The sequence below is a fragment of the Amycolatopsis sp. NBC_01480 genome (assembly GCF_036227205.1).
In the GTDB taxonomy this organism is placed as follows: Bacteria; Actinomycetota; Actinomycetes; order Mycobacteriales; family Pseudonocardiaceae; genus Amycolatopsis.
In genome coordinates, this window is record NZ_CP109442.1 from 2,827,756 (window position 1) to 2,942,535 (window position 114,780).

General features: G+C 70.6%; 106 protein-coding genes, 2 pseudogenes and 1 riboswitch (2 of these 109 cut by a window edge). Of the genes and pseudogenes, 48 read left to right on the forward strand and 60 right to left on the reverse strand.

All coding sequences use genetic code 11. From position 1 onward, the window contains the following. Together OG371_RS13435 and OG371_RS13440 are read left to right on the forward strand one after the other, a co-directional pair. Positions 1–558, forward strand: the 3' portion of a protein-coding gene (locus OG371_RS13435) for a hypothetical protein (RefSeq protein WP_329069053.1). It extends 54 nt beyond the left edge of the window; the window shows 558 of its 612 coding nt (coding positions 55–612); its start codon lies off the left edge, out of view; its stop codon occupies positions 556–558. Between the two features lie 291 nt (positions 559–849). Continuing rightward, entirely contained in the window at positions 850–2,529 is a 1,680-nt protein-coding gene (locus OG371_RS13440; protein WP_329069055.1) for a hypothetical protein, read from the forward strand. Between the two features lie 218 nt (positions 2,530–2,747). Here OG371_RS13440 and OG371_RS47405 read toward each other — a convergent pair. The 12 genes and pseudogenes from OG371_RS47405 to OG371_RS13500 all read right to left on the reverse strand — a co-directional run. Further along, a pseudogene (locus OG371_RS47405) lies at positions 2,748–3,074 on the reverse strand (WXG100-like domain-containing protein); the annotation flags it as partial. Positions 3,075–3,114: 40 nt separating this feature from the next. After that, positions 3,115–3,984, reverse strand: coding sequence for a hypothetical protein (locus OG371_RS13450; protein WP_329069059.1), 870 nt, complete (start codon positions 3,982–3,984; stop codon positions 3,115–3,117). Beyond that, a complete protein-coding gene (locus tag OG371_RS13455; RefSeq protein ID WP_329069060.1) occupies positions 3,981–4,379 on the reverse strand; it encodes a YbaB/EbfC family nucleoid-associated protein in 399 nt (132 codons plus the stop codon). The genes OG371_RS13450 and OG371_RS13455 overlap by 4 nt, the downstream gene beginning before the upstream one ends. A 19-nt stretch (positions 4,380–4,398) precedes the next feature. Beyond that, entirely contained in the window at positions 4,399–7,719 is a 3,321-nt protein-coding gene (locus OG371_RS13460) for a right-handed parallel beta-helix repeat-containing protein (protein ID WP_329069062.1), read from the reverse strand. 31 nt (positions 7,720–7,750) lie between these two features. Continuing rightward, positions 7,751–10,846, reverse strand: a complete 3,096-nt coding sequence (locus OG371_RS13465) for a hypothetical protein (protein ID WP_329069064.1) — start codon at positions 10,844–10,846, stop codon at positions 7,751–7,753. Positions 10,847–10,883: 37 nt separating this feature from the next. Continuing rightward, positions 10,884–11,153: a type VII secretion protein EccB gene (locus OG371_RS13470; protein ID WP_329069066.1), complete on the reverse strand. Its 270-nt coding sequence runs from the start codon at positions 11,151–11,153 to the stop codon at positions 10,884–10,886. Positions 11,154–11,169: 16 nt separating this feature from the next. After that, a complete protein-coding gene (gene eccD, locus OG371_RS13475) occupies positions 11,170–12,549 on the reverse strand; it encodes a type VII secretion integral membrane protein EccD (protein ID WP_329073036.1) in 1,380 nt (459 codons plus the stop codon). Between the two features lie 157 nt (positions 12,550–12,706). Further along, positions 12,707–16,708, reverse strand: coding sequence for a type VII secretion protein EccCa (gene eccCa / locus OG371_RS13480; protein ID WP_329069068.1), 4,002 nt, complete (start codon positions 16,706–16,708; stop codon positions 12,707–12,709). A 28-nt stretch (positions 16,709–16,736) separates the two neighbouring features. Continuing rightward, entirely contained in the window at positions 16,737–20,381 is a 3,645-nt protein-coding gene (locus tag OG371_RS13485; protein WP_329069070.1) for a hypothetical protein, read from the reverse strand. A 56-nt stretch (positions 20,382–20,437) separates the two neighbouring features. Beyond that, on the reverse strand, positions 20,438–20,977 hold the full coding sequence (locus OG371_RS13490; protein WP_329069072.1) for a WXG100 family type VII secretion target: 540 nt from the start codon (positions 20,975–20,977) through the stop codon (positions 20,438–20,440). Between the two features lie 85 nt (positions 20,978–21,062). Continuing rightward, positions 21,063–21,362, reverse strand: coding sequence for a WXG100 family type VII secretion target (locus OG371_RS13495; RefSeq protein WP_329069075.1), 300 nt, complete (start codon positions 21,360–21,362; stop codon positions 21,063–21,065). Between the two features lie 39 nt (positions 21,363–21,401). Beyond that, complete coding sequence (locus OG371_RS13500; RefSeq protein ID WP_091625353.1) at positions 21,402–21,740, reverse strand: WXG100 family type VII secretion target; 339 nt, start codon at positions 21,738–21,740, stop codon at positions 21,402–21,404. Between the two features lie 373 nt (positions 21,741–22,113). Between OG371_RS13500 and OG371_RS13505 the strand changes: the two genes are divergently transcribed. The 5 genes from OG371_RS13505 to phoU all read left to right on the forward strand — a co-directional run bounded on the left by OG371_RS13505 (position 22,114) and on the right by phoU (position 28,729). Further along, positions 22,114–22,947 carry an alpha/beta fold hydrolase gene (locus tag OG371_RS13505; protein ID WP_329069079.1) on the forward strand — a complete coding sequence of 278 codons (834 nt, stop codon included), beginning with the start codon at positions 22,114–22,116 and terminating at the stop codon, positions 22,945–22,947. Between the two features lie 153 nt (positions 22,948–23,100). Continuing rightward, positions 23,101–23,685, forward strand: a complete 585-nt coding sequence (gene idi / locus OG371_RS13510; RefSeq protein ID WP_329069081.1) for an isopentenyl-diphosphate Delta-isomerase — start codon at positions 23,101–23,103, stop codon at positions 23,683–23,685. A 108-nt stretch (positions 23,686–23,793) separates the two neighbouring features. Further along, positions 23,794–24,459 (forward strand): GGDEF domain-containing protein, encoded by a 666-nt coding sequence (locus OG371_RS13515; protein WP_442876109.1) that lies wholly within the window; start codon positions 23,794–23,796, stop codon positions 24,457–24,459. Between the two features lie 1,420 nt (positions 24,460–25,879). Next, positions 25,880–27,973 (forward strand): LCP family glycopolymer transferase, encoded by a 2,094-nt coding sequence (locus OG371_RS13520; RefSeq protein ID WP_329069086.1) that lies wholly within the window; start codon positions 25,880–25,882, stop codon positions 27,971–27,973. An 84-nt stretch (positions 27,974–28,057) separates the two neighbouring features. Continuing rightward, on the forward strand, positions 28,058–28,729 hold the full coding sequence (phoU, locus tag OG371_RS13525) for a phosphate signaling complex protein PhoU (RefSeq protein WP_329069088.1): 672 nt from the start codon (positions 28,058–28,060) through the stop codon (positions 28,727–28,729). A 152-nt stretch (positions 28,730–28,881) separates the two neighbouring features. Here phoU and pstB read toward each other — a convergent pair whose 3' ends face one another. From pstB to OG371_RS13555, 6 genes are all read right to left on the reverse strand, one after another. Continuing rightward, positions 28,882–29,658, reverse strand: a complete 777-nt coding sequence (pstB, locus tag OG371_RS13530; protein ID WP_329069090.1) for a phosphate ABC transporter ATP-binding protein PstB — start codon at positions 29,656–29,658, stop codon at positions 28,882–28,884. 3 nt (positions 29,659–29,661) lie between these two features. Beyond that, positions 29,662–30,576, reverse strand: coding sequence for a phosphate ABC transporter permease PstA (gene pstA / locus OG371_RS13535; RefSeq protein WP_329069093.1), 915 nt, complete (start codon positions 30,574–30,576; stop codon positions 29,662–29,664). Positions 30,577–30,578: 2 nt separating this feature from the next. Beyond that, positions 30,579–31,499: a phosphate ABC transporter permease subunit PstC gene (pstC, locus tag OG371_RS13540; protein ID WP_329073038.1), complete on the reverse strand. Its 921-nt coding sequence runs from the start codon at positions 31,497–31,499 to the stop codon at positions 30,579–30,581. A 197-nt stretch (positions 31,500–31,696) separates the two neighbouring features. Continuing rightward, entirely contained in the window at positions 31,697–32,821 is a 1,125-nt protein-coding gene (gene pstS, locus OG371_RS13545; RefSeq protein WP_329069095.1) for a phosphate ABC transporter substrate-binding protein PstS, read from the reverse strand. Between the two features lie 239 nt (positions 32,822–33,060). Then, positions 33,061–33,963: a mycothiol synthase gene (mshD, locus tag OG371_RS13550; protein ID WP_329069097.1), complete on the reverse strand. Its 903-nt coding sequence runs from the start codon at positions 33,961–33,963 to the stop codon at positions 33,061–33,063. A 75-nt stretch (positions 33,964–34,038) separates the two neighbouring features. Continuing rightward, entirely contained in the window at positions 34,039–34,806 is a 768-nt protein-coding gene (locus OG371_RS13555; RefSeq protein WP_329069098.1) for a winged helix-turn-helix transcriptional regulator, read from the reverse strand. A 165-nt stretch (positions 34,807–34,971) separates the two neighbouring features. Between OG371_RS13555 and OG371_RS13560 the strand changes: the two genes are divergently transcribed. The 11 genes from OG371_RS13560 (at position 34,972) to OG371_RS13610 (ending at position 42,939) form a co-directional block, all read left to right on the forward strand. Continuing rightward, positions 34,972–35,871, forward strand: coding sequence for an LmeA family phospholipid-binding protein (locus tag OG371_RS13560; RefSeq protein ID WP_329069100.1), 900 nt, complete (start codon positions 34,972–34,974; stop codon positions 35,869–35,871). A 7-nt stretch (positions 35,872–35,878) separates the two neighbouring features. Beyond that, positions 35,879–36,316, forward strand: a complete 438-nt coding sequence (locus OG371_RS13565; protein ID WP_329069102.1) for a TlpA family protein disulfide reductase — start codon at positions 35,879–35,881, stop codon at positions 36,314–36,316. Between the two features lie 167 nt (positions 36,317–36,483). Next, positions 36,484–36,750 (forward strand): hypothetical protein, encoded by a 267-nt coding sequence (locus OG371_RS13570; RefSeq protein ID WP_329069104.1) that lies wholly within the window; start codon positions 36,484–36,486, stop codon positions 36,748–36,750. Positions 36,751–37,119: 369 nt separating this feature from the next. Beyond that, a complete protein-coding gene (locus OG371_RS13575) occupies positions 37,120–37,554 on the forward strand; it encodes a DUF4395 domain-containing protein (protein ID WP_329069106.1) in 435 nt (144 codons plus the stop codon). A 30-nt stretch (positions 37,555–37,584) separates the two neighbouring features. Further along, positions 37,585–38,421: a sulfurtransferase gene (locus OG371_RS13580; protein ID WP_329069108.1), complete on the forward strand. Its 837-nt coding sequence runs from the start codon at positions 37,585–37,587 to the stop codon at positions 38,419–38,421. Further along, complete coding sequence (locus OG371_RS13585; RefSeq protein WP_328605175.1) at positions 38,421–38,738, forward strand: DUF1416 domain-containing protein; 318 nt, start codon at positions 38,421–38,423, stop codon at positions 38,736–38,738. Before OG371_RS13580 ends, OG371_RS13585 begins: the two co-directional genes overlap by 1 nt. A gap of 135 nt (positions 38,739–38,873) precedes the next feature. After that, positions 38,874–40,337 carry an MFS transporter gene (locus tag OG371_RS13590; protein WP_329069111.1) on the forward strand — a complete coding sequence of 488 codons (1,464 nt, stop codon included), beginning with the start codon at positions 38,874–38,876 and terminating at the stop codon, positions 40,335–40,337. Beyond that, positions 40,334–40,948, forward strand: a complete 615-nt coding sequence (locus OG371_RS13595) for an FABP family protein (protein WP_329069113.1) — start codon at positions 40,334–40,336, stop codon at positions 40,946–40,948. The genes OG371_RS13590 and OG371_RS13595 overlap by 4 nt, the downstream gene beginning before the upstream one ends. 13 nt (positions 40,949–40,961) lie before the next feature. Further along, positions 40,962–41,564, forward strand: a complete 603-nt coding sequence (pxpB, locus tag OG371_RS13600; protein WP_329069115.1) for a 5-oxoprolinase subunit PxpB — start codon at positions 40,962–40,964, stop codon at positions 41,562–41,564. Beyond that, complete coding sequence (locus OG371_RS13605) at positions 41,564–42,409, forward strand: biotin-dependent carboxyltransferase family protein (protein WP_329069117.1); 846 nt, start codon at positions 41,564–41,566, stop codon at positions 42,407–42,409. The genes pxpB and OG371_RS13605 overlap by 1 nt, the downstream gene beginning before the upstream one ends. A 179-nt stretch (positions 42,410–42,588) precedes the next feature. Continuing rightward, complete coding sequence (locus OG371_RS13610; protein ID WP_329069119.1) at positions 42,589–42,939, forward strand: hypothetical protein; 351 nt, start codon at positions 42,589–42,591, stop codon at positions 42,937–42,939. On the opposite strand, the gene OG371_RS13615 is transcribed toward OG371_RS13610, so the two are convergent. Further along, positions 42,921–43,766, reverse strand: coding sequence for an aminodeoxychorismate lyase (locus OG371_RS13615; RefSeq protein ID WP_329069121.1), 846 nt, complete (start codon positions 43,764–43,766; stop codon positions 42,921–42,923). The two genes, OG371_RS13610 and OG371_RS13615, sit on opposite strands and share 19 nt — an antisense overlap. Positions 43,767–43,851: 85 nt before the next feature. On the opposite strand from OG371_RS13615, the gene ygfZ reads away from it, so the two are divergent. From ygfZ to OG371_RS13630, 3 genes are read left to right on the forward strand one after another with little or no spacing between them, the layout of a single operon-like run. Further along, positions 43,852–44,982, forward strand: coding sequence for a CAF17-like 4Fe-4S cluster assembly/insertion protein YgfZ (ygfZ, locus tag OG371_RS13620; RefSeq protein ID WP_329069123.1), 1,131 nt, complete (start codon positions 43,852–43,854; stop codon positions 44,980–44,982). Between the two features lie 49 nt (positions 44,983–45,031). After that, positions 45,032–45,622, forward strand: coding sequence for an RsiG family protein (locus OG371_RS13625; protein ID WP_329069125.1), 591 nt, complete (start codon positions 45,032–45,034; stop codon positions 45,620–45,622). Then, positions 45,619–46,557 carry an asparaginase gene (locus OG371_RS13630; RefSeq protein ID WP_329069127.1) on the forward strand — a complete coding sequence of 313 codons (939 nt, stop codon included), beginning with the start codon at positions 45,619–45,621 and terminating at the stop codon, positions 46,555–46,557. The genes OG371_RS13625 and OG371_RS13630 overlap by 4 nt, the downstream gene beginning before the upstream one ends. Here OG371_RS13630 and OG371_RS13635 read toward each other — a convergent pair. Next, the gene (locus OG371_RS13635; protein ID WP_329069128.1) at positions 46,538–47,434 is read right to left on the reverse strand and encodes a hypothetical protein; all 897 of its coding nucleotides are present in this window, start codon (positions 47,432–47,434) and stop codon (positions 46,538–46,540) included. The genes OG371_RS13630 and OG371_RS13635 overlap by 20 nt on opposite strands. Before the next feature lie 207 nt (positions 47,435–47,641). Between OG371_RS13635 and OG371_RS13640 the strand changes: the two genes are divergently transcribed. From OG371_RS13640 to OG371_RS13655, 4 genes are all read left to right on the forward strand, one after another. Beyond that, positions 47,642–47,827: a DUF3073 domain-containing protein gene (locus OG371_RS13640; protein WP_329069130.1), complete on the forward strand. Its 186-nt coding sequence runs from the start codon at positions 47,642–47,644 to the stop codon at positions 47,825–47,827. A 106-nt stretch (positions 47,828–47,933) separates the two neighbouring features. Continuing rightward, positions 47,934–48,794 (forward strand): 3-hydroxybutyryl-CoA dehydrogenase, encoded by an 861-nt coding sequence (locus OG371_RS13645; protein WP_329069133.1) that lies wholly within the window; start codon positions 47,934–47,936, stop codon positions 48,792–48,794. 72 nt (positions 48,795–48,866) lie between these two features. Continuing rightward, positions 48,867–49,565, forward strand: a complete 699-nt coding sequence (locus tag OG371_RS13650) for an alpha/beta hydrolase (RefSeq protein ID WP_329069135.1) — start codon at positions 48,867–48,869, stop codon at positions 49,563–49,565. Beyond that, the gene (locus OG371_RS13655; RefSeq protein WP_329069137.1) at positions 49,562–49,699 is read left to right on the forward strand and encodes a hypothetical protein; all 138 of its coding nucleotides are present in this window, start codon (positions 49,562–49,564) and stop codon (positions 49,697–49,699) included. The genes OG371_RS13650 and OG371_RS13655 overlap by 4 nt, the downstream gene beginning before the upstream one ends. Here OG371_RS13655 and OG371_RS13660 read toward each other — a convergent pair. From OG371_RS13660 to OG371_RS13675, 4 genes are read right to left on the reverse strand one after another with little or no spacing between them, the layout of a single operon-like run. After that, on the reverse strand, positions 49,692–50,483 hold the full coding sequence (locus OG371_RS13660) for an ECF transporter S component (RefSeq protein ID WP_329069139.1): 792 nt from the start codon (positions 50,481–50,483) through the stop codon (positions 49,692–49,694). The genes OG371_RS13655 and OG371_RS13660 overlap by 8 nt on opposite strands. A 13-nt stretch (positions 50,484–50,496) precedes the next feature. After that, positions 50,497–52,101 carry an ABC transporter ATP-binding protein gene (locus OG371_RS13665; protein ID WP_329069141.1) on the reverse strand — a complete coding sequence of 535 codons (1,605 nt, stop codon included), beginning with the start codon at positions 52,099–52,101 and terminating at the stop codon, positions 50,497–50,499. Next, entirely contained in the window at positions 52,098–53,147 is a 1,050-nt protein-coding gene (locus OG371_RS13670; RefSeq protein WP_329073040.1) for a CbiQ family ECF transporter T component, read from the reverse strand. Before OG371_RS13670 ends, OG371_RS13665 begins: the two co-directional genes overlap by 4 nt. A 46-nt stretch (positions 53,148–53,193) precedes the next feature. Further along, on the reverse strand, positions 53,194–53,853 hold the full coding sequence (locus tag OG371_RS13675) for a hypothetical protein (RefSeq protein ID WP_329069143.1): 660 nt from the start codon (positions 53,851–53,853) through the stop codon (positions 53,194–53,196). A gap of 15 nt (positions 53,854–53,868) precedes the next feature. Then, positions 53,869–54,002, reverse strand: a riboswitch (cobalamin riboswitch). Positions 54,003–54,045: 43 nt separating this feature from the next. On the opposite strand from OG371_RS13675, the gene OG371_RS13680 reads away from it, so the two are divergent. The 3 genes from OG371_RS13680 to OG371_RS13690 all read left to right on the forward strand — a co-directional run bounded on the left by OG371_RS13680 (position 54,046) and on the right by OG371_RS13690 (position 56,783). Next, the gene (locus OG371_RS13680; protein WP_329069145.1) at positions 54,046–54,942 is read left to right on the forward strand and encodes a Gfo/Idh/MocA family protein; all 897 of its coding nucleotides are present in this window, start codon (positions 54,046–54,048) and stop codon (positions 54,940–54,942) included. Between the two features lie 258 nt (positions 54,943–55,200). Continuing rightward, positions 55,201–55,857, forward strand: coding sequence for a VanZ family protein (locus tag OG371_RS13685; RefSeq protein ID WP_329069146.1), 657 nt, complete (start codon positions 55,201–55,203; stop codon positions 55,855–55,857). A 179-nt stretch (positions 55,858–56,036) separates the two neighbouring features. Beyond that, on the forward strand, positions 56,037–56,783 hold the full coding sequence (locus tag OG371_RS13690; protein WP_329069148.1) for a GNAT family N-acetyltransferase: 747 nt from the start codon (positions 56,037–56,039) through the stop codon (positions 56,781–56,783). Positions 56,784–56,831: 48 nt separating this feature from the next. On the opposite strand, the gene arfB is transcribed toward OG371_RS13690, so the two are convergent. The 5 genes from arfB to OG371_RS13715 form a co-directional block, all read right to left on the reverse strand. Further along, complete coding sequence (gene arfB, locus OG371_RS13695; protein WP_329069150.1) at positions 56,832–57,260, reverse strand: alternative ribosome rescue aminoacyl-tRNA hydrolase ArfB; 429 nt, start codon at positions 57,258–57,260, stop codon at positions 56,832–56,834. A 34-nt stretch (positions 57,261–57,294) separates the two neighbouring features. Beyond that, positions 57,295–58,365: a phosphoribosylformylglycinamidine cyclo-ligase gene (gene purM / locus OG371_RS13700; RefSeq protein ID WP_329069152.1), complete on the reverse strand. Its 1,071-nt coding sequence runs from the start codon at positions 58,363–58,365 to the stop codon at positions 57,295–57,297. 31 nt (positions 58,366–58,396) lie between these two features. Continuing rightward, the gene (purF, locus tag OG371_RS13705) at positions 58,397–59,920 is read right to left on the reverse strand and encodes an amidophosphoribosyltransferase (RefSeq protein ID WP_329069154.1); all 1,524 of its coding nucleotides are present in this window, start codon (positions 59,918–59,920) and stop codon (positions 58,397–58,399) included. A 157-nt stretch (positions 59,921–60,077) separates the two neighbouring features. Further along, on the reverse strand, positions 60,078–60,482 hold the full coding sequence (locus tag OG371_RS13710; RefSeq protein WP_329069157.1) for a hypothetical protein: 405 nt from the start codon (positions 60,480–60,482) through the stop codon (positions 60,078–60,080). A gap of 23 nt (positions 60,483–60,505) precedes the next feature. Beyond that, positions 60,506–60,874 carry a hypothetical protein gene (locus tag OG371_RS13715; RefSeq protein ID WP_329069159.1) on the reverse strand — a complete coding sequence of 123 codons (369 nt, stop codon included), beginning with the start codon at positions 60,872–60,874 and terminating at the stop codon, positions 60,506–60,508. Positions 60,875–61,047: 173 nt separating this feature from the next. Between OG371_RS13715 and OG371_RS13720 the strand changes: the two genes are divergently transcribed. Both OG371_RS13720 and OG371_RS13725 read left to right on the forward strand, forming a co-directional pair. Next, positions 61,048–62,301, forward strand: coding sequence for a sensor histidine kinase (locus tag OG371_RS13720; RefSeq protein ID WP_329069161.1), 1,254 nt, complete (start codon positions 61,048–61,050; stop codon positions 62,299–62,301). Continuing rightward, positions 62,223–62,840, forward strand: coding sequence for a response regulator transcription factor (locus OG371_RS13725; protein ID WP_329069162.1), 618 nt, complete (start codon positions 62,223–62,225; stop codon positions 62,838–62,840). The genes OG371_RS13720 and OG371_RS13725 overlap by 79 nt, the downstream gene beginning before the upstream one ends. A gap of 67 nt (positions 62,841–62,907) precedes the next feature. Here OG371_RS13725 and OG371_RS13730 read toward each other — a convergent pair whose 3' ends face one another. From OG371_RS13730 to OG371_RS13745, 4 genes are all read right to left on the reverse strand, one after another. Beyond that, the gene (locus tag OG371_RS13730; RefSeq protein ID WP_329069164.1) at positions 62,908–63,315 is read right to left on the reverse strand and encodes a hypothetical protein; all 408 of its coding nucleotides are present in this window, start codon (positions 63,313–63,315) and stop codon (positions 62,908–62,910) included. Further along, positions 63,302–63,541: a DUF397 domain-containing protein gene (locus OG371_RS13735; protein ID WP_329069166.1), complete on the reverse strand. Its 240-nt coding sequence runs from the start codon at positions 63,539–63,541 to the stop codon at positions 63,302–63,304. The genes OG371_RS13730 and OG371_RS13735 overlap by 14 nt, the downstream gene beginning before the upstream one ends. A gap of 440 nt (positions 63,542–63,981) precedes the next feature. Further along, positions 63,982–64,863 (reverse strand): helix-turn-helix domain-containing protein, encoded by an 882-nt coding sequence (locus tag OG371_RS13740; protein WP_329069168.1) that lies wholly within the window; start codon positions 64,861–64,863, stop codon positions 63,982–63,984. A 173-nt stretch (positions 64,864–65,036) separates the two neighbouring features. Further along, positions 65,037–65,417, reverse strand: a complete 381-nt coding sequence (locus OG371_RS13745; protein WP_329069170.1) for a sterol carrier family protein — start codon at positions 65,415–65,417, stop codon at positions 65,037–65,039. Positions 65,418–65,476: 59 nt separating this feature from the next. On the opposite strand from OG371_RS13745, the gene OG371_RS13750 reads away from it, so the two are divergent. The 5 genes from OG371_RS13750 to OG371_RS13770 all read left to right on the forward strand — a co-directional run bounded on the left by OG371_RS13750 (position 65,477) and on the right by OG371_RS13770 (position 70,416). Continuing rightward, positions 65,477–66,142 (forward strand): type VII secretion system-associated protein, encoded by a 666-nt coding sequence (locus OG371_RS13750; RefSeq protein WP_329069172.1) that lies wholly within the window; start codon positions 65,477–65,479, stop codon positions 66,140–66,142. 224 nt (positions 66,143–66,366) lie between these two features. Continuing rightward, complete coding sequence (locus OG371_RS13755) at positions 66,367–67,179, forward strand: lysozyme (RefSeq protein ID WP_329069174.1); 813 nt, start codon at positions 66,367–66,369, stop codon at positions 67,177–67,179. A gap of 173 nt (positions 67,180–67,352) precedes the next feature. Next, a complete protein-coding gene (locus tag OG371_RS13760; protein WP_329069176.1) occupies positions 67,353–68,249 on the forward strand; it encodes a lysozyme in 897 nt (298 codons plus the stop codon). Positions 68,250–68,426: 177 nt separating this feature from the next. Continuing rightward, positions 68,427–69,314, forward strand: a complete 888-nt coding sequence (locus tag OG371_RS13765) for a hypothetical protein (RefSeq protein ID WP_329069178.1) — start codon at positions 68,427–68,429, stop codon at positions 69,312–69,314. 4 nt (positions 69,315–69,318) lie between these two features. Further along, entirely contained in the window at positions 69,319–70,416 is a 1,098-nt protein-coding gene (locus tag OG371_RS13770; RefSeq protein WP_329069180.1) for a pentapeptide repeat-containing protein, read from the forward strand. Positions 70,417–70,424: 8 nt separating this feature from the next. Here the strand turns inward: OG371_RS13770 and purL are convergent, their stop codons facing one another. Continuing rightward, positions 70,425–72,731, reverse strand: a complete 2,307-nt coding sequence (gene purL, locus OG371_RS13775; RefSeq protein ID WP_329069182.1) for a phosphoribosylformylglycinamidine synthase subunit PurL — start codon at positions 72,729–72,731, stop codon at positions 70,425–70,427. A 156-nt stretch (positions 72,732–72,887) separates the two neighbouring features. Between purL and OG371_RS13780 the strand changes: the two genes are divergently transcribed. The 3 genes from OG371_RS13780 to OG371_RS13790 all read left to right on the forward strand — a co-directional run bounded on the left by OG371_RS13780 (position 72,888) and on the right by OG371_RS13790 (position 76,751). Continuing rightward, a complete protein-coding gene (locus tag OG371_RS13780) occupies positions 72,888–74,522 on the forward strand; it encodes an ABC transporter ATP-binding protein (protein ID WP_329069183.1) in 1,635 nt (544 codons plus the stop codon). Then, a complete protein-coding gene (locus OG371_RS13785; RefSeq protein ID WP_329069184.1) occupies positions 74,519–76,261 on the forward strand; it encodes an ABC transporter ATP-binding protein in 1,743 nt (580 codons plus the stop codon). The genes OG371_RS13780 and OG371_RS13785 overlap by 4 nt, the downstream gene beginning before the upstream one ends. A gap of 76 nt (positions 76,262–76,337) precedes the next feature. After that, positions 76,338–76,751 carry a pyridoxamine 5'-phosphate oxidase family protein gene (locus OG371_RS13790; RefSeq protein WP_442876110.1) on the forward strand — a complete coding sequence of 138 codons (414 nt, stop codon included), beginning with the start codon at positions 76,338–76,340 and terminating at the stop codon, positions 76,749–76,751. Positions 76,752–76,811: 60 nt separating this feature from the next. Here the strand turns inward: OG371_RS13790 and purQ are convergent, their stop codons facing one another. Then, positions 76,812–77,489 carry a phosphoribosylformylglycinamidine synthase subunit PurQ gene (gene purQ / locus OG371_RS13795; RefSeq protein ID WP_329069188.1) on the reverse strand — a complete coding sequence of 226 codons (678 nt, stop codon included), beginning with the start codon at positions 77,487–77,489 and terminating at the stop codon, positions 76,812–76,814. Continuing rightward, positions 77,486–77,725 carry a phosphoribosylformylglycinamidine synthase subunit PurS gene (purS, locus tag OG371_RS13800; RefSeq protein WP_329069190.1) on the reverse strand — a complete coding sequence of 80 codons (240 nt, stop codon included), beginning with the start codon at positions 77,723–77,725 and terminating at the stop codon, positions 77,486–77,488. Before purS ends, purQ begins: the two co-directional genes overlap by 4 nt. A 207-nt stretch (positions 77,726–77,932) precedes the next feature. Here purS and OG371_RS13805 point away from each other — a divergent pair, with 207 nt between their 5' ends. Further along, entirely contained in the window at positions 77,933–79,501 is a 1,569-nt protein-coding gene (locus OG371_RS13805; protein WP_329069192.1) for a GMC family oxidoreductase, read from the forward strand. Between the two features lie 65 nt (positions 79,502–79,566). On the opposite strand, the gene OG371_RS13810 is transcribed toward OG371_RS13805, so the two are convergent. Together OG371_RS13810 and OG371_RS13815 are read right to left on the reverse strand one after the other, a co-directional pair. Beyond that, the gene (locus tag OG371_RS13810) at positions 79,567–80,517 is read right to left on the reverse strand and encodes an LLM class F420-dependent oxidoreductase (RefSeq protein WP_329069194.1); all 951 of its coding nucleotides are present in this window, start codon (positions 80,515–80,517) and stop codon (positions 79,567–79,569) included. A gap of 14 nt (positions 80,518–80,531) precedes the next feature. Then, positions 80,532–81,161: an NADPH-dependent F420 reductase gene (locus OG371_RS13815; protein WP_329069196.1), complete on the reverse strand. Its 630-nt coding sequence runs from the start codon at positions 81,159–81,161 to the stop codon at positions 80,532–80,534. A 113-nt stretch (positions 81,162–81,274) separates the two neighbouring features. Between OG371_RS13815 and OG371_RS13820 the strand changes: the two genes are divergently transcribed. Further along, a complete protein-coding gene (locus OG371_RS13820; protein ID WP_329069198.1) occupies positions 81,275–82,189 on the forward strand; it encodes a LysR family transcriptional regulator in 915 nt (304 codons plus the stop codon). A gap of 11 nt (positions 82,190–82,200) precedes the next feature. Here the strand turns inward: OG371_RS13820 and OG371_RS13825 are convergent, their stop codons facing one another. After that, positions 82,201–83,094: an MBL fold metallo-hydrolase gene (locus OG371_RS13825; RefSeq protein WP_329073042.1), complete on the reverse strand. Its 894-nt coding sequence runs from the start codon at positions 83,092–83,094 to the stop codon at positions 82,201–82,203. A 155-nt stretch (positions 83,095–83,249) separates the two neighbouring features. Here OG371_RS13825 and OG371_RS13830 point away from each other — a divergent pair, with 155 nt between their 5' ends. After that, complete coding sequence (locus OG371_RS13830) at positions 83,250–84,119, forward strand: LysR family transcriptional regulator (protein ID WP_329069200.1); 870 nt, start codon at positions 83,250–83,252, stop codon at positions 84,117–84,119. Between the two features lie 382 nt (positions 84,120–84,501). On the opposite strand, the gene OG371_RS13835 is transcribed toward OG371_RS13830, so the two are convergent. The 3 genes and pseudogenes from OG371_RS13835 to OG371_RS13845 form a co-directional block, all read right to left on the reverse strand. Next, on the reverse strand, positions 84,502–85,674 hold the full coding sequence (locus OG371_RS13835; RefSeq protein WP_329069203.1) for a lactate 2-monooxygenase: 1,173 nt from the start codon (positions 85,672–85,674) through the stop codon (positions 84,502–84,504). Between the two features lie 143 nt (positions 85,675–85,817). Beyond that, positions 85,818–87,314 (reverse strand): aldehyde dehydrogenase family protein, encoded by a 1,497-nt coding sequence (locus tag OG371_RS13840; RefSeq protein WP_329069206.1) that lies wholly within the window; start codon positions 87,312–87,314, stop codon positions 85,818–85,820. A gap of 243 nt (positions 87,315–87,557) precedes the next feature. Further along, positions 87,558–88,082: pseudogene (locus OG371_RS13845) on the reverse strand (MFS transporter); the annotation flags it as partial. A gap of 1,071 nt (positions 88,083–89,153) precedes the next feature. On the opposite strand from OG371_RS13845, the gene OG371_RS13850 reads away from it, so the two are divergent. Then, positions 89,154–90,419, forward strand: coding sequence for an ArsR/SmtB family transcription factor (locus OG371_RS13850; RefSeq protein WP_329069208.1), 1,266 nt, complete (start codon positions 89,154–89,156; stop codon positions 90,417–90,419). A 28-nt stretch (positions 90,420–90,447) separates the two neighbouring features. Continuing rightward, complete coding sequence (locus tag OG371_RS13855; protein ID WP_329069211.1) at positions 90,448–91,083, forward strand: MBL fold metallo-hydrolase; 636 nt, start codon at positions 90,448–90,450, stop codon at positions 91,081–91,083. A gap of 215 nt (positions 91,084–91,298) precedes the next feature. On the opposite strand, the gene OG371_RS13860 is transcribed toward OG371_RS13855, so the two are convergent. From OG371_RS13860 to OG371_RS13880, 5 genes are all read right to left on the reverse strand, one after another. Next, entirely contained in the window at positions 91,299–92,006 is a 708-nt protein-coding gene (locus OG371_RS13860; RefSeq protein ID WP_329069212.1) for a DUF2334 domain-containing protein, read from the reverse strand. Between the two features lie 99 nt (positions 92,007–92,105). Next, positions 92,106–92,573 carry an NADPH-dependent FMN reductase gene (locus tag OG371_RS13865; protein ID WP_329073044.1) on the reverse strand — a complete coding sequence of 156 codons (468 nt, stop codon included), beginning with the start codon at positions 92,571–92,573 and terminating at the stop codon, positions 92,106–92,108. Positions 92,574–93,192: 619 nt separating this feature from the next. Then, entirely contained in the window at positions 93,193–94,029 is an 837-nt protein-coding gene (locus OG371_RS13870) for a patatin-like phospholipase family protein (RefSeq protein ID WP_329069213.1), read from the reverse strand. Between the two features lie 66 nt (positions 94,030–94,095). Then, entirely contained in the window at positions 94,096–94,917 is an 822-nt protein-coding gene (locus OG371_RS13875) for a helix-turn-helix domain-containing protein (protein WP_329069215.1), read from the reverse strand. Positions 94,918–94,982: 65 nt separating this feature from the next. Continuing rightward, positions 94,983–95,873: a phosphoribosylaminoimidazolesuccinocarboxamide synthase gene (locus tag OG371_RS13880; RefSeq protein WP_329069217.1), complete on the reverse strand. Its 891-nt coding sequence runs from the start codon at positions 95,871–95,873 to the stop codon at positions 94,983–94,985. 47 nt (positions 95,874–95,920) lie between these two features. Between OG371_RS13880 and OG371_RS13885 the strand changes: the two genes are divergently transcribed. Beyond that, positions 95,921–96,715 carry an SAM hydrolase/SAM-dependent halogenase family protein gene (locus OG371_RS13885; protein WP_329069219.1) on the forward strand — a complete coding sequence of 265 codons (795 nt, stop codon included), beginning with the start codon at positions 95,921–95,923 and terminating at the stop codon, positions 96,713–96,715. A gap of 41 nt (positions 96,716–96,756) precedes the next feature. Here the strand turns inward: OG371_RS13885 and OG371_RS13890 are convergent, their stop codons facing one another. The 10 genes from OG371_RS13890 to OG371_RS13935 form a co-directional block, all read right to left on the reverse strand. Then, a complete protein-coding gene (locus OG371_RS13890; RefSeq protein ID WP_329069221.1) occupies positions 96,757–97,503 on the reverse strand; it encodes an amino acid ABC transporter ATP-binding protein in 747 nt (248 codons plus the stop codon). Then, on the reverse strand, positions 97,500–98,261 hold the full coding sequence (locus OG371_RS13895; RefSeq protein WP_329069224.1) for an amino acid ABC transporter permease: 762 nt from the start codon (positions 98,259–98,261) through the stop codon (positions 97,500–97,502). The genes OG371_RS13890 and OG371_RS13895 overlap by 4 nt, the downstream gene beginning before the upstream one ends. Positions 98,262–98,304: 43 nt before the next feature. After that, a complete protein-coding gene (locus tag OG371_RS13900; protein ID WP_329069226.1) occupies positions 98,305–99,075 on the reverse strand; it encodes an ABC transporter substrate-binding protein in 771 nt (256 codons plus the stop codon). Positions 99,076–99,084: 9 nt separating this feature from the next. Next, positions 99,085–99,843: an ABC transporter substrate-binding protein gene (locus tag OG371_RS13905; RefSeq protein ID WP_329069228.1), complete on the reverse strand. Its 759-nt coding sequence runs from the start codon at positions 99,841–99,843 to the stop codon at positions 99,085–99,087. Further along, complete coding sequence (locus OG371_RS13910) at positions 99,843–100,643, reverse strand: substrate-binding periplasmic protein (RefSeq protein WP_329069230.1); 801 nt, start codon at positions 100,641–100,643, stop codon at positions 99,843–99,845. The genes OG371_RS13905 and OG371_RS13910 overlap by 1 nt, the downstream gene beginning before the upstream one ends. A gap of 139 nt (positions 100,644–100,782) precedes the next feature. Next, entirely contained in the window at positions 100,783–102,210 is a 1,428-nt protein-coding gene (gene purB / locus OG371_RS13915; RefSeq protein ID WP_329069231.1) for an adenylosuccinate lyase, read from the reverse strand. Between the two features lie 178 nt (positions 102,211–102,388). Then, positions 102,389–103,279 (reverse strand): DUF4380 domain-containing protein, encoded by an 891-nt coding sequence (locus OG371_RS13920; RefSeq protein WP_329069233.1) that lies wholly within the window; start codon positions 103,277–103,279, stop codon positions 102,389–102,391. Next, the gene (gene dgoD / locus OG371_RS13925; protein WP_329069235.1) at positions 103,273–104,421 is read right to left on the reverse strand and encodes a galactonate dehydratase; all 1,149 of its coding nucleotides are present in this window, start codon (positions 104,419–104,421) and stop codon (positions 103,273–103,275) included. The genes OG371_RS13920 and dgoD overlap by 7 nt, the downstream gene beginning before the upstream one ends. A gap of 17 nt (positions 104,422–104,438) precedes the next feature. Further along, positions 104,439–105,128, reverse strand: coding sequence for an SDR family NAD(P)-dependent oxidoreductase (locus OG371_RS13930; protein ID WP_329073046.1), 690 nt, complete (start codon positions 105,126–105,128; stop codon positions 104,439–104,441). A 25-nt stretch (positions 105,129–105,153) separates the two neighbouring features. After that, a complete protein-coding gene (locus tag OG371_RS13935) occupies positions 105,154–107,244 on the reverse strand; it encodes a hypothetical protein (protein WP_329069237.1) in 2,091 nt (696 codons plus the stop codon). 299 nt (positions 107,245–107,543) lie between these two features. On the opposite strand from OG371_RS13935, the gene OG371_RS13940 reads away from it, so the two are divergent. Genes OG371_RS13940 through OG371_RS13955 form a run of 4 tightly spaced genes read left to right on the forward strand, consistent with a single transcriptional unit; the run spans position 107,544 to position 110,942 of the window. Next, positions 107,544–108,500, forward strand: coding sequence for a sugar kinase (locus OG371_RS13940; protein WP_329069239.1), 957 nt, complete (start codon positions 107,544–107,546; stop codon positions 108,498–108,500). Further along, the gene (locus OG371_RS13945; protein WP_329069241.1) at positions 108,497–109,114 is read left to right on the forward strand and encodes a bifunctional 4-hydroxy-2-oxoglutarate aldolase/2-dehydro-3-deoxy-phosphogluconate aldolase; all 618 of its coding nucleotides are present in this window, start codon (positions 108,497–108,499) and stop codon (positions 109,112–109,114) included. The genes OG371_RS13940 and OG371_RS13945 overlap by 4 nt, the downstream gene beginning before the upstream one ends. After that, entirely contained in the window at positions 109,111–110,115 is a 1,005-nt protein-coding gene (locus OG371_RS13950; protein WP_329069243.1) for a lactonase family protein, read from the forward strand. The genes OG371_RS13945 and OG371_RS13950 overlap by 4 nt, the downstream gene beginning before the upstream one ends. After that, positions 110,112–110,942, forward strand: coding sequence for an SAM-dependent methyltransferase (locus tag OG371_RS13955; protein ID WP_329069246.1), 831 nt, complete (start codon positions 110,112–110,114; stop codon positions 110,940–110,942). The genes OG371_RS13950 and OG371_RS13955 overlap by 4 nt, the downstream gene beginning before the upstream one ends. On the opposite strand, the gene OG371_RS13960 is transcribed toward OG371_RS13955, so the two are convergent. The 3 genes in view from OG371_RS13960 to OG371_RS13970 are tightly spaced (at most 2 nt apart) and all read right to left on the reverse strand, a layout consistent with a single transcriptional unit that may run on beyond the window. Then, positions 110,930–112,984, reverse strand: coding sequence for an alpha-galactosidase (locus OG371_RS13960; protein WP_329069248.1), 2,055 nt, complete (start codon positions 112,982–112,984; stop codon positions 110,930–110,932). The two genes, OG371_RS13955 and OG371_RS13960, sit on opposite strands and share 13 nt — an antisense overlap. Further along, on the reverse strand, positions 112,981–113,868 hold the full coding sequence (locus OG371_RS13965; protein WP_329069250.1) for a carbohydrate ABC transporter permease: 888 nt from the start codon (positions 113,866–113,868) through the stop codon (positions 112,981–112,983). Before OG371_RS13965 ends, OG371_RS13960 begins: the two co-directional genes overlap by 4 nt. Before the next feature lie 2 nt (positions 113,869–113,870). Continuing rightward, positions 113,871–114,780: the 3' portion of a carbohydrate ABC transporter permease gene (locus OG371_RS13970; protein ID WP_329069252.1), read on the reverse strand. The gene runs 5 nt beyond the window's last position; only the last 910 of its 915 coding nucleotides appear in the window; the start codon falls outside the window, past its right edge; it ends in the stop codon at positions 113,871–113,873.

The window sequence follows — 114,780 nt, forward strand, 5'->3', positions numbered from 1 at the left end:
CTGGTGTCGACTTTGCCACCGGTGTCGCTGCTGGTGTTCGTGTTGGGGTGGCTCTCCGCCTTGCTGCCGGTGGACGAGGCCTGCTTCGGTGCGGTGTCGACCTTCGGATCGGGGCTGGTCGAGGTCTGTGGGGTAGGTGTCGGGTCGTGCCGGAGTGAACTTGGCACGTCGACGCTGCTGTTGTGTTCTCCGGCGGTCCCCGTCGATGTCACGTCAGGCCCGGACGTCGGCTTGACCCCACCGATGCTGCCCGCCACAGCCGTCGGCACTGACTTGTTCCCGGATGGGGTCGTGCCGGTGGTGGGCTCGGTCTTGGGGCCGTTGGTGCCGGAGTTCTGGGTGGTGGTGTTGGGATTCGGGTTCGTGCCGGAGTTGGTGCTGGTGCTGGTACCGGTATTGGTGTTGCCGGGACTGGTGGTCGTGGCGTTGCCGGGCCCGGTAGTGGTCTCCGTGTTGGTGTTGCCGGTGTTGGTGGTTCCCGGGTGCGTGCCGGAATTGATCGAGCCGGTGTTGGTGGTGCCGGAGTTCTGGGTGGTGTTCGGTGTGGGCCCACTGTGAGTGGTCGTGCCCGGAGTGGGGCCGACGTTGGCGTTTGTGTTCGGAGTGGGGCCTGTGTGCGTGGCCGTGCTCGGCGCGGGGCCTGTGTTGACAGCCGTGCTGGGCGCCGGGCCGGGGTGGGTCAGCGCGCTCGGGGAGGTGCTCGGTCCCGTCGGCTGATTGGTGATGGGGGAATCGGTGTGCGGACGGCCGGCGAAACCGGGCAGGCCGCCGTCACTGTGGTTCTGCCCGCCGGGGGTGGGCGAGGCGTTTCCGATCCCCGTCGAGGGAGAGGGAGCCGGAGTTGAATGCGTGCCAACCGACGGCGGTGGTGTGGCAGTGCTGTTGCCAACGTTCGCGGGAGGCGGAGTCGACGTGGAGATGCCGCTGTTCTCCGGCGGCGGAGTCGACGTCGAAATGCCGCTGTTCGCCGGCGGTGGGGTCGACGTCGACGAGCCCGTATTCGAGGGCGGATGCGTTGATGTGGGTGTACCGGCGTTCGCCGGGGGCGGGGTAGAAGAGCTGCCACCAGTAGACGCGGGCGGTGGGGTCGACGTGGTGCCACCGGTGTTCGCGGGGGGTGGGGTGGAAGTGGGGGTGCCCGCGTTTGAGGGGGGCTGGACGGTGCTGCCCGTGTTGACGGAACCCGCGGTCGGGCTGCCTGGCGTCGCTGGTGGGGGGACAGGGGTGCCTGTCGTGACGCTTCCGGAGTTGCCTGGAGTTGTTGACGGTGGAGGGGTGGTGTTTGGGGTACCGGTGCCGTTGGTGCTGGAATTGGCTGGGCCGGGGGTTGCGGAGCTGGTGTTCTGGGGGCCTGAACTGTTTCCGGGACTGGTGGTTCCGGAGCTAGTACCGCCGGAGTTTGTACTGCCGGAGGTCGTGCCGTCGGAGTTGGCGCCGCCAGAGGTCGTGCTGGAGTTGGTTCCGCCAGAGTTGGCGCCACCGGTGTTAGTGCCGCCAGTGTTGGTGCCCCCAGTGTTGACGCCACCTGAGTTGGTGGCACCGGAGTTAGTGCCGCCAGTGTTGGTGCCCCCAGTGTTGACGCCACCTGAGTTGGTGGCACCGGAGTTAGCGCCGTTGGAGTTGGTGGCGCCGTTGTTAGCACCGCTGGAGTTGGGGGTACCGGCGTTAGCGCCGCCGTTGGAGTTGTTGGTGCCGGTGTTGGAACTTCCGTTGTTCGCGCCGCCGTTGTTCGTGGTGTTGTTGTTGGTGCCGCTGGTGTTTGGGGTGTTCGCGCCGGTGGGGGTGCTGGTCTGGTGGTTGCTGCCGCTCGGCGGCGGGGAGCCGACGTTGCCCGGGGAGTTGCCAAGAGAGTTGCCCGAGGAATTACCCGACGAGTTGCCCGAAGAGCCGTTGCCGGGAGAGCCCGCGCCAGAGGAGCCGTTGCTCGAGGAGCCCCCGCCAGTGGTGGACGGACCGTTGCCCGAGGTGCCCCCGCCAGCGCTGGAAGGACCGCCGCCCGACGAGCCCGGGCCAGGGGAACCCGCGCCGCCCGGAGTTGGGCCAGAATTCCCGGAAGGACCACCAGTGTCTGTTGTAGACGGTCCATGGTCCCCGCCCGTGGGTGGGGGTGGGGCTTTGATGTCGCCGACGTTGCCTTTGTTGAAGCCCGTGTCACCGACGTCGTTGGGGCCGCCGCCTTTGCCGCCGGTGTCGCCGCCGCCGTTTATCTTGTCGGCCAGGGATTCGCCGGCGTGGTGGGCTCCGTGGGTGGCCGCGCCGCTCAGGCCGCCGTTCAACGCTGACCAGCCCAGGCTGTCCAGGCCGCCGCCGAAGGCGACCGCGCCCAGGCCGCCGACCACTACCTCCGTGGCGGCTTCGATGCCGGACTCGCCGAAGACGTTTTTCGAGAAGTTCGTGCCAAACTTGTTGTCGAACTTTCCGAGGCCTTTTCCGGCACCGTGGGCGAAAGCGCCGCCCGCGCCGCCGAGGATTGCGGACTGCTTGATGGAATTCCAGTCGAAACCGTTGCGGTTGCCCTGCGCCATCTGAATTCCCTGCGCGAGCATGTCCTCCGCGACCTCTTCGACCGCCTCCTGCGCCGCCTCGTGCGCGATCCGCGCGAGCAGGCTGGTCAAGCGCTGGATCAACGTCCGCTCGACCTCGTTGACGACCTCCCGGCCCACCGCCATGATCTCCGGCACCAACGGCGCCGTGAACGGGTCCGCCAACGCCCACAGCACCTCGGCCGCCGTCACCGCGATCGAGATCAACATGCCGTACTTGGCGTTTTCGATGTTCAGCGCCTGCTCACGCAACGACGCCGCCTGCTGCTGCGCCCGCGCCACGAACGTCGCGCCCATCGTGCTCAGATTGTTCGCGAAATTGGCGAAATTGGTCTGCACGTCACCGCCGACGTTCGCGGTCACGTGCTGCGACAGCTGGTTGAAACCCTGGCCCGCGGACGCGATCCGTTGCGCGACCTGGTCCCATTCGGCGGCCAGCTCGCGCAACGCGTCCTCGTCGCCCTGCGGCCAGGCGTCACCCGCGATGATGTAGAAGATCCAGTTCAGGCTGGGATCGACCATCAGGCTCATCGCGGGTTCACCTCACTTTCCTTTGCCGCAGGACAACAAATCAGGCCGGGTTCGTGGGGATCGGCGGGGTCGAGACGGCCTCGGTGACCACGCCCTCGTCACGAACCCCGACATCGCGCGGGAACGACTCGGTCGGCTGCAACGGCTCCGCGGGCACGCCCGGGTCGGCCGGACGCCGCTCCGCCCGGAACGACTCGGTCGGCTGCAACGGCTCTTCCGGCTTCGACGAACGCACGAATTCCCGTGGCTGCAAAGGTTCCGCGGGCACACCCGGCTCCGCGGGCATCGCCTCGATCCGCCGAGCCGGTTCCAGCGGCACGGTCTGCTCGGCCGGTATCCGGTCCGCCAGCACGCCCTTCTCCGCGGGCATCAGCTGACTGGCCGGCATCCGCTCCGCGAGCACGCCCTGCTCGGCCGGGATCATCTCGCCCTTCTTCATGGGCTCCAGCGCGCGAAACTCGGCAGGCTCACCTGGCTCGGCCAGCCGCCGCTTGGTCATGAACGCCTTCGTCGGCTGCACCGGCGGATTCGAGGAACCATCAGAAGAACCGTCAGAAGAACCACCCGACCCGTCGTTCAGCTTCTCGAAGCTGTTCCGCAGGTCCGTCGCCATGTCGAACGCCCCTGCGTCGGCCTCGCGGAACGAGCTGGCCATGTCGCCGATCGCGTCCTTGGTGCCGTCGACCGCGCGTGACCACGCCTTGATCCCGTCGTGGATCTCACTGACGGCCTTCACGTGCGTCTGGGTGAAGCTGGTGCCGTTGTTGTCATTTCCCGCCGCCGCGGCGACCCGGCCCGGGTCGCCCAGCGAGGCGATGAGCTGGGCCAGGCTCTCGATCTCGGACGCCTTCTCCCCGAACCCGTTGCGGCCGGTGTCGAGGCCGTCGGCGTCGACGAAGAACTCGCTCATGTCCGGTTCCCTTCATCGAGGCCCGGCACCCGCGCGGCGATCAGCGCCCGCACGTCCACCTTGCCGCTCATCATGTCCTGCGCCGAGAAACCGGGCGGCAGCATCGGCGCCAGCTCTTCGGCCGACGCGGCGATCGACGCCTGCCGCGCCTCCGAGATGGTCCGCACGATCACCGACGCCAGTTCGGCCGGCGCCATCCGCTTGTACGCGCTGGTCGGGAACGACAGCTCGGTCAGCTCACCGGTGCGCCCGACGGTGGCCGTCACCTCGCGCCGGGCCGAGGTGGCAGTGCTGGTGAGCGAGTCCATCTTCTCTTTGACGTCCGTGAGACGCTCGCGCTGACGCTGGTACGCGCCCAGCGCGTCCTCGAGCATTTTCTCGTACGGCGAAGCCATCAGAAACCTCCCTGGTCCGTCATCCCACCGATGCCAATCCCTGGCCGAGCGCCAGCGCACCGGTCTCCGGCGGCCGGATGCCGCGCAGGTCCGCGGCCGCGAGGGTGCGGGACGCGGCGGTGGCCGACAGCGTCCGCGCCAGTTCGTGCGCCGCGTGCACCGTGTGCTCGGACGACGACGCCAGCTCGTGGGCCAGCGCGTCGCGGACCTCCTCGGGCACGTCGTGGCCGCGCCGGGCCAGCTGGCGCACCGCGACCTCGGTCAGTTCGTCCACTGTGTACTCGCCGAGCTCCCAGCCGACGGTGAACTGGTTGCGCAGCGTGGGCACCAGGCCCAGCAGGGCCGACACGCGCCGGGCATCGCCGGTGAGCACGACCACCGGGTCCGCCGGGCGTCGTGACACGGCTTCGGCGACGGCCTCGATCACCTCGACGCCCGGGGTGTGCGTCGAGGCCTCCCAATCACCGTCGAGGTCGAGGACCAGCACGCCGCCGCTCGCGTCGTCCATGGCGGTGCGCACCAGGTGCTCGGCCTGCCCGGGCCAGCGCGGGAACAGGTCGTCGGCCACCGAGCACCGCACGAGCTGCCCGACGCTGACCAGCCCGAGTTCGGCCAGCGTCAACGCGTAGAGCCGGGCGAACTCGGCCCGGCCGGACCCGCGCGGGCCGCCGATCACGACGTTCGCGAGCTGGCCCAACGGTTGACGCGTCTGCTTGAGCCCGCCGAGCCGGACCAGCTGGTTCTGCGCGTGCTGGCGCACGGTGTTCTGGCCGACCAGGTTCCGCAGCCGGTTCCAGCCCGTGCTCGCGCCGACGGCCGCGGCCGGGTCGGAGCCGACCGAAACCGCCGCCTGCGCCGCCGACGGCAGCAGCGCCAGCTCCGCGCGCAGGTCCTCGGCCGTGAGCCGGTTCAGCTCCGAGTCCTTGGACGGCGGCTGCAACGCGAGCCGCGACGCCTGGTTGTTCACCATGGCCTCGAACAGCTTGCGCGCCACACGGCCGTTGCCGAACGTGGAGTTCTTCGGCACCCGCTCGAAGTACTCGCGCAGCGTGGTCATCGCGTCGTCGGTCAGCTCGTAGTAGTGCTTGCGGGTCAGCCCGGTGGTGATGGTGACCAGCTCATCGACGCTGTAGTTGGGGAACTCGATCGTGCGCGTGAACCGCGAGGCGAGGCCGGGGTTCGAGTCGAGGAACTGCACCATCTGCTCGGAGTAGCCGGCGACGATCACCACCAGCGAATCACGCTGGTCCTCCATGATCTTCATCAGCGCGTCGATGGCTTCCTGGCCGAAGTCCGGGCCGGAGCCGCCGGAGCCCGCCGCCAGCGTGTACGCCTCGTCGATGAACAGCACGCCGCCGATGGCCTTCTCGACCACCTCGGTGGTCTTGATCGCCGTCGAGCCGATGTACTGGCCGACCAGGTCCGCGCGCGCGACCTCGACCATGTGCCCCTTGGACAGGATGCCCAGCTCCGCGAGCACCGTGCCGTACAGCCGCGCGACGGTGGTCTTACCGGTGCCAGGAGGGCCCGCGAACACCAGGTGACGGCTCATCGGCGGCATCGGCAGGCCCATGCGCTCGCGCATCTGGGACATCTTGATCAGGTTGATCAGGCCGGTGACTTCCTTCTTCACCCCGGCCAGGCCGACCAGCGACTCCAGGTCGCCGAGCGGGCCATCGAGCACCTCGCCGGCCGCCTCGCTGACCGTGGTCGCGGCGGGCGTCTCGCCGGGCTCGGGGAAGGAGCCGGCCGGCATCATCGGCTCCGGCGTGGGGCGCGCCTGGTCGGTGCTCAGGTTGTCCACCGTCACCTGGTCTTCGCCGAAGCGGTGCACCGGCTCGCCGCCCGCGTCGTTGACCACGCAGTCCCGGATGGTGACGGCCTCGCGCGTGTCGAGCCGGAAGCCGTCCTCGGCGGCGCCCAGCACCTCGCACTCGACCAGCGACACCCGCGCGCGCTCCTCGACCGCGACGCCGTTGCGTCCCGCGTTGCGCACCCGGCAGCGTGAAGCGCTGAGCACCGCGCCCGGCGAGACGGTGATGCCGTCCGCCTTCGCGTCCGCGATTTCGCTGTCCTGCAAGGAGATCTCGACCTCACCGGCCACCTGGACGCCACCGCCGCGCACCAGCACGGACTTCAGCGAAGACGGCGTGCTCCCGCCGAGCTGAACGGCGTGCTCGGCGGTGGAGCCGACCCGGATGTCGGTGACGGTGAGGCGCGCCGCCTCCGTGACGCTGACGGCGACCTCGCGGCCGGTCTCGATCGACGCGTCGGCCAAGTCCAATCGCGACTGTCCGGAAAGGACGATGCCGGCACCGGCATCCGTGGTCAGGCGCAGCCCGGTGATCTTGACCGCCGACTCGGCCGTGACCAGCACGGCCGTCTGCGAGGAGCCCCGGACGGTCGCGCGCTCGAACCGCGGCGCCGCCTCGCCGTCGACCATGATCGCGACCGGCGAGCCCTCGAACGTGCAGTCGACGAACTGCGGGGCCGCGTTGCCGGTCGCCTGCACCGCGTTGCGCTCGGCGCCGGAGAAGAGGCACTCGCGCAGCAGCGGCGCGGACGTCGCCGCCACGTGCGCGGCCTGCATCGGCGCGGAGAGGAACTGCGAGCCGGCGACGGAGACGCGGCCCTGGCTGGTCAGGTACAGGTCGACATTCGCGCTCTCGCGCACGGTGAGGCCCGTGACGGTCGCCTGCCCCTGCTGCTCCACGACCATCGCGGGCTTCTGCGCCCCGGAGATCTCGCACTGCTCGATGACGGCGACGGCCTCGCCGTTCACGCAGATGCCGTTGCCTTGCGGGCGGGAAACGGTGCACCGGCGCAGCACCACCGAGCCGACCTCGGCCACCACCACGCCGGACGAAGCGGCGTCCGCGATCTCGGTGTCTTCGATCGTGCTCTGCGCGGGCGAGGCGATGACGATGCCCGCGCCGGCGCTGCTGGTGACGCTGCACCCGCGCACCGCGAGCGAGCCCTGAAGGCGCGCGAGCAGCGTCGCCCAGGACGCGCCGACGACACGGCAGCCGTCGAGTGCCGCCTCGCCGCGGACGACGTCCACGGCCACCAGCTTGTCGTCCTCGCTGATCAGGGTGAATCCGCGCAGCTGCACGGCTTCGGAGTTCGCGACGAGCACACTGCCGTCCCGCGCGACCACCTCGACGGTGCCCGCCCCCTCCTCGGCGACCAGCGAAACCATGCGGTCCACCACGAGGTTCTCCTCGTAGCGGCCCGGGTACACGCTGATCGTCGCGCCGGGCTGGGCCTGCGCCAGCGCCGCGCCGATCGTCGGGAACGCGCCCTGCCGGTCGCCGGCGACCACGAGCAACTGTCGGTTCATCGAATCCGCCTCTCCCGCCTCAACACCACAGTCACACCAGCCCCGGAAGCGCGGTGAACCGCTGCGCCGCCTTCTTGTCCATCGGCCGGCGCCCCTCGGCCTCGGCCCACACCTCGAGTTCGCGGCGCAGCGAGACCAGCGCCAGCTCGTCCAGCGAGATCCGGTCGGACGCGACCTTGCCGGTCTCGTCGACCTCGCTCGCGGTCAGCTCCCGCAACAGCACCAGGCCGCGCGCGCCGTCGGCGGGCTCGCGCAGCTCCAGCACCTTGAAGCTGGTGCCGGGCACGAACAGCACCCGGTTCTGCACCCCGGCCTCGGCGGGCTCCAGCAGCTTCGTGCGCCGCGCGGTGATCGACCAGACCAGCACGTCGGTGTCACCGTCCAGTGTGGACGACGGCTGGGTCAGCGTGTTCAGGAAACCCCACTCGGTGAGGACTTTCTGCGTCCGGTACAGCGTGGTCGCACTGCTGGACAGGGAGGTCGCGAACGTCGCGGGCCCCCGGTGCGATGGCAGCCGGCTCAGCCCCGCGACCACACAACGCGCGATGGGCACGTGCGGCCCGTTGACGCCACTGCGCAACCCGGCGTCGATCGCAGTGCCCTTGGCCGAGAGGTACAGCTGCACGGCGACCGCATCGGTGAGGACTTCCACCGACGAGGTCGACAGCGCGCCCTGGAACCCGGGGTGCTCGGACAGGATGCGGGCGACCGAGTTGGACATCAGGCCGTACTCCGCGCCGAGGGACTTGCGCAGCCATTCACGTTCCTTGTCGACGCCGCGTTTGGGGAGGAGAGCGGTGGACTCGGGGCCTGGGGTGGGCTGGAGGGCGGCGGAACGTTGGGTGTTGGTGGGCTCGGTCGCGGTTACGGCCGGGGGCGCCGGTTCGGGTGCCGCGATTGGTTCGGGAGCCGGAGTTGGCTCGGGGGCGGTGGTTTTCGGCTCGACGGGGCTGGGCAGGTCGGCGACCGGCAGGGACGGCGGCGCGACCGCGGGCGGGACAGGCGGGGCCGCGGGCACCGGTGGCATCCCGGCAGGCGGGGCCGCGGGCACCGGCGGCATTCCGGCGGGCGGGGTCGCGGGCGGGGTTGAAGCCATCGGCATCCCGGCGGGCGGCATGGCCGGAGGGATCGGAGAGGGCGGCGTCACCGGGAAAACCGGCGCGGACGACGGCCGCAAGCTCGACGCCGGAGGCGTGGAGAAGTTCGGCGGCGTGAAGTTGGGCGGGGTGAAGTTCGACGCCGGAAGTCGCGGCGGGGTCGGAGCAATCGGAGCAGTCGAGGGAACCGAGCCTGTCGGGGCAATCGGGGCCGAGACCGACGGGGTCGACGAGGTCGGAGCAGCTGAGACCGGGGCAGCCGGACCAGTCGACCAGGAGGGAGCCGGAGTTGCCGGAGCGGTCGAGAAAGGCAGGGCGGCCGGAGCAGCTGAGGCCGACATCGAAGGAGCCGCAGCCGGGACCGGGGCTGCAACAGGAGCTGGGACGGGCGCCGAAACCGGGCCCGAAACCGAGCCAGCCGCCGGAGCCGAGGACTCGCCCTCAGCAGCCTTCCCGTCAGCCGGCTCGCTCTCAGCCGCCTTCTCCTCAACCGTCACCATCGGCAGCCGCGCTGACGTGATCGAGATCGGCACACCCACGGCGGACGCCGAAAGCGAAGCCCCCAAATCCGGGTCCAGCCGCTGGGTGATCGTCGGCTCGGCGCGCAGGAAGGACGGTTCCGAGGTGGCATCCACACCCAGGTCCGCGGCGTCAGCAGGGCGGTACGGCGAGATGGTCACCGCCTCCGTCGAGCTGGACTCGACGGAGGCGGGAGTAACAGGGGCGCCCGCTTCGATCTCGCCGAGCGCCTTGCTGCGGATCTGCCCACGGGAGCGTTCGGCGATCAGCGCGCCCGCCGGGAGCACGCGGCTCATCGCGCGGGTGTGCTCGTCCAGGCGCGCCAGGACGTCCTCGGCCAGCAGGCGCATGCGGTCGACCGCGTCCTCGCTCGGGGCGTCGAACGTGAGGTTGTTGACGGAGTTGTCCAGGGTGATCGTGCGGACCGCCGGGGTGTCGGGGCCGTCCTGCGGCGGGCGGACCAGCAGACCGGACTGGACGACCTCGATCACCGCGTCGGGCGCGTACCAGTACACGGCCGGGGAAATCTCGTCCAGGCCGTTGATCGGGGCGCGGTGGTCACGCAGGCGCGGCGCGGGCGAGCCCTGCGGCGTGCGCGGCTGGTAGCCGACTTCACGGACGAACGTCGTCCAGCCGAGGCGGCCGTCGAACAGGACCGTGCGGACATCGATGGCCTGTGCGGCGACGACGGGCAGGCCCGGGTAAAACGTGATGTCGCGGCCCAGCAGGTCCGCGAGGGCCTGGCCGAGAGTGGTGCCGCCGGGCATCGACATCGGGCCGTACTGCACGAAACGAGTGTTGGCGCGGACGTTCTCCGGCAGCCGGGCCCACAGGCGGGCGACGTCGTCCAGGGTGAGCGGCGGGCAGCCGGGGCAGCCGAGCACGATCGTCATGGTGTCGCGCTGCGCGGGCAGGCCGCGGGCCAGCGCGCCGCGGTGCTCGCGCTGCTGCTGGTCGAAGCCCACCGGGCGCACCCAGAGCCCACCCGGCAACGGCTCCGCGACGCCGCGTGAGCTGGTGGACGTCAGCTCCGCGGTCAGGCCGGAATCCCAAGAAGGGCGCGGGAAGCGCTTGGCCTCCCACTTCGGCGGACGGCCGGGCTGGAACTTGACCCAGCCGCTGCCGCGTCCGGAGTGGACGAACAGGGTGCCGCCGGCGTTCGGGATCACCGAGCCGTCCGGCGCCAGCACCGTGCGGTTGATCCGCTCGGCCAGCCACTGCCCGGCCAGCGCCGTCGTCTCTCGCGAGCGCCCGCCGATCACCAGCCGGACCCCGCGACGGCGCCGCGGCAGCACCTTGGCCACCGACTCCCACATCGAGATCGGCGAGTCCACCGGCAGGTCGACGACCACCAGGTCGTGCTCGGTGTCGGCCGCGACGCCCAGCGCCAGCGCCTGGGCCTCCTCGGTCATCCCGGCGGCAGGGTGCACGACCAGCGCGTTGCCGATCGTCTGCTTGTCGAGGGGGGCGCCGGAGGCACCGTTCCCGCGACGCATCAGCGAGAGGTCCATGATCACCTTCGTCCTTCCTGCCGCGGTGTCCGTGAGCTCAGGTGGTCTGGCGGATCGTGTGCGAGGGCCCGCCGGTCCCGCCTACCGGTGCAGACGGCGCCGAGCCGCCGGTGTGATGCACGATCAGCCCGTAGACGAAAAACCCGACCGCGATCAGCAGGCCGAGGGCCACGCCGATGAGCAGCCCGGTCCAGGCCCGCTTGGCCGGCACGTCGAGGTGGCTCGCGTCGCCGAGCACGAGGGCCGAGGTCATCCGCCCGATCAGGAACGAATAGGCCTCGACGTGGTCCTTCTGCGTCTGCACCATGGTCAGTCCCTCCCCTTCACGCCGTGAGCCCGACGGCCCAGGAGTAGACCCCGAACAGCTCCAGCAGGATCGGGATCACCGCGACCGCGCTGAGCGTCTCCAGCCAGTTGGCCAGGTGGCCCCAGATCGGCAGCAGGCGCCGCGGCGGCGGCCGCAGCATCGCCAGCACCAGCAGGAAGAACACCAGCGCGAGGCCGAACGCGCTGGCACCGCGCCAGTTCGTCGCGAGCGGTTCGATCAGCGACAACGCGTAGAGCACCAGCCCGACCGAGCCGGCGACCGCCAGCGGCACCCGCTGCCACGAGCCGAGCAGGGCGCGCGAGCGCATCAGCACCGCCGCCGAGACCAGCAACGCGAGCAGGCCGGGGAACAGGCCTTCGCCGATCAGGAACGGGAAGCAGGCCGTGAACACCACGGCGGTCGCGATCGACGCGATCGTGAGGTAACCGTCGGCGTACGCGGTCTGGCGCACCATCTGCTCGGCCGGCGCCGGCTCGATGTCGTACTGGAGCTCGTCGGCCGTGCGCGGCAGCTGCGGGCCGCGGATGCGGGCGAACCGGATGCCGATGCGCGGGGCGAACACCAGCAGTCCGATCAGGACGGTCGAGACCAGCCCGGCCGCCTGCACCGTGGAGAACTCCGGGCCCAGGTGCAGCCAGATCGTCAGCGCGCCCAGCGCCCCGGTCGCGACCACCGCGCCGAACGGCACGAACGGGATCGACGGGGACCACGCGGCCCGTCCGCCGATCACCAGGCCGCCGGCCAGCGCGAAAGTCAGGCAGCCCACCAGAATCGGCGCGCCCTGCAAGTCGAACGCCGGCCCGATGCCGGCCACGCTGACCGCGCCGGCCACGGCCGCGAAGCCGCAGCCGCCGAGGCCCAGCAGCACCAGCAGCGCCCGGTCCTCGGACTGGACGCCGGTGGACACCGCGGCCACCAGCAGCCCGAGCGCCACCACACCGGTGCTGGTCGCCGGGAAGACCGAAAGGTCCGGGTACAGCAGCACGCGGGCCAGCACGACCAGGGAGAAGATCGCGAACCCGAGGAACAGCCAGCGGTTGAACTCCGGCTTCCAGCGTCCGGGCTGACGGCTCACCGCCGTGGCCATGCCGTCGGCGATGTCGTCGAAGTCCAGCTCCGGCAACGGGTCCTGGCGGGGGCGGAGGTGGAACTCCTCGCCCTCCTTCCAGTCCAGCGACTCCGGCGTGCCCGCCGGGTCGAGCGGCGCGTCGCCGAGGCGTTGCAGGACCCAGGAGTCCCGCAGCTCCTCGCGGCCGCCGGTGTGCCGCAGCAGCACCGGCAGCAGGCTGGTGATCGGCACCGCCATCGGCACGGCCAGGTCGGCGCGGCCCTGGGGGCCGTACACGGTGATCCGGCACAGTTCGCCCTGTTGCATGGTGCTCAACGTCCGCTCCTTCCTTCACGTGTCTCGTCTACCGCGGATGCACCCAACGCCACATTGGGTGCGTTCAACGCACCCAACGCCACATTGGGTGCGCTCAACGCAACCAACGCCACATTGGGGCGCATCGGGCGCAGCGGGCGCAGCGGGCTCATCGGAGGCCTCCCGCCAGCGGCTGGTCGGCGTCGGCACTCGTGGGCACGTAACCGGTCTGCATGAGCTTCACACCGCGGCGGGTGACCAGCTGGGCGCGGCCGGGCGGCAGCTTGCGCGGCGTTGCCTCGCCGAGGAACTTGCCCTCCTCCTTGGGGTAGGAGAACACGATCCCGGGGCTGCCCAGCTCCCAGATCCGGCGGATCACCGGATCGCTCAGCGCCCGCATCGCGCCCGAGGTGCTGCGCGCGACGATCAGGTGGAAGCCGATGTACGCGCCCTGCGCCAGCAGCGAGAGCAACGGCTCCAGCGGCGAGCCCATGCCCGTGGTGAGCAGCTGGTAGTCGTCGACCACGAAGAACAGCCGGGGGCCGGTCCACCAGTCGCGGCGCTTGAGCCGGTCGGCCGTGATGCTCTGGTCGGGCACCCGCGGCGAGAGCGACACGCTGGCCTGTTTTGCCAGCTCCTGCAACGCTTCCGAGGTGGTCGCGTAGCCGACGCGGTAGGCCTCCGGGACCTCGGCGTCGAGCATGCGGCTCGGGTCGGCCAGCACGATCTTCGCCTCGGCCGGCTGGTACCGCGAAAGGATCGAGCGCAGTGACAGCCGCAGCAGGTTGGTCTTGCCGGTCTCGTTGTCGCCGAACACCAGCAGGTGCGGGGTGGCCTCGAAGTTCTGCCACACCGGCAGCAGCCGCTGCTCGTCCTGGCCCAGCGCCATCCGCAGGTCGCCGTCGGGCCGGGGCAGCTCGGTGATCGGCAGCGTCGAGGGCAGCATCCGCACCGACGGCGCCTTGCGGCCGGGCCAGAAGGTGTGCACCTCTTCGGCGACGGCCTTGGTCGCGGCGGCCAGGTCGTCCGTGGCCGAGCTGCCGTCCATCCGCGGCAGGCCGGCCAGGAAGTGCAGCCCGTCCGGCGTCATGCCGCGGCCCGGCTGGTTCGGCACCGTCTTCGCCTTGCGGGAGCCGATCTCCGACTCCATCGGGTCGCCGAGGCGCAGCTCGAACCGGGTCTGGAGCAGATCGCGCAGGTACGGCCGGATCTCCGACCAGCGCGTCGACGCGATCACCACGTGGATGCCGAACGACAGGCCGCGCGAGGCCAGCTCGCCGATCTTCGCCTCCAGCTCGTTGTAATCGTTCTTCAACGAGAACCAGCCGTCGATGACCAGGAAGACGTCGCCGAACGAGTCCTCCAGCCGGCCGCGGCGGCGCAGCTGCCGGTAGACCTCCATCGACTCGATGCCGCGCTCGGAGAAGACGTTCTCGCGGTACTCCATGATCTGCGAGATCTCTTCGATGGTCCGCACCACGCGGTCGCGCTCCAGCCGCGTCGCGACCGAGCCGACGTGCGGCAGGCCGCTGATCGACATGATGCCGCCACCGCCGAAGTCCAGGCCGTAGAACTGCACCTCGTCCGGGGTGTGGGTCATCGCCAGCGCCAGCACCAGGGTGCGCACCAGCGTCGACTTGCCGGTCTGCGGGCCGCCGACCACGGCCACGTGCCCGGCCGCGCCGGAAAGGTCCGCCAGCAGCAGCTCGCGCACCTGCTCGAACGGCCGGTCGATCATGCCCATCGGCACGCGCAACCGGCCGTGGTGCGCCGGGTCCTGCACGGTCATGCCGCGCACCGGGTCCGGCAGCACGCTCGGCAGCAGCGAGTCGAGGCTCGGCGACTCCGCCAGCGGCGGCAGCCACACCTGGCGCGCGGCCGGGCCGGCGCCGGTGAGCCGCTCGACGAACACGTCCGCGAGCGTCGGGCCGGTCGGCCCGGCGTTCTCGTGAATGTCCTCTTCGGACTTCTCGGCGCTTTCGCCGATCTCGTCGTCGCGGATGATCAGCCGGACCGGGCGGGCCTGGGTGAAAAAGGGCACGACCTCCCGGCTGACCCGGGCGGCGTCCACTGCCGCACCTTCACCGCTGCCGGCCGGGACGGGGCCTGAGACGTAGGCGGCCTTGAAGCGGACCAGGTTCGTGGTGTCGATCTTGAGGTAGCCGTTGCCGGGCTCGGACGGCAGCTCGTACGCGCTGCCGGCGCCGATCACGCTGCGGGACTCCATGGAGGAGAACGTGCGCAGCGCGATCCGGTACGAAAGGTGGCCCTCGACGCGGTGGATGCGGCCCTCGTCAAGCCGCTGCGAAGCGAGCAGCAGGTGCACGCCGAGGCTTCGGCCGAGCCGTCCGACCGAGACGAACAGCTCCATGAACTCCGGCTTCGCGCTCAACAGCTCGGAGAACTCGTCGACGACCAGGAACAGCGTCGGCATCGGCGCCAGCTGCTCACCGGCCGCGCGGGCCTTCTCGTACTCGAACAGCGACGGGTGGCCGCTCGCGCGCAGCTGTTCCTGGCGCCGCACCATCTCGCCGTTGAGCGAGTCCTGCATGCGGTCGACTAGCGGCAGCTCGTCGGCCAGGTTGGTGATCATCGCCGAGGTGTGCGGCAGCTTGTCCATGCCGAGGAAGGTCGCGCCGCCCTTGAAGTCGACGAGCACGAAGTTGAGGATCTCCGACGAGTGCGTGGCCGCCAGCCCCAGCACCAGCGTCCGCAGCAGCTCGGACTTGCCCGAGCCGGTGGCGCCGATCAGCATGCCGTGCGGGCCCATGCCGCCCTGCGCCGACTCCTTCAGGTCCAGCTCGACGATCTCGCCCTCTTCGGTCACGCCGATGGGCACCGACATCCGCGCGCGCTGCACGGCACGGGGCCGCCACTGTGCGGGGACGTCGAACGAGTAGACGTCGCGGATGTTCAGCAACGCGGTGAGGCCGAAATCGCTCTCCAGCGGCTGGTCCGCGATCTCCAGCGTGCCGCTGGTGCGCTTCGGCGCGAGCAGCCGGGCGAGGCCCTCGGCCTGGACCACCGACAGCTCGTCACGTATCGCGGAGCCGACGCCGGTGCCGGCCGGGAACTCGACGCGGTCGTCCTTGGTCGAGAGCCGCAGCACCTTCGGGCCGCCGGGCAGCGCGCCGGTGACGTCGAGCAGCACCACGTTGCGCAGGCCCGCGCCGAGCAGCCGTGAGGACTCGGGCAGCGACGCCATGTGCGCCACGATCACCACCATCGGCTCAGTGGTGGTGGGGCCGACGGACTTGTCGTGGTCGTCGCGGTCGGCGACGTCCTCGCCGAGGATGTCCATCAGCTCGTCGTGGTCCGAAGCCAGCAGCCGCAACGGGCCCGCGGCGTCGCGCAGCGTCGGGTGGTTGTTGTGCGGCAACCACTTCACCCAGTCCCACTGCGACTGCGCGGCCTCGGTGGTGAGCACCGCGACCCGCAGCTCGTCCGGCGACTGGAAGGTGACCAGCTGCGCCAGCATCGCCCGGGCCAGCCCGACGGCGGCCTCGGGGTCGCCGTCGAACTCGACGCTGGTGAAGCTGCGCAGGCCCACCGCCGTCGGGATGCCCGAGAGCGTCCGGTAGGTCTCGGTGAACCGGCGCAGCGAAATCGCCGACAGCGGCTCGAGGTCCTCGATCGGCTTCGTCACCGGCGGGACCAGCTCCAGCGCCGACTGCTGCGAGCCGAGGCCGATCCGCACCCGGCCGAAGTCCTCGTGGCTGACCCGTCGCTCCCACAGCCGCGGGCCCATCGCCAGCGACCACAGCGAATCCGGCGACGGGTTGTTCCACGCCACCGCCCGGCGCTGCTGCTCCGCCGTCGAACGGGCCCGGCCGCGCACCTGTGTGATGTAGCGGAGGTAGTCCCGGCGCTCGGCGCGCATCTTGCGCTTGCGCTCGCCCGCCGAACGCGTCAGCTGGCCGAGGCTCATCGCCATCATCGAGACGCCCATGCCGCCGCCGAGCACGTAGGTCATCGGCGAGCTGCCGCCGACCCCGGAGAACGACAGCACCATCACCATCGACCCGATGCCCATCGGCAGCATCATCAGCAGCGAGTTGAAGTCCCGCGCCGCCGGCTCGGCGAGCACCGGCGGCTCCTGCAGCTCTTCCTGCCCCTCGGGCAGCTCGGGACCCGCTGCCCGCGGCCCGCGCTTGACGGTTTCCGTGCTCACCAGTGCACCTCCTTCATCGGTCGGACCCTCACTCCAAGACGCCGGACGGCTTGCTCGCCGGGCCGCCCCACGCGTTGCCGTCCTGGCTCAGCAGGTCGGCCATGGTGCGCTCTTCTTCCTCTTCGCCGTCCGCGGGAGTGTCCTTTTCGGACACCTCCGGTTCCGGCTCCGGCGGCGGGCCGTCACCGCAGGTGGGCAGCTCGTCCGGGATGAACTCGCCCTGCCCGGACCGCAGCCGCTGGTAGGTCGCGCGCGGCGCCTCGGCGTCCTCGGCGGGACGCCACGGCTCGTCGGTGCGCTCCACCAGGTCGGTGGTCAAGTCCTCTTCGCGCTCCGCGGGCTGGACCGGCATCGACGCGGGCAGCAGGCCGGGGAGGAACTCCGCCGTCCCGACGTCCCACGCCGAGGTGTCGTCGGCCTCCGCGGGCTGGACCACGGCGATCCGCACGATGCCGTCGGACGGGCCGTCGCCCGGCATGGCCTTGTCCCGACGGTCACGCGACGGCTCACCCGGGTCCGCGACGCCCCAGCCGGGCTGGACGAACGGCGTCACTGGAACGTCCGAAGTGGACTGATGCTCGACCGGCTGCGTGCCCCAGCCCGGAACCGCGGCGGGCGGCTGGGCGGACCAGCCGGTGCCGGGCGGCGTCTCGGACACCGCGGACGGGTCGCCGACGGCCGGAACCGGTCCGCTCGACCACGGTTCGGACACGCCGTTCAGCAGCCCCGCGGAATCGGGACGCTCGACCGCGGAACCGTTGGCGGCAGCGCCGGCCGGCGGCGGGCTCATCGGCATGCCCGGTGCGGCCGTCGGAACGCCCGGGGTGGGCGGGAAGGCCGTCAGGTCGCTGGGGCTAGTGAGGTCGCCAGGGTTCGTCGCCGCGGCGAGATCCGCGGTCCCCGGGTCGCCCGAGGCCCACGACGCCGCCTGCAACGGCGGGGTGTCACCGAACGAACTCGGGTCGCCGACTCCGTTCGCGGTGCTCGCGTTCCACGGCTCGTTCACGCCACCGAGCAGACCGGCGGAGTCGGGGCGTTCGGCACCGGAACCGTTGGCACCAGCACCACCCGCGCCCATCCCGCCCGGCGGCATCATCGGCGAGCTCGCGCTCTGCTGACCGTTCGGAATCTGCTCGTTGAGCCCCGGCGGAGCGACGAACTCGTTCGGGTTCAGGCCCTTGATGTCACCAAGACCCGAATCCGCACCACTGAGCCCGTTGGCGTCAGTGCCCGGCGGCGGAGCCCACGAAGCCGGGTTCAACGGCGGCGTCTCACCGAACGAACTCGGGTCGCCGATGCCGTCCGGCGTACTCGCGTTCCACGGCTCGTTCACACCACCCAGCAGACCCGCCGAGTCCGGACGCTCAGCACTGGAACCGTTGGCACCAGCACCACCCGCGCCCATCCCGCCCGGCGGCATCATCGGCGAACTCGCGCTCTGCTGCCCGCCCGGAAGCTGCTGCCCGTTCGAGTTCAGCCCGGGCGGAGCGACGAACTGGCTCGGGTCAAGACCCTTGATGTCACCAAGACCCGGGTCGGAGCCGGTGGCGCCGCCCAGCCCGGTGCCCGCGCCGGTCAGGTTCGTGCCGACGTCCCCGGGCGGCGGAGCCCACGAAGCCGGGTTCAACGGCGGCGTCTCACCGAACGAACTCGGGTCGCCGATACCGTCCGGCGTACTCGCGTTCCACGGCTCGTTCACGCCACCCAGCAGCCCCGCCGAGTCCGGACGCTCGGCGCTGGAACCGTTGGCACCAGCACCACCGGCACCCATTCCGCCCGGCGGCATCATCGGCGAACCGGGGCCCTGCTGACCGCCGGGAAGCTGCTGCCCGTTGAGGTTCTGGTCGTTCAACCCCGGCGGCGGCACGAACTGGCTCGGGTCAAGGCCCTTGATGTCACCGAGGCCCGACGGCCCGGAGCCGGTGCTACCGAGGCCATTGATCCCGCTCGTGCCGGGACCGCCGGTTCCACTGCCGCCGGTGCCGACGTCCCCGGGCGGCGGGGCCCAGGACGCCGGGTTCAGCGGCGGCGTCTGGCCGAGCGCGTTCGGGTCGCCGATGCCGTTCGGCGGATTCGGGATCCACGGCTTGTCGATGCCGCCCAGCAGGCCCGAGGAGTCGGGCCGCTCGGCACCGGAACCGTTGCCGCCGGCGCCACCCGCGCCCATGCCGCCCGGCGGCATCATCGGCATGCCGCCGCCCTTGGTGTCACCGGGCGGGTTCTGCAGGCTCGGCGGCAGCTGGGCCGGGTTGAGCGCGTTGTTGGTGAGCCCGTTGGTGTTGCCGAGGCCGTTCGCGCCACCGAGCCCATTGCTGCCACCGAGGTCTCCCGGCGGCCCGCCGAGCGACGGCGACTTGATGTTGCCGAGCCCGTTGCTGCCCAGCCCGTTGGTGCCACCGAGGCCGTTGCTGCCGCCGGTGTCGCCGGGCGGACCGTTGAGCGCGGGCGGCTTGATGTCGCCGAGGCCCTTGGTGTTGTCCTTCGCACCGGGTCCGCTGCCGGGCCCGCTGCCGGGCGGCGCCGGGATGTTCGGCGACGTCAGCGGCGGGATCGCGCCGGGGCCACTCCCCGGGCCGCCACCGGTGTCTCCGGGCGGCGGCGGGATCGACGCCGGGTTGGTGCCGGGGCCGCTGCCGGGACCGGAGCCCGGCGGGGGGCTCACGGCGAGGTTCTTGAACGGCGGCGGCGTGCCACCGCCACCGCCCGGGCCGCCACCCGTGTCACCGGGCGGAGGCGGGACGTTGGCGCTGTTCAACGGCGGCGGGGTGCCACCCCCACCCGGGCCGCCACCGGTGCCACCGGGGGGCGGCGGGACGTTCGGCGGCGGCACGTTGCCACCGCCGGGCGGCGGCACGTTCGGGGGCGGCGGCGCGACGGGCGGCGGAGTGGGCGGGGGGACCGCCGGGGGCGGAGGAGCGTCCGGCGGCGGCGGGACGGGCGGCGGCGGGGGCGGTACCGGGGGCGGCGGCATGTCTCCGCCACCACCACCGGGAGGAGGCGGCGTCGAGGAGGTGTTGCTGGCCGTGCTGAACGAGTGGTACTTGCCGGACAGCTGGTCGCCGACCTTGCGCATGTCGTTGGTCATCATCTCGACCGCGTCCGGGAACTGCGAGATGTACGCGCGCCCGTCGTTGAGCACCTTGCCGCGCTCGATCACCTGCTGGGCGTAGTAGCTGTCGATGTAGCGCAGGGTGTTCTGGGCCCACTGGAGGTACGCGGCGGAGTTGACGAGCTGGGTCGGGACGTTGCGCCCGCCGTTGCCGCCGTCGGTGATCTGGTGCACCAGGCCGTCGAACTTCGCGGCCATGTTGTCCATCATGGTCTTGAAGTTGGTGGCCGCGGTGCCCTTCCACGGGCCGTCGCCGCCGGCCAGCGCCGCGGTCTGGTCCTTGATCGCCTGCGAGACCATGGCGAGGTTGAGCTGGGTGGTCTGGAAAACCCCGGCGGCGGCCTGCAAGGACTGCCAGTTCACGTTGGAGTAGGCCTGGTCCGCCTGGGCCTGGCCCGGCGCCATCGAGCCGCCGCCGAGGATTGCCGCCTCGATCTGTTTCCAGGTCATGCCGGCGAAGTCCTTGCTCGGATCACCGGTGGAGTTCGTCGGCGTGGTGCTGGAGTCAGGCCAGACACCGTTGTCGTCGCTCGTGAACCCTTTGCTGTTGTTGTCGTCTGCCATCGTCCCTCGTCAGCCTCGAAAACAACCTGGAAACCCACCGCCCGTCCCGGGATCGGTCAGCTGCGCTTCTGCCCCGCCCCGGTGATCTCCGAGCTGAGCTGACCGAAGTACTGGTTGTACTCATCGGTGGTCATCTTGTTGGCCTCGTCCGCGCTGTCGTACGCGTTCGCCGCCTTGGTCACCGCGTCCGCGGCGTCGTTCAGCGCGGTCACCAGGTCCTGCACCGTGGTACGGGTGGTGTCCCGGAGCCCGCCCTCGCCGACGATCGGCTGGATGAGCTTGTCGTGCGCCGTGGCGAAAACGCCCGGCTTGATGTTCACGCCGTCGAGGTCGGCGGGGATGTTGGCCAGCGGGCCCTCGGCCAGCGTCCGCATGTTGTCCGCGAAGGTGCGCATCGCCTGGGTGTTGACTGTGGTCACGCCCTTGCCCGGGTGCTCGGAGCCGCCCGGGACCGCGGGCGGGGCGCCGACGTCGCCGGTCGGGATCCACTGGTTGCCCGGGTCCGGGGGAGTCTGGTCCCCCGGGCTGGTGAACGGGCCCTTGGGCTTGTCGTCGGCCGGGGGCGGAAGCGTCCCGTCCAGAGTGCCGTACGTCATGGCTGCTGATCACTGTCCTTTCGGGTCTCGGGCCGGACACCCGGGGGCGCGGCCGCCGCGCCCCCGGGAGCCCGCGCCGCCGGCATCAGCGCTGGGCGAACCGCTGCGCGTTGCTGCCCTCGGTCGTGGACGTGCCTTCGTTGATCGTGGCGAGCGTCCGGCCCGCGGCGTCGAGCGCCTGCGGCAGGGTCAGCGCCTGCTGGTGGCACCACTCGTAGGTCGACTGGAACTCGTCGGCCGCGGCACCGGTCCAGTGCTCACGCTGAGCCTGGATGGTGGTGCGCATCTGGTCCAGCAGCTCGGTGATCTGGTTCGACTGCTGCTTCGCCTGCTCGACGGTGCTCTGCATTTCGGTGAAGCTGATGGTGAACTGGCCCAGAGCCATGGGGTTTTTCCTTTCCTGCGAACGGGGTTTGGAGGACGGTCAGAAGCCGGCGAGGCCGCCGCCGCCGATGACGGCAGCCTGGGCCTTGGCCTGCGAGGTGTTGTCCTCGTCGCGGGAGTCGTACTCGGCCGCGCCCTGGGTGACGTGCTCGGACAGCGTGGTGAGCCGCTGCACGATCGTCTTCACGGTCTGGTCGAAGGAGGCCATCGCCTGGTCGAACACCAGCGCGGCGTCCGACTGCCAGGTCGCGCGGAGGCTGTGCATGGTGGAGTCGACCTGACCGTTGACCCTGGTGATGCCGTCACCGGTGCTGGTGATGACGGACGCACCCTGGCGCATTACGCCAGAGTCGACCTTTGCGCCGTTCTGCGAAGCCATGTTTGTCTCCTCGGTTCGATCTGATCCAGATTTATCGACTTGTCGTCGAAACCGTTCACCGTCCACACGGAACTACCGCTGGGGCGGCTCATTGCGTTGTCGTAACCCCGGGTACAGCCTCGCGAGAACCGGTCGGAGACGACGAGGTGACGGTAAGTGAGCCCTCGGCAGGTTGTCGCCACCCTGTTCCCTTCTGCACACACCCTCGCGGCCACACGGGCAACCCCGGACAAAAACGGACAGATCCGGAGATCTCCCAGCACAGCGACGGTTCGAAGGTTCTTGCAACCACGTTCGGTGCCCCTTTGTCCGCCGAGGTCTGCCTGCCCGCACTCGAATGAAAGTGTCGGTGCCGGGCCGTAGAGTGCGAGAGGTGATCGACCAGCTCAGCATTCCGACCGAAGCCGGCGCCTTCGACGCGATCGCGGCCGGGCCCGAAGGCGGCCGCCCCGTCCTGCTCCTGCACGGCTTTCCCGAGGCCGCCGTCGAGTGGGAGCACCAGGTGGCGACCCTCGGCGTGCTCGGCTACCGCGCGGTGGCGCCGGACCAGCGGGGGTACTCGCCGTCGGTGCGCCCGGAGCAGCCGGCCGAGTACGGCATCACCACCCTCGTCGAAGACGCCTTCGCCATCGCGGACCGGCTCGGTTGGCGCGAATTCGACCTCATCGGCCACGACTGGGGCGGCGCCGTCGCGTGGTGGGCGGCGGACGCGCACCCGGAGCGGCTGCGCAGCCTCGCCGTCGTCTCGACCCCGCACCCGGCCGCGCTCGCCGCGGCGATGAAAACGGACGAGGACCAGCACCTGCGCTCGGGCTACATGACCGAATGGCGGCAGACCCGGGTCACCGAGCAGCGGATGCTGGCCGACGGGGCGCGGGCGCTGCGCGACATCTTCGACCGCCGCGTGCCGCCGAGCAAGATCGACGAGTACGTGCAGCGGCTCTCGGAGCCGGGCGCGCTCACCGCCGCGCTCAACTGGTACCGCGCCGGCCGGCCGGGCGGGAAGATCGGCAAGATCTCCGTCCCGACGATGTACGTGTGGACGACCGAAGACGTGGCTTTTGGCTCTGTGGCGGCATTCGACACGGAGAACTGGGTGACCGGGCCGTACCGCTTCGAGATGCTCGAGGACGTCTCGCACTGGGTTGCGGAGGAGGCGCCGGAGGCCCTCACCTCACTGCTCGTCGAGCACCTCTCGGCGCACTGAGTCCACTGTGGTCTTTATTTTTATGGAGTCCACTATGGACGTACTATATGGACAGTCACGGACAGTCCCCGTCCGCCACCCGAAGAGGGGAAACCCCTGCAGCCACCCGCATCGCGGTACCGCAGGCGGCCCGCGCTGGTGTTCAGTGTCCGGGTGGACACCATGACGGAAACCGAATCCGAACGCGTCGTCTTCGTGACTGAAGACGGCGTGCCCACCGGCGAGACCGGCCCGAAGCTCGCCAGCCACCACGCCGAGACGCGGCTGCACCTCGCGTTCTCCTGCTACGTGCTGCGCCGGTCCGACCAAGCCCTGCTGATCACGCAACGGGCGCAGGACAAGAAGGTGTGGCCGGGCGTCTGGACCAACAGCGTCTGCGGCCACCCGGCGCCGGGTGAGGCGCTGGAGGACGCCGTGCGCCGGCGGGCGGCGTACGAGATCGGGCTGCCGGAGCTGGCGGACCTGAGGTGCGTGCTGCCGTCCTACCGCTACCGGACTCCGCCGTTCGAGGGCATCGTGGAGAACGAGTTCTGCCCGGTGTTCGTCGCCTGGGCCGACCGCGACCCGGAGCCGAACCCGGCGGAAGTCGGCGGCTGGCGGTGGGTTTCCTGGGCCGATTACGCACAGTTGCTCCAAGATCCTGGTGCTGGTGTGAGTTACTGGGCCAAGGACCAGTACGCCCAGCTCAAGGCCGAGGAACCGTTCTCGTTGCTGGGGCAACAGAACTTCGGTGCGTGACAACCTCGGTCCGGCGTCGTCCACTTGAGCGATATTCGCGTCAGCCCGTACCGATACCTCAAGCGACCGCTCCTATAGGTCGACAACCATGAGGTGGCGGAGGTGGGTGTGGCGGCCGAGGACGAGCGCGGGGCGAGGCTCACGGTGGGCGCGCCGGACCTGTTGACACTGCACGAGTCCATTGCCGGGATGTTCGCCACCCAGGGCGATTGGCAGCGGGCGTACCAGCATCTGCGCTCCGCGCTGGACATCGCGCGGGCCGGCAGCCTGCGTGACACCTTGACGTCGAGCTACAACCGGCGGTATCTCGACCAGCGGCTGCCGACCCTGCCGTCCGGCCGCACCCTCGCCCTCGCGCTGATCGACCTGGACCGGTTCAAGCATGTGAACGACACGTACGGTCACCTGCTGGGCGACCGGGTCCTGTGCCGCGTCGCGGACCTCCTCCAGGAAGACCTGCCGGCGGACGGCTTCTGCGCGCGCTACGGCGGCGAGGAGTTCGTACTCGTGCTCCCCGGCATCGACGCGACCGGCGCGATCCGCCTCGCCGACGCGACCCGATTGCGCGTCGCCCGTCACCCCTGGTCAGAACTTCAGCCTGGACTGAGAGTCACCATCAGTGTGGGCCTGGCGTATGCGTCCGCCGACACGGAGGCTGCCCAGCGGCAGTTACTCCGCGCGGACAACTTGCTGTACGCCGCGAAGCGCGCCGGACGCAACAGAGTCGCCTATCACGACCGTGAAACGGCCCGGGTCATTACCCACTCTGAGTAACGTAAACGGGGGATTACTCCATTTCGTATAGCCGGACTTTCACCTGTTCGCCCGCTTCAGGCCACGCCAGTTAGACGCATGGTGAAGAAATTCGCGGGAGGGTGTCGTCACGAACGCCGGGTATCCGTACGATAACGAAAACCCGCCGGGGTGCGACATGTCCTGGGAGAGACCGTACGGAAGGCAACGCCGCCGGTTCGAGAAGTGCCTGACCAGTACCTGAAGTGCGAAAGGAGACCGAGTGCCCGACGAGCGTTACCCCTCCGGCACCGGTCGCCACTCGGACGGCGGTACCGGCGGAGCCCGCACCGGCCGGCGCCGCTCCATGGACACCCACGGCGGCATCAGCGTGTCCGACGTCGTCGCCCGCCACACCGGCGAACGCCCCATCTTCGAAACCGACGCCGAACCCACCCCGCAGCCGGAACCCGAAGCGGAACCCCGCAGACGCGCCTCCCGCTCGGCCGGGGATTCGAGCAGTTACCTGCCGGGTGAACCTTCGGGACGCCGCGGCCAGCCCGACTCGGCGGTACCTCTGACCGGCGAGCCTTCCGGCCGCCGCAGCCAGCCCGACCCTGCGTCGCGCATGTCGGGCGAGCCATCCGGGCGCCGCAGCCCCGCGGATTCCGCCGCACCTCTGACCGGTGAATCCTCCGGACGTCGCAGCCAGGCTGACCCGGCCGCGCACATGTCGGGCGAGCCGTCGGGACGCCGCAGCCGTGGGGGCTCGGCTGCTTACCCGGCGGATGAGCCATCTGGGCGCCGCAGTCAGGCGGACTCTGCTGCCTACCAGTCGGTTCCGGTCGAGTCGGCTGGGCGGCGGAACGGCCAGCCGGAGCCGTCTGGGCGGCGCTCCAGTCACGCAGAGGAGCCGGGCTACCAGCCCGGTCACGCGGATGAGCAGTCGTACTCGGCCGGCCGTGCGGATGAGTCTGGCCGGCGGGCACGTCCGGAGCCTGGCCCGTCGTCGCAGGATGAAGGTGCGCCGCGTCCTCCGCGGCCGCGTCGTTCGACGTCGGCTTTGCCGGTTCCGGAACCTCCTTCGCAGCGTCACGCTCCGGCTCCCACGGGCCCGGGGGCAACCGGTCCGCGTCCCGGCCGCCGCCGTGCTCAGCCGGATGCGCCGCAGCCGCCCGCGGTCCAGTCCACGGGTTCCCACGCGGCCCCGCCGGACCACGACGCCTCGGACCAACCTGGTTACGACCAGCCCGGCTTCGGCCTCAACGGCTCGGCTCCCCAGCCCAACCACGGCTCGCCCGCCCCCCAGCCAGGCCGCCCCCGAACCGCCGCGACTCCGCTCCCGAACGGGCTCCCCCCAGCCGACCGCGCCCGCCCGCCCCGCAACGGCACCCCGAACGGCGCACCCCCCTTCGACCGCGGCCTCCCCGGCCCCGACGGCACCGCCCCCGACGAACGCGGCATGCCCGGCCTCAACGGCACGCCCTCCGCCGACCGCAACATGCCCGGCCCGAACGGCAAACCGCCCACCGACCGCGGCATGCCAGGGCCGAACGGGCCGTCAGCTGCCGAGCGCGGCATGCCCGGTCCCAACGGCGGGTCACCAGCCGACCGTGGAATGCCTGGCACCAATGGCAAACCGTTCCCCGATCGCGGGCCTGGCCCGAACGGACCGTCCACCCCCGGCCGCGGTTTCCCCAGCGCCAACGGCAAACCCCTTGCCCAGCGCGGCATGCCCGGCCCCGACGGCCCGGCGCCCGATGAGCGCGGCATGCCCCTCGGCGGTCCCGGCGGGAACGAGCGTTCACGCAAGGGACTGGGCGACCGGGCCATGCCGCCCGCGATGGATCGCGGGAAGGGCAAGACCGGTGAGCGGACCACGCTCGCACCGGCCGTCGGTGGTCTGGACCTGCCGAACGGGCTGCCCGGATCCGAACGCCCCGGCCCCAACGGCAAGCCCGGTCCCAACGGCAGCCCCGCCGACCGCCCAGGCCCCAACGGCAACCCAGCCGACCGCACCCAGCTCACCTCCGCAGTCAACCCAGCCGACGCCAACGGCCGCCCTCGCTCCCGGCGCACCCCGATGCGGCCGAAGAACGGCGCCCCGCCCCGGTCGGAACTCGATCCGCTCACCATGACGGACGAGATGGAAGCCATCGACGAGGCGACGCAGTCCCGTCGGAAGATCGACCACACGCTCGCCCGGTTCTCCGCGGCCCACGATGAGATGCAGGCGGAAGAGGCGAAGCGCCGGGAGCGACGGGAGTGGCTTACCGCGCGGCCGGTGGCGTTGCTGGAGCAGACGCGCACCGCGCTGCAACGCGTTGTCATGCCCAGCGACAAGCCCGAGAGCGCCGAAGCCGAGAACGATGCCGACAAGGCGCCGCAGACGCGGTTGCAGGAGAAGAAGCAGCGGCACAACGAGCGGGCCTTGCGCATCGGCCGGATCTCGCTGATCGTGTTGGCCTCGCTGGTTTTCCTCGCCACCGGCGGCGCTTGGGGCGCGGTCAACTGGTTCGACGCCAAGTTCACCCAGGTCGCCGCGCTGGACGAGAACTCGTCCGACATCCAGAACGCCGCCGCGCAGGCCAATGACGAGAACTTCCTGATGGTCGGCTCCGACAGCCGCGACGGCGCGTCCGCCGAGGAGAACGTCGGCAGTGCGGACAACGTCCCCGGCGCGCGCTCCGACACCGTGATGGTCGCGCACGTGCCCGCCGACCGGAAGCGCGTGGTCGTCGTCTCCTTCCCGCGCGACCTCGAGATCAGCCGCCCGGACTGCAACCGCTGGGACCCGGCCAAGTCCGCCACCACCGACGAAGTGGTGAAGGGGCAACCGATCGCGAAGCTGAACACCGCGTTCGGCGTGGGCGGGCCGCAGTGCATGACGAAGGTGATCCAGAAGCTCACCGGCCTGCGGATCAACCACTTCGTCGGGATCGACTTCAACGGCTTCAAGGCGATGGTCGACGCGGTGCACGGCGTCACCATCAACAACCCGTCGCCCATCGACGACACGGTGCTCGGCAAGGTCCTGCTGGAGACCGGCAACGTCACCATCTCCGGCGACCAGGCGCTGAGCTACGTGCGCGCCCGGCACGTCAAGGGCGACCCGACGTCCGACTACGGCCGGATCAAGCGGCAGCAGCAGTTCATCGGCGCGCTGCTCAAGAAAGTCATGTCCTCGGACGTCGTGCTGGACCCGAGCAAGCTGTCGAGTTTCATCACCGCGTTCGCCGGGGCCACCTTCGGCGACAACCTCGGCGTGCAGCAGATGATGACGCTCGCGCAGTCCATGCGCGGCCTCGACCCGTCGAAGATCAACTTCATGACCGTGCCCACCACCGGCACCGCCAACAAGCGCGGCAACGAGGTGCTGGTCAAGTCCAAGACCGACGAGCTGTTCACCGCCCTGCGCGACAACACCCCGCTGCCCGGCGACAAGCCAGTCGGGCCCTCGCAGACGGCCGCGGAAGCCGGCAATCCCAGCTCCTCCCAGACGTCCTCGAACGGCTCTTCGGCCGGCAATGACAAGAAGGCCGGCAACTCGGGCTGACCAGCGGGATTCGTTAGGCCGGGTTCACTTCGGGTTCACCCGGCGATGCGGTGTTCGGACAGTCCGCACCGTAGGGTTGGGCCCATGCGTGAGGCCTACCATGTCGAACTCGACCAGCTCGCCGTCAATCTGGCGGCCATGTCGGTGCAGGTCGCCGATGCGATGGAGCGTGCGACCCAGGCGTTGCTCGAGGTCGACCTCGGGCTCGCGGAGCAGGTGATCAGCGACGACCAGAAGGTCGACGACGCGCGCGCCGAGTGCGAGGAGCAGGCGTACGCGCTGCTCGCGCTCCAGGCCCCGGTCGCCACCGACCTGCGGACCGTGCTGGCCGCGATCCACGCCGCGGAAAGCCTGGAGCGGATGGGCGACCTCGCCCTGCACGTCGCCAAGGCCGCGCGGCGCCGCCACCCCGAGCCGGTGCTGCCGGACTCTGTCAAGCCGGACTTCGCCGAGATGGGCCGCGCCGCGGTCAAGCTGGCGCGCCAGGCCGAGGTGGTCATCAAGACCAAGGACGTCGACGCCGCCAAGGACCTCGAGGCCGAGGACGACCAGGTCGACGACATCCACCGTCACCTGTTCACCGTCCTGATGGACCGCGACTGGCCGTACAGCGTCGCCGCCGCGGTGGACGTCACCCTGCTGGGCCGCTTCTACGAGCGTTACGCCGACCACGCGGTTTCCGTGGCCAAGCGGATGATCTTCGTGGTCACCGGCCGCATGCCGGGCTACGGGACGGACGAAGACCTCAACCTCTGAGGTACCAGGGGTCACCAAAGGCCGTCACGAGGGTACGAGCCCTCCTGGCGGCCTTTGGCATGTCACCGTCAAAACCCCCGAAGGACAGCGAAAAACGGCTCCTCCGTCCACTGAGGACAGAGGAGCCGTTCGACGGTCCGCGGCAGTGAAGCTCAGCCGAAGCGGCCCGAGATGTAGTCCTCGGTCGCCTTCTCGTCCGGGTTGGAGAAGATCTTCTCCGTGTCGTTCAGCTCGACCAGCCGGCCGGGCTGGCCGACGCCGGCGAGGTTGAAGAACGCCGTCTGGTCCGAAACCCGCGCGGCCTGCTGCATGTTGTGCGTCACGATGACAATCGTGTACTCCTTCTTCAGCTCGCCGATCAGGTCCTCGATCGCGAGTGTGGAGATGGGGTCGAGCGCGGAGCACGGCTCGTCCATCAGGAGCACGTCCGGCTGCACCGCGATGGCGCGCGCGATGCACAGCCGCTGCTGCTGGCCGCCGGAAAGGCCGCCGCCCGGCTTGTTCAGCCGGTCCTTGACCTCGTTCCACAGGTTGGCCCCGCGCAGCGCGCGCTCGGCGATCTCGTCGAGCTGCTTGCGGTTGCTGGTGCCGCCCAGGCGCAGGCCGGCCACCACGTTGTCCTTGATGGACATCGTGGGGAACGGGTTCGGGCGCTGGAACACCATGCCGATCGTGCGGCGCACCGAGACCGGGTCCACCGAGGACGAGTAGATGTCCTCGCCGTCGAGCAGCACCTCACCCTCGACCCGGGCGCCCGGAATGACCTCGTGCATCCGGTTCAGCGTGCGCAGCACGGTCGACTTGCCGCAGCCGGACGGCCCGATGAACGCGGTGACGTTGCGCGGCGGCACCTGGAGGGTGACGCCGTCCACGGCATGGAACTTGCCGTAGTAGATGTCTACGTCCTTGACGTCGATTCGCTTGGCCATGACTCACTTCTTCTTCGGGGCGACGATGCGGGAGATCAGGGTGGCGAGCAGGTTGATCACGGCGATGATCAGCACCAGGGTCAGTGCCGCGCCCCAGATCCGGTCGAAGCCGACGCTGCCGGGGTCCATCGAGTTCGTGACGCGCTCGTTGTTCATCACCAGCGGCAGGGCGGCCTGCTCCCCGCTGAAGATGTTCCAGTGCACGAAGGACGAGTAGCCCACGAGCACCAGCAGCGGCGCCGTTTCGCCCATCACCCGGGCGAGCGCCATCATGATGCCGCCGATGATGCCGGACATCGCCGTCGGCAGCACGATCTTCATGATCGTCTTCCACTTCGGCACGCCCAGCGCGTAGGAGGCTTCGCGCAGGTCGTCCGGCACGATCCGGAGCATCTCCTCCGACGAGCGGACGACCACCGGGATCATCAGCAGCACCAGCGCGAGCGACACGGCGAAACCGCTGCGCGGCAGGCCGAGCGTGGTGATCCACAGCGCGTAGATGAACAGTGCGGCCACAATGGACGGGACACCGGACAGGATGTCCACCATGAACGTGGTGGCCGTGGCGAGCTTCCCGCGGCCGTACTCGACCAGGTAGATCGCCACCAGCATGCCGATCGGCACGGCGATGATCGCGCACACCAGGCCCTGCAGCAGGGTGCCGATGATGGCGTGCAGCACGCCGCCGCCGACCTCGTCGCTCAGCACCGAGCCGAAGTCCTGCGTCCACCAGTTCGAGTAGGGCAGGCGCTTGATGCCGTTGACGATCACCGTGTAGAGCACCCACACCAGCGGGATCACGGCGATCAGGAACGACAGCCACACCAACGTGGTGGCGATGCCGTTCTTCAGCTTCCGGGCCGCGCTCACCTGCTGGAAGGCGGGCGCGGTGGCGGGGCGTTCGAGCGTGGTCGACATGCTCAGTCCCCCTTCTTGCCGATGATGGACCGGGCGGCGAAGTTGACCAGGAAGGTCAGCACGAACAGCACCAGGCCGGCCGCGATGTACGCGCCGGCCGAGGTCGCGTTGTTGAATTCGCTGTAGTTGGCGGCGATCTTCGAGGCGAAGGTCGCGCCGCCGTCGAACACGCTCCAGTCGAAGTTGCGGCCGACCGGGATCAGCAGGATCACCGCGAGGGCGATCGTCTCGCCGAGCGCGCGGCCGAGGCCGAGCATCGACGCGCCGATGTAACCCGCCTTGCCGAACGGCAGCACCGTGGTGCGGATGACTTCCCAGCGCGTGGCGCCGAGCGCCAGCGCGCCCTCGATGTGCGTGGTCGGCGTGCGCTCGAAGACCTCGCGCGAAAGCGAGGTGATGATCGGCAGGATCATCACGGCGAGCACGATGCCCGCGGTGAAGATCGTGCCGCGCACGCTGGGCGCGACGTTGCCCGGCGCGAAGATCGGGATCCACGAGAACGTGCTGTTCACCCACTGCGAGAACGGCTCGATCGCGGGCGCGAACACCAGGATGCCCCACAGCCCGAAGATGATCGACGGGACCGCCGCGAGCAGGTCGATGATGTACGCGAACGGGCGGGCCAGCCGCTTCGGCGCGTACTGCGTGAGGAACAGCGCGATGCCGAGCGAAACGGGCATCGCGATAACCAGCGCGACCAGCGAGGTCGCCACGGTGACCTCGAGCAGGTCGAGGATGCCGAACGACATGTTCGCCGGGTCGTTGGTGGACCACCCGTGGTTGAACAGGAAGTTCGCCTTGTCGGCCCGCAACGCCGGAATGGCCTGCACGATCAGGAAGATCCCGATCAGCGCGATCAGCGCGACGATTAACAGGCCGGCACCGGTGGTCAGGTTCTGGAAGATGCGGTCACCGGGCCGCACCTTCTTCGGCTTGGTGCTCGCGGGCGGCGCCTCGGGCGCCGGCGCGGCTGGTGTGTCCGAAATCGGATCCTCCGGTAACGCTCGGGCGGACGACGAACGCCCACCGGGGTCGCCGGTGGGCGTTCGCTTCGAGGATGACTCGCTCATCGACTGTGACTTGTCCAGTCTTGTCTTGATTCTTCGCTAGCGAGCGTAGGTCAGGAAATGGCCTTGATGGCGGTCAGCACCTTGTCCTGCAGGCTCTGCGGGATCGGCACGTAACCCTTGCTGGACAGCTGCTGCTGACCGGTGGTCGCGGCAGTGTTCAGGAACGCCTTGATCGCCTTGGCGGTGTCCGGGCTCGAGTACTTCGAGCAGACGATCTCGTACGTGGTCAGCAGCAGCGGGTACGCACCCGGCACGTTGCTGGCGTAGATGCCGTTGAGGTCCAGCGCGAGGTCGTTCGTGCCATCGTGCAGGAACTTGGCCGAGTCCAGGGACTTCGCCACGTTCTGCGCGGACAGCTCGACGCCGCCGGAGCCGCTGTCGATCAGGGCCGGCGTGATGCCGTCCTTGGCGAACGCGCCCTCGACGTAGGTGATGGCGCCGTCAGCGGCCTTGACCGCGGTCGCGACGCCGTTCGAGCCCGACGCGCCGTTGCCGACCCCGCCGTTGAACTTCTTGCCCGCGCCCTGGGTCCAGACGCCCTTGGCGGCCGCGCCGAGGTACTTCTGGAAGTTGTCGGTGGTGCCGGACTCGTCCGAGCGCGAGACGACCTGGATCGGCTTGTCCGGGAACGTGCTGGACTCGTTGCCCTTGATCGCCTTGATCGCCGGGTCGTTCCAGTTCTTGATGCCGCCGTTGAAGATCTTCGCGATCACGGTCGGGGTCAGGGTCAGCTTGTCGACGCCCTGGAGCTTGTAGGCGACCGCGACCGGGCCGACCACCATCGGGATGTTCCACGCCGGGGAGGCGCAGCGCTTGGTCGCGGCGTCGAGGTCGGCGCCGGTGATCGGCGAGTCCGAGCCGCCGAAGTCGACCTGGTTGCCGTTGAACTGCTTGACGCCCGCGCCGGAACCGCTCGCGGTGTAGTTGACCTGCTGGCCACTGCACTGCTTGCCGTAGGCCAGGGTGAACACGTCGATGGCGTTCTTCTGCGCCGTCGAGCCCTCGCCCGAGAGCGGGCTCTTGCCGCCACAGTCGATCTGCGCAGTGCCGGACGCGGCAGGCGCAGCGGGCGAGCTGGCGCTGCTGTTGCTCGCCGCGGGGTCGGAGCCACAGGCGGCGAGCAGGAACGCGCTCGCCGCGATGCCCACGGCGCCCAAGGGCCGCATGATCTTCACTGCATTTCCTCCACTGCCGTATCTCACTGAGAGAGACTTCGCCGGATGGCACGCTTTGCGGCGTGCCGGATCCGGACATTAGGCAGCCTCGGTGGACGGTCCCCCTTGTCCAGTTGAACGCGAGGTGAACAAGGCGCCGTTTGTGAGCAGGGCGACTACTCCGAACGGGGGTCGTGTCCCGGCCGTGACCTGCAAGTACGCAAAACGTGACAGAGCGTGCGCCGGGTGGACCGCAGTGACTACTTACCGTACTGAACGTCGGTTTCGAAACGAGTAAACCCCAGCTTGCCGTACACCGCCAGGGCCGGGGCGTTGTCGCCCTCGACGTACAGGATCACCTGGCGTAGTCCCCGGCCACGCAGATATCGGAGCCCGGCGAGGGTCAGCGCCTTGCCCAAGCCGCCACCCTGCGTAGCCGGGTTAACTCCGACGACGTAAACCTCGCCGACCGGTTCGCCGCCGAACCGGCCGGGCACCGGCTCGTGCACCTTCGTCCAGTGGAAGCCGACCACCTCGCCGTCGGCGTTCTCCGCGAGGAAGAAGCCCGCGGGGTCGAACCAGCCCTGCCGTTCCTCGTCGAGCAGGTCCTCGACGGTCAGCGCGCCCTGCTCGGGGTGCCAGTCGAAGGCGCTCGCGTTGACGTCGATCATCGCCTGTTCGTCTTGGCCCGGCACAAAAGTGCGCAGCTTGACGCCCTCGCGCAGCACGGGCTCCGGCCAGTCGGCGCCCTCGACCTCGACGTGCAGGATCAGAAGTTCACGTCGCCGCTCCAGCCCCAGCTTCGTGGCGACGGCGGCCGCTCCGGGATGGTCGCCGTGGGACCAGACGCGGTAGCCCACCGCGGCCCGCTCGTCCAGGGCGCGCGCCAACGCCGTGCCGAAGCCGTGACGCCGGCGCTCCGGGTGCACGACAAGTTCGGCGACCTGGCGGCCGTAGGAGTCTCCTTCGGTATCCAGATGGACGTACCCGACCGCCTGCTGCGAAGCGGCTTCGCGCGCGAGCAAGTGCAGCCCGCCTTCGAACTCGCGCGGCAGCGGCCCGGACTCGGCGACCTCGGGCCGCCCGTCCGCCGCCTTCGCGGCGAGCAGGATCGCGCGGATCGCTTCGACGTCGGGTTCGTTCGTCCAGTCAGCCGGCTCCATGGGAGCCAGCCTAGTTGGGACTCGTCAGTGTTCGCGCCGGTTAGAACCGTCATAGCCACTCACGAGTCCTGGTTGTCAGCGGGGCGAAAGCTCCGGCGTCTCAACCGGTGCCGCCGGCTGCTCGACCATGGCCGGCGGCGGCTTGACGGCCGGGCCGCCACCGGACTTCGCCGGGCGCTCGAACTTGTAGCCGACGTTGCGCACGGTGCCGATCATCTGCTCGTGCTCGGGGCCGAGCTTCGCGCGCAGCCGCCGCACGTGGACGTCCACCGTGCGCGTGCCGCCGAAGAAGTCGTAGCCCCAGACCTCCTGCAGCAGCTGGGCGCGGGTGAAGACGCGGCCCGCGTGCTGCGCGAGGTACTTGAGCAGCTCGAACTCCTTGTACGTGAGCTCCAGCGTGCGGCGGCGCAGGCGTGCGGTGTACGTGGCCTCGTCGATCACCAGCTCGCCGACCCGCAGCTCGGCGTCCACCTGCGCGGAGCTGCCGTCGCGGGTGGTGACCAGGCGCAGCCGGGCGTCCACCTCGGCCGGGCCGGCGGTCGGCAGCAGGATGTCGTCGGTGCGCCATTCCGCGCTCACCGCGACCAGCCCGCCCTCGCCCACCACGGCGATGATCGGGGTGGTCGCCTCGTCCTCGCCCGCGCCCTTGAGCAGCCGGCAGAGGCTCTTCGCGGACGCGAGGTCGGTGCGCGCGTCGAGCAGGATGACGTCCCGGTGGCCGGCGTCCAGCAACGCGGTCACCTCGGGTGCCCGAACGCGTACGGTGTGGGGAAGCAAGTCCAGCGCGGGCAGCACCGAGGTGGGGTCGGCTTCCGCAGTCAGTACGAGAAGGTCCAGGCTCATGAGCCGCACCGCCTTCACAAAGTCGTCGCCTCGAACGTGGCTTCGGTCGGTGCTAAGTGAGAATAGCGGGTGAACACCCCGGCACCTAGCCCGTGCTGGATCGATCACACCTGGGCAAACAACCGGGGTGCGTCCCGACCCCCGACCGACAGGAGAACCGACGCGATGGTGAGCAGGCCCGTGACGCGGGATGACCGACCGGCTCAGCGGCCGGACAGCCGGCGTCGTGGACGGCGCGTCCGCCGCTGGGTGATCGTGCTCGGCGTCATCGTGATCGTGCTGGTCGGAGCGGATTTCGGCGCGGCCGCGTACGCCGAGCACACGATCTCCCAGAAGGCCCGCGACCAGCTCGGCCTGACCGACGACCCGTCGGTGAACATCCACGGTTTCCCGTTCCTGACGCAGGCCCTCGGCGGTGACTACAGTCACATCAGCGTCTCGGCCGACGGGGTCCCGGTCGGCAACGACCTGCGCGACCTCGGCGTGAGCGCGGAGCTCGAGAACGTGACCGCGCCGCTGTCCGACCTCACCGCGGGCAACATGAGCGCGGTCAAGATCGGCAAGCTCACCGGCGCCGTGACCATCAAGGCGTCCGACATCGCGCACATCTCGCCGCTGGACAAGGTGCAGAACCTCAAGATCGACCAGTCCACCCTGAACTACGTCAAGTACGGCGACACCGACCAGGGCAAGCAGCCCGACCCGACGACGACCAACGCCAACGGCGAGCAGCAGGACGGCGACACGGCCGGGATCCGGCTCTCGGCCAACGTCCAGATCGCCGGCCAGAAGGTGGAGCTGTTCTGCTTCGCGCTGATCGAGCTGAAGGGCAAGACCATTTCGATCGTGCCCAACCGGCTGCAGTTCGGGAATGACCACGACACCACCGTCGTTCCAGCCGCAGTGCAGAAGGCCTTGCTGCCGAACTTCCGCGCCTCGATCGACACGTCCCAGCTGCCGCTGTCGGTAACGCCGACCGCGGTGCGCGTGGACAGCGGCTCGGTCACCATCAAGGGCGAAGCCGACAACGTGAGCTTCGCGGACCTGACGACGAACAAGGGGTGAGCACCCGGTGACCGGAGTCTGGGTACTGCTGGGAACGCTGGTGGTCGCCGTCGTCGCGGGCCTGTTGCTGAAGGCACGCAACGGCCGCGTCCGTTCCGCGAAACCGGCCGCCACCCCCCGCCCCCTGCCCGCTCCGGTCGCCGACGCGCTAGACCCGGCGTCCGCCGTGACACTGGTCCAGATCTCGACCACCTTCTGCGCCCCGTGCCGGCACACCCGCGTGATCCTCTCCGCCCTGGCCGAGAAGACCGACGGCCTACACCACGTCGACCTCGACGTCACAGAACAACCCGAGGTCGCCCAGGCCCTTTCGGTCCTCCGCACGCCCACCACCCTGGCCCTGACCCCGGACGGCCGCGAGCTACTACGCGTCGGCGGCGTCCCGAAGGCCCCGGAGCTGCTGGCCGCCCTGCACCCCCATCTCACCGGCATCGACGCCCGCTAGTTCGGTCCTGCCCGTCACCGCACGGCGCCCCTCCCAACCGGATGTCCTGCTCTTCCCCGCCGTCCTCGCCCCTGCCGCCCCTAAGACACTCGAAGGCGAGGAAAGCCGCCGGTAACCACTGCTTTTTGAACCCGCGCCAGCCAGCAGAACGCGAGTACCTTCACCCCATGATCCCTGGCCCCCAGCCGGACTTAGCCGAGATCGAAGCGCACTTCGCCGCACTCCTCGATGGCCGAATAACCCGCGACACGGCCGACCGGTGGGCCGCCCGATGGCTGACGGACGACAGCCTCTCGTGGGATGACCTGAGCCTGTGGGCGTTGGACCTACTCCACGGAATCGACCTGCGCGACGGCCCCGACGGCAACTACCTCCACGACGACAGCCAAGTGCGGACCTGGCTGGTCGAGCTAAGAAGTCGACGCGCCCACTGACTTGCTGCTTTCACCGGCAGTCACCTTTGGTGACCCCTTGCCCCCCAGTCAAGACGTCTCGGCGAGCCAGCAGCACACCAACCCCACCCCAGTTCAACGCCTTGATTCCCACCCCCCGAGACGCGTCCCAAGGAATGAACGTTGTTCCCACCCCCAGGGAGCGTGGGTACTCTCGGCGGCGTGGACAAGCTGCCCATCACCCTCCTGACGCAGCGGCGCGCAGTTGACCTGTGCCGCGTGCGCAGCAGCTTGTGTCCGGGTTTGCCCGCCCCGCGCTAAAGCACGTCTCGCGCCGGGGCCGTTGCCCGAGGAAAATCCCTCCGCAGCGTGCCGTTCGCACGTCTTCGCCCAGCCCCAGCAGGAGGAACCATGGCCGCCGGACCAGCTGTCGACCCGCGTGGACCGCGTTTTGCCGCGATCGTGACCACGGTGGTGCTCGCCGTGGTGCTCGTGACCCAGTGGTGGCCGCTGCTCGCTGTGCAGACGGTGGTGTTCGCGATCGGCGCGTTCGTCGGGTTGAAGCCGGCGCCGTACTCGATCCTGTACCGCACGCTGGTGGCGCCGCGGCTGGGCCCGACGAGCGAGCGTGAGGACGCGGCGCCGCTGCGGTTCGCGCAGGCCGTCGGGTTCGTGTTCGCGCTCGTCGGCACGATCGGCTTCGTCACCGGCGCGACCACCCTCGGCATCGTGGCGACGGCGTTCGCGCTGTTCGCCGCCTTCCTCAACGCCGCGTTCAACTTCTGCCTCGGCTGCGAGATGTTCTTGCTCCTCAAGCGTTTCAGCCCCAGTCCGCGCGCGTCCTGAACCACCCACCCCAGAAAGAGAGTTCGCTCCATGAGCCGTGAAGACGTCCTGGTCACCACCCAGTGGGCCGAGGAGAACCTGGACACCCCCGGCGTGGTGTTCGCCGAGGTCGACGAGGACACCACCGCCTACGACGCCGGGCACATCCGCGGCGCGGTGAAGCTCGACTGGCGCAACGACCTGCAGGACAAGGTCCGCCGCGACTTCGTCGGCAAGGAAGACTTCGAGAAGCTCCTTGCGGAGAAGGGCATCTCGAGCAACGACCGCGTGATCCTCTACGGCGGCAACAACAACTGGTTCGCCGCGTACGCGTACTGGTACTTCAAGCTCTACGGCCACGAGAACGTGCAGCTGCTCGACGGCGGCCGCAAGAAGTGGGAGCTGGACGGCCGCGAGCTGAACTCCGACGAGGTCAAGCGCGAGGCCGCCGAGTACAAGGCGCAGGACCCGGACACCTCGATCCGCGCGTTCCGCGACGAGGTCGTGCAGTCGATCGGCGCGAAGAACTACGTGGACGTGCGCTCGCCGGACGAGTTCGCCGGCAAGCTGCTCGCCCCGGCGCACCTCCCGCAGGAGGTCGCGCAGGTGCCGGGTCACATCCCGGGCGCGCTGAACGTGCCGTGGGCCAAGGTCGCCAACGAGGACGGCACCTTCAAGTCCGAGGACGAGATCAAGGAGCTGTACGCCGACGCGGGCATCGACGAGTCGAAGGCCACCATCGCGTACTGCCGGATCGGCGAGCGCTCGTCCATCGCCTGGTTCGCGCTGCACGAGCTGCTGGGCTACGGCGACGTGAAGAACTACGACGGTTCGTGGACCGAATACGGCTCGCTGGTCGGCGTGCCGGTCGAGTTGGGAGCGAAATAATGGGAGCAACTCCGGACGACGGCTGCGGCGCCCCCACCCAGGAGGCCACCCCCGCCGACTTCGACACCAAGGGCCAGGTCGTGCTCGCCGGCAAGGTGACCGGCAGCGCCGGCCCGGTCGGCGGCGCGTTCGTGCGCCTGCTCGACGGCGGCGGCGACTTCACCGGCGAGGTCGTTTCCTCGGCCGACGGCGACTTCCGCTTCTACGCGGCGCCGGGCGACTGGACCATCCGCGCCCTGCACCGCACCGGCAACGGCGAGGCCACCGTCACGGCGGAGGGCCCCGGCCTGCACCAGCTGGCGATCTCGGTCGCCTGACGCTTTTCGCAAGCTTTCGCAAGTCCGTCAAGGCCTCCTTACCCGCGTCCGACGCGGGTAAGGAGGCCTTGACGGTGTTCTGACGCGCCATTCTCGGGTTGACCTCAAGCCGAGTTGAGGAGCCAAGCTCCCCGGGTGACGCAGACGGAAACGGTTGCCAAGAGACCCGTACTGATCCTCGCCCTGTTCCTCGGCAGCTTCATGGCGATGCTGGACGTGAGCGTGGTCAGCGTCGCGCTGCCCGCCATCCAGCGGGACTTGCACACCGGGTTCACGGACCTGCAGTGGATCGTCGACGGCTACACGGTCGCGATCGCCGCGGCGATCCTCACCGGCGGCACGCTCGGCGACCGCTACGGCCGCAAGCTCGTTTACCTGACCGGGCTGGCCGTGTTCACGCTCGCCTCAGTGGCCTGCGGGCTGGCGCCGACGCTCGGCCTGCTCGTCGCCGCGCGCGTGGTGCAGGGCGCGGCGGGCGCGACCGTCATCCCGCTCTCGATCGCCCTGCTCGCGCACGCGTTCCCGGACCCGCGTGAGCGCGCGAAGATGATGGGCTGGTGGGGCCTGGTCGTCGGTTCCGCGCTGGTGCTCGGGCCGCTGGCCGGCGGGCCGCTGACGGACGCGTTCGGCTGGTCCGCGATCTTCCTGGTGAACGCGCCGCTCGGCGTCGTCGCCGTGCTCGCGGGGCGCCGGGGCATCACCGAGTCCGCCGACCCGGCCCACGGCGCGCTGGACCTGGCCGGGCAGGTGCTGGGCGCGGCATGGATCGGCGGGCTGGTCTACGCGGTGATCGCGGGCGACCTCGTCGTCGGATTGGTCGCGGTGCTGGCGCTGGCCGCGTTTGTCGTCGTCGAGTTGCGCGCGCCGCACCCGATGCTGCCGATCCGGCTGTTCGCGCGGGCCCGGTTCTCGGTGTCGACGCTGGGGTCGTTCGTGATCGGCTTCGCGGCCTATCCGGTGCCGGTGCTGATCGCGCTGTACCTCCAGCAGGGGCGCGGGGTCTCGGCGACCGTCGCCGGCACGCAGATGCTGCCGTACGTGCTGGCCAACGTCGTCGCGGCGTTCTGCGCCGGGCGACTGGCCGCCCGCTTCGGCGCGGCCCGGGTGCTGCCGGTGGGCCTGTTCGTCGCCACGCTCGGCGGATTCGCGTTCCTGGTGCTGGACGTGACGAGCCCGTACTGGCTGCTCGTGCCGGTCTTCGCGGTGGCCGGCTTCGGCGTCGGTGTCCATCACGCCCACCAACATCGTCGGCCTCGCGGGCCTGCCGGGCGACCGCGTGGGCATCGCGTCGGCGACCGTGAACGCGGCCCGCCAGACCGGCACCGCGCTCGGGGTCGCCGCGCTGGGCGCCCTGCTCTCACACGGCTCGACGTTCAGCGCCGGGCTGCACGCCGCGATGGCCGTGGCGGGCGCGACGCTGCTGGTGGTGACCGTCCTCACCGCGGTGACCCTGCGCAGGGCCGGATGAGCGGACCGGGACTATTCTGCTTCGCGTGGAGACCCTGTTTACGATCCTGCTGGCCTTGGCGGCCGTCGCCATCGTGTGGTTCGCCTGCTACGTCGTCTACCGGCTGTACGCCGACCAGCGCTGACTTATGACATCCAGTGGCGACGAAGCCATCGCGGCCGCCGAAGAGCGGGCCGCGAGCACCCGCACGCGCAATCTGCCGGCCTGGGACGACCTGCCGATCCCGAACGACACGGCGAACCTGCGTGAGGGCCCGGACCTGAACGAGGCCTGCCTGGCGCTGCTACCGCTGGTCGGCGTGTGGCGCGGCGAAGGCGAGATCGACTACCCGACGATCGACGGCCCCCGCAAGTTCGCGCAGCAGCTCACCGTCGCGCACGACGGCCGGCCGTTCCTCTACCACGAGGCGCGTTCCTGGCTGCTGAACGAGGACGGCTCGATCCTCCGCCCGGCCGCCCGCGAGACCGGTTTCTGGCGCCCGCAGGAGGACGACACCCTCGAGCTGCTGCTCACGCACAGCTCCGGGATCGTCGAGCTGTACTACGGCAAGCCGCTGAACCAGACGTCCTGGGAACTGGGCACGGACGCGGTCATCCGCACCGCCACCGCGAAGGACGTCACCGGCGCGAAGCGGCTGTACGGCCTGATCAACGGCGACCTCGGCTACGTCGAGGAGCGCGCGATGGTCGGCCAGGAAATGCAGCCGCACGCTTCGGCGCTGCTGCACCGCGTCGCCGGCTGAGGTCGGCGACGCCGTGCGCTGGCGGCGGTACGGCGAGCAGGCCGCCCTGCTCGACTGCGATTCGCTCAACCAGATGAGCGCCGCGCGCGCCACGGTCGAGGCCGCCGCGATCCCGGGGGTCATCGAGCTGGTGCCCGGCGCGCGGAGCCTGCTGGTGGTCGCCGAGCCGCCGGTGCTCGACCGCGTGCGCACACTGCTCGACGGCGCCGACTTGGCTCACCCGCCGTCCGGCTCACCGCGCGAGGTGACCCTTGACGTCCACTACGACGGCGAAGACCTGGCCATGGTCGCGTGCGACGCCGGACTGTCCGAAAAGGACGTTGTCGGGCTCCACACCGGCGCCGTCTACACGGTCGCGTTCACCGGTTTCGCGCCCGGATTCGGTTACCTGACCGGGCTTCCCGCCGCGCTGCGGCAGCCGCGCCTGGAATCGCCGCGCACCCGCGTGCCGGCCGGCGCGGTGGGCGTGGCCGGGGAGTTCACCGGCGTGTACCCGCGCGCGTCGCCCGGGGGCTGGCGGCTGCTGGGGCACACGTCGGCGACGCTGTTCGACCCGGCCATGGACCCGCCCGCGCTGTTCGCGCCCGGTGACCGCGTCCGGTTCCGGAGCGTGTGATGCGCGCGCTGGAAGTCCTCACGACGGGCGCGCTCGCCCTGGTCCAAGACCTCGGCCGGCCGGGGTACGCGCACCTCGGCGTGCCACCTTCGGGCGCGCTGGACATCGGCGCGCTGCGGCTGGCGAACCGGCTTGCCGGAAATCCCGAGGGCGCCGCCGGAATCGAGACGGTGCTGGGCGGGCTTTCGGTGCGCGCGACCGCGTCGTGCACCGTCGCGGTGACCGGGCCGGTGGTCGCGGTGACCGTGGACGGGCGGGACGCCGGGTCCCACGCCGCCGTCACCCTGCGCGCCGGGCAGACGCTGACGATCGGCACCCCGGCCCGCGGGTTACGTTGTTATCTGGCGGTTTCCGGCGGTATCAACGTCCCGGCCGAGCTGGGCAGCCGGTCTCGCGACGTGCTGTCCGGGATCGGCCCGGAGCCGCTCACACCCGGCACGAAAGTCCCGCTCGGCACGGTGACCGGCGTGCCGGAAGGGGCCGACGTGGTCGTCGCGCCGCCTTCGCCGGACCGGCTGATCGTCCCGGTCACGCTCGGCCCGCGTGACGACTGGCTGGCCGACGCCGCCGCCCTCGACGTGTGGTGGACGGTGACGGCGGAGTCCAACCGCGTCGGCCTCCGGATCGACGGGCCGCCGCTGCGCCGCGAGCGCACCGGGGAGCTGCCCAGCGAGGGCGTCCTGACCGGCGCCGTCCAGGTGCCGCCGAACGGCCTGCCGGTCGTCTTCCTCGCCGATCACCCGACCACGGGCGGTTACCCGGTGGTTGCGATGGTGAGACGAGGGTCACTCGACGCGCTCGCGCAGGCCCGTCCTGGAACCCAGGTGCGGCTCCACCCGTCCTGATAGCTGTGGAACAGGTAACGGTCACAGGCGGTAAGGGCTTCCTGGCGCCGGATGCCGGGGCGGCCGGCACCGACGAGGTCCGTCAAGGCCTCCTTACCCGCGTCGGACGCGGTGAAGGAGGCCTTGAGGGACCTTGGCCAGGAGGCAGGACGCAGGAGCGGTCCCGGCCCGTTCCCGAGTTGTCCCAGTCGCTCCGGATCGCGCTGGCCACCGGCCAGCTGCGGCGCCCGCTCGCCGAAACCCTGCGTGAGCTGCTCGACCTGCTGGTCGACGGCCGTTACCAGGTCAGCGGCCCCGAGCGGCGGCCCGGCGACGACCTGGTCGCCACCACCGGCTGGCCGCCCGCCGACGAGGCCAGAGTCGCCTACTACCGGACCGCCATCCGCTCCGGCCACCGCCCGGTGGCCGTGGTGCTCGCCGGCGCCCGCGCGCTGATCGTCGACGGGCACCACAAGATCGCGGCCTACCGCGCGGAGGGCGTGACCGCCTCAGTCGTGCAGATCAGCCCGGCTCAGTACTCCGACTCGTAGGCCGCGACCAGCTCACGGTGCAGGGCGGCCGAGTCCGGCAGCGCCGCGCCGTCGAGCGTGTGCACGCGGGTGACCAGCCGGACCGAGGACGCCAGGAACACCCCGTCGGCCGTGGTCAGGTCGTCGGCCGTGATCGGCTCGACCTTGATCGTCCAGCCGGCCTTCTCCGCGCCGCGGAACAACGCGTACTGCGTGGTGCCGGGCAGGATGCCGATGTTCGACGGCGGGGTGTACAGCGTGCGGCCCTTCGCCACGACGACCGTTGACGTCGGGCCCTCCAGCACCGAGCCGTCGGCAGCGGTGAAGATCACATCCTGAGCCCCGCGGCGGGCCGCCTCGCGCAGCGCCGCCATGTTCACGGCGTACGACACGGTCTTCGCGCCCAGCAGCAGCCACGGCGCGCGCTCGGCGACGTCCGGGCCGAAGCCACGCTCCAGCAACACCGCGGCGACGCCTTCGGCGCGAGCGCGCTGGACCTTCTCGTCGATCTCCAGGCCGATCGCGAACGCCGTCGGCACGCCGGCCGGATCGCCGTCGATTCCCCTGGTGTACACCAGTTTCAGGGCGATCTCACGGCCACCGGTCCAGTTGTCGATGACCGACCGCGCCGCTCGTTCGAAGCCCTCGAGGTCCGGCGCCGGCAGCTCCAGCATGGCGGCGGAGCGGGCCAGGCGGTCGAGGTGCGGACGCAGCTCACGCGGCTTCTTGTCCGCCACGAGAATCGTCTCGAACACCCCGTCCCCCCGCAGCAGTCCGAGGTCGTCGACCCGGATGTGGGCGGCGTCGGGGTCGGCCAGAGTTCCGTCGAGGAAGGCGAGAACGCGCATGCCCACACCGTAGTACCAGCGCGACCGGCCGCGGCACGGCCGTTGAGGCGGTGGCGGGGAGTAAAGCGGAGCTAGTCTTGTGCTTATGCCGTATCGCTCGCCGTTGCTGGAAGCCCCCCGCGCGATCGCCCCGCCCGAAGGCCACCCGGAATCGGGCGTGCCCTGGCACTGGGGTGACCCGTTCGCCGAGCAGCGCACGGCCGCCCGCGGCGTGGTCGTGATCGACCGTTCACATCGCGAGGTGCTGGCCGTCACCGGCGAGGAACGCCTGTCCTGGCTGCACCTGGTGATCTCCCAGCACGTGACGGAGCTGGCCGAAGGCACCGGCACCGAGGCGCTGGTGCTGGACAGCCAGGGCCACATCGACACCCACTTCGTGCTGGCGCACCTCGACGGCACCGTCTGGATCGACAGCGACCCCGGCGCCAGCGCGACCAGCGCGCTGCCCAAGGGCGGCCGGCAAACGCTGCTCGAGTACTTCGAGGCGATGAAGTTCTGGTCGAAGGTCGAAATCCGCGACGCGACAACGGAACTGGCGCTGCTCACCGTGCTCGGCCCGGACGCCGAGCGGGTGCTGAGCGCGGCCGGCGCCGAGGTCGGGCCCGCGCCGTACACCGTGACCGCGTTGCCCGGCGGCGGTTTCGCGCGCCGGATGCCGTGGCCGGCACGGTCCAGTGTGGACCTCGCCGTGCCGCGCGAGCAGCTGGCCGACTGGTGGCGGCGGCTCACCGACGCGGGCGCGCGCCCGGCCGGCAGCTGGGCCTTCGACGCGCTGCGCGTGGAATCGCTGCACCCGCGCCTCGGCACGGACACCGACGAGCGCTCGATCCCGCACGAGCTGGGCTGGGTCGGCTCCGCCGCGCACGTCGCGAAGGGCTGCTACCGCGGCCAGGAGACCGTTTCGAAGGTGCACAACGTCGGCCGCCCGCCGCGCTACCTCGCGCTGCTGCACCTCGACGGCTCACCCGAGATCACCCCCGAGACGGGTGATCCGGTGCGGCTGGGCGAACGCGTGGTCGGCCGCGTCGGCAGTGTTGTTCAGCACCATGAGCTGGGGCCGATCGCGCTGGCGCTGGTGAAACGTTCCACCCCGGCGGGCGCGGAGCTGCTGGCCGGCGCCGAAGACCGGGTGGTCCAGGCCACCGTCGACCCCGACTCGGTGCCCGGAGAGCACGCCGCCCCTGGTCGCGAGGCCGCATCGAGGCTTCGGGGCTGAAGTGAACTCGACGGTAGCGTTGTCGGGGAATCTAGAGCAGGATGTGCCCGTGATCGAAGTTCGTCCCGGCGGGCGAAGGCGGATCGACCGCGTCCTCGCCCCGGGATACCTCACCGGCCTCGGCGACCTGCCGCTTCCGGTGCTGCGCGAACGCAGGGACGAGGCCGCGCAGGAAGAAACCGACCTCTCCTACCTGCGGCGGCTGCTCCACGCCCGGATCGACATCGTGCGCGCCGAGCAGCAGCGCCGTACTTCCGGCGGCGAGAGCAGCATCGTCGACCAGCTCGCCACCATCCTCGCCGACAACGCGATCGGCCCGGCCAAAGGCTCCGGCCGGCACCAGGGGCTCGAGCCCTCGCGTGCCGGTGACCACCGCCGGCACGCCGAAGCCCTGATCGGCGACACCGACCTGACCGACGTCGGCTCGCTGTCCGAGAGCAAGCTCGCCTCCGCATTGGACACCTACGCCACGGAGGAGACGTCCGTTTCGACGTTCCGCCGCCAGGTGCAGGGGGTGATGGACGCGCTCAACGCCGAGATCGCCGCCCGCTACCAGCGTGGCGCCGCGACCGTCGACGAGCTGCTGGATTCCGAGCGCGGCCGCTCCGACACCAACGGCGGCGCGGGCTCCGGCAAGTGACCAACCCGGTACTGGTCGAGGTCGTCCGCTCCGGGTTCACCGAAAGCGTGCACCGCGGCTCCGTGGTGGTCACCGCCCCGGACGGCACGGTGCTGCTGGCCACCGGCGACGTCACGAGCCCGATGTTCCCCCGCTCGTCGAACAAACCGCTGCAGGCCGTCGGGATGCTCCACTCCGGACTGACCTACGACGGCGCCGACCTGGCGCTGGCCTGCGGCTCCCACTCCGGCGAGCCCGGCCACGTCGAGCGGGTCGCGGCGATGCTGGCGGCCGCGGGCCTGGACGAGTCCGCGCTGGCCTGCCCGCCCGCGTACCCGCTGCACGAGCCTTCGATGCACGCAGCGGCCGGCCCGTTGCGCGTCACGATGAACTGCTCCGGCAAGCACGCGGCGATGCTCGCCACCTGCGTCGCGGCAGGCTGGCCGACGGACGGTTACGAGGACCCCGCGCACCCGCTGCAGAAGGCGATCGCGGACGCCGTGGTCTCGCTGACCGGCGAGCCGATCACCGCCACCGGCGTGGACGGCTGCGGCGCCCCGCTGTTCGCCTTCTCCCTGACCGGCCTGGCCCGCTCCTTCGGCCGCCTGACGCAGGCCGACCCGGGCTCGGACGAGCGCCGCGTGGCCGACGCGATGCGCGCGCACCCGTGGCTCGTCGGCGGCACGGACCGCGAGGACACCGTCGCGATGAAGGCCGTCCCTGGCCTGCTGTCGAAGGTCGGCGCCGAGGCGGTCTGGGCCATGGCGCTGCCGGACGGCACGGCGCTCGCGCTGAAACTGGACGACGGCACCAAGCGCGGCTGTGCCCCGCTGGGCGTGGCCGTGCTGCGTCACCTCGGCGTGGACGTCTCCGAGCTGGCTGACCTGGCGGCCCCCGCCGTGCTGGGCGGCGGCCGGGAAGTCGGCCGGCTGAAGGTCAGTTGGAGTGCTCCCTAGCCGCCAGATCGCCCCAGAACTCGCGGAGCTCCGAGAACAGCTCGGCCAGCTCCTCGACGTTGCCGGTGCGCAGGGCGTCCAGGATGTCGTGCACCTCTTCGGCCGTGGTGTCGGAGTCGAGGATCGAGTCGGCGAACAGCTGGACCAGGCCGCCGTAATCGAGTTCGACGACCGAATTCGGGTTGAAGCTCTCCAGCCACTGCCGGGTCTGCGACAGCACCCGCGCGGGGCCGGACTCGCCGAACGCGGCCTCGATCAGCTCGCTCGCCTCGCCGGCGCGGTCCAGCGCGTCGGACATCGACACCCGCCAGGACAGCTCGCGCGTCGGGTCGTTCGGGCCGGAGCCGAGCACCAGCCGCCGCTCGTCCGGGTCGACCAGGACGAACCACGGCAACGGCACCGTCCAGGTCGTGGTCAGGGTGTGCGCGGCCATCGTGGTCAGGTCGGCCATCGCGGCCTTCGTGCGGGACCGGGCGCGGTCGGCGGAGACCCCGCCGGCGTCGAGCACCGCGTTCTTCAACGCCGGGTGCGCGTCGCCGAGGAAGGTCACCAGCGCGGCGGCCGAGCGGGCCCGCAGCTCGAGCGGGCAGACGAACGGGCCCTCCACCGGGTGCCCGGACGGCAGCTCCTCGGGACCGAGCACCAGCACGTCGTTGAGCAGGCTGGGCGACGGTCGCCCGTCGGACAGCTCGGCGGGCAGCAGCCGGGACGGCGCAGCGACCTGTGACTTGAGCCACATGTGCTGCTCTCGTTCGCCGATGGCGGCACGGCGCAGCTTCGCCGCGGCCACGGCTTCGCGCAGCCGCTCGTCCGGCGGGTCACCCAAGGCGAGCAGGGGTTCGTACACCCGCAGATAGGCCACGAAGGGACGGAGCACCAGTGCATCGTGGCACGCCCACCTGCGCCGATCCCCACCGACAGGCCGGTAACCGGCGTCCGGCGGACACTGTCGCGACCGGCACACCGTGCCACGTCGCATCGACCCCCCTGGACACGGTACGGTGTGACCAGGAAACAACTGTCGAGACGATGCGGGGCCGCCGATTCCCCCGGCCGCCCCGCCCCTGTGCGAGGGGGTCGAGCCATGGGGCGCGGCCGGGCTAAGGCCAAGCAGACGAAGGTGGCGCGCGAGCTCAAGTACAGCTCTCACGAAACCGATTTCGATGCTTTGCAGCGCGAGCTGTCGAGTAGTTCCTCGGAGAACAGCCACGAGGACGACAAACAGTACGAAGACCCGTACGACGACGGGTACGACGAATACCGTCGTTGAGCAGGCATGACGCGCGAGGGTGGTTCCGGGTGCGAACCCGGGCACGCCCTCGCGCGTCGTGTGCTGCCCATTTTTCGTGCCCACGAAGGTGTGAAGGAGCGAGCCGGTGAGCGACGTACAGCGTGTTGGAGTGGTTGGCGCGGGCCTGATGGGGTCCGGCATCGCCGAGGTGCACGCCAGGTCCGGCATCGACGTCATAGTCACCGAGGTGAACCAGCCCGCGCTGGACGCCGGCCAGGCCCGGATCGAGAAGTCCCTGCAGCGCGGGGTGAAGAACGGCAAGCTGTCCACCGAGGACGCCGAAGCGGCGCGCGGCCGGCTGCGGTTCACCACCGAGATCGGCGAGTTCGCCGACCGTGACCTGGTGATCGAGGCGATCCTCGAGCAGGAGCAGGCCAAGGTCGAGGTCTTCCGCCAGCTGGACAAGATCGTCGAGCGGGAGGACGCGGTGTTCGCGTCCAACACCTCCTCGATCCCGATCATGAAGCTCGGCATGGCCACGGCCCGCCCGCAGCAGGTGGTCGGCATCCACTTCTTCAACCCGGTGCCCGTGCTGCCGCTGGTGGAGCTGGTCCCGTCGCTGCTGACCAGCGAGGAAACCGCGCGCCGCGCCGAGGAGCACGCCACCAAGGCGTTGAGCAAGACCGTGATCCGGTCGCAGGACCGCGCCGGGTTCATCGTGAACTCGCTGCTGGTGCCGTACCTGCTGTCCGCGATCCGCATGATCGAGTCCGGCTTCGCCTCCGCCGAGGACATCGACCGCGGCATGGAGCTGGGCACCGCGCACCCGATGGGCCCGCTGCGGTTGTCCGACCTGATCGGACTGGACACCATCAAGGCCATCGCGGACTCGATGTACGCGGAGTTCAAGGAGCCGCTGTACTCGTCGCCGCCGCTGCTGCTGCGCATGGTGGACGCGGGCCTGCTGGGCAAGAAGTCCGGCCGCGGGTTCTACTCGTACGCCTGACAACTTTCGTCGCCCCGGCCGGATACTTCCTCGGCTGGTGAACGGCCGCGCCCGATCGGTTCACTGACGGGCATGGAACCCACCTTCGTCTTCGCCGCGGGCGCCAACGGTGTGTCCGCTGCGCCCGTCGAACTGTTGCTGCGCGGGTACCGCGGTGTCGGCGTCCCGCAGCCGGGCGGGCAGTTCCGGCGCTCGTACCAGGCGCCGCAGGACCTGACCGCGTTCGCGACCGAGCCGTCGCCGCTGGCCGGCCGGACGGTGGCGGACGACGTGGCGGCCACCGTCGAAGTCATCCGGCGGGTGGCCGGGCACGGCCCGGTGGTGCTGGTGGGCGCGAGCATCGGCGGCGCCCTGATCACGCTGGCGGCCGAGCAGGTGCCGGAACTGGTCTCGACGCTGGTGTACGACACGGCGTTCTGCTGCGTCGACCTCGCGACGCCGGGCGACTACCTGGCCACTCCCGAAGCGGCTGACTCCCAGGGCGGCGCACTGCTGGGATTCGCGGCCGCGGACCCGGCCGTGGTGGCGCCCTCCGCTGCAACTGGCGCACGGCGTCGGAGCCACTGCTCACCGCCGCCTACCAGGCGCTGGCCGCGGACTCGACCGAGGCGGAGTTCTACGCCCTGCTCAACTCGTTGTCGCCGGACGACCTGGCCGACCGCGGCGCGACCGATTCCCGCGGCACGCCGGAGCGCTGGGGGCGGATCCCGCGGGTGTACGTTCGCCATCTCCAGGACCGCCTCCTCCCGCCGGCCCTGCAGAACCGGATGATCCGCGAGGCGGACGCCGCGACGCCGGGTAACCCGTTCGTCGTCCATGACCTGGACACCGCGCACTTCCCGAGTGCCGCCGGCATGGCAGCGCTGGTGGAGATCCTGGACGGGGTGGGCCGCGGGCTCAGCTGACCGGGCCGAACGCGGCCCGCCGCGCGGCGCGGCGCAGGACCAGCAGGATGGCGGGCCCGAGCAGCAGGATGGCGGCGAGGTTGGTCAGCGCGCGGCCGGTGTCCCAGCCGATCGTCGAGGTCAGCACCGTGAAGACCAGGAAGCGGTGCAGGTTTTCCGCCAGCGGCGCGCCCGGCACGAAGTCCAAAGCGGACGATCCCGCCAGGAACGGCCAGGTGAACATGCTCATGGCCAGCCCGTAGAAGTACGCCGCCAGCACGCCGTAGACCGCCAGCATCGCGATCTCCCAACGGCCCTTCACCCGCGACGGCAGCAGCCCTGCCCCCATCCCCACCATTGACGAAGCCAGCATCTGGAACGGCAGCCAAGGCCCGACCCCACCGGTGAGCAGCGCCGACGCGAACAGCGAAGTCGCCCCCAGCACGAACCCGAACCCCGCCCCGAACACCCGCCCGGCCAGCACCAGCAGGAAGAACACCAGCTCGATCCCGCCCGTGCCGGCCCCGAGCGGACGCAACGCCGCGTCGACCGCCGAAAGCACGCCCAGCAGCGCCAGCGCCTTCGAATCCAGCCCGCCGCTCGACAACTCGGCCAGCACGATGAGGATCAGCACGGGCAGGGTGGCCATGAAGACAAACGGCGCGTCCATCCCGTGGCCCGTTCCCGGGGTGGTGTTGACCAGCAAGGGCCAGCAGAACATCAGCAGCCCCAGCACCACCGCCGCGCCGAGCAGCAGCCCGGTCCGCCAGCGGACCCGGATGGCGGGCTGCAGGAAATCGGTCATCGCGCCGGCCCGCTCATGGCTCCAGCGCCTTCGCGACCTCGTCCACGGTCAGCCATTCCTCCGGGGCCAGGATCTTCGCGACCTGTGGCGCGAAGGCCGGTGAGGACACAACGACCTCCGCCGTCGGGCCGTCCGCGACGACCTCGCCCTCGGCCATCACCACCACGCGGTGGGCGGCGGTCGCGACGAATTCCACGTCGTGGGTGGCCAGGAGGATGGCGTGGCCCTCCGAAGCAAGCGAAGCGAGCACGGACGCGAAGTGCCGCTTCGCCGGGTAATCGAGGCCTCGGGTGGGCTCGTCGAGCAGCAACGCCGGAGGCGCGGCCGTCAGCTGCACCGCAAGTACCAACGCCAGCCGCTGCCCCTCGGACAGGTCACGTGGGTTGAGCGCGCCGTCGACGCCGGGGACGAGCCGGTCCAGCAGCGACCGCGCCGTGCCCGCCGCTGCCCCCGATTCCTTGTCCGCCTGGGCGCATTCGGCGTCCACCGTCTCGAGGTACAGCAGGTCCGCCGGGCTCTGCGGGACGAGGCCGACGCGCGTCCGGGCCGCCCGCGGCTTCAGCCGGGCCGGGTCCTCGCCCAGGACGTCGACCGTCCCGCCGGAGCGCGGGCCGCTGCCCTGCAAAGCCCACAGCAGCGAGGACTTCCCCGATCCGTTGCGCCCCATCAGCGCCACGACCTCACCCCGGCCCAGCCGCAGGTCCACCCCGCGCACGGCCAGGACGTCGCCGTACCGGACCTGCACCCCCGAAGCCCGCACCACCGTTTCCCCGGAGCCAGAACCAGAGCCGGAAGGACGCGAGAACGGAGCCAGCCGAGTCCGCAACGGGCCCGCCAGCCGCCGGGCGTCACGCACCGAGAGCGGCAGCGGCGACCAGCCCGCCAGCCGGCCCAGCTCGACGATCGGCGGCGCGACGTCCGCGAAGGCGAACACCTCCGCGGGCGGCCCGGAGGCCACCGAGCCGTCGCCGGGCAGGTACAGCACGCGGTCGGCGTACTGCGCGACGCGCTCCATCCGGTGCTCCGCGACGACCACCGTGGTCCCCAGGTCGTGCACCAGCCGGGTGATCGCGGCCAGCACCTCCTCGGCCGCCGTCGGGTCGAGCGCGGACGTCGGCTCGTCGAGCACCAGCACCCGCGGGTGCGCCGTGAGCACGGAGCCGATCGCGACGCGCTGCTGCTGCCCGCCAGAAAGCGTCCGAAGGGGACGGTTCCGCAGGTCCGCGATGCCCAGCAGGTCCAGCGTCTCCTCGACGCGCTTGCGCATCACGTCCGGCGCGACAGCCAGCTGCTCCATGCCGTACGCCAGCTCTTCCTCGACGGTGTCCGTGACGAACCCGGCCAGCGGGTCCTGCCCGACCACCCCGGCCACGGACGCCAGCTCACGCGGCGGGTGCGTTTCCGTGTCCAGCCCGGCCACGCGCACGCGCCCGGTCAGCCGGCCGCCGGTGAAGTGCGGGACGAGCCCGTTGATCGCACCGAGGAAAGTCGACTTGCCGACACCGGTCCGCCCGGCGACGAGGCACAGCTCGCCCTCCTCCACCACGAGGTCCACATCGGACAGAACGGGCCTCGCGGCACCGTTGTAAGTGACCCCGACGTGGGAGAACTCGATCATCGGGCGACCTCCAGCAACGGCACGGGACGCGGCGCCAGCCAGGCGGGCAGTGCCCCGATCAGCACGGACAACACCGGCAGGACCGGCAGCGACGGCCACTCCAGCCCGGTCGGGTACAGCCCGGCGGGACCGGCCGCGAACAGCAGCGCGCACGCCCCGACGCCGCACAGGACCACCAGCGTTTCGGGCAGCCGCCACAGGTCGGGCCGGTACGCGGTGCGCCGGACACGACGGCCGCCGAGCACGAACCCCGCCCCCGCCACCACCAGCCCGGCCGCCAGCATCGGCAGGCCGAGCCAGGTCGACGTCCCGTCGAGCACCCCGTACACCCCGACGGCGACGCCGATCATCCCGGCGAGCACACACACCGCGATCAGCGCGCGCACCCTCGGCGCGAGGTAGCCCCGCCGCCCGTAGCCGCGCGAGTCCATCGCCGCGGCGAGCAGGAGCGAGCGGTCCATCGCGTCCGCGAGCACCGGGACGAAAATCCCCTTCACGACGCGGAAGCCGCGCGAGCGTCCCGCTCGCAACCGCCGGGCGCGCCGCACCCGCTGCACGCTCTCCACCAGCTGCGGGGCCACCGAGAGCGCGACCGTGACCGCCGTGCCCACCTCGTACAACGCCCCGGGAACAGCCTTGAGCAGGCGTTTCGGGTTCGCCAGCGCGTTCGCGGCGCCGACGCAGATGACGATCGCGGCGAGCCGCAGCCCGTCGTAGAACCCGCCCAGCAGCTCTTCGGCCGACGTCGGCCCGAGCAGCGTGATCCCCGCGGCGGCCGCGGGCAGCGGGATGGTCGGCAGCGTGAACAGCACGTGCCCGCCGTCCTCGCCGCCGATGAGGATCCGGAACAGCACGCGCGAAGCCACGATCACCGCGCCGATGTACGCGTACAGCCGGAAGGCCAGCGCCCACGGCGCGTCCGTGCGGCGATGGGCGACCACGAACCCGGCCACCGCGATCACCAGGCCGAGCAGCAACGGGTTCGTGGTCCGGCTCGCGGCGACGGCGAGCGCGAGCGCCCACACCCACCACGCGCCGGGGTGCAGCGCGCGGGGGCTGCCGGTCAGCGGGGCCCGCGACCGGCCGCGCGGCTCACGAGCGGTCCGCGCCACGCCTGCGCCGCAGCCCCGTCACCACCCCGGCGGCCGCGATCAGCACGATCACCACGATGCCGATCACCAGCCCCCACGGGAAACCACTGTCCGAGGTGGACTGACTGGCGGGCGCCTGGGCCGGCGCGTTCGCCTGCCGGACGGGCGCGGTCCGCGGCGGCGGGTAGTCCGCGAACGCCTTGTTGTGCGCGAACGACCAGCCCTCGAAACTGCCCGCCGGCGGCTTCCAGCCCTGCACGCCGACCTGGCTCGACTCCCACTTGCCGCCGTTCGTGGCGGTCCAGAAGCTCCACGACGCGCTCTCCGGCGGCATGCCGGAGCACGACTGGTCGGCGGGCTTGCCCTCGATCTTGCAGATCAGCGCCAGCCCGTACTTGCCGGCGCCGGCCAGGTCCAGGCCCGCGTTCTGCATGGCCGTGACGCCGTTCTCCTGCGGCCCGGGCGCGCAGCGGATCAGCGTGTCACCGCCCAGGTCCTGGTAGTCGACGATCACGGTGACCCCGGTGGCGTCCGGGCAATAACCCGCGGTGCCCTTCCCGGGCACGGTCGCGGCCGCCGGGCCGGCCCCGGCCAGGCCGGCGGTGAAGAGCAGGGCACAGACGGAGAGAACTCGCCCCCAGGCGAGCGAAGGAACAGACATCGGTTGACGAACCTCGCATCGAGTCGGACCACGGCGGGCGATCCGGCTCACGGCCTCGACCAGGCCGATCACGGTTGCGGGTCAGCGCCGGAATCACACCGGCTTCCCCCGTTCGTGGTGTAGAACGCACAGACGTTAGCCCACCGGAGGGACCCGCAGGAAGCGAGAACGGACACACCTACACTTCCGGGCGTGGGACTCGGACAGCTGCGCGTCGGACTCGTCGGAACCGGTCCGTGGGCGACCACGGTGCACGCGCCCGGCCTGGCCGATCATCCCGGCACGACGCTCGCCGCCGTCTGGGCCCGCCGCGCCGACGCCGCGAAGGAGCTGGCCGACGCCCACGGGGCGATCGGCACCGATCAGCTGGACGAGCTGTTCTCGCAGGTCGACGCGCTGGCGTTCGCCGTCCCGCCGGCCGTGCAGGCCGAGCTGGCGGTCAAGGCCGCCGAGGCGGGCAAGCACCTGATCCTGGAGAAGCCGATCGCCGCCGACCTGGCCGGCGCGCAGCGGCTCGCCGACGCCGTGGCCGCGAACGACGTCGCGTCGCTGGTCATGCTCACCCTGCGGTTCTCCACGCAGACCCGCGAATGGCTCGAGGGCATCACCCGCGCCGGCGGCTGGCGCGGCGGCGGCGCCCGCTGGCTCTCGGGCGCGCTGCTCGGCGGCCGGTACGCGACTTCGGCCTGGCGCCAGGACACCTCCGGCGGCGCGCTCGCCGACATCGGCCCGCACGCGTTCGACCTGCTCGACGCCGCCCTCGGCCGGATCACCGACGTGCTCGCGGCCCACCGCGGCGAGGACGACCTCTGGCAGCTGCTGCTGGCCCACGAAGGCGGCGCGACGAGCACCGCGACGCTCTCGCTGCACCTGCCGGTCCAGCCCACCGTGGTCGAGATCGCCGTTTACGGCGAGCACGGATACCGGACGCTCGGCCGTAAAGCAGGCACGGCCGGGGAGTCCTACACCGCCCTGCTGGACGACTTCGCGGCGATGATCGCGAGCGGCACCACCACTCACCCGTGCGACGTCCGCCGCGGTCTGCACCTGTCTTCGATCATCGAGCGGGCCCGCGAGCTGGCCGAGTAGTACACAGGCCGTCTTCGCTAATTTCCGTTGTGAAATAAGACTTTCGCGTAAGCGCCCGGAATCCTTCCACAGGGTTGTCCACAGCATCCACTGTGGACGGTCCGCGCCTCGACCGAACCACGGGAAGCCGTTTCGCGCCACCGGAAGATCACCGAATAGTGCGGGCCACTGGGCATGCCAAGTGGATCTTGTGGTGCGAAGGTTGATCTTGGGAGGGCGGGAAGAAGCAGTTCAGAGGGGCTCTGAGAAGGGAAGCGCATGGGTGCTTTGCTGCGCGCTTTCTGGGGGATGATCCCGTTGACGGCCATCGCGCTGCCCTACGCGCTGATCAGCTGGCCCCTGCTCACGGCGAGGAGGCGGCGAAGAACCGGCATCCGCCACGCCTCCCTGACCTCCGCGGTCGATGTCGCCACCGTGACCCTCGGCGTGCTGGTGGGCTTCCTGGTGCTGATGCCCGTGGGCGACGCCGACACGAGCACCCTCGACCTGGTCCCCGGCGCCGACCTGTCCGACGCGCTGTCCGACGACGGCTCGCTCTGGCAGGTCATCGGCAACCTCCTGATGCTCTGTCCCCTGGGCGCGCTGCTCCCGATCCGGGTGCGGCGAATGCGTGCGGTGAGCCGGGTCGCGCTGGCCGCGATGAGCGCGTCCGTGCTGATCGAGGCACTGCAGTTCGTGATCCACAACGGCCGCGTCAGCTCCACCGACGACGTCCTGCTCAACACCCTCGGCGCCACGATCGGCGCGGCGCTGACCCGGCGCGGCTGGCGCTGGCTCGACCTGCCGACGGCCCCGCCGCCGATCCCGCGGCAGGTGCGGCGGACCGTCTGCGAGGCGCCGACGCTGCGGCTGCGCGTGCCGCGCTCGGTCTGGGACACGCGTTACGCCGGCGTCGGCCATCCCGAGCGGCGCTGAAAACTCGCTTGCCCTGAGTGCCAGACTCGGGGCCGAACCCGTTTCGGCTGAAGGAACGCCTATGTTTGCCGCCGCTGCCCGCGTCGGCCGAGGTCAGGCCTGACGCGAGCTCCTCAGCGTCGCCCTAGCGCCTGCTCTGCATGCGCTCCTTCTTCGATCCCGAAAGGGTTCTCCCACTCGTGTCATCGGCTCTTCAGGCTTATGTCCGCACGACCGCGCCGCGCGGCCGTGACACCGAACGCGTCGGCCCGTTCCTCGCCACCTTCGCGCGGGACACCGACCACCCGATGCTCAACTACGCGATCCCCGACGACGGCGCCACGGCGTCGCCCGCCGAGATCGCCGAGCTGACCGGGGCCTACCGCCGCCGCGGCCTGCTCCCGCGGTTCGAGTTCTTCACCGAGGCCGCCCCGGACCTCGAAGAACTCCTGGTCAAGCAGGGTTACGCACTGGAACGGCGGATCCCGCTCATGACCTGCACCCGCACGGACTTCCTCGATCGCCCCGCGCCCGACGGCGTCGGGCTGCGCTCCCCGTCGAACGAGGCCGACGCGCGCGGGATGCGTTCGGCGCAGAACGTGGCCTACGGCGAGTCCCCGGACGTGTCCGACACCGATTTGGCCAGCACACTGGCGTACGGCGATCGGGCCGTGCTCGCCGAGGACACGGCCACCGGCGAGATCATCGGCGGCGGCGTGGCGCTGGAGGTCGAGGCCGGCACCGCCGAGATCGCCGGCATCGCCGTCGCCGCCGCGTACCGGCAGCGCGGCATCGCTTCGGCCATCACCGCGCACCTCACGCGCGTCGTGTACGCGCAGGGCGGGCACGCGGCCTTCCTCACGCCCGGCGACGAGGGCATCGCCACGGTGTACCTGCGCGTCGGGTACCAGCCGGCGGGCGAGTGCGTGCACCTCTCGCTGCGCTAGTCGTGAGTGGCTATGACGGTTAGAACCGGCATAGCCACTCACGAGCAGTCAGTCGTCGAAGCGCCCGCCGCGGCCGCGTTTCACGTCGCCACGGCGTTTCTTCGCGGCCAGGCGGCGTTCCTTCGAGCCCCGGGAAGGCTTGGTGGGACGCCGTTTGGCCGGCGGCGGCGCGGAGGCGGCCAGCAGCATCGAGGCGAGCCGCTCGCGCGCCGCGTCCCGGTTCATCAACTGGGAGCGGTGCTCGCTGGCGGCGATGGTCAGCACGCCGTCGACCAGCCGTCCCGAAAGCCGGGCCAGGATGCGCTCCTTCAGCTGCGGCGGGATCACCGCGGAGCCGGCCACGTCGAACGACAACTCGACCCGGGAGTCCGTGGTGTTCACGCCCTGCCCGCCCGGTCCGGACGACCGGGAGAAGCGCTCGCTCAGCTCGGCCCCGGGTACCACGAACCGGGAGCCGATCACCACGTCCTCTGCCACCCGTCCAGTCTGTCAGGTTGCGCCAACCGCGTTTCTAAAAGCGCGGGTGGTCGCCCGACAGCACGGCGCGCGCGCCGTCCGGGTTCTCCGCCGGCTGCACGTCGCCGAGGATCCAGGCCGGCACGTGCCGCGCGGTGAGCACGGCCAGCGCCCGGTCGACGTCCTCGGCCGAGACGATCGCGACCATGCCGACGCCCATGTTGAACGTCTTCTCCAGCTCGGCCCGCTCGACCTTGCCGCGCTGCCCGATCACCGCGAACACCGGCGCCGGCGTCCAGCTCCCGCGCTCCAGCCTCGCGACCAGGCCACGCGGCATCACACGCGCGAGGTTGGCCTCCAGGCCGCCGCCAGTGATGTGCGCGAACGTGCGCACCTCGGTCTCGGCGGCCAGCGCCAAGCAGTCCTTGGCGTAGATCCGGGTCGGCACCAGCAGTTCCTCGCCGAGCGTGTGGCCGAACTCCTCGACGTGCCCGTCCAGCGGCATGCGCGCGATGTCCAGCAGCACGTGCCGGGCCAGCGAGTAGCCGTTCGAGTGCAGGCCGGACGCGCCCATCGCCAGCACCACGTCGCCGGGGCGGACCCGCTCCGGGCCGAGCAGCGCGGACGCCTCGACCACGCCGACGCCGGTGGCCGACATGTCGTAGTCGTGCTCGCCCATCAGGCCCGGGTGCTCGGCCGTCTCGCCGCCGAGCAGCGCGCAGCCGGCCTGCACGCAGCCCTCCGCGATGCCGCCGACCAGCGCCGCGATCTTCTCCGGCACCACCTTGCCGACGGCGATGTAGTCCTGCAGGAACAGCGGCTCGGCGCCGGTGACCACCAGGTCGTCGACCACCATGGCGACCAGGTCGATGCCCACGGTGTCGTGCTTGTCCAGCGCCTGCGCGACGGCGATCTTGGTGCCGACGCCGTCGGTGGACGAGGCGAGCACGGGCTCCTTCCACCGGTCGAGCTTGAGCGAGAAGAGCCCGGCGAAGCCGCCGACCCCGCCGCGGACCTCTGGTCGCGTGGCGCGCTCGGCATGTGGCTTGAGCAGCTCGACGGCTTGGTCACCGGCGTCGATGCTGACCCCGGCGGCGGCGTACGTGGCGCTCGTGGACTCGCTCACGGAAGCGGACTCCCTCTTGGACAAGCTGTGACTAGGGACGCCGGACGGCGTCTTCGGCACCGTACCCCGCGGGGCTGACCGGGGTCGCCGCGCCATTGACCGCGTCCATGCTCTCCAGCAGGTGCTTGCCGATGAGCGCGTCGTCGGGCAGCGCGATCGGGTACTCGCCGGAGAAGCAGGCCGTGCACAGGCGCGTTTTCGGCTGCTCCGACGCCGCGACGAGGCCGTCGAGCGAGATGTAGCCCAGCGAGTCGGCTCCGATGGAGCGGCGGATGCCGTCGAGGTCGACGCCGTTGGCCACCAGTTCGGCCCGCGAGGCGAAGTCGATGCCGTAGAAGCACGGCCACCGCACCGGCGGCGACGCGATCCGGACGTGCACCTCCAGCGCGCCCGCCTCCCGCAGCATGCGCACGAGCGCGCGCTGGGTGTTGCCGCGGACGATGGAGTCGTCGACCACCACCAGGCGCTTGCCGCGGATGACGTCGCGCAGCGGGTTCAGCTTCAGCCGGATGCCCAGCTGGCGGATGGTCTGCGACGGCTGGATGAAGGTGCGCCCGACATAGGCGTTTTTCACCAGACCGGTGCCGTACGGGATGCCCGAGCCCTGCGCGTAGCCGATCGCGGCGGGGGTGCCGGACTCCGGCACGGGCATCACCAGGTCACCGTCGGCCGGGTGCTCGAGGGCCAGGCGGCGCCCGATCTCCACGCGGGTGGCGTGCACGCTGCGGCCGGCGATGGTGGTGTCCGGGCGGGCCAGGTAGACGTACTCGAAGACGCAGCCCTTGGGGTCGGGGTTGGCGAACCGCGAGGAGCGCAGGCCCGAGGCGTCGATCGCGATCAGCTCGCCGGGCTCGACCTCGCGGACGAACGACGCGCCGCAGATGTCCAGCGCCGCCGTCTCGCTCGCCACCACCCAGCCGCGCTCCAGCCGGCCGAGCACCAGCGGGTGCACCCCGTGCGGGTCGCGCGCCGCGTACAGCGTGTTCTCGTCGGCGAAGACCAGGCAGAACGCGCCGACCAGGGTCGGCAGCAGCTCCAGGGCGGCTGCCTCGATGCCCTTGTCGGCCGCGTTCGCGGCGAGCAGCCCGCAGATCAGGTCCGAGTCGCTCGACGAGCCGGTGAGCCCGGCGTGCGGCTTCAGGCCCGCGGCGATGGTGCGCTCGCGCAGCTCCGAGGTGTTGACCAGATTGCCGTTGTGGGCAAAGGAAAGCCCGCTGCCGGTGGCAGTGGTCCGGAAGATCGGCTGCGCGTTCTCCCAGATCGTCGCGCCGGTGGTGGAGTAGCGGCAGTGGCCGACGGCGATGTGGCCCTGCAACGACTGCAGCACCTGTTCGTCGAACACCTGGCTGACCAGGCCGAGGTCTTTGAAGACCACGATCTGCGAGCCGTCGGACACCGAGATGCCCGCTGCCTCCTGCCCGCGGTGCTGCAGGGCGTACAGGCCGTAGTAGGTCAGCTTCGCGACCTCTTCCCCGGGAGCCCAGACGCCGAAGACGCCACACTCCTCGCGGGGTTCCGGGTCGGGCTGATCAGTGCTGGACGGGTCGGAAACCACCGAGGTGCTCCCAGGAAGACGTGGTCAGGCCGACTCAAGTGTAAAGGGTGTCAAGCCGATAAACGGCGGACGCGACGTGGTTCTGCCCACTTCACCCTCGAGGTCCCGGGCCCGTGACCGGCGGCGGATCCTCGCACCGGGGACGGACCGGGCACACTCACCGGGCCGGCGCCCGACGGCCGCGCCGCGCCTTGACCATGCCGATCACCCCGGCGGCCCCGGCGGCGGCGAGCCCGATCACCATGACGACGTTGCCCGCGACCGTGCCCGGGTTGGCCGAGAACAGGTTGGGCGTCAGCTGGCCGGACAGTCCGCCGACGACGACGATCCAGAACGCGATGAGCACGCCGAACACCGGGTGCCACCACCAGCGCGAGGTGAGCAGCATCAGCAGCCCGGCCCCCACGATGAACAGGATGCCCGGCGGGAAGGCGGAAAAGCCGAACGACTTCTCGCCGTTCGCGAACTTCGCCGGGTCGGCGGCCCACTGGATCAGCAGCCCGACGATGCCGACGAGCAGGCCGGCGAACGCGATGAGGGTGTTCCGGTTGAAACGGGACATGACGAGCTCCTTCACAAGTGGGGTCAACGGGTGGCGCGGAGGCCCGAGGCCACCGAAAACACCGCAGCGGCAACAAAACTGAGCACCTGCACCCAGCCGGCGGCGAAGTCGAACACTGCCGAAGGGTGGGTCAGCGTGGACCTGAACTGGGACGACGCGAACCCTCCGAAGAGGAAGAACGCGCTCATGGCGGTGGCCACCAACGGGGTGTACCGCCCTCGGACCAGCGCCACGACCACGGCGACCGCCAGGTAGACGAACGGGCCGGGCCCGTCGTAACCGGTGGCTTCGTCGGCGATGGCAGCGAGGGCCAGCGCGGCGCAAGTGGCGATCAGCAGCGACCGGTGCCGTCCGGTGGCGCGGACGATCGCCACCCGGGTTTGCTCTGCCATGGCCAGGTCTCCTTCAGCTGCCGGATCGGACGAGAGCCATGGTCGGCTCGGCCGGCCGGTGACCGCGTCGGACGCAAAGCGGTCTTCGCGGCGCGGAACTACGTCAACTGACGTACTCAGGTGTCGGCACGACGCTGATGTGCCGCCGCGCTCCGGCGAGCACGCTCAGCGGCATGGTGTTCGGCGATCGGCTGACGCGTCCGGCGTGGTCGGACGTGGTGCTCGGCGCCGCGCTCGCGGTGGCCGTGGTCGCCGGCACGATGGCCGACTCCGCCGGGCAGACCGGCCGCTCCCGGCCGTTGGACGCGGTCGGCCTGGTGCTGCTGGTGGCGGCCGCGGCCGTGACGGCGGTCCCGCGGCGAACCATGCCGCTGGGCGCGCTGACCGGCGCGGTGCTGCTGGTCAACGCGTACCTGCTGGCCGGATATCCCTACGGCCCGGTGCTGTTGTGCCTGGTGATCACGGTGTTCGAGCTGGCCCGGCAACGCCCGTTGACCGTTTCGGCGGCGGCCGGCGGGCTGGCGGCGGTGATCTCCTCGGCCACGATCCTGCTCCGGCTGATCGGCGACGGGCACACCCCGCTGCTGCTGGCCCTGGCCTGGACCAGCTGGATCGTGCTGCCGTGGTCGCTCGGCGCGTTGATCCACGTGACGAACGCGGCCCGCCGGCGGGCGCGGCGGGACCTCATCGCCCGCACCGCCCTCGAGGAGCGGATGCGGCTGGCCGGCGAGGTGCACGACATCGCCGGCCACGGCTTCGCGCTGGTCACCATGCAGGCCGGGGTCGCGTTACTCGTCTTCGACGAGCAGCGGGACCAGGCCCGGCTGTCGCTGGAAGCCATCCAGGAGACCAGCACCGCCGCGCTCGCCGACCTGCGGCGGATGCTGGACACCTTCCACCCTCGTTCGCCGCAGCCCGGCGACCCGGCCGGAGTCGCCGGTCTCGGCGGCCTGATCCAGCAGGTCCGCGCCGGTGGCCTGCCAGTGGAGCTGGCGACCGACGGTCCTGATCTGCCCGAGCAGCTGGGCGCCACCGTCTACCGGGTCGTGCAGGAGGCGTTGACGAACGTGCTGCGCCACGCCGGGCCGACTCAGGCCGAGGTCGCGATCGACCGGGGCGACCGGCATGTTGAGGTCCGGGTGACCGACCGCGGCATCGGTCTCAACGCGCCTGGGACGGCGGCCGGCCGTGGACTGGCCGGGATGCGCCGCCGCGTCGAGGAATTGGACGGCCGGTTGGCCGCCGGCCCCCGTGACGGCGGCGGATTCCAGGTCGTGGCCTGGCTGCCCGCGCCGGAGCCGGCCCGACGATCCGGGTACTGCTGGTCGACGACCATCAGCTGGTCCGGATGGGCTTGCGGGTACTCGTCGAACGCGAGGACGACATGCGGGTGGTCGGTGAGGCCGACAGCGGGCAGCAGGCCCTGACCCGGCTGCGCCACAGCCCCGCCGACGTGATGCTGCTGGACATCCGGATGCCCGGCCTGGACGGGCTGGAGGTGTTGCGCCGCCTCGCCGCCGATCCGGCGTTGGGCCAGGTACGGGTCATCGTGGTGACGACGTTCGAGATCGACCAGTACGTGTTCGAGGCCCTCGGCGCCGGGGCCAGCGGCTTCATCCTGAAGGACAGCGCCCCGGCCGAACTCGTCCACGCGGTCCGCGTCGTGGCAGCCGGCGAAGCGCTGCTGTCCCCTTCGGTGACCCGCCTGATGGTGTCCACCTTCGCGCAACGCTGGACGCTGCCCACCGCGGTCGACGGCCTCGACACCCTCACCAGCCGGGAACGGGAAATCGCCGCGTCGGTGGCCACCGGCCGGTCCAACACCGAGATCGCCGAGGCACTGTTCCTTTCGCCCGCCACCGTCCGCACCCACGTGACACGAGCCATGGCCAAACTCAACGCCCGCTCCCGCGCCCAACTCGTCGTCCTCGCCGTCCGGGCCGGACTGGAAATGCCGCAGGCATGAGACAGGCCCCGCACGAGGTGTATTGGGACACTTCGTACGGGGCCTGAAGAACTGGGTCGACGCGGCCTCAGCGGGCCGCGAGCCACTTGGACGTGCCGCCGCGGCCGGGCACCCAACAGCCCTTGGCCTGGGAGCCCTCCGGCTCCTGGCGGTCGGGCAGCGCGAGTACCTCGGCGAGCACCTCGGCTGCTTCACCCTTGGTGCGCCACAACCACTTCTCGGGCTCGAGGACGTTCTCCTCGGTGCCGGGCACGCGCAGCGCGACCACGTCGTCCTCGGCGTTGAGCCGGACCACGTCGACCACGTCGTCGTGGACGCGGACCCCGACCACGGCGAGCACCTCGCCATGTTCGTTCGCCGGGTGCACGAACTGGTACCCGCGGGCGATCAGCTCCTGCAGGCCGGTCTCGATGTCGAGGACTACCGGTGCGGCGCCGGGGCCGCGGTGGGGGTCGAGGATGTCACTGGAGGACATCGTCGAATTCCCCGTCCTTCGCTCCCGCGAGGAAGGCAGCCATCTCGGCGCGGGTGTACACCAGCGCCGGTCCGGTCGGGAAGCGCGAGTTGCGCATCGCGATCTCGCCGGAGGTGAGTGGGGCGACCTCCACGCAGTTGCCGACCGAGCCGCTGTAGCTCGCCTTACGCCAGGCGGCGCCGGTCAGACGGTCGGCCGGAACACCGTTCTCGAACCGCTCAGCCATGATCCCCACCTTCCGGGACGGTGAAAAGCTCAGGAATATGCATGTGCATTTGCCTGTGACTTCGACGCTAGCACGCGCGCTTGCAGCGGTAAATGCACGTGCAGAAGTTTTTGCAAGTTTCTCCCTGAGTGACGACTCAGTTCAGTAGAAAGTCCCAGCCGGGCGAAAACACCGGTACCCGATAGGGTGAATAACTACAGTGAGTGTTCCTTTGCCGGGTAATGGTCGCGCTGCGCTGAGCGGCGTACCGGACGTCCCGGCGGTTGGCCCGGCGATTCAGGCGCGAAACGGCCATCCGACGCAGCAGGTCAAGCCTCGTGATCGGCCGGACGCCGACGTCCAGCCGGCCAGGCGCGTGGAAGACAGCCTGAGAAGGTGACTTGCCAATGCTCCGGATCGCCCGCCCCTCCAAGAGAAAGAGCCCCGCCGGAACCGCCGGGTCAGATCTCCTGACGGCGCTTCGCCAGCCGGGCCCGGCTGCGTTCCGGGGTCTCGGCGTCGACGGCCAGCAGGTCGAGCGCGCGGCCGTACTTCTCGATCTCGTCCCGCTTGTCGAGGTAGTGGGCGCCGGTCAGGTATTCGACGTACGCGATGTTCGGCAGCTCCGTCTCGGCGAAGCGCAGCAACGAAAACGCGTGCTCGGCTGAGAGGCCACTGCGGCAGTACGGGAGGATCTGCACCGAGACGTGCGGCAGCGTGGTCACCTCGAGCAGGTACTCCAGCTGCTGCTTGAACACCTTCGGCCCGCCGATCGGCCGGTACAGCACCGATTCGTCGAGCACCGCCCAGATCCGCGGCGCGTCCGGGCGGGCCAGCATCTTCTGCCGCCGCATGCGCAGGGCCACCAGCTGGTCGACCCGCTCGTCCGCCATCTCCGGGCGGCCGTGGCTGAAGATCGCCCGCGCGTACTGCTCGACCTGCAGCAGGCCGGAGACGAACAGCGGCTCCCAGATCTGGATCCGCGACGCCGCCTCTTCCAGGCCGACGAGGTCGGTGAACCAGCCCGGCACGGTTTCGCCGAACTTCCGCCACCAGCCGGCTTCGTTCGACTGCTTGACCATCTCGAGGAACGAGCGCCGCTCTTCGGCGTCGGCCACGCCGTACATCGTCAGCAGGTCGCTGACGTCGCGCTCTTTGAAGCCGACCCGGCCCAGCTCGAGGCGCGAGATCTTGGACTCCGAGCCGCGGATGTTGTAGCCGGCTTGCTGACGGGTGATGCCCGCGTCTTCGCGCAGCCTGCGCAGCTGCGAGCCGAGGATCATGCGGCGGGCGGTGGGCCCGAGACTCTGCTCACCACCACCGGACGCGTTCACCGCGTTCATGACCGGACCTTCCGTACGCCGCTGGTTGACCTGGGGATTCAGCCCGACTACCCAAAGTACACCTACGGTGCCACGCCGTATAGCAAGGCTCAGGCCCCGTCCCGGCATTCTACGGAGAGTCGGAGTCAAAGGACACAGTCAGGTGAGTATTGGCCGATCCGGACCCGAGTGGATCAAAGGCGGACTACCGGGAGCCAGTGTGAAAGGTCGGCCCGGGTGCCCGACGCGGTCACGCGCCCGGCGGCCACGGCGTCGTCCCAGCCGAGCCGGCCGGTCGCCAGCTCGAGCCAGGTGCGCGGGTCCGTCTCGATCACGTTCGGCGGCGTGCCGCGGGTGTGCCGGGGCCCTTCGACGCACTGCACTGCCGCGAACGGCGGAACGCGGACCTCGACGGTGTGCCCGGGCGTGTCCTGGGCCAGCGTCCGCAGGCTCAGCCGGACGGCCGCGGCCAGCTCGGGCCGCGCCGGATCCGGGCCCTCACCTCGCAGCCAGCCGGAAACGGCCAGCACCGCGGCTCGTAACTCAGCGGGGTCGACCGAACGCGATGAGGCCATGGGAGAACAGTAGAGTGGCCGCACACGAGATTTCTGGCACCCGGCACCGAGGGACGGCGATGGCGCAGCGGGACGAGGCAGATCGGACGGCTTCCCGGACCACCCCCGCGGAGCGCCGCGGGAAACAGCCATCGGGCGGGCGGCACGGCCGCCGGGGCCCGCAGGGCAAGCCGGAGATCACCGAGGAGATGCGGGCCAACGCGCGGGCGAACCCCAACAGCTGGCTGTACGTCATCGACGAGGCCTTCGACCCCAACGGCCCGGTCCCGTCGTGGGCCGTGGTGGGCGCGTACCCGGTGAACGGCGCGGGCGACGTCGTCGAGGACTTCCACCCCAACGACCGCTACCGGCCGTCCCCGAAGGCGCTCGGCTTCCCCGAGCCCGCCAACGACCTCGAGCAGCTGCTGCAGCTCGTGCGCACCGAGCACCGGCCGGCCGAGGACCTGCCGCAGGTGATCCTGGACGCGACGCTGTTCGTCTACGCGATGTCGCCGATCCAGCGCACGATCATCGGCTTCCACAACACCGACGGCCGCGTGCTCGTGCCCGCGTACACGCGCAAGTCGCTGGTGCCGCGGGAATGGCCGCACGCCCGCGCCGTGCTGGGCCGCGACATCGTGGGCCTGCTGGCCGGCCACCCGGTGGCGGTCAACCCGCACGACCTGATCACCGCCGTCGTCCCGGCGGAGCACCTGATCAAGGCGCTGGCCGAAGAGCGGCGCTGAACCCTCGCCTCGAACCCGTTAAGGACTCCTTGACCGCGTCCGACGCGGTCAAGGGGGCCTTGACGGCGGGCCCGAAGTGGATCACCCACAGGGACAGCGCCTGTCCCAGACCTGCCTTTGACCTGGGCGAATGACCCGTTTGAGTGATCACCGATTCGCCGGAACGGCGGCGGGCGGGCATCGTGGCCGAGTAAGGAGTACACGCGTCCGGTTGGGAGTCCGCGGTGAAGCGTCGCAATCCACTGCTGCGCTTCGGCGCGGTTCTCTCCGCCGGCGTGGCCGGGCTGGCACTGTGCGGGCCGCCCGCCGAAGCGGCGCCGAGCTACGCCGGGGCCGACGACAACTTCGCCGGCTCGCAGATCGCGAAACACGAGGGCGTCGACGGCACGCCGAACGTCCAGTACTCGGCCGAGGACCAGGTGCTCGGCCACGACGTGAGCGGGCACCAGGGCCCCGTCGACTGGCCGGCCGCCGCGAATGCGGGCGCGAAGTTCGTCTACATCAAGGCAACCGAGGGCACCGGGTTCGTCAGCCCCCAGTTCACCCAGCAGTACAACGGCTCCTACGCCGTCGGGCTCGTCCGCGGCGCCTACCACTTCGCCCGGCCCGACGTCTCGGACGGCGCCACGCAGGCCAACTACTTCATCGCGCACGGCGGCGGCTGGTCCGGCGACGGCAAGACCCTGCCGGGCGCGCTGGACATGGAGTACAACCCGTACGGCGACACCTGTTACGCCAAGGACCCGGGCTCGCTCGTCGCGTGGATCCAGTCCTTCTCGGACACCTACCGCGCGCGCACCAGCCGGCTGCCGACCATCTACACGTCCACGAGCTGGTGGAAGAAGTGCACCGGCAACAGTCCCGCGTTCGGCGCGAATCCACTGTGGCTGGCGCGCTACAACACCCAGGTCGGGGAGCTGCCCGCCGGCTGGACCAGCCAGTCGATCTGGCAGTTCGCGGACCAGGGTGTGCTGCCGGGCGACCAGAACTGGCTCAACGGCCCCCTCGCGCTCCTGCGCAATCTGGCAATCGGGTGAACATTTGTTATCTGCTGACGAATTGACGATCATCCACTGAGGAAAATCACCCACGTGAACTTTTAACTTCGCGGAACTTGATGACAAACGCGAGCCTGTCCTCAAGAATCTCCCCACGGGCGGCTACCTGCAATAGCCGCCCTCAGCGAGGGTATCTGTGAAGGGATTCAACGATGTCCACTTCCCGAAGAGGACGGCGCTCGATTCTGCTCTCCGTCCTGGCCATCCCCACCGTGGCGCTCCTGCTCGGCTCCACGGCTCAGGCGACGGCCATTCCGAACAACCCGGACCAGTCGGCGAATAAGATCAACTCGATCAACAACGACATCATGGTCCACAACCACGCGCTGGGGTCGCAGATCCGGCGGGTCGAAGGCGACGCCTCCACCCCCGGCACCGACGCCGCGGCGCAGCAGCCGCAGCCGGCCACCGCCATTCCGAACCAGGTGCTGGCGACCACCGCCGGCATCGACGTCGCCAGTTATCAGGGCAACGTCGACTGGGCCAGTTGGTGGGGCCAGGGCAAGCGGTTCGTCTGGACCAAGGCGACGGAAAGCACCAACTACACGAACCCGTACTTCGCGCAGCAGTACAACGGTTCGTACAACCAGGGCTTCATCCGCGGCGCGTACCACTTCGCCACCCCGAACACGTCGAGCGGCGCCGCGCAGGCCACGTATTTCGTGGCCCACGGCGGCGGCTGGTCGGGCGACGGCAAAACCCTGCCGGGCGCGCTGGACATGGAGTACAACCCGTACGGCGACACCTGTTACGGGCTGAGTCAGGCGTCGATGGGCGCGTGGATCCGCGACTTCCACGACACCTACCACGCCAAGACCGGCCGCTGGCCCGTGATCTACACCTCGACGAGCTGGTGGAGCCAGTGCGTGGGCACGTCGCAGACCTTCGGCGACACCGTCCCGCTCTGGGTCGCGCGGTACGCCTCGTCGGTCGGCGCGCTGCCGAACGGCTGGGGCTATTACACCGTCTGGCAGTACACCTCGAGCCCGATCGACCAGGACACCTTCAACGGTGGTCTGGACCGGGTCCAGGCGCTGGCCAACGGCTGATCCACCGGTGGCTCCCGGCCGTCCCGCGCCGTCCGGCGGCGGGGCGGCCGGGAGCCGCTTTTGTGCCGGGCCGCCCGACCTTGCAGAATGCAGGCACTGTGGGGCGGAGGAACCGCCGGCGCTCACCGGGCGTCAGACCGCGGCGCGAATCGGTGCAGCAGGAAGGCGGAACCGGAGATGACCTACCCACCGCAGCCCGGGCAGGGCGGCCAGCCCGACCCTTACGGCCAGGGCTGGCAGCAGCAGCCCCCGTCGGGCGGGGTCCCGCAGCAGCCGGGCTGGGACCCGAACGCGCAGCAGCAGCCGCAACAGCCGCAGGGCTGGGACCCCAACGCGCCGCAGCAGCCGTGGGACCCGAACCAGCAGCAGCCGTACGGGCAGCCGTACCAGCAGGGCCAGCAGCCGTACCCGACCCAGCAGTACCCGCAGCAGGGCTGGGACCCCAACCAGCCGCCGCAGGGCTGGGACCCGAACCAGCAGCAGTACGGCCAGGGCTTCGGCGGGCCGGGCGGTCCGGGTGGGCCGCCGCCGCAGAAGAACAAGACCGCGCTGTGGGTCGGGATCGCCGTGGCGGTGGTCCTGGTCGTCGCGCTCGGCATCACCGGCTTCGTCGCGCCCGGCTTCTTCCTGAGCAAGGACAGCAACACGAACACCGCGCAGAACCCGCCTTCGCAGCAGCGGCTGCCCGGCACCTCGGCGCCGGGGCTGCCGACGGACGAGTCCTCGCCGCCCACCGACCAGTCCCAATCCCCCGGCACGGGCGGCAGCGGTGACTCGGGCGAAGGCAAGTCGACCGTCGAGGCGTTCCTGGCGAAGATCAACGCGAAGGACGCCGCCGGCGCCAGCTCGATGGTCTGCCAGGGCAGCGAGTCCTTCTCCAAGGACAGCATCACCGAGTCCACCGCCGGCACGCCGCAGCTGAAGGCGGGCGAGTACTCGGGCAGCGCGATCGTCACGGCCACGATCAGCGGCTCGGTGTCCGGCAAGGACGCCAACGGCTCGGTGATCGCGAGCTCGTTCGACGGCAAGTGGTGCATCGGCGGGTTCTTCGTCATCGCCTACTGACGCGGTGCGATCCCCCCTGCTCTGGACGTTCGTCGCGTCTTTCGTGCTGCTCTGCGGGGTCGGCGGCTGGCTGCTGACCGACCCCGCGACCAGCCGCAGCGACGCGCTGAAGACCGCGGGCCTGGCCGGCGGCGCGGTCGTCGCGCTGTACGCGCTGTGGCTCAACGACCGCCGCCGTCGCGTCGAGGAGGCACGGCAGGAGGTCGAGCGGCGGCGGCACGACCTGGAGATGAGCCGCGCCGAGCAGGACCGCGAGCGGATCTCCGACGAGCGGTTCGCGAAATCCGTCGAGCTGCTCGGCCACGAGGCCGACCAGGTGCGCGTCGGCGCGCTGCACGCGCTGGCGGGCCTCGCGCGCAGCCGTCCGCTGTACACGCAGACGGTGCTGGACGTGTTGTGCTCGTATCTGCGCCGCCCGTTCACCCACGCGCGCTACGACGACAGCAAGCCGTCTGCCGAGGACGAGCGGGAGCTACAGGTCCGGCTGACCGCGCAACGGCTCGTCGCGGAGCTGCTGCCCCGCACGTCCGAAGTGGACGGTGCCGCGTACGACCTCGACCTGACCGGCGCCGTACTGGAGTACCTGGACCTCTCCGGCCGCCGGATCGGCGGGCTGCTGCTGCGGTACGCGGCGCTCTACAGCAGCACCAATCTCAGCGGCTGCGTGATCACCGGCCGCGCCTACTTCACCACCGCGGGTACGGAAGACGGCCGGCAGATCGGCTACTTCCGTTGCCGGGGCGCGAAATTCCTCGACCACGCGTGGTTCAGCGGCACCAAGTTCAGCGAGAAGGCCGACTTCACCGAGACCGTCTTCAGCGGCCGCACCACGTTCAAGGACGCGGTGTTCGCCAAGGAGGCCGTGTTCACCGGCGCTTCCTTCGACGGCTCACTGGACCTGAGCCGCACGTCCTTCCAGGGCCACACCGAGCTGGACTTCGCGCGGGAGCCAGAGCGGCCTTCGCTGTACAACACCAAAGTGCAGTCCACAAAGGACGTCATCCTGCCGCAGGACTGGGAACTGGAACCGCTCCCCGACGGGTCCGCACGCCTGACCGAGCGAAAGGGGCCGCCCCCGGAAACCCGGGAACGGCCCCTCTAGAACAAACTTCAGTCGAACAGCGCGGGCAGCGTGCTCTCGAAAGCGGTCCGCAGCTCGTCCAGCGTGAACTCGGTGATGCCCTGCAGCTCCAGGGCGCCGGACTCCGGGTCGACCACGCCGGTCTTGCGCCACGGCAGGCCGCGCGCGGTGCACATCTCGGTGAACCGCAGCTCCTCGGTGCGCGGCACGGCCACCAGCACCCGGCCCGCGGACTCGGAGAACAGCTGCACGAACGGGTCCTGGTCGGCGTCGAGGAACACGCGCGCGCCGCACTGTCCGATGAGGACGGTCTCGACGAGCGCCTGCGCCAAGCCGCCGTCGGAGAGGTCGTGCGCGGCGGAGATCATCCCGTCGCGCGAGCCGGCCACCAGGATCTCGCCCAGCAGCTTTTCGCGGGCCAGGTCCACGCGCGGGGGCACGCCGCCGAGGTGGCCGTGCAGCTCGCGGGCCCAGGCCGAGCCGTCCAGCTCGTCGTGGGTGTCGCCGAGCAGCAGCAGCGTCTCGCCGGCCTCCGCGCCGATGCCGGTCGGGATGCGGCGGGTGACGTCGTCGATCACGCCGAGCACGCCGATCACCGGGGTGGGCAGGATGGCCGTCGAACCGGTCTGGTTGAAGAAGCTCACGTTGCCGCCGGTGACCGGGATGCCCAGCTCGACGCAGCCGTCGGCGATGCCGTGCACGGCCTGCTCGAACTGCCACATCACGGCCGGGTCGGTCGGGGCGCCGAAGTTCAGGCAGTCCGAGACCGCGACCGGGGTCGCGCCGCCGGTGACCACGTTGCGGTACGCCTCGGCCAGCGCCAGCTGCGCGCCGCGGTACGGGTCGAGGTAGACGAACTTCGAGTTGCAGTCCGTGGCCACCGAGACGCCGCGGCCGCTGGACTCGTCGATCCGGATCATGCCGGAGTCCGACGGCTGGGCGAGCACGGAGTTGCCGCGCACGTAGCGGTCGTACTGCGAGGTGACCCATTCCTTCGACGCCTGGTTCGGCGACGAGATCAGCTTCAACAGGTCCGCGCGCAGCTCGTCCGGAGTGGACGGACGCGGCAGGTTCGCCGAGGTGTCCGCGATCAGGGCGTCCTGAGTGGACGGACGCTGGATCGGCCGGTCGTACACCGGGCCCTGGTGCGCCACGGTGTGCGCCGGGACGTCGACCACGACCTCGTCGTGCCAGGTGATCACCAGGTGCTCGCCGTCGGTGACCTCGCCGATGTCGGTGGCGATCACGTCCCACTTGCGGCACACGGCCATGAACGCCTCGACGTTCTCCGGCGAGACGACCGCGCACATGCGCTCCTGCGACTCGCTGGAGAGCACCTCGGCCGGCGTCATCCCGGTGGCGCGCAACGGAACGCGGTCGAGGTAGATCTGCATGCCGCCGTCACCCGCGGCCGCCAGCTCCGAGGTCGCGCAGGACAGCCCGGCGCCGCCGAGGTCCTGGATGCCGACGACCAGCTCCTCCTTGAACAGGTCGAGGCAGCACTCGATCAGCACCTTCTCGGTGAACGGGTCGCCGACCTGCACGCTCGGCAGCTTGCGGCGCCCGGCCGCCGACTCGTCGCCGGAGAAGGTGTCGCTGGCCAGCACGGAGACGCCGCCGATGCCGTCGAGGCCGGTGCGCGCGCCGAACAGGATGATCTTGTTGCCGGTGCCCGAGGCGAACGCCAGGTGCAGGTCCTCGACCCGCATCGCGCCGACGCACAGGGCGTTCACGAGCGGGTTGCCCGCGTACGAGGGGTCGAACACCAGCTCGCCGCCGATGTTCGGCAGGCCCAGGCAGTTGCCGTAGCCGCCGACCCCCGCGACCACGCCGGGCAGCACGCGCTTGGTGTCCGGCGCGTCCGCGGGGCCGAAGCGCAGCGCGTCCGCCACCGCGAGCGGCCGCGCGCCCATGGCCATGATGTCGCGCACGATGCCGCCGACACCGGTCGCCGCGCCCTGGTACGGCTCCACATAGGACGGATGGTTGTGGCTCTCCACCTTGAACGTGACGGCCCAGCCCTCGCCGATGTCGACCACGCCGGCGTTCTCGCCGATGCCCGCGAGCATCTTCGACTTCATCTCGTCCGTGGCCGTCTCGCCGAAGTAGCGCAGGTGCTTCTTCGACGACTTGTACGAGCAGTGCTCGCTCCACATCACCGAGTACATCGCCAGCTCGGCGTCGGTGGGACGGCGGCCGAGGATCTCGCGGATCCGCGTGTACTCGTCTTCGGCGAGGCCGAGTTCGAGGTACGGCTGCGTCGCTTCCGGGGTCTCCGCGGCGCGCGCGGTGGTGTCAACGGTGCTGGTCACGGTGTCCGTGTCAGGGTTCGCCACGGGCTCAAGACTACGTGTTGGCCAGGTCACCCCCGCAGTAAGGGCTCGTGAATGTTTATGACGGTTCTAACCGTCCTGAACACTCACGAGCCCGTCCGTTCGCCAGGGGATAAATCGGTCGCGCCGGCGGTGGCGGGCCGCTTACCGTTGGCAATCGTGCTTTCCGCCACGTACCCCTTCCCGACACCGCGGCTGCCCGAGCGGCCGACGGCCGGACGCCTGCTGCTCGCGATGCTGCGCACGCGGCCGTGGCTGGTGCTCACGGCCGCCGTCACCGGCTCGCTGTGGTCGCTGCCGAGCGCGCTGCTGCCGCTGGTGATCGGCCGCGGCGTGGACGCGATCGCCGCGGGCGACACCGGCGCGCTCTGGCGGTGGGCGCTGGTCGCGGCCGGGCTCGGCGTGGTGCAGGCGCTCTTCGGCACGTGGCTGCACTTCGTCTCGTACGGCCTGTGGCTGCACGGCGCGGGCACCACGCAGCGGCTCGTGACGTCGCACACCACGCGGCTCGGCGCCGTGCTGCGCGAGGCGACGACCACCGGCAACGTGGTCGCGGTCACGTCCTCGGACATCAACTGGATCGGCAACACCTTCGAGGTGATCGGCCGGACGGTGGGCTCGGTGGTCGCGTTCGTGGTGATCGGCGTCGCGATGCTGTCCTCGTCGCCGCTGCTCGGCATCGTCGCGCTGGTCGGCGTGCCGCTGGCGGTGCTCGGCATCGGGCCGCTGCTGCGGCCGCTGCAGAAGCGCAAGACGGTGCAGCGCGAGAACCTCAGCGAGGTCAACGCGCTGGGCGCCGACATCGTGTCCGGCCTGCGGATCCTGCGCGGGGTCGGCGGCGAGCGGCGGTTCCTGAAGCGGTTCCGCGCGGCGAGCCAGCTGGTGCGCCGGTCCGGCGTCGAGGTCGGGCGCAGCGAGGCGTGGCTGGCGGCCGCGGCGATCGTGCTGCCGGGCCTGGTCACGGTGGCGATCACCTGGCTGGGCGCGCGGCTCGCGCTCGACGGGACCATCGGCGTCGGCGAGCTGGTGGCGTTCTACGGCGTCTCGGCGTTCCTGGTCGTGCCGGTGGACACCGCGACGGAGGCGGTCAGCGCGCTCAGCTCGGGCACGGTGTCCGCGCGGAAGATCTGCGTCCTGCTGTCCCTGCGGCCGAAGCTGGCCGAGCCCGCTTCGCCGGTGCCGTTGCCCGAGGGGCGGCTGGACCTGGTCGACACCGAGAGCGGCATCCGCGTCGCACCCGGCCGGCTGACCGTGGTCGACCTCGGCGCCGAGGCGGAGGCGATCGCCGAGCGGATGGCGCGCTTCGCCGACGCCGCCGAGGGCGAGAGCGTGCTGATCGGCGGCGTGCCCGCGGACCAGGTCGCGCTGGCGGAACTGCGTGCCCGCGTGGTGTTCGCGCACAACCAGGACATCTGGTTCTCCGGCGTGTTGCGCGACCAGCTGACTCCCGCCCGGCCGGGCGACGTCGGCGTCACCGAGGCCCTGTACGCGGCCGACGCCGACGACATCGTGGAGGCCCTGCCCAAGGGCGTCGACGAGGTGATCGGCGAACGCGGCCGGGAGGTGTCGGGCGGCCAGCGGCAACGGCTGAGCCTGGCACGGGCCCTGGCCGTGGACGCCGATGTGCTGCTGCTCGACGAGCCGACTTCGGCCGTCGACGCGCACACGGAAGCAAGGATTACCCAGCGCGTCGCCGAGCTGCGGCGCGGACGGACGACCGTCGTCTTCAGCCAGAGTCCACTGTGGATTCACGTGGCGGACGACGTGGTGAGCGCGAAGGCGGTGACGGTGTGAAAAGGCTCCCCCTGGCCTCGCGGCGCGAGGTCCGGCGCTGGGTGGTGAGCACGGCGTCCGAGCATCGCCGCGAGTTCACCGTGATGCTCGGCCTGTTCTTCCTGGCCACGCTGATCGGGCTGGCCGGGCCGCAGCTGCTCGGCCTGCTGGTCGACGGCGTGGTCAGCGGCAGCAGCACCACCCGCGTCGACCTGCTGGCCGGCGGCTTCATCGTGGTGCTCGTGCTGCAGGCGCTGGCCAAGAAGGCGGCGCGGCTGCGCGGGCGGATGTTCGGCGAGCGCGTGCTGGCGCAGACCCGCGAACGGTTCGTGACGAACGCGCTGGACCTGTCGCTCGGCACCGTTGAGGCGGCCGGCACGGGCGACCTGCTCAGCCGCGCGACGAGCGACATCAGCCGGCTGGACCACGCCGTGCGCTTCGCCGCGCCGGAGATCCTGATCGCCGCGGTGACGGTGCTGCTCACGACCGTGGCGATGATCTTCACGTCGCCGCTGCTCGCGCTGGGCCTGCTGGTGGCCGTGCCGCTGCTGGTACCGGTGAACGTCTGGTACCAGCGGCGGATCCCGTCGCGGATGGCGTGGATGCTCGACCGCTGGGGCGACCTGCAGTCGGCCACCCACGAGACGGTCGAGGGCGCGCGGACCACGGAGGCGCTGGGCCTGGCCGAGCGGCGCATCCGCACCGGCACCGACGCGCTCGACCAGGCCGTGCTCGGCGAGCGGCGGATGCGGGCGTTGCAGCTGCGCTGGCTGCCCTCGCTGGAGATCAGCTACGTGCTGCCGATCGCGGTGATGCTGCTGATCGGCACGTTCGCGTACAGCCGCGGCTGGGCCGGTCTGGGCACGATCACGACCATGCTCGCGTACGCCCAGGCCATGACCGCGCCGCTGAACGAGGCGCTGTTCTGGATGGAAGACCTGCAGGTGGCGCTGGCCGCCGCGCGCCGGATCCTCGGCGTGAAGCCGTCTTCGTCGACCGAGGCGAAAGACGCGTCGGTGCCGCGCGGGCGGGACATCACCGTCGAGGACGTCCGCTTCGGCTACACCGAGGACCGCGAGGTGCTGCACGGCATCGACCTGCGGGTGCCGCGCGGCGAGCGGCTGGCGATCGTCGGGCCCTCGGGCGCGGGCAAGTCGACCCTCGGCCGGCTGCTGGCGGGCATCTCGGCGCCGACCGCGGGGTCCATCCGCGTCGGCAGCACCGAGGTGTCCACGCTGGCGGACGACGTCCTGCGCGGCGAAGTCCTGCTGCTCACCCAGGAGCACCACACGTTCTCCGGCACGCTGCGGGAGAACCTGTCGCTGCCCGCCCGCCGCGACGGGGGCGACTGGACGGACGAGGAGCTGACCGCCGCGCTGGCCTCGGCCGGGGCGGCGGAGTGGGCGGCGGCGCTGCCGGACGGGCTGGACACGAAGCTCGGCTCAGGCGCGTACGCCGTGCCCGCGGGCCTGGCGCAGCAGCTGGCGCTGGCCCGCGTCGTCCTGGCCGACCCGCACACGCTGGTCCTGGACGAGGCGACGTCGCTGCTGGACACCGGCTCGGCGCGGGAGCTGGAACGTTCGCTGAACGCGGTCCTCGCGGGCCGCACGGTGATCGCGATCGCCCACCGCCTGCACACGGCGGCCGCCGCGGACCGCGTGGCCGTGGTCGAGGGCGGGCGCATCACGGAACTCGGCTCGCACGCGGAGCTGATGGCCGCGGGCGGCCCGTACGCCCGGCTGGTGGCGGCCGCGGGCTGAGTCCGTGAGGAATGCCGGTGGCGGTCTCGGCGTTGGTTCGGTTCGAACCGATCTCACGGGGGTGTGTATGGCGGTCATGACCGTGACCGAACGCGAGAAGTTCCTGGCCGAGCCGCATGTGGGGGTGCTCGCCGTGGCGCGCGACGGACGGCCGCCGCTGGCCGTGCCGATCTGGTACTACTACGAGCCGGGCGGCGAGCTTCTGCTGTGGACCGATCGGGACTCGGCGAAGGGACGGGCGATTCAGGCCGCCGGGGAGCTGAGCCTTTCGGTACAGCAGGAGACCCGGCCGTACAAGTACGTGACGGTCTCCGGGCCGGTGGTGGCAGCCTCGGAGGCGCCCACCGACGCCGAGGCGTTCCGGATCGCCGCCCGTTACTCGCCGGACGACGAAGCGTGCGCGTTCGTGGACGGCAGGCTCAACGAGGGCTCGGTGCTGATCCGCGTGCGGCCGGAGAAGTGGCTCTCCTCCGATCACAGCAAAGCCTGAGGCGCCAACGAAAAAGGCCTCGCATCCGGACGTACCGGTGCAAGGCCTTTCTCGTGGGGCTCAGATCTTCGCGAGTGCGTCCACCGCGCTGTAGAACATGCCGAGACCGTCGTCCGAAGGGCCGGTCAGCGCGTCGATCGCGTGCTCGGGGTGCGGCATGAGGCCGACGACGCGGCCGCTCTCGCTGCGGATGCCCGCGATGTCGTTGCGGGAGCCGTTGGGGTTGCCGCCGACGTAGCGGAACACCACGCGCCCCTCGGCCTCCAGCTCGTCCAAAGTGGACTGCTCGGCCATGTAGCAGCCGTCGTTGTTCTTCAGCGGGATGAGGATCTCCGCACCCTGCTCGTACCGCGTGGTCCAGGCCGTCTCGTTGTTCTCGACGCGGAGCCACTGGTCGCGGCAGACGAAGTGCAGGCCGACGTTGCGGATCATCGCGCCGGGCAGCAGGCCGGCCTCGCAGAGGATCTGGAAGCCGTTGCAGATGCCGAGCACGGGCATGCCCTTGCGGGCCGCCTCGATCACCGACGTCATCACCGGCGCGAAGCGCGCGATCACGCCGGCGCGCAGGTAGTCGCCGTAGGAGAAGCCGCCGGGGACGACCACGCCGTCGACGCCGTGCAGGTCGTCGTCGGCGTGCCACAGGGGCACGGCCTCGGCGTCAGCGTAACGGACCGCGCGCGCGGCGTCGCCGTCGTCCAGGGTGCCGGGGAAGGTGATGACGCCGATTCGGGCGCTCACGCGTCCACCCGCCGGATCGTCCACTGCTCGATCACGGGGTTGGCGAGGAAGCCCTCGGCGATCTTGGCGAGCGTCTCGTCGTCGACGGAATCGTCGACCTCGAGCTCGAAGTGCTTGCCCTGGCGCACTTCCGCGACCCCGCTGAAGCCCAGCCGCGGCAGCGCGCGGGCCACCGCCTGGCCCTGCGGGTCGAGGATCTCGGGTTTCGGCATGACGTCGACGACGACTCGGGCCACGGCAGGCTGCTCCTTATTCACGCAGGTCGTGGGTACGGCCCGAGCCTACTTGACCGGTCAGGGCCCCCGCCCGACCGGTGCCGGGCGCCGTACGACTGGCCACGGCGGCACGCCAGGAGGATGCTGCTCGCGGGGCCTTTCCCCAGGCCGCGGGCTGGGCCATGATGAGTCGTTGGCAGTACGTCAACATGAGCAGCTGGAGGCATCGTGGCCGGTCAGGAGTCCTTCGACTACGTCATCGTCGGAGCGGGCAGCGCGGGGTGCGTGCTGGCCGCGCGGCTGAGCGAGGACCCGTCGGCGCAGGTGCTGCTGCTCGAGGCCGGCGGCGAGGACACCGCCGACGAGATCCACATCCCGGCTGCGTTCCCGTCGCTGTTCAAGACCCGCTGGGACTGGAACTACGAGACCGTCGAGCAGAAGCACACCGGCAAGCCCGCCTACTGGCCGCGCGGCAAGATGCTCGGCGGCAGCTCGTCCATCAACGCGATGATCTACATCCGCGGCAACCGCGCCGACTACGACGGCTGGCGCGATGCCCACGGCGCCACCGGCTGGGGCTGGGACGACGTGCTGCCGTACTTCAAGCGCGCCGAGGGCAACCAGCGCTTCGACGGCCCCCTGCACGGCACCGACGGCCCGCTGAACGTCGAGGACCGCCGCTTCACCCACGAGCTGTCGAGCGCCTGGGTCGACAGCGCGGTGGACTGGGGGCTCAAGCGCAACGAGGACTTCAACGGCGAGACGCAGGAGGGCGCGGGCGTTTACCAGGTCACGTGCAAGCGCGGCCGCCGCTGGTCCACCGCCGACGCCTACCTGCGTCCCGCCATGTCGCGGCCGAACCTCACCGTGCGCACCCACGCGCAGACGACGCGTGTGGTCTTCGAGGGCACCCGCGCGGTCGGTGTGTCCTATATGGACAAAGGAGTCGAGGTGACGGCGCGCGCCTCGGCCGAGGTGCTGCTGTCCGGCGGCGCGGTGAACTCGCCGCAGCTGCTGATGCTGTCCGGCGTCGGACCGGCCGAGCACCTGCGTGAGCTGGGGATCGACGTGGTGGCCGGGCTCAGCGGCGTCGGCGACAACCTGCACGACCACCCGGCCGCCGGGATCATCTGGTCCACCAAGGGCACCACGGACCTGGTCAGCGCGGCCACCCCGGCCGGGCTCGTGCGTTACCAATTGACGCGGCGCGGCCCGCTCGCGTCGAACATCGGCGAGGCCGGCGCGTTCTTCTCCACCCGCGACGGCCTGCCCGGCCCGGACATGCAGGTGCACGTCGCCCCGACGCTGTTCTACGACAACGGCATGCGCGAGCCCACGATGCCCGGCTTCACCTCCGCGGCCACCCTGGTCGACGTCGCCAGCCGCGGCCGGCTCCGGCTGAAGTCCGCGAACCCGATGTGGAAGCCGGAAATCGACCCGGCGTACTACTCGGAGCCGATCGACCTGGACATCATGAAGTCCGCCCTGCGCTCGCTGATCGAGATCGGCCGCTCGGGCCCGCTCGCGCGGTTCCTGGACAAGCCCTTCCTGCCGGCCACGCACGAGCTGTCGGACGACGCGCTGACCGACCACATCCGCGAGAACACCCAGACGCTGTACCACCCGGTCGGCACCTGCTCGATCGGCTCGGTGGTCGACCCGGACCTGCGCGTGCGGGGCGTGGAAGGCCTGCGCGTCGTCGACGCTTCGGTGATGCCGGTGGTACCGCGCGGGAATACGAACGCGCCGACGATCATGATCGCGGAGAAGGCTGCTGATTTGATCCGTTCGGCTTAGCTCCGAACCGCAAGGACTTGTGAGTGTTCAGAACGGTTGGAACCGTCCTGAACACTCACGAGTCTTCAACGGGAGTCCGCGATCGCACCCCGGCAGATTTCCTGCAGCCGGTCCGCCAGGCCCAGCTGGGTCCGCAGGTCTTCCGCCCCTGGCACGTGATTGAGGTCGAAGAAGACCTCCTCGACGCCCACGGCAGCGAGGCGGCCGATGTCCTTGGTGAGCTGGTTCCAGCTGCCGGTGGCGAGCTGGCGTCCGTCCTCCGGCAGATCCGCGTCGTCCGGGGTGAGTTCGATATTGGCGCGGACGATTGTGGGCAGGTCCCAGGCTTCGCGGCCGCTCGATTTCGCCGCGGCCCGAACGAGATTCCGCATCTCGACGAGGTTGTCGACGGGGACGGCAGTCGGGTTGAAACCGTCGGCGAGCCGCCCCACGCGGTCCAAGGACTTCGGGCTGAAGCCGCCGCCCATCACGATCGGCAGCGGATCCTGGGCCGGCTTGGGACCGAGGATCGACGCCGGAATCGTGTAGTACTCGCCGGAGAACTCCACCGGATCGGGACCCCAGACCGCTCGTAACGCCTGAACCGCTTCTTCGGCCATCCGGCCGCGGTGGCGCATCGGTGCTCCGGCGGCATCGAACTCGTCGGCCGACCAGCCGAGCCCGACGCCCACGGTCACCCGGCCGTGCGAGAGCTGGTCCAGTGTCGCGAGCCGTCGGCCCAGCAGCACGGGGTTGTAAAAGGGCAGGTTGAGCACGCTCACGCCGAGCCGGATCCGCTCGGTGATGGCGGCCGCGTAGGTCAGGACGGTCAGGTGCTCGAACACCCTCTTGTTCTGCGGGCCGAGCCGGCCGTGGGAATTCCCCGGGTAGGGCGTTTTCGGTTCGACGGGATAGAGCATCCGGTCGGCGGTCCACAGGGAATCCCAGCCGTTCCGCTCTGCGTACAACGCGAAGTCCCGGATGTTCCCGGCGGTCGCTTGCTCTCCCAGATGCGGGAGATTCAGGCCGATCTTCATGGCTTCGGTCCCTTTCAGCGGGGGTCGACGCGGAGGGAGAAGGAGTAGCTCTTCACGCCGTGGGCGCCCAGGCCCATCAGCAGCAGGCCGGTTTCCTCCAGCCGCCGGGCCATTCCGAGCAGACCGGTGTCCAGCGGGCGCATCCCGATGCTCGTGATGAACGCCGAAACGCGCGCCTTGGCCTGCTCGTCGTCGCCGGCGATGAACACGTCCAGCGGATGGCCTTCACCGGTATCGGCGGCCAGGACGTTGCCGAAGATCGTGTTGAACGCCTTCACGACGTGCGCGCTGGCGGGCGCGGCCTTGGCGATCTCCTCCGCGGCCGAGGTTCCGTCCGGGACGAGGAGTTCGGTGAAGCCGGGCGCGAAGGGATTGCTGATGTCCACGATGACCTTGCCCGCCAACGCATCCCCGTACTGGCTGACGACCGCCGCGGCGCCGGCGTACGGCACGGCCAGGATCACGATGTCACCGGCCGGAACGGCGCCGAAGGTCCCCGCCGTGGCCCCGCCTAGCGTGCGGGCCAGCTCGGCGGCCTTGGCTGGGTCGCGGCCGACGACTTCGAGGGGGTGACCGCTCTGGCGCGCGCGGGCGCCCAGGACGCGAGCCATGCCGCCCACGCCGATGATGCTGATGCTGCCCACGGTTCGTCCTGCTTTCGGTAGTGCGTGTTCCGTCAAGCAGTCCAACCGCGGGTGCGGAGCCACCCTTCCCGTCTTGGAATCGATATAAATACCAATAATGATAAATTCTGATTATGCCAACACTGAGGGCGCTCGAGTGCCTGCTCGCCACCGCCGAACTGGGGTCGGTGACTCGCGCCGCGCACCACCTCCACCTCTCACAACCGGCGATCTCCCACCAACTGGCCGCTCTCGAACGAGAGGCCGGGACCGCGCTACTGATCCGCGACCGCCGTGGAGTGCGCCTCACCTCGGCCGGACGCGCCGCTCTCGCCGAAGCGCGGCGAGCTGTGGACGCGGCCGAGGACGCCATCCGGCTCGCCCGCGCAGCCGGGGAGGGCGTCGGCGGCACCGTCCGTGTGGAGTGCGCGCAAAGCCTGACGGTCGGGTTGCTGGCTCCCGTACTGGCGGACTGGCACCGCGACCGCCCCGACGTCACGATCTCGTTCCGTGAAAGCACAAATCTGGAAAAGAGCTTCGCGACGCTGGAGTCCGGCGAGACCGACCTTTTGCTGTTCGCCGACCCTGGGAAAACGGAACTCACGACGACCACCGTCGCCGAAGAAGAGATCGTCGTGGCCCTCCCTGCGTCGCATCCGCTGGTCGCCCGCCCGGCCATCCGGCCGCGGGAACTACAAGGCGAGCCGTTTGTCCACTTCACTGCCGAAAACGGGCTGGGCAGCTGGATCGAGGAGCGCCTCGACGAGGTCGACCTGCGGAAATCGGTGGTGGCCCGCACTGCCGTGACGACCCATGCGCCCCAGCTGGCGGCCACCGGGCTGGGCGTGACCGTCGTCCCGATCAGCGCCATCACCGCCGGGTTCCCCGGGGTGATCCGGCCGTTCGAACCACGATGGCGACGACGTCTGGTCGCGATGACCGCCACCTCGCGTGACCCGCTCATCGCGCGGCTGGTCGGCGATCTTCGCGCCGCGGGCCTGCGGGTACCGGACGATGTTGCCCAGCAGTTGACTTCGGCCAAGGCTTGACTCCGTGGCCGTCAGGCCGAATGTTCCGAGCACAGGCACTTCACGCCTGTTTCGAGCCATTCCCGGCCGGCCCATTCGGGGTGACGCTGGATCATCAACGCCGAAATCTCCTCGACGATCGCCTCCTCGCTCATCGCCGAATCGCGGCGGGTCCAGGTTTCGTCGCGGAGCAGGGTGAGGTAATCGCGGACGTCGGTGAGCAGTCCGGCGTCGCCGATGGCGCCGTGACCGGGGACGACAACCCGCGGCGGCTCGGCGGCCAGCCGCTGCATCACCGCGAGCCAGCGGGTACCCGAAACGTCGACGTCGTGCGGCGGGAACCACGGGAAGATCGCGAACTGGCCCGCTTCCACCAGGTCTCCGGTGAATAGGACGTCCGCGTCGGGCACCTTCACCACCTGGTCACCCCGGCTGTGCGCACGGCCGGTGGCGCGGAGCTGCACCAGGCGGCCGCCCAGGTCCAGGTCGTACGCCTGGTCGTAGACGACGTCGGGCTGCACCAGTTCGACGCCCTCCAGCCTGCGCGCGACGACGTCGCCGAGTCCCCGGAACATCTCGAGGTAACCGGGGCCTTTTGTCTTGAGGTCGTCGGCTTGGGCCTGGTTGATCAGGAACGTCGCCTCGCCCGCGAAGGTCTGCGCACCGAATGCGTGTTCGGGGTGGAAATGGGTTGTCGTCAGATAGATCTTGCGACCGCGCGCGTAGTCCTCCGCGAATTTCCGCACGATTTCCGCATTGCTCGGGCCCATTCCAGTTTCGACGATCAGCACTGCTTCATTGCCACCGATGATGCCGATATTCGGAACGAGTTGAACATTCCGGTCCGGAATCACCACCAGATCCCGGGCTATCTCCTGGGCGGTCTCCACTCGCACGACGGGATCTGACGACACTGGTTCGGCCATGACAATTTCTCCCCGTGACAAACGAGTCTGCGATCCGCCCTCGGACACGGGCGGCGGCTGCGTCGGATCAACCTGCGTCCAGTCCATCGCGGGCTCGCGGGGTTGTCCAAGTCCGATTCCGTGCCGCCGATACCGTCCGAGTATCGTCGCCGGTGATGGACTTACGCGAGCTACGTTATTTCGTGGCGGTCGCCGAGGAGCTGCATTTCGGCCGGGCGGCCACGCGGCTGAACATGACCCAGCCGCCACTGAGCCGGGCCATCAAACAGCTCGAGACGGAACTCGGCCAGGTCCTGCTGCACCGCTCGCCCAGCGGGGTGGCGCTCACCGCCGCCGGCTCGTCGCTCTACGACGAGGCACGCACCTTGCTGGCACAGGCCGACCGAGTGCGCACCCGGGTCGCCGCGGCGGCCGGCGCGGCCACCATCACCGTCGGCACCCTCGCCGACAGCGCCGAGCAGGTCGGCACCCGGCTCGCCGCCGCGTACCGCGAACGTCATCCCGGGCTGCACGTCCGGATCCGGGAGGCGGACCTGACCGACCCGACCGTCGGGCTGCGAAGCGGCCAGGTCGACGTGGCCCTCACCCGCGCACCCTTCGACGAAACCGGCATTGTCACCCACGTGCTGCGCACCGACCCGATGGGCGTGGTCCTCCGCGCGGACGATCCCTTGGCCGGCCGGGAAAGCCTCCACTCCGACGACCTCGCCGACCGTCTGTGGTTCCAGCTACCGGAGGGCACGGACCCGATCTGGCGCGCGTACTGGCGCGGCCCGGCCGGCCCACTCCAGGATGGACCGGTCGTGCGGACGGTCCATGAGTGCATGCAAGCTGTTCTGTGGAACGGATCCGTGGGGGTGACGCCACTTGTCCACAAGCTGCCCGCGGGGCTCACCGCGGTGCCGTTGGTGGACATGTCGCCGAGCGACCTGGTCGTCGCCTGGGTGGGCGCCAACCCTGGGCCGCTGATCCGTTCTTTCGCCCAGATCGCCGCGGCGGTTTACCGATCGGCGGCTTCTGGTTAGGCCCAGCCCAGATCTCGACCCAACTATCCACGCCAGGTCTGACCCAAGCACTTCTCCACAGCTAGGCACGGCCCATCCCAGCTATCGATCTTGGGTCCGACCCACCCAGTTCTCCGCGACTCGGCGGCCCTCGTCCCATGGTCCACCACGGTCACCCATCCACCAAGGCCATCTATCCACTTAGGTCAGTTGGCCGCCGCGGCGGGCTGGGTCCGGCCTAGCCCAGATCTCTGAGGTTAGGCGGAACCCACCCAGTTGCCCACAGGTAGGTCCGACCTAACCGACCATCCACAGGGTGATTCACTCCAGACGACTGTCCACATGTGATCAAACTGTCCACATGTGGATCGATCCTGGCCGGTCGTCCACCGGCGGGTTCGACCTAACGAAGCTTGCGGAGCGCCTCGGGGGTCAGGTCGGCGAGCGTGGGGTAGCCGTCGACGGCCATGATGAGGTCGGCTTCGGCCAGGAGAGTGCGGAGGACGTGGACAACTCCGTCCGCGCCGTCCAAGGCCAGGCCCCAGGCATACGGGCGACCGACGCCGACCGCGGTGGCGCCCAAAGCCAGGGCCTTGACCACGTCGGCGCCCGAGCGAACACCCGAGTCGAACAGAACCGGGACGTCGCCGGCCGCCTCGGCCACACCCGGCAGGCAGGCCAGGGCCGGGAGCCCACCGTTGGCCTGGCGGCCGCCGTGGTTGGAGCAGTAGATCCCGTCCACGCCACCGTCGATGGCCCGGCGCGCGTCGTCGGGGTGCTGGATGCCCTTGACGATCAGCGGGAGCTTCGTCAGCGACCGCAGCCACGGCAGATCGTCCCAGGTCAGCGGGCTGCCGAAGAGCTGCGCCCACAGGCCGACGGCCGCCATCGGGTCCTCCTCCGGCGCCTTGCCGAGGAGCTTGCGGAAGACCGGGTCGGTGAAGTAGTTGGCGAGACAGTGCCCGCGCAGCTGGGGAAAGTTGGCGGTGGACAAGTCGCGCGGGCGCCAGCCCGTGACCCAGGTGTCGAGCGTGACCACGATGCCCTTGAACCCCGCCGCCTCCGCGCGTTGGACCAGCGACGCCGCCAGATCCCGGTTGGTCGGGGTGTAAAGCTGGAAAAACCCAGGCGTGTCACCGAATTCGGGGACGACCTGCTCCAGCGGGTCGACGGTGAGCGTCGAGGCGACCATCGGCACGCCGGTCTTCGCGGCGGCGCGGGCGGTCGCGAGGTCGCCGTGGCCGTCCTGCGCGCAGATCCCGATGACACCCACCGGCGCAAGGAAAAGCGGGCTCGGCAGTTTCAGGCCGAACAGGTCGACCGAGAGGTCACGTTCCTTGGCACCGACGAACATCCGCGGGACGAGCCCCCAGTCGCCGAACGCCTCGACGTTGCCGCGCTGGGTCGCCTCGTCACCGGCACCACCAGCCACATAGGACAGTACCGACGGCGGAAGTGCCTGGGCCGCACGGGTTTCCAGCTCGTTGTAGACCATCGGCAGGGTCGGAACCCGGCCGGTGAGCCCGGCGAAGTAAATCTCGTTCTGGAAGTCGCCGAAGGATGAAGGGCGGGTCATCGTGCTCTTTCTATTCGGTCCGCACCCGGCAAGGTGCGGCGCACCACGGCCGGCGGCCCGGTCAAGATGGGTCGAACCCACCTGGCCGAGGCCGCCGGCCGCGTCTGGCTTCCGGTCAACGTGCGGAAATGACTGGGTCGGACCTAACGCTTGCCGTGCAGGATGGTGATCAGTTTGACCACCAGCGCGTCCGTGGATTCCTTGCGGCTGAAGGAAGTCAGCGTCAGCGGCGCGGTGAAACGCTGCCGGGCGACCGCCTTCGGCCGGGCGAACTCACGCAGGCCTTCCGGGCCGTGGATCCGGCCGAAGCCAGAGTCGCCGACGCCGCCGAACGGCAGCGAGGCGATGCCGGCGAAGGAAAGCGGCGCGTTGATGGCCGTCATGCCGGTACGGAGCCGGCTCGCGAGTTCCATGCCGCGCGACTTCGAGAACACGGTCGAGCCCAGGCCGTACTTGGTGGCGTTGGCTTTGTCCACAGCCTCGTCCATGTCGTGGACCTTGGCGATCGTCACGGTCGGGCCGAAGGTCTCCTCGCGCACGGCCTCCGAGTCCTCGGGCACGTCCACCAGCACGGTGGGCTGGGCATAACGATCGCCGACGGAGTCGACGCCCCCGAGCACCGCGCGGCCGCCTCGTTCGATGGCGTCGGCGATGTGGCGACGGATCACCGCGAGCTGCGAAGGCATCGTCACCGGGCCGTACTGCGCGTCCTCGTCGGAGCCCGCACGGATGTCGCGCGACTTTTCCACAACCTTGGCCACGAACTCGTCGTGCACCCGTTCGTGGACGTACACCCGCTCGACGCCGATGCAGGTCTGGCCGGAGTTCGAAAAAGCGCCCCACACGGTGGCTTCGGCGGCGGCGTCGAGGTCGGCGTCCGCGTCGACGAGCACCGGGTCCTTGCCGCCGGCCTCGATCACGACCGGAGTGAGCGTCTGGGCCGCGGCCGCCATGATCTTCTTGCCGGTGGCGGTGGATCCGGTGAAGGCGATTTTGTCCACACCCGCGCTGACCAGCGCCGCGCCGGTCTCGCCGAAGCCCGTCACGAGTTGCAGCACCGGGTGCTCCGGGACGATCTCGTTGAAAGCATCCACAAGCCACTTACCCACACCCGGGGTGTACTCGCTGGGCTTGAACACCACGGCGTTGCCGGCCGCGAGCGCGTACACAATCGAGCCGAGCGGGGTGAACACCGGGTAGTTCCATGGGCCGATCACACCGACGACGCCGAGCGGCCGGTACTCCACCGTCGCCGCCTGGTTCGACATCAGCAGCCCGGCCGAACGGCGTTGCTTGCCGAGGATCTTGCGCGCGTGCTTGCCCGCCCACGCGATGTGCTCGATGGCCAGGACGCTCTCGAGCTGGGCGTCGGCGATCGGCTTCCCGGTCTCGTCGCGCACCACCTGGCACAGCTGCGGCAGGCGCCGGGTGATCACGCCCTTCCACTGCCGGAGCCGATCCGCGCGGCCGGCGTAGCCGAGGCCGTCCCACCACTCGCCCGCGGCGCGGGCCCTCTCGACGGCGGCGCGCACGTCGTCGGCGCTGTGCACCGGGTACGTGCCCACGACCTCGTCGGTCGCCGGGCTGAGCGAATCGAAGGTCTCGCCGACCGAAGTCGGCTTCGGCTGGACGGCGGTCATCGGCGTCTCCCCTTGCTCTCGGCTACGGCCCAGGCTACGAGGTTGCTGACGCAGTGCCAATACTCGCCCGAGACTCACCGCCAGCATCGCATCGGGGAGCGCCCGGGGAAAGGGCAGGCACGCCGTGCCCGGCTCACGCCCTTTGATGCTCGGTGCGCCGGGAGGGGCACAAGTGACTCACGTGACCACCGATGCGATGCCTCGCGGCTCGCCACGAACGGGCGACTACCGAGGCCACCATGTTCAAAGGTCCCTCACTCGGGTGACAGCGAACAGGGCCGCCGCGACGCCGGCCAGCGGCGCCATCCACAGCGGCAGCACCCCTACAGCCAGCGCCCCCAGCCCGAACCCACACGACTGCACCGTGAACGACAACGAAAACCCCTCCGACCGGCGCTTCTCCGGAAGCAGCCGCTGCATATTCACCGAGGCGACCGCCACGAGCGGCCCCGTCGCGACTCCCACCAGCACCACACCGACCACCAGCCCGGCCCACCCGAGATTCGCGGCGACAACCGTCCCACCCACGACGAAGCCGCCCAGAAACAGCCGGGGCCGGCCGACCTTCCCGCGCCACGCGTAGAAGGCGCTTCCCGCAATGCTCGCCCCGCACAACACGGCCACCACCAGCGGCGCCGCGGTGGCCGGAGCGCCAAGCCGCTGCACGAGAGGCAACGGCGCAACCTCGATCGTCGAGAGCAACAGCCCGACCGTGAACTGGCACGCCAACCACGGCAAACAACGCGCCAGAGGGACTTTTGCGCCGGAGGCATCCGGGACGACGGGCATGTCCCCGGCGGGTCGCGGCTCCACCGGCCGCTCGGCTTGGCGCGGCGGGTCCGGACGGTGCGCCGGGTCCGCCGGGATCGAGCGCAGTGCAGTTCGTGGGTCCTGGTCCGACCGCGAGTCGGCGGGCATCGCGCTGGATTGTGATGGATCCGCAGGTCGCGACGGGTCTGGAGACAGCAGTGAGTCGCCCGACCGCGACGGATCCGCAAGCCCCAGCCGGTCCGGAGACAACACAGGGGCGGCAGATCCCGGCGGCTCCGCAGGCGGCGGTGGCTCCGGAAGTCGTGGTCGGCGCGGGGGCGCCGGGGTGGCGGAGAGGCGACGGGGCACCAGCAGGGCGGCGGCACAGCAGGCAATGGCCATGGCGGTCAGCGGGGTGAGCGGCCCCAGCAAGGCCAATCCGCCGACGATGGCGGGGCCGGTGACGAGGATGCCGTCCAGAAGCATTGCGTCGACCGCTACGGCGCGCGGGAGCAGGGCGTCGTTCACGGTGGTGGCCAGGAGTGAACGGAAGCCGCCGGAGAGGCCACCGCCCATGGCGCCGGGCAGGGCCACCAGCGCGATCAATGCCAGGAAGCTCGGCTGTGAGACCGGCGCGGTTCCCGCCAGGGCACCTGGGTGGGAGACCGGCGCGGTTTCCACGGGAACGCCTGGCGAGGGCATCGAGGAAGTTCCCGCCGACGTGCTCGCCCAGGCAGCGATGGCCAAGGCCGCCAGGCTAAGTGCGACTAGCAGCAGTGAGATGCGCAGGCCGCGGGCTGGGCCGATGCGGTCCAGTAGACGTCCGACGGGTAGGGCGCCCGCGGTCTCGGCCACCACGTACACCGCCATCATCACGCCGCCGAGGCGGTATGAGCCCGTGATGGACGTGGCCAGCCCAGTGAACGCCAACGGTGCCATCGCCCCGGGCAGTCGCGCCAGCTGCACACCCGCCGACCAGCGCCAATACGCTCGATGAGTCAGGAGAGCCATGGCTGAGAGCTTCACGTCGCCGCCCTCGGCCAGGACACTGATTCGGGTGAGGCCGAATCTTGGAGGTGCACACGGACGATGCTGGAGCTGGTGCTGAGCACAGCCGGGGTGCGGTTCGCGATCACGCCGCTGGAGGAGGCGCTCGGCGCTGTCCAAACCCTGCTCGGGATGCGGGGGCATCCGGCGCACCGGGCATGGGCTGCCGAGTTCGACAGTGGCAATCGCAACAACAGCAGCCGTGAAGCGAGCGAATTTGGAGCCCGCCGCAGCGCCAGCGACCGCGAGGACAGCGGTCTCGGGGCCCGCCGCGCAGCCGGCGCCAGCGAACTCGGAATCCGCCGCCAAGCTGGCAATCGTGGGGGCGGCGCGCGCGAGGCCGGCAGGCACGCCGCCAGCAGTCACGAAGTCGGCGATCTTGGCGGCCCCGGCGGCTTTGGCGAGCTTGTTGGATTCAGCGGACTTGGCGGCGATGGCGGACTTGGCGACTCTGCCGAGCTTGCTGGACTCGGCGGCGAGCTTGGCGACTCTGGCGGGCTTGGCGGTTTCGAGGACCTCATGATCCCCGAGTTGGCGGCCGTCCTTCGGGGGCGGCACTACGTCACCGAATTTCTCAGTCCGCCGCCGGATTCGCCGGAGACGAGTGTGGAGGCGCAGCTCGAGGCGGTGCGGCGCACGCCGCCGGAGCAGGTTGCGTTGGAGTTGGGGATGGTGGACGCCGATTTGCGGGTGCTGCCGTCTGATCCGGCCGTTGCCCGGGATGTGCTTGCCGATCAGCTGGAGATCGTGTGGCGTCGGCTGATTTCGCCGTGGTGGCCCCGGTTTCGGGAGGTGTTGGCTGCCGACATCCGGCACCGGACCCGGGTGCTCGGGGAGCACGGCGTCGCGGCGGTGTTCGAGGGGTTGCATCCGCGGGTGCGGGTGGCGGGCGACTCGGTGCTGGTGGACGTCGTCGCGCGGGAGCGGCTGGAGTTGGACCGGCGCGGGCTGCTGCTGGTGCCCGGTGTGTTCACCTGGCCGTCGGTGGGGGTGGTGACGGTTCCACCGTGGCAGCCGACGCTGCTCTACCCCGCCCGCGGCGTCGGCGAGCTGTGGACGGCGCGCACGGAGCCGCCGGACGCGCTGGCCGGGGTGCTCGGGCGGACCAAGGCGACGTTGCTCACGGCGCTGGACCGGCCCGCCTCCACCGCGGAGCTGGCCGAGCGGCTGGGCCTCGCCGCCGGGACCGTCTCCGCGCACCTCACGGCGCTGCGGGCGGCGGGGCTGGCCGCGTCCGCGCGCAGCGGGCACCGCGTGCTCTACCGGCGGACCGAGCTTGGCGACGCCCTTTGCGCAGGCATAGGGTGAAAGTGACCATGTGTGAAGGAGAATCCTGATGCGGATCGTCCATTTCGGACATGCCTGCGTACTGCTCGAGACCGACGGCGAGCGGATCCTGATCGACCCGGGCACGTTCTCGACCGACTTCGAGGGCGAGCGCGAGCTGTCGGCCGTGTTCATCACCCACCAGCACTTCGACCACATCGACGGCGAGCGGCTGCCGAAGGTGCTGGCGGCGAACCCCGGTGCGAAGCTGATCGTCGACCCGGGCTCGGTCGAGACGGTGGAGAAGCTCAACCTGCCGTTCGAAGTCGCGAACCCCGGTGACGCGCTCGAAATCGGCGCCACCGCGGTGAACGTCGTGGGCGGCGAGCACGCCGTGATCCACAGCGACATCCCGCGGATTCCGAACATCGGCTATGTGGTGGACCACGGCGCCTTCTACCACCCGGGCGACTCGTTTTTCGTGCCCGAGCAGAAGATCGACGTGCTCGGGCTGCCCACGGGCGCGCCCTGGCTCAAGGCGGGCGAGGCCGTGGACTTCCTGCGGGCCGTCGCACCGCGTCGCGCCGTGCCGATCCACGAAGCGGTGCTCGCGAACCCGGGCATGCACTACGGCCTGTTCGGCAACCTCTCGCCCGAGGGCACCGAGGTCAAGGTGCTCGAACGCGGCGAACTGACCGAAGTCTGACGCTCGACCGCCGCCGCCGCTGAGTTCGCGGCGGTGGCAGTGGGTGCTCGTGTACGTCGCCGCGTGCCTGGTCGGGCCGCTGCGGTGTGGCCTGCCCGAGAGACCCGGCCCGGCTGCGGCGCGGCCAGAACGGGAAACCCCGGGGCACACGCGGCGGTGCGGCCCAACGGGGAGGCCCGGCTCGAGCCGTGGCCTGGCCTGAAGCCAGATCCGACTCAGGCGGCGGCGGTGTGGCGCAGTGAGCCGTACGTGCTGCCGAAGGCGCGGTTCTCCAGGGCGACGTCGACGGCATCCAGGAAGGCTTGGCGCAGGCCGGGGCGGGCGAGGTCTACGGCGTCGATGTCCAGGCGGACCAAGCCGCCGCGGCGGGCGGCTCGGGCGGCGGCCAGGACGAGGGCGAAACAGCGGACCGTTTCGGTGCGATGGGACTGGCTGGCGAACTCCTGCACGCGGGCCCGCCGGACCTCGCCGGTCACCAGATCACGGACCGAGACGAGGTCCGCGCAGAGGGTGAAACCGTGTTCCCGCAAGGCTTGCAGCGTCCCGGACGAGGCGAGCCAGCGCGGCGGCGCGAAGCCGTCGACGGTGACGCCGGTACTGTCCAAAGCGGCCTTCGCGGCGATCAGGCGCAGGCGCGCCTCGTGCGCGGGCAGCGCGGCGAACTCGGCCTTGCGGCCCAGCTGCACGGCTCGGTGCGTCGGCGCGACGCGGTGGTCGTAGCCGTGCAGGAGAACGGAATCACCCGCGGCGGCGCGGCCTCGGACCCACGCAGTGACGGGTCCGCTCTCGGTTCGTGCGACGTGCAGGATGGAGAGCGGGACGCGGCGGCGTTCCAGCTCGGCCGCGAGGTCGGCGCAGCGGTGCAGCGTGCGCGGGGTGGTCCCGGACAGCGATACCAGCAGGCGTGCTTCCACAGAGACCATTGGGCCCGACGCCGGTGGCGGCCGCCTGACCACCCCGTGAACTACGCAGAAAAGACACGTGAGGCTTTGCCTTCCGACCAGGGCGGCTGGAGGAGGCGCCTACGCTTTCGCGCCTTCCAGCAGACGGCGGACGGCCACCGCGATACGGCCGCGGAGGTCGGGGTCCGTCACCTCTCCCTCGGCCACCGCGTGGCGGGGCACGGGGATGCGGGCGCAGGCCTCGTCGACGATTCGCGCGCCGGCGTAGGTGAGGACCTTCCGGAGGGAGTCGTGGGCGTCGGCGGCGCCGGTCGGGGCTGCGACGGAGGCGGCGTTGATCCACGCCACCGGCTTGCCGTAGACCTCGCCGCCGCCGACGGTCCAGTCCAGCAGGTTCTTGAACGAGCCGGGCAGGCCACCCGCGTATTCGGGGGTGCAGATCAGCACGGCGTCGGCCCCGGCGATCTCGGCGCGGAGGGCGGCGACGGCCGGGTGCAGGGGCTCGACGTCTTCGTCGGGGTTGAAGTGGGGGAGATCGGCCAGCCCGGTGTAGATCTTCGACTCGGCGAAGCGCCCGGCGGTCGTCAGGACCGCCGCGTTTCCCGAGCCCGCCCTCAGGCTGCCGCAGATGAGCAGGATCACGGGGACCAGTGTGCCAGCGAAAGTCTGGTGAGGAGGGGGCTTTCCGGCGATGGTTGGCGGTGGACGGGCCTGCCTCCGCTACGGACGAGTCCGTGACCCGGGGGCCAGTCCGGCAAGCCGGTGGCAACGTCAGGAAAGGGACGCGTCGGGCGAGGCGCAATCAGGCGAAGCACCGTGAAGCAAGGCGAAAAGCAAAGGCAGGAAAGGGGCACATCGGGCGGGGCACGGTTCGGCAGAGCGGCCGTTGGGCGAGGTACCGCCCGGCGGGACACACGGGCAGCGAAGACGCCGTCACGCAAGGCGCCCGTAAGGCAGGGCAAGGTCAGGCGAAGAATCCGTCCGGCAAGGTCGTGTCCGGTGAGGACGCACGCGCCGCGTGCGGGAGGCCAGGTGAGGCGCTGTCAGGCAAAAGCACTGGCCGGTGAGGCAGGGCAGGCGCGGCGCGGTCAGGCAAAGCAGCGGCCGGTGAGGCACAGCCCGGCAAGGCACCATCAAGCAAAGCACCGGCCAGTGAGGCAGGGCAGGCGAATCGCTGCCAGGCGAGGCGCGGTTGAGCGAAGCGCCGTCACGACCAGGTGAGTGTGGCTGTTCGGCCCTGCGCACGGCCGGCCTTGGCGGCGGGGGTGCGGGAGGCCGGGTCCAGTGGGTTGGTGGCGATGGCGGCGAGGGAAGGCTCGTCCGGCTCCAGGATCGCGATCTCGGCGCCGGCGGCGCGCAGGTCGGCGAGGGATTCGGGCAGGGGCTTCTCGCTGGCGAGCGGCTCGGCCTGGCCCAACGGGAGGATCAGCAGCACGCGCGACGCGCCCGTGGCGTAGTCGGCGTTCATCGCGGAACGGACGCCGCCGTCGACGTAGCGGTGGCCTTCGATCGTGGTCGGGGGCCAGATGCCGGGGACGGCGCAGCTTGCGGCGACCGCGTCCACCAGGCTCACGCCGGACGCGTTGTCGAACACCCGCGGCTCGCCGGTTTCGGCGTCCACCGCGACGATCTTCAGGGCGCGCTCCGGCCACTCGTGTGACGGCAGGCGGCCTTCGATCACCGCGCGGCGCTCGGCCTCCGGGACCGTGTCCGCGGCGAGGGAGAATCCGCCGATCGCGCGGCGCATCTCGGTGAACGTGGTGGTCTCGCCCAGCGCGGTGGCCATCTGCGCGCCCAGGCTTTCCATGTCCAGCTCGGCCATCAGCTCGGCGCACTGCCGGTCCGGGTCCGCCTGGCGCGCGTACAGCTCGTCCAGGCTCAGACCGCTGCCCAGCTGCGCGGCCACAGTGGCGCCCGCCGACGTGCCCACGAGCAAGTCCGCACCGGAGACGTCCTGTCCCGCATCGGCCAGCCCCGCGAGCAGCCCGGTGATCCAGGCGATCCCGGCCACTCCGCCGCCGCCCAGTACCAATGCCTCGCTCATGTCCTGTCCTCTCTGCCGTCCTCGATCATCAGTGTGCCAGCCGGCACCGACAATTCGCGGCGGCGCTCACTCCGCCAGCCCGAGCAGGATCCGGTCGATCAGCTCGCGCGCCCGGTCCCCGCGCAGTGCGAGATCCATAATGGACTTCGCGGCGGAGCGGTAGTGCCGCACCCGCACGGTGCTCGAACTGTGCGCGCTCTCATTGGACAGCTCCTCGTAGACGATCGTGGGCAGGTCCGCGAAGTCGAAGATCGAGAAGGCGCCGCTGAGGCCCGGGTGGTAGTCGTTGTCGATCGGCATGATGCGCAGGTCGATGTGGTCGTACTCCAGCACCGAACGCAGGTACCGCAACTGGTCCGCCATCACCTCCGGGCCGCCGACGCGCTTGCGCAGCGCGGCTTCGCCCAGCACGACGGCGCACTCGGTGAGCTTGCCGCGCTCGAAGACGTCCCGGCGGGCGAGCCGCGCGGCCACCAGCCGCTCGACGTTCTCCACACCGGGGCTGCGCAGCACTATCCGTGCGTACGAGCTGGTTTGCAGCAGATCGTGCACCAGCAGCGGTTCCCAGGCGAACAGCGCGGTCGCCGTCTTCTCCCACTCCAGGTACGCGCCCTCGGTGCTGGTGCCGAGCCAGTTGGCTTCCTGGGCGCCGCGGGCCATTTCGACGATGCGGTGGCGCTCGTCGCCGATGATCCGGCAGTGGGCGAGCACGGCGCCGACGTCTTCGGGTTTGGGCAGCCGTACACCGCGCTCCCAGTTGGAGAGGAAGCCCGGTGCGATGCCGAGCAACCGGGCCAGTTCGCGCACGCCGAGCTTGCGCTTCTCCCTGGCAGCGCGGAGTTCCAGGCCGAGCGCTCTGGCCCGGGGTGTTGCGTAGGGTACGACCATTTGTGCAGTGTGTCAGGGGGATCTGACACTTTTCGGGTTGGACCGTTTGCAAACTGAAACGTGGCTCACTCCGAAGTGGGCCAGTCCTTCAAGGACAGTCCCGAAATTCGTTCGTAGGCCTCGACATAGCGGGCCCGGGTGGCCGAAACCACGGCGTCCGGCAGGGGCGGCGGCTGGGTGTTCGAGGAACGGTCCCAGCCGGATTCCGGGCCGGTGAGCCAATCCCGCACGTACTGCTTGTCGAAGGACGGCTGGGCGTGGCCAGGCTCGTAACCCTCGGCCGGCCAGTAGCGCGAAGAGTCCGGCGTGAGCACTTCGTCGGCGAGCACGAGCGTGCCCGAGGCGTCGAGGCCGAACTCGAACTTGGTGTCCGCCAACAGAATTCCGCGCTCGGCGGCGAACTCCGCGCCACGGCGGTAGACGGCGAGCGTGGCCTCGCGGACCTCTTCGGCGCGCGCGTGACCAAGAAGGTCCGCGACAACCTCGAAGCTGACGTTCTCGTCGTGGTCCCCCAGCGCGGCCTTCGTCGCGGGGGTGAAGATCGGCGAAGGCAGCTTCGCCGACTCCGGCAGCCCCGCGGGCAGCTCGACGCCGCAGACCGCGCCCGTACGGCGGTAGTCCGAGTAGCCGGACCCGGTCAGGTAACCGCGCGCGACGGCCTCGACCGGCAGCATGTCCAGGCGCCGCACCAGCAGCGCGCGGCCGCGGACCTCGGCGGGGATGCGCGGGTCGTCGTAGGCCACCAGGTGGTTGGGCAGCACGTCGGCCAGCTGCCCGAACCAGAACACGCTCATCGCGGTGAGCACCCGGCCCTTGTCCGGGATCGGGGTGTCCAGCACGAAGTCGTACGCGGAGATGCGGTCGGACGCGACCAGCAGCAGGTGGTCGTCGCCCACGGCGTACAACTCACGGACCTTGCCGGCGGCGATCTTCGGGTATTCGGCGAGCGTCGTCACCGCTGAACCCTAACCCGGGCGCCCCCGGAGCGAGGATGATGCAGGTCATGCCCTACCGCTGGATCTCGTTCACCACCGACTACGGCCTCCGTGACGGCTTCGTGGCGGCCTGCCACGGTGTGCTCGCGCGGCTCGCGCCGGACGTCCGGGTCATCGACGTCACCCACCTGGTACCGCCGCAGCAGGTGCGGCCGGGCGCGGCGGTGCTCGCGCAGACCGTGCCGTCGCTGCCGGAGTCGGTGCACCTGGCGGTGGTGGACCCGGGCGTCGGCACCGAGCGGCGCGGGCTGGTCGTGGTGGCCGGGGGCGGGGTGCTGGTCGGGCCGGACAACGGTTTGCTGCTTCCCGCGGCGGAGGCGCTAGGCGGCGTGAAGGCGGCGTACGCGATCGAAGCGCCGGAGCCGACGTACGCGACCTTCCACGGGCGCGACGTCTTCGCGCCTGTCGCCGCGCAGCTGGCGCTGGGCGCGGACCCGGCGTCCTTCGGTACAGCTGTCACGGATCCCGTCCGGCTGCCGGATCCGCTGGTGGCCGCGTTCCCCGGCAAGCTGGTGTCGGACGTGCTGACGGTCGACCACTTCGGCAACGTCCAGCTCGCGGCCACCCCCGCCGACCTGGAGCTGACCGGGCTGGCCGGCAGGGTCACGGTGCACAGCACCCGGCTCGCCGTGCCTGCCACGATCGGGCGCACGTTCGGCGACGTGTCGCCAGGCGCCAACCTGCTCTACACCGACTCCGCGGGACGGCTGGCGATCGCCGTGAACGGCGGTTCGGCGGCCGCGGTGCTGGACCTGGGTTCGGGCCAGGAGTGCACGATCACCGCGTCGCCCAAGGGCTCGTGAGTGGCTATGACGGTTAGAACCGGCATGAACACTCACGAGTCCTAAAGCACCTGCGAAAGGAACTGCTGCAGCCGCGGGCTCTGCGGCGCGTCGAAGATCGCGTCCGGGGTGCCCTGCTCGACGATGCGGCCCGCGTCCATGAAGGCGACCTCGTCGGCGACGTTGCGCGCGAAGCCCATCTCGTGCGTCACCACGATCAGGGTCAGGCCGCGCGAAGCCAGGCCCGCCATCAGGTTCAGCACGCCCTTGACCAGCTCCGGGTCCAACGCGCTGGTCGCCTCGTCGAAGAGCATCACCTCGGGGTCCATCGCCAGCGCCCGCGCGATGGCGACGCGCTGCTGCTGGCCGCCGGACAGCGCGGACGGCCGGTACGGTGCCTTGTCCGCGAGGCCGACCTCAGCCAGCCGCGCGCGGGCGATCTCCACGGCGTCCTCTTTGGACAGCCGGCGGACGCTGCGCAGCGGCAGCACGATGTTGTCCAGCACCGTCCGGTGGCCGAACAGGTTGAAGTGCTGGAACACCATGCCGACGCGCTGGCGCAGGGCGTCCGGGTCCGAGTGGATCACGCTCTCGCCGTCGAGCAGCAGGTCGCCGCTGGCGGGCTCCTGGAGCCGGTTGACGCAGCGGAGCAAGGTCGACTTGCCCGAGCCGGACGGCCCGATCACACACGTCGTCTTCCCGCTCTCGACCTTGAGGTCCACCCCGCGCAGCACTTCGAGCGTGCCGAAGCTGACGTGGATGTCGCGCAGCTCCACGCTGGAGGAACGCACCTGCGCCGCCGTGGTCACGGGGCCACCTTTCCGCCGGACACCAGGGCCGGCTCACCGCCGTCGTCGGGCGCGGTCTGTACCTTCCGGCCGGTCTGCAGGCGCTTGTCGATGAAGTTCACCAGGTGCGTGAGCGGCACGGTGATCACCAGGTACACGAGGCCGGCGGCGACCAGCGGCGACTGGTTGCCGGTGTTGGCCGTCAGGTCCTGGCCGATCCGGAACAGCTCGCGCTGGTCGGTCGCGAACCCGAGGAAGTACACCAGCGGGGTGTCCTTGACCACCGAGATGAACTGGTTGACCAGCGCGGGCAGCACCCGCCGGACGCCCTGCGGGATGACCACCAGCAGCATCGCCCGGCTGTAGCTCATGCCGAGCGCGCGGCTGGCCTCCAGCTGTCCCTTCTCGACGCTCTGGATGCCGGACCGGAAGATCTCGCCGATGTACGCGGCGGCGATCAGGCTCAGCGCCAGGATGCCCAGCGGGTACGGGCTGGTGCCGACGATCGGCCGCGCGAGCGTGCCGAGGCCCTGGCCGATCACCAGGATGGTCAGGATCGCGGGCAGCCCGCGGAAGATGTCCGTGTACACCCGCGCCGGCCAGCGCAGCCATCGTTTCGTGGACAGCCCCATGATGGCCAGCGGCACGGCCAGCGCGGTGCCGATCACGAACGAGGTGATGGCCAGGATCAGCGTGTTGACCAGGCCGGTCTTCAGCAGGTCGGGGAAGACCTGCCAGATGTAGTCCCAGTTGAGGAACGTGTTGAGGAACTGGTCCACTCCTCACGCACCCCCGTCCCGCGCCCGAAGCCGGCTCATGGAGTTACTGCCCTGCCTTGAAGTCCGCGGGCACCGGCGCGTTCGGCTCGAACTGCTGGTGCACCTTCTGCCAGCTGCCGTCGGCGATGGTCTTCTTGATGCCGTCGTTCAGCTTGGCCAGCAGGTCGTTGTTGCCCTTCTTCACCGCGTACCCGTGCGGGATGTTGGTGGTGATCTCCTTGGTGACCTTCAGGCCCGGGTTCTTCTTCGCGTAGTCCTCGGCCGAGGCCTGGTCGAACACCGCGCCCGCGATGCCGGACGACTTGAGCGCGCTCAGCGCCGCCGCGTCGTTCGGGAACCGGACCGCCACCGCGTTCGGGGCGTTGGCCGCGAGCCAGGTGTCGGAGACGGTGCCCTGCACCACGCCGATCCGCTTGCCCGCCAACGAGTTCTCGTCGGTGACGCCGCCGGCAGCGGTGGTCTCGATGCCGAGTGACTGGTAGTTGTACGGGTCGGAGAAGGCCACCGTCTGCTTGCGCGCGTCGGTCTGCGCGATCGCCGCGCTGCCGATGTCGAACGTCCCGCTGGCGACCTGCCCGAGCAGCGCGGAGAAGTCGACGGAGACGAACTCCAGCTTCAGGCCCTCCTTGGCCGCGATGTCCCGGAGCAGCTCGTTGTCGAAGCCGGTGAACTGGCCGTTCTCCTGGTAGGCGTTGGGCCGGGAGTCGCTCAGCGTGCCGACGCGCAGCGTGTCCCCGCCGCTGCTGCCGCCGCCGCACGCGGTGAGCGTGGCGATCAACGCGGCGGTGACGGCGGTGGCCATCGTCCTCTTCATTGTCACTCCTCAGCTTCCGAACCCGGCCGGCACCGGAGCGGTCGGCAGGAACTGCCGGTGCAGCTTAAGCCAGGTTCCGTCCTTGATCACCTGGGACAGACCGTCGTTCAGCTTCCCGAGCAGCTGGGTGTCGCCCTTCTTCACGGCGAACCCGTGCGGGACGTCGGTGGTGAAGCTCTGCACCACCACCAGCCCGGGGTTCGCGGCGACGTTCTTCTCGGCGATGCTCTGGTCGAGGATGTACGCGTCGACGGCGCCGGTCTTCAGCGCGGCGAGCGCGGACGCGTAATCCGGGAAGCGCACCGCCTGCGCGGCGGGGACCTTCGTGGTCAGCCAGTTGTCCCCGACGGTCGCCTGGATCACCGCGACCCGCTTGCCCGCCAGCGCCTGCTCACCGGTGATCGGCGTGCCCTGCTTGGCCTGGATGCTCATCGTCTCGAAGTCGTACGCCGCGGAGAAGTCCACCGTTTTCTTGCGCTCTTCGGTCTGCGCGATGGCCGAGCTGCCGATGTCGTACCGGCCGGAGGCGACCTGCCCGAGCAGGGCGGAGAAGTCGGTGGAGGCGAACTCGAGCTTCAGGTTCTCCTTGGCGGCGATGGCCCGCAGCAGCTCGTTGTCGAAGCCGGTGAACTGGCCCTTGTCGAGGTAGACGTTCGGCGGGGCGTCGCTCAGGGTGCCGACGCGCAGGGTGCTGTCGGTGTTCGAGCCGCACGCGGTGAGGGCGGCGAGCAGGGCCGCGGCGACCGCGGCGGAGAGTGCGCGGCGCATCAGAGGTTCGTCACCGGAAGGCCGGCCCCGCCCTGGGAAAGCTCCTTCGCGACCGGAGCCTCCTTGAAGAACTGGGCGTGCAGGCGCGCGACGGTCCCGTCCGCGACGGCCTTCGCGAGGCCGTCGTTCAGCTTGTTCAGCAGCTCCTTGTTCGACTTCGCGACGGCGTACGACGAAGGGGTGTCCTTGTCCAGCACCGTGTAGCCGAACTCGAGCGGCACGGCCGGGTTCTGGTCCAGGTACTTCTGGCCGATGTCCTTCGGCACCACCCAGCCGTCGAGCCCGCCGGTCCTCAGCTGGGCGAATCCGGCGTTGTAGTCCGGGAAGCGCACCACCTGCGCGCCGGCCAGCTTGCCCGCGAACTCGTCCTGCACAGAGCCCTGGACGGCGCCGATCCGCTTGCCCGCGAAGGAGCCGGGCCCGGTCAGATTGGCGCCTTTTTTCGTCACGACGGTGGTGTAGCTGGTGTCGTAACCATTTGAGAACGCCACGGTCTTCTTGCGCGCGGCGGTCGCGGAAATCGTCGAGCTGCCGATGTCGAGCTGCCCGCTCGCGACCTGGCCGAGCAGGCCGGCGAACTCGGTGCCGACGAATTCGACCTGGAATCCCTCGCGCTTGGCGATGTCCCGCAGCAGCTCGTTGTCGTAACCGGTGAAGCGGCCGTTGTCGACGTAGATGCTCGGCGGCGCGTCCGTGAGGGTGCCGACGCGCAACGTTTCGGCGCCCGAAGACGAGCCGCACGCGGTGAGCGTGACAGCGGCGGCGACCACTACGGCAAAGGTGCTGAGGAGCTTTCTCATCGCTTCTTCCTGCTGCTCATGACAAGAAGGCGCCAGGCCGCGGGGGTGCGGCCTGGCGCTTTCCGGGTTCGGCGTCCGAGGTTAGGGAATTAGCCCGATCGAGTAACTTCGTCTCAGTGCGTGGACTTCGTGCGCGGCGTCACAGGATCGGCTGCGGCGCGTAACCCGAGGCCTCCGGGAAACGCTCCAGCACGGCCTCGACGCGGCGGGCGACCTCCTCGACCTGCTGCGGGGCCACGCCGGTGAAGGAGACCCGGTCGGCGAGCAGTTTGTCGAGGTCACCGCGGTCGAGCGGGATGCGCTCGTCGGCGGCGAGGCGGTCGAGCAGGTCGTTTTCCGCGCCGCGCTCGCGCATCGCCAGCGCCACGGCCACGGCGTTCTCCTTGATCGCCTCGTGCGCCGACTCACGCCCGACGCCCTGGCGCACCGACGCCATCAGCACCTTCGTGGTGGCGAGGAACGGCAGGTAGCGATCCAGCTCACGCTCGACCACGGCGGGGAAGGCGCCGAATTCGTTCAGCACCGTGAGGAAGGTCTCCAGCAGCCCGTCGAGCGCGAAGAACGCGTCCGGCAGCGCGACGCGGCGCACGACCGAGTCGGAGACGTCGCCCTCGTTCCACTGGTCGCCGGCCAGCTCGCCGATCATCGACAGGAACCCGCGCAGCACCACGGCGAGGCCGTTCACGCGCTCGCACGAGCGGGTGTTCATCTTGTGCGGCATGGCGGACGAGCCGACCTGGCCGGGCTTGAAGCCCTCGGTGACCAGCTCGTTGCCGGCCATCAGCCGGATCGTCTTGGCCAGGCTGGACGGCGCCGCGGCGAGCTGGACCACAGTGGACAGCACGTCGAAGTCCAGCGAGCGCGGGTAGACCTGGCCGACGCTGACGAAGTGGTTCCGGAAGCCCAGGTGCGCGGCGATCCGCGACTCCAGGTCGTCCAAAGTGGACTTGTCGCCGAGCAGGTCGAGCATGTCCTGCGAGGTGCCGACCGGTCCCTTGATCCCGCGCAGCGGGTAGCGGTCGATCAGGTTGTCGAGCCGGGCGAACGCGACCAGCAGCTCGTCGGCCGCGCTGGCGAACCGCTTGCCGAGCGTGGTGGCCTGGGCGGCGACGTTGTGCGAACGGCCGGCCATCACCAGGTCGGCGTGCTCCACGGCCAGCGCGGCGAGCCGGGCCAGCACCGCGGCGACGCGCGTGCGCATCAGCTCCAGCGAACGGAGCTGCTGCAGCTGCTCGACGTTCTCCGTCAGGTCGCGCGAGGTCATGCCCTTGTGCACGTGCTCGTGGCCGGCCAGCGCGTTGAACTCCTCGATGCGTGCCTTCACGTCGTGGCGCGTGACGCGCTCGCGCGCGGCGATCGACTCGAGGTCGACCTGGTCGATCACGCGCTCGTAGTCGGCGAGCACGCCTTCGGGCACTTCGACGCCCAGCTCGGCCTGCGCGCGGAGCACGGCGAGCCACAGCTCCCGCTCCAGCACGACTTTGCGCTCGGGCGACCACAGCTGGACCAGCTCGGGCGAGGCGTAGCGGGCGGCGAGCACGTTCGGAATTCGGGGCTTGTCCGTCACAGCCCCACGATACCTGTGCAGGTCAGCATGGGCGGGGCCGGTGGGGAGCGGCTTGCTCCCCACCGGTTCGGCCTCGCGAAAGCCTCGGCACCCCGTGCACCGAGCTGGGCAGGAGCCTGGCACAGGCGCGGGTTCGGGCGCGAAGCATTTACGCGCGGCTCGCAGGTCGCGCGGGCCGTCAGGTGTCGACGCTCACAGTGCCGGTGATCGTCAGCGCCGTCGAGGCTCCGGGGGCCAGCGTGGTGAGCGGCCCGAGCACCTCCAGCTCGACGATCCGCGCCGGCGGGTCGAGGTCGCCGAGCGAGGCCAGCGGCGCGGGCAGCGGGTGCTCGAGCCAGACCTCCAACGGCGAGTCCTCGTCCGGGTACTCCGCCCCGGGGTCGATGTCGAACGAGAGCGTGAGCGAGGCCCCGCCGACGCCGCAGCTCACCCAGCCCGCGGTGTCCGGCACCCCGAGCTTGCCGACGACGTCCTGCGGCGGCACCACCAGCCGGTCACCGTCCACTGTGTACTCGGGAGTGCCGGCGCCCGCCACGAGCTCCACCACGGCGGGGTCCCGCCGGCCCGCCAGCCCGGCGGTCACGGTGCCACCGCCGGGCAGCTGCGTGACGTTCCACAATGCCCAGCGCACGGGCCGTGTCGAGACGTTCTCCGCGGTGAGCCGCAGGGTGTACGACGCGCCGGTGCCGAGGGTGAGCGCGCGCGTGAACCGCAGCCCGGTGCGCGGCTCGGCGCCGCTGGTCATCGCCAGGCCGCCTTCGGTTTCCGAGACGGTGTACTGGCCGGAGTCCAGCACCGGGTCGGGCGGGCCGGGCCACTGGCCGTCGTGGTCCCAGCCCTGCGGCGCGGGCCAGGTCTTGTCGCCGCCGTAGTTGACCCAGTCGCCCATCCGGCCGGAGTTGGGCTGTGGCGGACGGCCGTCGAGTGGCTGCAGGTCCGCGTCCAGCAGCGCGGGGTTGCGCCACAGGAGTTCGGTTCCCTTGTGGCGCAACGACAACAGTCGCCCACCCAACGCGGGAACCACGCCAAGCCGCAGCACGCCGTTGTCCAGCCAATGGACGCTCACCACTCGGCGAGGCCGCCGTCTTCGAGGCGCCAGACCGGGGAGCGCCAGGCGTGGCCGATCTCGGCGGCGCGGCGGACGGCCTCCTCGTCGACCTCGATGCCGAGGCCGGGGCCGGTCGGGCGCGCCGCGTAGCCGTCGGTGAAGCGGAACAGCGAGGAGTCGATCAGGTACCGCAGCGGCTCCAGGCCGTCGTGGTAGTGCATGCCGACGCTCTGTTCCTGGATCAGGAAGTTCGGCGTCGCGAACGCGACCTGCAGCGAGGCGGCCAGCGAGATCGGCCCCAGCGGGCAATGCGGCGCGAGGCCGGCGCCGTAGACCTCCGCGAGCGCGGCGATCCGGCGCAGCTCCGAGATGCCGCCCGCGTGCGACGGGTCCGGCTGGACCACCGCGACGCCCGCGTCGAGCGCCGGCTTGAACTCCCAGCGCGAGTAGAGCCGTTCGCCGACCGCGATGGGGACCGTCGAAGCGGCGACGACGGACGCGAGCGCGCCGCCCTGGGTCTCCGGCAGCACCGGCTCTTCGACGAACATCGGCTGGACCTCTTCGAGCATCCGCACCAGCCGCCGCGCCATGGCGGGCGAGACCCGGCCGTGGAAGTCGATGGCCAGGTCTCGCTCGGGGCCGAGCGCCTCCCGTGCCTCGCGCGCGCGGGCCAGCGCGGCGTTCGCCTCGGCCGGCGACGCGATCGCCGCGAGCGGACCCGCGACGTTCATCTTCACCGCGGTGAACCCGGCCTCCACCTGCGCGGACACCGCGTCGAAGATGCCCGAAGGACGGTCGCCGCCCACCCATGAGTACACCCGCACGCGGTCACGCACGGGCCCGCCGAGCAGCTCGTGCACTGGGGCCTCGCGGACCTTGCCCGCGATGTCCCACAGGGCGTGGTCGATGCCGGCGAGCGCGCTGGAGAGCACCGGCCCGCCGCGGTAGAAGCCGCCGCGGCGCAGCACCTGCCAGTGGTCCTCGATGCGCAGCGGATCCTGCCCGATGATCAGCTCGGACAGCTCGTGCACGGCCGCGCGCACCGTCCCGGCGCGGCCCTCGACCACGGGCTCGCCCCAGCCGGAGATGCCCTCGTCGGTGCTGACCTTGAGGAACAGCCAGCGCGGCGCGACGAGGAACGTCTCGATCCCGGTGATCTTCACTTAGCCCCCTTCGGAGTTCATGCGGAGTCCTTGGCGGCCGACCAGCCGCCGTCGACGGTCAGGTCGGCGCCCGTGACGAACGAGGCCCCCGGCGAGAGCAGGAACGCGATCGCGGCGGCCACCTCGGCCGGGTCGCCGAGCCGGCCGGCCGGGGTCGCTTTCGCGCTGCGCGCCTGGTCCTCGGGGCTGATGCGGCTCCACGCCGGGGTCAGCACCGGGCCGGGCAGCACCGCGTTCACCCGCACGTCGGGGGCGTATTCGACGGCGAGCTGCCGGGACAGCGACACCAGCGCGCCCTTGCTCGCCGCGTACGCGGGATGCCCGGGCAGGCCGAACCTCGCGTGCACCGACGACACGAGCACCACCGCCCCACGCTGCTCCCGCAACGACGGCAGGCAGGCCTTCAGCGCCAGGTACGAGCCGGTGAGATTGACGTCGATCTGGTGCTGCCACTGCTCTCGCGGCATCTCGTGCAACGGGCCGGTCGCGGGCACGTACGCGTTGCTGACCAGCGCGTCGACCTTGCCGGCCACCTCGATGACGTGCTGCCAGGTGTCGTCCGAGGTCACGTCCCCTTGGATGCTGCCGAGCCCTTCGGGCAGCGGGGCGATGTCCACACCGATGACGCGGTACCCGTCCGCGGCCAGCCGCCGGGCCGTCGCCGCCCCGATCCCGGAAGCCGCTCCGGTCACCACCGCGGTCCGCATGGACATCGCCACCCTGCCTTTCCCTCTACAACTTGCCTACGCGCACATGGTCGTCCGGCCCGCGGACGGCCAGCCAGGCGCCATCCGCGTCGGCCGCCGCACCGAGGGTGCCGACCACGCTGCCGGACGGGTACTTCGGCTGCTTGAACCAGCCGGCCCAGGTCGTGCCGTTGCGGTCGTTCTGCCACAGCGTGTAGTCACTGGCCAGCGCGAACAGCGAAACCTTGTCGCCGTTGGCAACCAGCGTCGGGCTGCTGCTCACGGTGCCGCCGATCGACGCCCAATCCGACCACGTGCCGTCGGTGCCGCGGGAACGGGCCCAGACGCTGTCGTCCGGCGTGCGGACGGCGACCACGGTGCCCGCCATCGAGGTCGCGGCGCCCGGGCGGCCGTAAATCGCCGCGCCGCCCGGCGAGCCGAGCGAGGACCAGCTGCCGTCGGTGGCCCGGGTCCAGACCTGGCCGTCGGCGCCGCGGGTGTAGAGCGTCCCGTCGGCGGTCACCGAAGGCGAGTCGGTGAGCGTGCCGCCGAGCCGATTCCAAGCGCCCCAACGCTTCCCATCGTAACTGCGCTGCCACGCTGCGTTGTCCAGACCACGGACGTACACGTCGAGGCGGCCGTCCGCGCCGGCGATCGCGGCCGGCTGGCCGAGGAACGGGCCGCCGATGACCTCGCGGCCGTCCACCTGCAGCATCCCCGCCGGGCCACGGGAGAACGTGACGGTCTTGCCGCCGGAGCGGACCACCGCCGGGCTGGCCGAGGCGCCGCCGCCGACATCGGTGCCGGGCACCAGGTCCGTGCCGTGCAGGCGCAGGAAAACGGTGCCGTGCGCGGGAACCGTGGCGGTGTACGAGCCGGTGGCGCTGCCGCGGTCGGCGCGGGCTCGCAGGTCGCGGACCGAGACGTTGCCGCTGAGGCCGGCGTCAGCGAAGTTCAACGTCACCGGCGCGGCGGCGTCCCCCCGGTTGAGCAGGACGACGGCGCGGTCACCGTCGCGCTCGAGGCGCTTGCTGTACACGTCCGTGGAGCCGCTGGACGCCACGCGCACCCCCTGGATGCCGAGCTTGTCCTGGTCCACCGCGATGATCTCGGGGTTCTTCAGCGTGTCGATCATCGACTGGGGAAGCGTGCGTGGGTCGGACCCGATGATCAGCGGGGAAGCCATCTCCGCCCACATGACGAACTGGGTGGTCGACTCCTCCTCGTTCATCTCGTACGTGCCCTGTTGCGTCTTGCGCATCGGGATCAGGTAGTCCGGGTCGTTCCAGTGGCCGGGGCCGTTCGCCTCGGGGTGCGCGGCGTTGACGTCCATGTTGCGCAGCATGTCCTTGTAGATCCCCTCATACGGGGTTCCGAAGGCGACGTCGGTGTTGGTGCGCCAGGAATCGGCGACCAGCGGACCGAAGGTGTAGCTGAACCCGGCGGTCTGACGCGGGGTGTGCGGCACGTTCCAGTCGTCGGTCACGGGGTTGCAGACGTTCAGCAGCATCGGCCGGCCCGCCTTCTGCAGGGCCTTGCTGAAGTCGGTGAACGCCTGCTGCGGGTCGAGGTTGTTCGAGATGCCGCAGAGGAAGTCGATCTTGATCGCGTCGAACTTCCAGTCGGCGAAGCGTTTGGTGTCCTGCTCGTAGTGGCCCTGGCTGCCGGCCGCGCAGTTCTTGCCGTCGGACGGGCCCGCGTCGGTGTAGATGCCGGCCCGCAGGCCGCGGTCGTGCAGGTACTGGACCAGGTTCGTCATCCCGGACGGGAACCGCGCGGGATCCGGCACCAGCTCGCCGTTCGCGTCACGCGGGACCTTCGCGTTCCAGCCGCCGTCGATCCAGACGTAGCGGTAGCCGGCCTTCGCCAGGCCGCTGGAGAGCAGGTAGTCGGCCACGGACTTGACCGAGGCCTCGGACGCGGTCGAGATGCCGAAGTAGTTGTTCCAGCCCATGTACGGGGTGTTCGCGAGGCCGGAGTCGTAGTAGGCGGGCGAGCCTTGGTCCGCGGCGGTGGACGGAGCCGGCCACGACGCCGGTGACGCGGCCGCAGCAGACTGGCCCGGCGAGGTTGGCGCCGGGGAGGCCAGCGCGGGCGACACGAGACTCGCGGTCGCGGCGAGGGCCGCGGTGGCCACGGCCAGCAGCCTTCGGTGCGGGCGAGCGGGCAGCCCTTGTTGAGCCGCATCCGGCAGCCTTAGCTGGGGGTGGGCGGGCGACCTTCGCTGGGTCGAGGCCAGCAGTCTTCTCGGGGGGCGGAGAAGCATTGGCGACACCTTTCGTCGTCGAAACAGTGCCAAGCGGGACCGCGCCCGGTGATCGGCTCCGGCCCGCCAGCAGCATGCCGGGACGGCCGAGGGCCCGTCAAGAATAAATCCTAAATTAAGATTTCACTCGTCCCGCCCGCTATGCTCGTCCCAATGAAAGGCTCGTCCCGATGAACACGCCCCCGGGGAATCCCGAAGTCGTCACCCTCGGCGAAGCGATGCGGCTGCTGCTCGCCGAGCCCGGCGTCGCGTTGCGGCGGGCGCAGCAGTTCCAGGCGTCGGTCGCGGGGGCGGAGGCCAACGTCTCCGTGGGACTCGCGCGGCTCGGCCACCACGTGCGCTGGCTCAGCCGGGTCGGCGACGACCCGTCCGGCTCCGCGGTGCTTTCGACGCTGCGCGCGGAAGGCGTCGACGTCTCCCGAGTTGGGATCGACCCAACGGGTTTCACCGGCCTGTTGATGCGCGACGGCGATCCCGGCCGGGGCATCACCGTCCAGTACCACCGCGCGGGCTCGGCCGCGGTTTCGTTAGGTCCGTCCTACGTTCGCGACGCCGGCCTGGACGGCGCCCGGCTAGTGCACGTCTCGGGCATCACGGCGATGCTCTCGGACTCCGCGCTCGCCGCCGTGACCACCCTGTTCGAGGTGGCCCGGGAGGCGGGTGCGACGGTGTCGTTCGATCCGAACGTCCGGCACAAGCTGGGTTCGGCCCAAGTTTGGCGTGAGGTGGTGGGCCCACTGCTGGTTAGGTCGGACCTGGTGTTTGCCGGTGAGGACGACCTGGACCTGCTCGGTTCATCCACAGCCGAACTTGTGGACAACGGGGTGACCACAGTGGTGGTGAAGCAGCGGGACAAGGTGGCGCGCGCGGTGACCGCCGACGGCGCCTGGGAGCAGGAAAGCGTGGTCTCCCGGGTGGTGGACACCGTCGGCGCGGGCGACGCGCTGACGTCCGGTTACCTGTCCACCTGGCTGCGCGGCGGCTCACCCGCCGAGGCGCTGCTGGCGGGCGCGGTGTCGGCGGCGCTGGTCGTCGGCACGCGGACGGATCTGGAAGGACTGCCCGATCGGGCCGAGCTGGCCCGTGCGACGGCCGCCCTCGCGGGCGGCGAGGAGGTGCACCGATGAGCTACCGGTGGGAGATCACGCACGCGGCCCTGCGGCAGGGGGTCGTCGGCATCGTGCGGACCGCGGACACCAAATCCGCCGTCGAAGCCGCCAGCTCGGTCCTCGACGCGGGCCTGCACTCGGTCGAGGTGCCGCTGACCAACCCCGGCGCGCTGGCCGCGATCGAGGAGCTGACCGCGGCCTACCCGGACGCGACGATCGGCGCCGGCACCGTGCTCGACCAAACGGCCGCAGTGCTCGCGATCCGCGCGGGCGCACGGTTCCTGGTGTCACCATCCGTCGACACCGGCGTCATCCGTACCGCTCACCGGTACGGCGCGGCGGCGTTCCCCGGCGCCGGTTCGGTGACGGAGATCGTGCGCGCGCTGGAAGACGGGGCCGACGCGGTCAAGGTGTTCCCCGCGTCCGCGCTGGGCCCGCAGTGGGTGAAGGACGTCCGGGCGGCGCTGCCGCAGGCGCCGTTGGTGCCGACGGGTGGAGTCACGCTCGAAGACGTGCCAAGCTGGCTCGCTGCCGGCGCGGTCGCGTGCGGCATCGGCTCCGCGCTGACCCGCGGCACCGCGGACGACATCCGCGCCCGGGTCGCCGCACTGGTCAGGAAGGACCCGGCGTGACCGAGCTCGTACTGGTCGGCTGCTACACCGCCGAAATGGGCGGCAAAGGCTACGGCATCTCCACCTTCAGCCGCGGTGTCGGCGGCGCGCTGGCGCTCGAGGCGACGCTGCCGATGGTGTCGCCGTCCTGGCTGGTCAAACACCCGGCACAGCCGATGATCTACGCCGCCAACGAGACCGACACCGGCGAGGTCACCTCGGTGTCGATCGTGGACGGGGAGCTGGAGGCGCTGGACGTCGTCAGCACCGGCGGCGCGCACCCGTGCCACCTCGCGGTCACCCCCGACGGCCGATTCCTGTTGTGCGCCAACTACACCGGCGGCAGCCTGGCCGTGTTCGCCCTGCGCGCGGACGGCCGGATCGACGCGCGCATCGACCTCGTCCAGCACACCGGCTCCGGCCCGGACGCCAAGCGCCAGGAAGCCGCGCACGTGCACATGGCGGTGCCCTCGCCGGACAGCTCGGTGGTCAGCGCCGTGGACCTGGGCACCGACGAGATCCGCAGCTACACGCTCTCCGCCGACGGCAAACTCACCCCGCTGGCCGTCACCACACTGCCGCCGGGCACCGGCCCGCGCCAGCTGGTGCGACGGCCGGGGACCTCGACCGCGTACGTGGCCGGCGAGCTGGCCGGAACGCTGCTGACGCTGCGCGAGACCTCGCCGGGCGCGTTCGAGGTGACGGACTCCGTGCCGTCTACCTTGGCCACCAGCGACGTGACGAACCTGGTGGCGCACCTGGAAATCCTCGACGAGATGGTGTACTTGTCCAACCGTGGCCCGGATTGCGTGACATCCTTCGCCGGATCACCGCTCGCCGCCGTCGCCGATCAGGCTTGCGGGGCCGGGCCGCGTCACTTCGCCATTGTGGACGGTCTCTGTTACGTCGCGGCGCAGAACGATCACGCGATCACCGCCTTCTCCTTGGCCGACAAGGGAAATGCCGAGCTGAACCGGTTCCCGACCGGCTCGCCCAGCTTCGTGCTGGCGGTGACGGTATGAGCACCCTCGCCAAGGTCTCGACGACGGCGGTCGGCGTGGCCCTGATCCGCGCCCGCGAGTCCGAGCGCGAAGACCGTCTGCTGAACGACCCGTACGCCCGCGCGTTCGGCGACGCCGCGCGCACCTCGTACCGCGAAGCACCCGACACCTGGGCGATGGTCGAGCAGCTGGTCGACGGGTTCTACGAGGGCCGAATCGTTGGCGTGCGGGTGTTCGACGACCTGGTCCGCGACGCCGTGGACGCCGGCCTCACCCAGATTGTCCTGCTCGGCGCCGGCCTCGACACCCGCGCGTTCCGGCTGGACCTGCCCGCGGACGTCCGGCTGTTCGAAGTGGACGTGCCGGAGATGATCGCGTTCAAGGAGCCGATCCTCCGTGAGCTGGGCGCCGAGCCGACCTGCGGTCGCACCGTGGTCGCCGCCGACTTGCGCGAGGACTGGTCGTCACGGCTGATCGAGGCCGGTTTCCGCCGTGACGTGCCGACGCTCTGGCTGGAGGAAGGCGTGCTCGGCTACCTGCCGCGCGAGCAGGCGCGGGCCGTGCTGACCACTGTCACCGGCCTGACCGCCGCCGGGAGCCGGTTCATCGCCGGGGCGCTGAAGGTGGACGAAAGCGCGGAGCACTACCGGAAGCTCAAGGAGTTCGTCGGCTCGGAGGCCCAGCCTTCACGCGGCCTCGGGCCCGACCCCGCCACCTGGCTGCGTGAAATCGGGTGGGCCACGGAGTTCCGCGCTTGGGACGACCTCGCCGCGCCACTGGGCCGCGGCGTCGCGACCGGCGATCCGGACAACGGACTCGTCCTCGCGACCCGGCATCAGGAGCGGTAAAGCACCACTACCTCGGCGTCGTGGGTCTCCGTCCATTCGACCGGCAGACCCACGTGCTGAAGGTGCGCGCCCGAGTACTCGTTACCTTCGGCGTCGGTGTAAACCGCATTGGAAACGAGACCGTGCAAGGGAATCCGGGACGACCGGCCGGGGTTCAGCGGCGCGCCGGTCAACGGTCCCGTGCTCCAGGCGAGCACGACCACGGTGGCGTCCATTGTGTATTGGATCGCGGCCGTCGGCGCCGAAGGTCCGGAATGGACGTAACACTGCCCCTTGTGGATTACCGGCCGGATCTCCTTGTACAGCGCGATCATCTCCGCAGCCTCGTTACGCTGCTCCGGAGTCCAGTGGTTCAGGTCGGAGCCGATGCCGAGCACCCCCGCCATGGCGAGGACGAACCGGAACCGCAGGGACCGCGGCCGCGGGTCGAAGGCGCCGGGTGAATCGGTGACCCACGAGCTCATCAGGTGCGGCGCGTGCATGAGCAGGAACCCGTCCTGAATGGCCAGACGGTCGAGCGGTGCGGTGTTGTCGCTGGGCCAGACCACATCGCTGCGCGAGACGGTCGCGAGATCAGTGCGCCCGCCGCCACCGGAACAAGACTCGATCAGCACGTCCGGATACGTCACGCGCAGGTGGTCCAGCAGGCGGTGGTACGCATCGACGTGTTCGGCGTCGAGGTCCGCCGTCGGCTCGCCGGGGCGGCCGCGCTCGGTCGGCGGCCGGTTCATGTCCCACTTCAGGTAGCTGATCGGGTACGTGCTCAGCAGCGTGTCGAGCATCCCGCGCACGTACTCGAACACCTCGGGACGGCCGAGGTCCAGCAGCAGCTGGTTGCGGATCAACGTGAGCGGCCGACCGTCCACTTGGTACACCCAGTCCGGGTGTTCGGCGTACAGCCGCGATTTCGGGCTGACCGCCTCCGGTTCCACCCACAGGCCGAAGTCCAGGCCCAGCGCGCGCACGGAGTCCACAAAGGCGCCGAAGCCGCCCTCGAACGAAGACTCCTCCGGCGTCCAGTCACCGAGGCCGCCGGTGTCGTCGTCGCGGCCGATGAACCAGCCGTCGTCCACCACGAACAGCTCGACGCCCAGCTTGGCGGCCTGCTCGGCGAGTTCGAGCTGCCGGTCGCCGGAGACGTCGAACTCCGTGGCCTCCCAGGAGTTGTACAGGACCGGGCGAACGCGATCGAGCCTCGGCCCGGCCAGGAACCGTGAGTATTCGTGCCAGACGGACGCCAGCCCGTGCAGTCCGTCCACACTGGACGCCAATGCCAGCTCCGGCGTCACCAGCCGCGAGCCCGGAGCCAGCCGGATCGGGCCCGGGCTCGCCAGCCGTCCGGCGCGCACGCGGGTCAGACCGGACGGTTCGATGTCGGCGTTGAGTTCCCAGGAACCCGACCAGGCCAGCGAAACCCCGTAAGCCGGGCCGTCGTCCGCCGCCGCGTCCTGCACCGCGAGCCACGGCACGTGCGCGTGGCCCGGCACGCCGAACCGGCTCTCCATCCGGAATCCGCCGGCCGGCAGCACCGTCGTGCGCCGCGTGAACTCCTGCAGCCACTGCCCGGTCAGGTAGGTCAGCCGCGCACCCTCCGGTCCGGTCGCCACACTGACCCCGGCCGAGCCGAGCCGTTCGATCTCCAACGCCGAAGCGCCGGTGTTGGTCAGCTCGGCCCAGCGGCACAACACATCGGTCCCCGGCTCGGCGCGGTAGCACAGCACCGTGCGCAGACCGTTGACCTCGTCGAGGAATGCCAGCCGTAAGACATCCTCAGTGGACTCGTCACCGTCGAAGCGCCACCAGGAATCCCCGGTCACGGCCAGATCGGCGCCCGAGAACGGCCGCTGCCCGCGCGGCGCGTACTCCACCGGGGCCGCGTCCGCTTCGGTGATGAAGTGCACCTGGCCGCGGTTCGCGAAGGCCGAGGGCCCGTGCTCGACGCCACTAGGGCCCCAGGCCACCAGCTCCAGCCAACGCCGTCCCGGCTCCAGCGCCACAGTGTACGAAGTGGACAGCAATTGAACAGTCCACAGTGTCTTCACTTGATCGCCCCGATCGCGAGCCCGGAGATGAAGTGCTTCTGGAAGCGCAGGAACACCAGCACGGTCGGCACGGCCGCGATCACCGAGCCCGCCGCGATCACGTTCCAGTTGGACACGTACTGGCCCTGCAGGCCGAGCAGCGCGGGCGTCACCGGCATCACGGTTTCGGTGCGCAGCACGGTGATCGACCAGAGCAGGTCGTTGAACGTCCAGGTGAAAGCCAGTGCGCCGAGCGCGGCCAGCGCCGGGCGGGTCATCGGCAGGATGATCCGCCAGAAGATCTGGACCGTGCCCGCGCCGTCGATCAGCGCGGCCTGCTGGAGCTCATCCGGAATGGACCGCATGAACCCCTGCAGGACAAAGGTGTAGAAGCCCAGCCCGAAGCCGACCTGCACGATGACCAGCGCCGTCAGCGTGTCGTAGATTCCCAGCAGTTCGGCCAGCTTCGACACCGGCACCAGCAGGATCTGCGGCGGCAGCAGGTTTCCCGAGAGCATCACCAGGATGATCGTGCGCCGGAACGGGATCCGGTACCGGCTCAGCGCGAACGCGGCGGCCGCGGCGAGCAGCAGGGAGAGGAACACCGTCGGAATGGTGACCACCACGCTGTTGAGCATCGCGTGCCCGCCACCGCCGACACCCCAGGCCTCGCCGAACGAGCCGAGGTCGAACGAGCCCGGCAGCGCGCCAAGGCCGTTCGAGGCAATGTCCGAAAAGGACCGGACGCTGGTGGTCAGCACCAGCAGGATCGGCAGCAGCCAGAGCACCGCGAGCCCGCCCGCGGCCAGGTGGAAGCCGAACGTCCGGGCCTGGCGGCGACGGCTGCGCCGGGCCGGAGCCGGGCGCTCGGCCGGCCGGGCCGGGGTCGGCCTCGTGGTGGTCACGGTCACTGGTCCTCCCGGAACGCCCGCACGAGATAGGTGACGATCACGCCGAACGCGAGCACGAAGATCACCACGGCCAGCGCGGAGGCGTACCCGAGCCGCAGCGACTGGAACGCCGTGGAGTACATGTACGTGCTGAGCAGCTCCGACGAGTGGTACGGCCCGCCCTTGGTCATGGACCAGACCACGTCGAACGACCGCAGCGAGTCGATGATGATCACCGAGAGGACGACGGAGTTGACGCTGCGCAGCTGCGGCCAGGTGATGTGCCGGAACTGCTGGACCGAGGTGGCACCGTCCAATTTGGCCGCTTCGTACAACGCGGGGTCGATGCCCTTGAGCCCGGCGAGGTACAGCACCATCACGTAGCCGAGCTGACGCCAGAGCGCCGGGATCAGCACCGCGTACAGCGCCGTCTGCGGGTCGGCCAGCCACGCGTGCTGCCAGCTGCCCAGGCCGACGGCGGCGAGCAGCTTGTTCACCACGCCGTCGGGCTGGTAGATCACCTGCCAGATCAGCGACGTCGCGACCAGCGAGAACACCACCGGGGTGAACAGCGCGGCCCGGTAGAAGCCGACGCCGCGGCGCTCGCGGTTCAGCAGCAGCGCCAGCCCGAGCCCGCCCGCCGCGGAGATGCCGCCGAACAGCACGATCCAGATGATCGTGTCCAGCGCGGCGGTGCGGAAGATGTCGTCGGACAGCATCTCGGCGTAGTTGCCGAGCCCGACGAACTCCGGTGCCGAGACACCGTCCCAATTGGTCAGTGACAGGTAGAAACCCTGTAGTGCCGGCCAGAACACCCAGAAGCCCTCGACGGCGACCGGGACGAGCACGAACAGCAGCAGCACCGGCGGCACACGGCGGACCGAGCGCCGTCGCCGCCGCACAGCCGGAGCGTCGGCAGTGAGCACT

Bases quoted from the DNA above. Each gene is read 5' to 3' on its own strand.
- OG371_RS13460 (WP_329069062.1), bottom strand. From the start codon at position 7,719: ATGAACCGACAGTTGCTCGTGGTCGCCGGCGACCGGCAGGGCGCGTTC.
- OG371_RS13830 (WP_329069200.1), top strand. From the start codon at position 83,250: ATGGACTTACGCGAGCTACGTTATTTCGTGGCGGTCGCCGAGGAGCTG.
- OG371_RS13640 (WP_329069130.1), top strand. From the start codon at position 47,642: ATGGGGCGCGGCCGGGCTAAGGCCAAGCAGACGAAGGTGGCGCGCGAG.
- OG371_RS13580 (WP_329069108.1), top strand. From the start codon at position 37,585: ATGAGCCGTGAAGACGTCCTGGTCACCACCCAGTGGGCCGAGGAGAAC.
- OG371_RS13710 (WP_329069157.1), bottom strand. From the start codon at position 60,482: ATGTCCCGTTTCAACCGGAACACCCTCATCGCGTTCGCCGGCCTGCTC.
- OG371_RS13810 (WP_329069194.1), bottom strand. From the start codon at position 80,517: ATGAAGATCGGCCTGAATCTCCCGCATCTGGGAGAGCAAGCGACCGCC.
- mshD (WP_329069097.1), bottom strand. From the start codon at position 33,963: ATGGAGCCGGCTGACTGGACGAACGAACCCGACGTCGAAGCGATCCGC.
- OG371_RS13840 (WP_329069206.1), bottom strand. From the start codon at position 87,314: ATGACCGCCGTCCAGCCGAAGCCGACTTCGGTCGGCGAGACCTTCGAT.
- phoU (WP_329069088.1), top strand. From the start codon at position 28,058: ATGCGTGAGGCCTACCATGTCGAACTCGACCAGCTCGCCGTCAATCTG.
- OG371_RS13835 (WP_329069203.1), bottom strand. From the start codon at position 85,674: ATGACCCGCCCTTCATCCTTCGGCGACTTCCAGAACGAGATTTACTTC.
- OG371_RS13655 (WP_329069137.1), top strand. From the start codon at position 49,562: ATGATCCGCGAGGCGGACGCCGCGACGCCGGGTAACCCGTTCGTCGTC.
- OG371_RS13910 (WP_329069230.1), bottom strand. From the start codon at position 100,643: ATGAGAAAGCTCCTCAGCACCTTTGCCGTAGTGGTCGCCGCCGCTGTC.
- OG371_RS13735 (WP_329069166.1), bottom strand. From the start codon at position 63,541: ATGGCTGAGCGGTTCGAGAACGGTGTTCCGGCCGACCGTCTGACCGGC.
- OG371_RS13825 (WP_329073042.1), bottom strand. From the start codon at position 83,094: ATGGCCGAACCAGTGTCGTCAGATCCCGTCGTGCGAGTGGAGACCGCC.
- OG371_RS13490 (WP_329069072.1), bottom strand. From the start codon at position 20,977: ATGACGTACGGCACTCTGGACGGGACGCTTCCGCCCCCGGCCGACGAC.
- pstB (WP_329069090.1), bottom strand. From the start codon at position 29,658: ATGGCCAAGCGAATCGACGTCAAGGACGTAGACATCTACTACGGCAAG.
- OG371_RS13720 (WP_329069161.1), top strand. From the start codon at position 61,048: ATGGTGTTCGGCGATCGGCTGACGCGTCCGGCGTGGTCGGACGTGGTG.
- OG371_RS13940 (WP_329069239.1), top strand. From the start codon at position 107,544: ATGAACACGCCCCCGGGGAATCCCGAAGTCGTCACCCTCGGCGAAGCG.
- OG371_RS13685 (WP_329069146.1), top strand. From the start codon at position 55,201: ATGGGTGCTTTGCTGCGCGCTTTCTGGGGGATGATCCCGTTGACGGCC.
- OG371_RS13605 (WP_329069117.1), top strand. From the start codon at position 41,564: ATGCGCGCGCTGGAAGTCCTCACGACGGGCGCGCTCGCCCTGGTCCAA.
- OG371_RS13575 (WP_329069106.1), top strand. From the start codon at position 37,120: ATGGCCGCCGGACCAGCTGTCGACCCGCGTGGACCGCGTTTTGCCGCG.
- OG371_RS13855 (WP_329069211.1), top strand. From the start codon at position 90,448: ATGCGGATCGTCCATTTCGGACATGCCTGCGTACTGCTCGAGACCGAC.
- OG371_RS13760 (WP_329069176.1), top strand. From the start codon at position 67,353: ATGTCCACTTCCCGAAGAGGACGGCGCTCGATTCTGCTCTCCGTCCTG.
- OG371_RS13955 (WP_329069246.1), top strand. From the start codon at position 110,112: ATGAGCACCCTCGCCAAGGTCTCGACGACGGCGGTCGGCGTGGCCCTG.
- OG371_RS13650 (WP_329069135.1), top strand. From the start codon at position 48,867: ATGGAACCCACCTTCGTCTTCGCCGCGGGCGCCAACGGTGTGTCCGCT.
- OG371_RS13945 (WP_329069241.1), top strand. From the start codon at position 108,497: ATGAGCTACCGGTGGGAGATCACGCACGCGGCCCTGCGGCAGGGGGTC.
- OG371_RS13495 (WP_329069075.1), bottom strand. From the start codon at position 21,362: ATGGCTCTGGGCCAGTTCACCATCAGCTTCACCGAAATGCAGAGCACC.
- OG371_RS13740 (WP_329069168.1), bottom strand. From the start codon at position 64,863: ATGAACGCGGTGAACGCGTCCGGTGGTGGTGAGCAGAGTCTCGGGCCC.
- OG371_RS13820 (WP_329069198.1), top strand. From the start codon at position 81,275: ATGCCAACACTGAGGGCGCTCGAGTGCCTGCTCGCCACCGCCGAACTG.
- OG371_RS13730 (WP_329069164.1), bottom strand. From the start codon at position 63,315: ATGTCCTCCAGTGACATCCTCGACCCCCACCGCGGCCCCGGCGCCGCA.
- OG371_RS13450 (WP_329069059.1), bottom strand. From the start codon at position 3,984: ATGAGCGAGTTCTTCGTCGACGCCGACGGCCTCGACACCGGCCGCAAC.
- OG371_RS13485 (WP_329069070.1), bottom strand. From the start codon at position 20,381: ATGGCAGACGACAACAACAGCAAAGGGTTCACGAGCGACGACAACGGT.
- OG371_RS13455 (WP_329069060.1), bottom strand. From the start codon at position 4,379: ATGGCTTCGCCGTACGAGAAAATGCTCGAGGACGCGCTGGGCGCGTAC.
- OG371_RS13885 (WP_329069219.1), top strand. From the start codon at position 95,921: ATGCCCTACCGCTGGATCTCGTTCACCACCGACTACGGCCTCCGTGAC.
- OG371_RS13555 (WP_329069098.1), bottom strand. From the start codon at position 34,806: ATGAGCCTGGACCTTCTCGTACTGACTGCGGAAGCCGACCCCACCTCG.
- OG371_RS13930 (WP_329073046.1), bottom strand. From the start codon at position 105,128: ATGCGGACCGCGGTGGTGACCGGAGCGGCTTCCGGGATCGGGGCGGCG.
- OG371_RS13875 (WP_329069215.1), bottom strand. From the start codon at position 94,917: ATGGTCGTACCCTACGCAACACCCCGGGCCAGAGCGCTCGGCCTGGAA.
- OG371_RS13560 (WP_329069100.1), top strand. From the start codon at position 34,972: ATGGTGAGCAGGCCCGTGACGCGGGATGACCGACCGGCTCAGCGGCCG.
- OG371_RS13765 (WP_329069178.1), top strand. From the start codon at position 68,427: ATGACCTACCCACCGCAGCCCGGGCAGGGCGGCCAGCCCGACCCTTAC.
- OG371_RS13715 (WP_329069159.1), bottom strand. From the start codon at position 60,874: ATGGCAGAGCAAACCCGGGTGGCGATCGTCCGCGCCACCGGACGGCAC.
- pstA (WP_329069093.1), bottom strand. From the start codon at position 30,576: ATGTCGACCACGCTCGAACGCCCCGCCACCGCGCCCGCCTTCCAGCAG.
- OG371_RS13570 (WP_329069104.1), top strand. From the start codon at position 36,484: ATGATCCCTGGCCCCCAGCCGGACTTAGCCGAGATCGAAGCGCACTTC.
- OG371_RS13615 (WP_329069121.1), bottom strand. From the start codon at position 43,766: ATGCGCGTTCTCGCCTTCCTCGACGGAACTCTGGCCGACCCCGACGCC.
- OG371_RS13790 (WP_442876110.1), top strand. From the start codon at position 76,338: ATGACCGTGACCGAACGCGAGAAGTTCCTGGCCGAGCCGCATGTGGGG.
- OG371_RS13470 (WP_329069066.1), bottom strand. From the start codon at position 11,153: ATGGTGCAGACGCAGAAGGACCACGTCGAGGCCTATTCGTTCCTGATC.
- OG371_RS13660 (WP_329069139.1), bottom strand. From the start codon at position 50,483: ATGACCGATTTCCTGCAGCCCGCCATCCGGGTCCGCTGGCGGACCGGG.
- OG371_RS13465 (WP_329069064.1), bottom strand. From the start codon at position 10,846: ATGGACCTCTCGCTGATGCGTCGCGGGAACGGTGCCTCCGGCGCCCCC.
- eccD (WP_329073036.1), bottom strand. From the start codon at position 12,549: ATGCAACAGGGCGAACTGTGCCGGATCACCGTGTACGGCCCCCAGGGC.
- OG371_RS13860 (WP_329069212.1), bottom strand. From the start codon at position 92,006: ATGGTCTCTGTGGAAGCACGCCTGCTGGTATCGCTGTCCGGGACCACC.
- OG371_RS13745 (WP_329069170.1), bottom strand. From the start codon at position 65,417: ATGGCCTCATCGCGTTCGGTCGACCCCGCTGAGTTACGAGCCGCGGTG.
- OG371_RS13675 (WP_329069143.1), bottom strand. From the start codon at position 53,853: ATGTCTGTTCCTTCGCTCGCCTGGGGGCGAGTTCTCTCCGTCTGTGCC.
- OG371_RS13595 (WP_329069113.1), top strand. From the start codon at position 40,334: ATGACATCCAGTGGCGACGAAGCCATCGCGGCCGCCGAAGAGCGGGCC.
- OG371_RS13665 (WP_329069141.1), bottom strand. From the start codon at position 52,101: ATGATCGAGTTCTCCCACGTCGGGGTCACTTACAACGGTGCCGCGAGG.
- OG371_RS13500 (WP_091625353.1), bottom strand. From the start codon at position 21,740: ATGGCTTCGCAGAACGGCGCAAAGGTCGACTCTGGCGTAATGCGCCAG.
- OG371_RS13520 (WP_329069086.1), top strand. From the start codon at position 25,880: ATGCCCGGCCTCAACGGCACGCCCTCCGCCGACCGCAACATGCCCGGC.
- OG371_RS13900 (WP_329069226.1), bottom strand. From the start codon at position 99,075: ATGAAGAGGACGATGGCCACCGCCGTCACCGCCGCGTTGATCGCCACG.
- OG371_RS13870 (WP_329069213.1), bottom strand. From the start codon at position 94,029: ATGAGCGAGGCATTGGTACTGGGCGGCGGCGGAGTGGCCGGGATCGCC.
- OG371_RS13905 (WP_329069228.1), bottom strand. From the start codon at position 99,843: ATGCGCCGCGCACTCTCCGCCGCGGTCGCCGCGGCCCTGCTCGCCGCC.
- OG371_RS13850 (WP_329069208.1), top strand. From the start codon at position 89,154: ATGCTGGAGCTGGTGCTGAGCACAGCCGGGGTGCGGTTCGCGATCACG.
- ygfZ (WP_329069123.1), top strand. From the start codon at position 43,852: ATGCCGTATCGCTCGCCGTTGCTGGAAGCCCCCCGCGCGATCGCCCCG.
- OG371_RS13585 (WP_328605175.1), top strand. From the start codon at position 38,421: ATGGGAGCAACTCCGGACGACGGCTGCGGCGCCCCCACCCAGGAGGCC.
- OG371_RS13725 (WP_329069162.1), top strand. From the start codon at position 62,223: ATGGGCTTGCGGGTACTCGTCGAACGCGAGGACGACATGCGGGTGGTC.
- OG371_RS13750 (WP_329069172.1), top strand. From the start codon at position 65,477: ATGGCGCAGCGGGACGAGGCAGATCGGACGGCTTCCCGGACCACCCCC.